This is a genomic window from Paenibacillus sp. Z6-24 (assembly GCF_054161335.1).
Genome location: NZ_CP096398.1, coordinates 288,357 through 403,699, shown reverse-complemented (window position 1 = coordinate 403,699; position 115,343 = coordinate 288,357). Strand labels below are relative to the sequence as shown.

The 115,343-nt window shown below is 50.0% G+C and carries 104 protein-coding genes (2 of these 104 cut by a window edge); 44 read left to right on the top strand and 60 right to left on the bottom strand.

Annotated features, from left to right (window positions below):
* The 6 genes from M1D61_RS01750 to M1D61_RS01725 all read right to left on the bottom strand — a co-directional run.
* Positions 1–867: the 5' portion of a DUF4127 family protein gene (locus M1D61_RS01750; protein WP_458120912.1), read on the bottom strand. The gene continues 750 nt to the left of window position 1, outside the view; the window shows 867 of its 1,617 coding nt (coding positions 1–867); the start codon lies at positions 865–867; its stop codon lies off the left edge, out of view.
* Between the two features lie 21 nt (positions 868–888).
* Positions 889–1,287, bottom strand: a complete 399-nt coding sequence (locus tag M1D61_RS01745; RefSeq protein WP_458120911.1) for a hypothetical protein — start codon at positions 1,285–1,287, stop codon at positions 889–891.
* Between the two features lie 208 nt (positions 1,288–1,495).
* Entirely contained in the window at positions 1,496–3,481 is a 1,986-nt protein-coding gene (locus tag M1D61_RS01740; RefSeq protein ID WP_458120910.1) for a fibronectin type III domain-containing protein, read from the bottom strand.
* Positions 3,482–3,807: 326 nt separating this feature from the next.
* Entirely contained in the window at positions 3,808–4,653 is an 846-nt protein-coding gene (locus M1D61_RS01735) for a carbohydrate ABC transporter permease (RefSeq protein ID WP_458122393.1), read from the bottom strand.
* A gap of 35 nt (positions 4,654–4,688) precedes the next feature.
* Positions 4,689–5,564, bottom strand: coding sequence for a carbohydrate ABC transporter permease (locus tag M1D61_RS01730; RefSeq protein ID WP_458120909.1), 876 nt, complete (start codon positions 5,562–5,564; stop codon positions 4,689–4,691).
* A gap of 132 nt (positions 5,565–5,696) precedes the next feature.
* Positions 5,697–6,986, bottom strand: coding sequence for an ABC transporter substrate-binding protein (locus M1D61_RS01725; RefSeq protein ID WP_458120908.1), 1,290 nt, complete (start codon positions 6,984–6,986; stop codon positions 5,697–5,699).
* A gap of 215 nt (positions 6,987–7,201) precedes the next feature.
* On the opposite strand from M1D61_RS01725, the gene M1D61_RS01720 reads away from it, so the two are divergent.
* Both M1D61_RS01720 and M1D61_RS01715 read left to right on the top strand, forming a co-directional pair.
* The gene (locus M1D61_RS01720) at positions 7,202–7,666 is read left to right on the top strand and encodes a hypothetical protein (protein ID WP_458120907.1); all 465 of its coding nucleotides are present in this window, start codon (positions 7,202–7,204) and stop codon (positions 7,664–7,666) included.
* A 59-nt stretch (positions 7,667–7,725) separates the two neighbouring features.
* Positions 7,726–8,529 carry an HNH endonuclease gene (locus M1D61_RS01715; RefSeq protein WP_458120906.1) on the top strand — a complete coding sequence of 268 codons (804 nt, stop codon included), beginning with the start codon at positions 7,726–7,728 and terminating at the stop codon, positions 8,527–8,529.
* Positions 8,530–8,719: 190 nt separating this feature from the next.
* Here M1D61_RS01715 and M1D61_RS01710 read toward each other — a convergent pair whose 3' ends face one another.
* Complete coding sequence (locus M1D61_RS01710; protein WP_458120905.1) at positions 8,720–10,726, bottom strand: TPM domain-containing protein; 2,007 nt, start codon at positions 10,724–10,726, stop codon at positions 8,720–8,722.
* 142 nt (positions 10,727–10,868) lie between these two features.
* On the opposite strand from M1D61_RS01710, the gene M1D61_RS01705 reads away from it, so the two are divergent.
* Positions 10,869–11,528, top strand: a complete 660-nt coding sequence (locus M1D61_RS01705; protein ID WP_458120904.1) for an MOSC domain-containing protein — start codon at positions 10,869–10,871, stop codon at positions 11,526–11,528.
* Between the two features lie 139 nt (positions 11,529–11,667).
* Entirely contained in the window at positions 11,668–12,189 is a 522-nt protein-coding gene (locus tag M1D61_RS01700) for a Crp/Fnr family transcriptional regulator (RefSeq protein ID WP_458120903.1), read from the top strand.
* 111 nt (positions 12,190–12,300) lie between these two features.
* Here the strand turns inward: M1D61_RS01700 and hmpA are convergent, their stop codons facing one another.
* The 4 genes from hmpA to M1D61_RS01680 form a co-directional block, all read right to left on the bottom strand.
* Entirely contained in the window at positions 12,301–13,530 is a 1,230-nt protein-coding gene (gene hmpA / locus M1D61_RS01695) for an NO-inducible flavohemoprotein (protein ID WP_458120902.1), read from the bottom strand.
* Between the two features lie 331 nt (positions 13,531–13,861).
* Positions 13,862–14,068, bottom strand: coding sequence for a hypothetical protein (locus tag M1D61_RS01690; RefSeq protein ID WP_458120901.1), 207 nt, complete (start codon positions 14,066–14,068; stop codon positions 13,862–13,864).
* A 207-nt stretch (positions 14,069–14,275) separates the two neighbouring features.
* Entirely contained in the window at positions 14,276–15,358 is a 1,083-nt protein-coding gene (locus M1D61_RS01685; RefSeq protein ID WP_458120900.1) for a pectate lyase family protein, read from the bottom strand.
* 342 nt (positions 15,359–15,700) lie between these two features.
* On the bottom strand, positions 15,701–17,779 hold the full coding sequence (locus tag M1D61_RS01680) for a methyl-accepting chemotaxis protein (RefSeq protein ID WP_458120899.1): 2,079 nt from the start codon (positions 17,777–17,779) through the stop codon (positions 15,701–15,703).
* A 358-nt stretch (positions 17,780–18,137) separates the two neighbouring features.
* Between M1D61_RS01680 and M1D61_RS01675 the strand changes: the two genes are divergently transcribed.
* The gene (locus M1D61_RS01675) at positions 18,138–18,320 is read left to right on the top strand and encodes a hypothetical protein (protein WP_458120898.1); all 183 of its coding nucleotides are present in this window, start codon (positions 18,138–18,140) and stop codon (positions 18,318–18,320) included.
* A gap of 118 nt (positions 18,321–18,438) precedes the next feature.
* Here the strand turns inward: M1D61_RS01675 and M1D61_RS01670 are convergent, their stop codons facing one another.
* From M1D61_RS01670 to M1D61_RS01655, 4 genes are all read right to left on the bottom strand, one after another.
* The gene (locus tag M1D61_RS01670) at positions 18,439–19,275 is read right to left on the bottom strand and encodes a serine/threonine protein kinase (RefSeq protein WP_458120897.1); all 837 of its coding nucleotides are present in this window, start codon (positions 19,273–19,275) and stop codon (positions 18,439–18,441) included.
* Positions 19,276–19,392: 117 nt separating this feature from the next.
* A complete protein-coding gene (locus tag M1D61_RS01665; RefSeq protein ID WP_458120896.1) occupies positions 19,393–20,451 on the bottom strand; it encodes a YcjF family protein in 1,059 nt (352 codons plus the stop codon).
* An 11-nt stretch (positions 20,452–20,462) separates the two neighbouring features.
* Positions 20,463–21,146: a Na-translocating system protein MpsC family protein gene (locus M1D61_RS01660; protein ID WP_458120895.1), complete on the bottom strand. Its 684-nt coding sequence runs from the start codon at positions 21,144–21,146 to the stop codon at positions 20,463–20,465.
* Positions 21,147–21,200: 54 nt separating this feature from the next.
* Complete coding sequence (locus M1D61_RS01655) at positions 21,201–22,229, bottom strand: zinc-binding alcohol dehydrogenase family protein (RefSeq protein ID WP_458120894.1); 1,029 nt, start codon at positions 22,227–22,229, stop codon at positions 21,201–21,203.
* 448 nt (positions 22,230–22,677) lie between these two features.
* Between M1D61_RS01655 and M1D61_RS01650 the strand changes: the two genes are divergently transcribed.
* From M1D61_RS01650 to M1D61_RS01625, 6 genes are all read left to right on the top strand, one after another.
* Positions 22,678–23,538, top strand: coding sequence for a sugar phosphate isomerase/epimerase family protein (locus M1D61_RS01650; protein ID WP_458120893.1), 861 nt, complete (start codon positions 22,678–22,680; stop codon positions 23,536–23,538).
* Positions 23,535–24,713 carry a Gfo/Idh/MocA family protein gene (locus M1D61_RS01645; RefSeq protein ID WP_458120892.1) on the top strand — a complete coding sequence of 393 codons (1,179 nt, stop codon included), beginning with the start codon at positions 23,535–23,537 and terminating at the stop codon, positions 24,711–24,713. Before M1D61_RS01650 ends, M1D61_RS01645 begins: the two co-directional genes overlap by 4 nt.
* A gap of 44 nt (positions 24,714–24,757) precedes the next feature.
* Positions 24,758–25,894 carry a Gfo/Idh/MocA family protein gene (locus M1D61_RS01640; RefSeq protein ID WP_458120891.1) on the top strand — a complete coding sequence of 379 codons (1,137 nt, stop codon included), beginning with the start codon at positions 24,758–24,760 and terminating at the stop codon, positions 25,892–25,894.
* A gap of 254 nt (positions 25,895–26,148) precedes the next feature.
* Entirely contained in the window at positions 26,149–27,006 is an 858-nt protein-coding gene (locus M1D61_RS01635) for an AraC family transcriptional regulator (protein ID WP_458120890.1), read from the top strand.
* A gap of 204 nt (positions 27,007–27,210) precedes the next feature.
* Positions 27,211–28,152 (top strand): NADP-dependent oxidoreductase, encoded by a 942-nt coding sequence (locus M1D61_RS01630; RefSeq protein WP_458120889.1) that lies wholly within the window; start codon positions 27,211–27,213, stop codon positions 28,150–28,152.
* A 128-nt stretch (positions 28,153–28,280) separates the two neighbouring features.
* Positions 28,281–28,613: a hypothetical protein gene (locus M1D61_RS01625; RefSeq protein ID WP_458120888.1), complete on the top strand. Its 333-nt coding sequence runs from the start codon at positions 28,281–28,283 to the stop codon at positions 28,611–28,613.
* Positions 28,614–28,836: 223 nt separating this feature from the next.
* Here M1D61_RS01625 and M1D61_RS01620 read toward each other — a convergent pair whose 3' ends face one another.
* The 3 genes from M1D61_RS01620 to M1D61_RS01610 all read right to left on the bottom strand — a co-directional run bounded on the left by M1D61_RS01620 (position 28,837) and on the right by M1D61_RS01610 (position 30,966).
* Positions 28,837–29,691: an SDR family oxidoreductase gene (locus M1D61_RS01620; protein WP_458120887.1), complete on the bottom strand. Its 855-nt coding sequence runs from the start codon at positions 29,689–29,691 to the stop codon at positions 28,837–28,839.
* A gap of 104 nt (positions 29,692–29,795) precedes the next feature.
* Positions 29,796–30,218, bottom strand: a complete 423-nt coding sequence (locus M1D61_RS01615) for an Rrf2 family transcriptional regulator (RefSeq protein WP_458120886.1) — start codon at positions 30,216–30,218, stop codon at positions 29,796–29,798.
* A 97-nt stretch (positions 30,219–30,315) separates the two neighbouring features.
* A complete protein-coding gene (locus tag M1D61_RS01610) occupies positions 30,316–30,966 on the bottom strand; it encodes a pyroglutamyl-peptidase I (RefSeq protein WP_458120885.1) in 651 nt (216 codons plus the stop codon).
* Positions 30,967–31,185: 219 nt separating this feature from the next.
* Between M1D61_RS01610 and M1D61_RS01605 the strand changes: the two genes are divergently transcribed.
* From M1D61_RS01605 to M1D61_RS01585, 5 genes are all read left to right on the top strand, one after another.
* On the top strand, positions 31,186–31,680 hold the full coding sequence (locus M1D61_RS01605) for a glutathione peroxidase (RefSeq protein WP_046212632.1): 495 nt from the start codon (positions 31,186–31,188) through the stop codon (positions 31,678–31,680).
* A 100-nt stretch (positions 31,681–31,780) separates the two neighbouring features.
* Positions 31,781–32,176, top strand: coding sequence for a rhodanese-like domain-containing protein (locus M1D61_RS01600; protein ID WP_046212631.1), 396 nt, complete (start codon positions 31,781–31,783; stop codon positions 32,174–32,176).
* Positions 32,177–32,650: 474 nt separating this feature from the next.
* Positions 32,651–34,327, top strand: a complete 1,677-nt coding sequence (locus M1D61_RS01595) for an alpha-amylase (protein ID WP_458120884.1) — start codon at positions 32,651–32,653, stop codon at positions 34,325–34,327.
* Between the two features lie 201 nt (positions 34,328–34,528).
* Positions 34,529–35,617, top strand: coding sequence for a DNA alkylation repair protein (locus M1D61_RS01590; protein ID WP_458120883.1), 1,089 nt, complete (start codon positions 34,529–34,531; stop codon positions 35,615–35,617).
* 78 nt (positions 35,618–35,695) lie between these two features.
* The gene (locus M1D61_RS01585; RefSeq protein ID WP_458120882.1) at positions 35,696–36,220 is read left to right on the top strand and encodes a ClbS/DfsB family four-helix bundle protein; all 525 of its coding nucleotides are present in this window, start codon (positions 35,696–35,698) and stop codon (positions 36,218–36,220) included.
* A gap of 105 nt (positions 36,221–36,325) precedes the next feature.
* Here M1D61_RS01585 and M1D61_RS01580 read toward each other — a convergent pair whose 3' ends face one another.
* Both M1D61_RS01580 and M1D61_RS01575 read right to left on the bottom strand, forming a co-directional pair.
* On the bottom strand, positions 36,326–36,922 hold the full coding sequence (locus M1D61_RS01580; protein WP_458120881.1) for a nitroreductase family protein: 597 nt from the start codon (positions 36,920–36,922) through the stop codon (positions 36,326–36,328).
* Positions 36,923–37,088: 166 nt separating this feature from the next.
* Positions 37,089–40,088, bottom strand: coding sequence for a tail fiber protein (locus tag M1D61_RS01575; RefSeq protein ID WP_458120880.1), 3,000 nt, complete (start codon positions 40,086–40,088; stop codon positions 37,089–37,091).
* Positions 40,089–40,391: 303 nt separating this feature from the next.
* Between M1D61_RS01575 and M1D61_RS01570 the strand changes: the two genes are divergently transcribed.
* Positions 40,392–41,237 (top strand): DUF72 domain-containing protein, encoded by an 846-nt coding sequence (locus M1D61_RS01570; RefSeq protein WP_458120879.1) that lies wholly within the window; start codon positions 40,392–40,394, stop codon positions 41,235–41,237.
* 373 nt (positions 41,238–41,610) lie between these two features.
* Here M1D61_RS01570 and M1D61_RS01565 read toward each other — a convergent pair whose 3' ends face one another.
* Positions 41,611–42,687 carry a DUF1835 domain-containing protein gene (locus M1D61_RS01565; protein WP_458120878.1) on the bottom strand — a complete coding sequence of 359 codons (1,077 nt, stop codon included), beginning with the start codon at positions 42,685–42,687 and terminating at the stop codon, positions 41,611–41,613.
* Positions 42,688–43,181: 494 nt separating this feature from the next.
* On the opposite strand from M1D61_RS01565, the gene M1D61_RS01560 reads away from it, so the two are divergent.
* Positions 43,182–43,931, top strand: a complete 750-nt coding sequence (locus M1D61_RS01560) for a hypothetical protein (RefSeq protein WP_458120877.1) — start codon at positions 43,182–43,184, stop codon at positions 43,929–43,931.
* A gap of 39 nt (positions 43,932–43,970) precedes the next feature.
* Here the strand turns inward: M1D61_RS01560 and M1D61_RS01555 are convergent, their stop codons facing one another.
* Positions 43,971–44,462, bottom strand: a complete 492-nt coding sequence (locus M1D61_RS01555) for a cell wall hydrolase (protein WP_458120876.1) — start codon at positions 44,460–44,462, stop codon at positions 43,971–43,973.
* A 575-nt stretch (positions 44,463–45,037) separates the two neighbouring features.
* Here M1D61_RS01555 and M1D61_RS01550 point away from each other — a divergent pair.
* A complete protein-coding gene (locus M1D61_RS01550) occupies positions 45,038–45,367 on the top strand; it encodes a hypothetical protein (RefSeq protein ID WP_458120875.1) in 330 nt (109 codons plus the stop codon).
* A complete protein-coding gene (locus M1D61_RS01545) occupies positions 45,322–45,564 on the top strand; it encodes a hypothetical protein (protein ID WP_458120874.1) in 243 nt (80 codons plus the stop codon). The genes M1D61_RS01550 and M1D61_RS01545 overlap by 46 nt, the downstream gene beginning before the upstream one ends.
* A gap of 124 nt (positions 45,565–45,688) precedes the next feature.
* Here the strand turns inward: M1D61_RS01545 and M1D61_RS01540 are convergent, their stop codons facing one another.
* Positions 45,689–45,811, bottom strand: a complete 123-nt coding sequence (locus M1D61_RS01540) for a hypothetical protein (RefSeq protein ID WP_458120873.1) — start codon at positions 45,809–45,811, stop codon at positions 45,689–45,691.
* 208 nt (positions 45,812–46,019) lie between these two features.
* On the opposite strand from M1D61_RS01540, the gene M1D61_RS01535 reads away from it, so the two are divergent.
* Positions 46,020–46,364, top strand: coding sequence for a cupin domain-containing protein (locus M1D61_RS01535; protein WP_458120872.1), 345 nt, complete (start codon positions 46,020–46,022; stop codon positions 46,362–46,364).
* A 91-nt stretch (positions 46,365–46,455) separates the two neighbouring features.
* Here the strand turns inward: M1D61_RS01535 and M1D61_RS01530 are convergent, their stop codons facing one another.
* From M1D61_RS01530 to M1D61_RS01515, 4 genes are all read right to left on the bottom strand, one after another.
* Positions 46,456–47,532 (bottom strand): DUF1835 domain-containing protein, encoded by a 1,077-nt coding sequence (locus tag M1D61_RS01530; RefSeq protein ID WP_458120871.1) that lies wholly within the window; start codon positions 47,530–47,532, stop codon positions 46,456–46,458.
* 112 nt (positions 47,533–47,644) lie between these two features.
* A complete protein-coding gene (locus M1D61_RS01525) occupies positions 47,645–49,306 on the bottom strand; it encodes an alkaline phosphatase (RefSeq protein WP_458120870.1) in 1,662 nt (553 codons plus the stop codon).
* Positions 49,307–49,503: 197 nt separating this feature from the next.
* Complete coding sequence (locus M1D61_RS01520; protein ID WP_458120869.1) at positions 49,504–50,832, bottom strand: cryptochrome/photolyase family protein; 1,329 nt, start codon at positions 50,830–50,832, stop codon at positions 49,504–49,506.
* Positions 50,833–50,926: 94 nt separating this feature from the next.
* Positions 50,927–51,592 (bottom strand): HAD family hydrolase, encoded by a 666-nt coding sequence (locus tag M1D61_RS01515; protein WP_458120868.1) that lies wholly within the window; start codon positions 51,590–51,592, stop codon positions 50,927–50,929.
* 179 nt (positions 51,593–51,771) lie between these two features.
* Here M1D61_RS01515 and M1D61_RS01510 point away from each other — a divergent pair, with 179 nt between their 5' ends.
* Positions 51,772–51,957 (top strand): CsbD family protein, encoded by a 186-nt coding sequence (locus tag M1D61_RS01510; RefSeq protein WP_458120867.1) that lies wholly within the window; start codon positions 51,772–51,774, stop codon positions 51,955–51,957.
* 83 nt (positions 51,958–52,040) lie between these two features.
* Here M1D61_RS01510 and M1D61_RS01505 read toward each other — a convergent pair whose 3' ends face one another.
* Positions 52,041–52,712: an NAD(P)H-dependent oxidoreductase gene (locus M1D61_RS01505; RefSeq protein ID WP_046212619.1), complete on the bottom strand. Its 672-nt coding sequence runs from the start codon at positions 52,710–52,712 to the stop codon at positions 52,041–52,043.
* A gap of 328 nt (positions 52,713–53,040) precedes the next feature.
* Here M1D61_RS01505 and M1D61_RS01500 point away from each other — a divergent pair, with 328 nt between their 5' ends.
* The 4 genes from M1D61_RS01500 to M1D61_RS01485 all read left to right on the top strand — a co-directional run bounded on the left by M1D61_RS01500 (position 53,041) and on the right by M1D61_RS01485 (position 60,913).
* Positions 53,041–54,153, top strand: a complete 1,113-nt coding sequence (locus M1D61_RS01500) for a nuclear transport factor 2 family protein (RefSeq protein ID WP_458120866.1) — start codon at positions 53,041–53,043, stop codon at positions 54,151–54,153.
* Positions 54,154–54,321: 168 nt separating this feature from the next.
* Positions 54,322–55,125 (top strand): VLRF1 family aeRF1-type release factor, encoded by an 804-nt coding sequence (locus M1D61_RS01495; RefSeq protein ID WP_458120865.1) that lies wholly within the window; start codon positions 54,322–54,324, stop codon positions 55,123–55,125.
* A gap of 205 nt (positions 55,126–55,330) precedes the next feature.
* A complete protein-coding gene (locus tag M1D61_RS01490) occupies positions 55,331–55,750 on the top strand; it encodes a hypothetical protein (RefSeq protein ID WP_458120864.1) in 420 nt (139 codons plus the stop codon).
* Between the two features lie 27 nt (positions 55,751–55,777).
* Positions 55,778–60,913, top strand: coding sequence for a DUF5724 domain-containing protein (locus M1D61_RS01485; RefSeq protein ID WP_458120863.1), 5,136 nt, complete (start codon positions 55,778–55,780; stop codon positions 60,911–60,913).
* 158 nt (positions 60,914–61,071) lie between these two features.
* On the opposite strand, the gene M1D61_RS01480 is transcribed toward M1D61_RS01485, so the two are convergent.
* The 3 genes from M1D61_RS01480 to M1D61_RS01470 form a co-directional block, all read right to left on the bottom strand.
* On the bottom strand, positions 61,072–62,274 hold the full coding sequence (locus M1D61_RS01480; protein WP_458120862.1) for an ROK family protein: 1,203 nt from the start codon (positions 62,272–62,274) through the stop codon (positions 61,072–61,074).
* A gap of 102 nt (positions 62,275–62,376) precedes the next feature.
* On the bottom strand, positions 62,377–62,721 hold the full coding sequence (locus tag M1D61_RS01475) for a DUF3139 domain-containing protein (RefSeq protein ID WP_458120861.1): 345 nt from the start codon (positions 62,719–62,721) through the stop codon (positions 62,377–62,379).
* A gap of 213 nt (positions 62,722–62,934) precedes the next feature.
* Complete coding sequence (locus M1D61_RS01470) at positions 62,935–63,576, bottom strand: NAD(P)-dependent oxidoreductase (protein ID WP_458120860.1); 642 nt, start codon at positions 63,574–63,576, stop codon at positions 62,935–62,937.
* A 422-nt stretch (positions 63,577–63,998) separates the two neighbouring features.
* On the opposite strand from M1D61_RS01470, the gene M1D61_RS01465 reads away from it, so the two are divergent.
* Positions 63,999–64,874, top strand: coding sequence for an NAD(P)-dependent oxidoreductase (locus M1D61_RS01465; RefSeq protein ID WP_458120859.1), 876 nt, complete (start codon positions 63,999–64,001; stop codon positions 64,872–64,874).
* Positions 64,875–65,020: 146 nt separating this feature from the next.
* On the opposite strand, the gene M1D61_RS01460 is transcribed toward M1D61_RS01465, so the two are convergent.
* On the bottom strand, positions 65,021–65,581 hold the full coding sequence (locus M1D61_RS01460; RefSeq protein WP_458120858.1) for a guanylate kinase: 561 nt from the start codon (positions 65,579–65,581) through the stop codon (positions 65,021–65,023).
* Positions 65,582–65,795: 214 nt separating this feature from the next.
* Here M1D61_RS01460 and M1D61_RS01455 point away from each other — a divergent pair, with 214 nt between their 5' ends.
* On the top strand, positions 65,796–66,548 hold the full coding sequence (locus M1D61_RS01455) for an ABC transporter ATP-binding protein (protein ID WP_458120857.1): 753 nt from the start codon (positions 65,796–65,798) through the stop codon (positions 66,546–66,548).
* Positions 66,545–67,303 (top strand): ABC transporter permease, encoded by a 759-nt coding sequence (locus M1D61_RS01450; RefSeq protein WP_046212609.1) that lies wholly within the window; start codon positions 66,545–66,547, stop codon positions 67,301–67,303. The genes M1D61_RS01455 and M1D61_RS01450 overlap by 4 nt, the downstream gene beginning before the upstream one ends.
* A 98-nt stretch (positions 67,304–67,401) precedes the next feature.
* Here the strand turns inward: M1D61_RS01450 and M1D61_RS01445 are convergent, their stop codons facing one another.
* Complete coding sequence (locus M1D61_RS01445; protein ID WP_046212608.1) at positions 67,402–68,310, bottom strand: DMT family transporter; 909 nt, start codon at positions 68,308–68,310, stop codon at positions 67,402–67,404.
* Positions 68,311–69,243: 933 nt separating this feature from the next.
* A complete protein-coding gene (locus M1D61_RS01440; RefSeq protein WP_458120856.1) occupies positions 69,244–69,816 on the bottom strand; it encodes a TetR/AcrR family transcriptional regulator in 573 nt (190 codons plus the stop codon).
* 184 nt (positions 69,817–70,000) lie between these two features.
* Between M1D61_RS01440 and M1D61_RS01435 the strand changes: the two genes are divergently transcribed.
* Entirely contained in the window at positions 70,001–70,870 is an 870-nt protein-coding gene (locus tag M1D61_RS01435; RefSeq protein WP_458120855.1) for an alpha/beta fold hydrolase, read from the top strand.
* Positions 70,871–71,124: 254 nt separating this feature from the next.
* Here M1D61_RS01435 and M1D61_RS01430 read toward each other — a convergent pair whose 3' ends face one another.
* The 5 genes from M1D61_RS01430 to M1D61_RS01410 all read right to left on the bottom strand — a co-directional run bounded on the left by M1D61_RS01430 (position 71,125) and on the right by M1D61_RS01410 (position 75,726).
* The gene (locus M1D61_RS01430) at positions 71,125–71,895 is read right to left on the bottom strand and encodes a nucleotidyltransferase (protein WP_458120854.1); all 771 of its coding nucleotides are present in this window, start codon (positions 71,893–71,895) and stop codon (positions 71,125–71,127) included.
* Between the two features lie 287 nt (positions 71,896–72,182).
* Positions 72,183–72,710: a hypothetical protein gene (locus M1D61_RS01425; RefSeq protein WP_458120853.1), complete on the bottom strand. Its 528-nt coding sequence runs from the start codon at positions 72,708–72,710 to the stop codon at positions 72,183–72,185.
* A 1,058-nt stretch (positions 72,711–73,768) separates the two neighbouring features.
* Positions 73,769–73,957, bottom strand: coding sequence for a hypothetical protein (locus M1D61_RS01420; protein ID WP_458120852.1), 189 nt, complete (start codon positions 73,955–73,957; stop codon positions 73,769–73,771).
* A 358-nt stretch (positions 73,958–74,315) separates the two neighbouring features.
* Positions 74,316–74,810: a hypothetical protein gene (locus tag M1D61_RS01415; protein WP_458120851.1), complete on the bottom strand. Its 495-nt coding sequence runs from the start codon at positions 74,808–74,810 to the stop codon at positions 74,316–74,318.
* 136 nt (positions 74,811–74,946) lie between these two features.
* The gene (locus M1D61_RS01410; RefSeq protein WP_458120850.1) at positions 74,947–75,726 is read right to left on the bottom strand and encodes a DUF5677 domain-containing protein; all 780 of its coding nucleotides are present in this window, start codon (positions 75,724–75,726) and stop codon (positions 74,947–74,949) included.
* 496 nt (positions 75,727–76,222) lie between these two features.
* Here M1D61_RS01410 and M1D61_RS01405 point away from each other — a divergent pair, with 496 nt between their 5' ends.
* Both M1D61_RS01405 and M1D61_RS01400 read left to right on the top strand, forming a co-directional pair.
* Positions 76,223–76,516 (top strand): DUF6509 family protein, encoded by a 294-nt coding sequence (locus tag M1D61_RS01405; RefSeq protein WP_458122392.1) that lies wholly within the window; start codon positions 76,223–76,225, stop codon positions 76,514–76,516.
* 24 nt (positions 76,517–76,540) lie between these two features.
* Positions 76,541–77,236: an NAD(P)-dependent oxidoreductase gene (locus M1D61_RS01400; RefSeq protein ID WP_458120849.1), complete on the top strand. Its 696-nt coding sequence runs from the start codon at positions 76,541–76,543 to the stop codon at positions 77,234–77,236.
* Between the two features lie 94 nt (positions 77,237–77,330).
* Here M1D61_RS01400 and M1D61_RS01395 read toward each other — a convergent pair whose 3' ends face one another.
* The 13 genes from M1D61_RS01395 to M1D61_RS01335 form a co-directional block, all read right to left on the bottom strand.
* Positions 77,331–78,350: an S-layer homology domain-containing protein gene (locus M1D61_RS01395; protein ID WP_458120848.1), complete on the bottom strand. Its 1,020-nt coding sequence runs from the start codon at positions 78,348–78,350 to the stop codon at positions 77,331–77,333.
* 84 nt (positions 78,351–78,434) lie between these two features.
* Positions 78,435–79,544, bottom strand: a complete 1,110-nt coding sequence (locus tag M1D61_RS01390) for an amidase domain-containing protein (RefSeq protein ID WP_458120847.1) — start codon at positions 79,542–79,544, stop codon at positions 78,435–78,437.
* Positions 79,545–79,844: 300 nt separating this feature from the next.
* The gene (locus M1D61_RS01385) at positions 79,845–81,029 is read right to left on the bottom strand and encodes a response regulator transcription factor (protein WP_458120846.1); all 1,185 of its coding nucleotides are present in this window, start codon (positions 81,027–81,029) and stop codon (positions 79,845–79,847) included.
* 1 nt (position 81,030) lies between these two features.
* Positions 81,031–82,920, bottom strand: coding sequence for a sensor histidine kinase (locus tag M1D61_RS01380; RefSeq protein ID WP_458120845.1), 1,890 nt, complete (start codon positions 82,918–82,920; stop codon positions 81,031–81,033).
* Positions 82,921–83,188: 268 nt separating this feature from the next.
* Positions 83,189–84,013, bottom strand: a complete 825-nt coding sequence (locus M1D61_RS01375; protein ID WP_046212599.1) for a carbohydrate ABC transporter permease — start codon at positions 84,011–84,013, stop codon at positions 83,189–83,191.
* A gap of 14 nt (positions 84,014–84,027) precedes the next feature.
* A complete protein-coding gene (locus M1D61_RS01370) occupies positions 84,028–84,918 on the bottom strand; it encodes a carbohydrate ABC transporter permease (protein ID WP_458120844.1) in 891 nt (296 codons plus the stop codon).
* Between the two features lie 394 nt (positions 84,919–85,312).
* Positions 85,313–86,635, bottom strand: a complete 1,323-nt coding sequence (locus tag M1D61_RS01365) for an extracellular solute-binding protein (RefSeq protein ID WP_458120843.1) — start codon at positions 86,633–86,635, stop codon at positions 85,313–85,315.
* A gap of 522 nt (positions 86,636–87,157) precedes the next feature.
* Positions 87,158–88,204 carry a YrpD family protein gene (locus tag M1D61_RS01360; RefSeq protein ID WP_458120842.1) on the bottom strand — a complete coding sequence of 349 codons (1,047 nt, stop codon included), beginning with the start codon at positions 88,202–88,204 and terminating at the stop codon, positions 87,158–87,160.
* 246 nt (positions 88,205–88,450) lie between these two features.
* Positions 88,451–88,891: a copper amine oxidase N-terminal domain-containing protein gene (locus M1D61_RS01355; RefSeq protein WP_458120841.1), complete on the bottom strand. Its 441-nt coding sequence runs from the start codon at positions 88,889–88,891 to the stop codon at positions 88,451–88,453.
* A 285-nt stretch (positions 88,892–89,176) separates the two neighbouring features.
* Positions 89,177–90,244 (bottom strand): ABC transporter substrate-binding protein, encoded by a 1,068-nt coding sequence (locus M1D61_RS01350; RefSeq protein WP_458120840.1) that lies wholly within the window; start codon positions 90,242–90,244, stop codon positions 89,177–89,179.
* Entirely contained in the window at positions 90,245–91,069 is an 825-nt protein-coding gene (locus M1D61_RS01345; RefSeq protein ID WP_458120839.1) for an ABC transporter permease, read from the bottom strand.
* On the bottom strand, positions 91,059–91,871 hold the full coding sequence (locus tag M1D61_RS01340; protein ID WP_458120838.1) for an ABC transporter permease: 813 nt from the start codon (positions 91,869–91,871) through the stop codon (positions 91,059–91,061). The genes M1D61_RS01345 and M1D61_RS01340 overlap by 11 nt, the downstream gene beginning before the upstream one ends.
* Entirely contained in the window at positions 91,861–92,970 is a 1,110-nt protein-coding gene (locus tag M1D61_RS01335) for an ABC transporter ATP-binding protein (protein WP_046212590.1), read from the bottom strand. Before M1D61_RS01335 ends, M1D61_RS01340 begins: the two co-directional genes overlap by 11 nt.
* A gap of 429 nt (positions 92,971–93,399) precedes the next feature.
* Here M1D61_RS01335 and M1D61_RS01330 point away from each other — a divergent pair, with 429 nt between their 5' ends.
* The 5 genes from M1D61_RS01330 to M1D61_RS01310 all read left to right on the top strand — a co-directional run bounded on the left by M1D61_RS01330 (position 93,400) and on the right by M1D61_RS01310 (position 99,510).
* Positions 93,400–95,001 (top strand): hypothetical protein, encoded by a 1,602-nt coding sequence (locus tag M1D61_RS01330; protein WP_458120837.1) that lies wholly within the window; start codon positions 93,400–93,402, stop codon positions 94,999–95,001.
* A gap of 354 nt (positions 95,002–95,355) precedes the next feature.
* Complete coding sequence (locus tag M1D61_RS01325; RefSeq protein ID WP_458120836.1) at positions 95,356–96,513, top strand: aminotransferase A; 1,158 nt, start codon at positions 95,356–95,358, stop codon at positions 96,511–96,513.
* A 227-nt stretch (positions 96,514–96,740) separates the two neighbouring features.
* Complete coding sequence (locus M1D61_RS01320) at positions 96,741–98,720, top strand: methyl-accepting chemotaxis protein (protein ID WP_458120835.1); 1,980 nt, start codon at positions 96,741–96,743, stop codon at positions 98,718–98,720.
* A gap of 261 nt (positions 98,721–98,981) precedes the next feature.
* On the top strand, positions 98,982–99,179 hold the full coding sequence (locus M1D61_RS01315) for a hypothetical protein (protein WP_046212586.1): 198 nt from the start codon (positions 98,982–98,984) through the stop codon (positions 99,177–99,179).
* Between the two features lie 13 nt (positions 99,180–99,192).
* Positions 99,193–99,510, top strand: coding sequence for a spore coat protein (locus tag M1D61_RS01310; RefSeq protein WP_458120834.1), 318 nt, complete (start codon positions 99,193–99,195; stop codon positions 99,508–99,510).
* Between the two features lie 197 nt (positions 99,511–99,707).
* Here M1D61_RS01310 and M1D61_RS01305 read toward each other — a convergent pair whose 3' ends face one another.
* Positions 99,708–100,544 (bottom strand): YitT family protein, encoded by an 837-nt coding sequence (locus tag M1D61_RS01305; protein ID WP_458122391.1) that lies wholly within the window; start codon positions 100,542–100,544, stop codon positions 99,708–99,710.
* A 489-nt stretch (positions 100,545–101,033) separates the two neighbouring features.
* Between M1D61_RS01305 and M1D61_RS01300 the strand changes: the two genes are divergently transcribed.
* Positions 101,034–101,507, top strand: coding sequence for a nuclear transport factor 2 family protein (locus tag M1D61_RS01300; RefSeq protein ID WP_458120833.1), 474 nt, complete (start codon positions 101,034–101,036; stop codon positions 101,505–101,507).
* A 2-nt stretch (positions 101,508–101,509) separates the two neighbouring features.
* The gene (locus M1D61_RS01295; protein WP_458120832.1) at positions 101,510–102,373 is read left to right on the top strand and encodes an NmrA family NAD(P)-binding protein; all 864 of its coding nucleotides are present in this window, start codon (positions 101,510–101,512) and stop codon (positions 102,371–102,373) included.
* A gap of 129 nt (positions 102,374–102,502) precedes the next feature.
* Here the strand turns inward: M1D61_RS01295 and M1D61_RS01290 are convergent, their stop codons facing one another.
* The 3 genes from M1D61_RS01290 to dapD form a co-directional block, all read right to left on the bottom strand.
* On the bottom strand, positions 102,503–103,096 hold the full coding sequence (locus M1D61_RS01290; RefSeq protein ID WP_458120831.1) for a TetR/AcrR family transcriptional regulator: 594 nt from the start codon (positions 103,094–103,096) through the stop codon (positions 102,503–102,505).
* Positions 103,097–103,153: 57 nt separating this feature from the next.
* Entirely contained in the window at positions 103,154–104,287 is a 1,134-nt protein-coding gene (locus M1D61_RS01285) for an N-acetyldiaminopimelate deacetylase (protein WP_458120830.1), read from the bottom strand.
* A 339-nt stretch (positions 104,288–104,626) separates the two neighbouring features.
* Positions 104,627–105,340: a 2,3,4,5-tetrahydropyridine-2,6-dicarboxylate N-acetyltransferase gene (gene dapD / locus M1D61_RS01280; protein ID WP_046212582.1), complete on the bottom strand. Its 714-nt coding sequence runs from the start codon at positions 105,338–105,340 to the stop codon at positions 104,627–104,629.
* A gap of 352 nt (positions 105,341–105,692) precedes the next feature.
* Here dapD and M1D61_RS01275 point away from each other — a divergent pair, with 352 nt between their 5' ends.
* Positions 105,693–106,946 carry a hypothetical protein gene (locus M1D61_RS01275; RefSeq protein ID WP_458120829.1) on the top strand — a complete coding sequence of 418 codons (1,254 nt, stop codon included), beginning with the start codon at positions 105,693–105,695 and terminating at the stop codon, positions 106,944–106,946.
* A gap of 307 nt (positions 106,947–107,253) precedes the next feature.
* Here M1D61_RS01275 and M1D61_RS01270 read toward each other — a convergent pair whose 3' ends face one another.
* Positions 107,254–107,643, bottom strand: coding sequence for a hypothetical protein (locus M1D61_RS01270; RefSeq protein ID WP_458120828.1), 390 nt, complete (start codon positions 107,641–107,643; stop codon positions 107,254–107,256).
* A 400-nt stretch (positions 107,644–108,043) separates the two neighbouring features.
* Here M1D61_RS01270 and M1D61_RS01265 point away from each other — a divergent pair, with 400 nt between their 5' ends.
* On the top strand, positions 108,044–108,535 hold the full coding sequence (locus M1D61_RS01265) for a hypothetical protein (protein WP_458120827.1): 492 nt from the start codon (positions 108,044–108,046) through the stop codon (positions 108,533–108,535).
* A 249-nt stretch (positions 108,536–108,784) separates the two neighbouring features.
* Here M1D61_RS01265 and M1D61_RS01260 read toward each other — a convergent pair whose 3' ends face one another.
* Together M1D61_RS01260 and M1D61_RS01255 are read right to left on the bottom strand one after the other, a co-directional pair.
* Positions 108,785–109,855, bottom strand: a complete 1,071-nt coding sequence (locus M1D61_RS01260) for a branched-chain amino acid aminotransferase (RefSeq protein ID WP_046212577.1) — start codon at positions 109,853–109,855, stop codon at positions 108,785–108,787.
* A gap of 210 nt (positions 109,856–110,065) precedes the next feature.
* Complete coding sequence (locus tag M1D61_RS01255; protein ID WP_458120826.1) at positions 110,066–110,803, bottom strand: cyclase family protein; 738 nt, start codon at positions 110,801–110,803, stop codon at positions 110,066–110,068.
* Positions 110,804–111,180: 377 nt separating this feature from the next.
* Between M1D61_RS01255 and M1D61_RS01250 the strand changes: the two genes are divergently transcribed.
* Positions 111,181–112,011, top strand: a complete 831-nt coding sequence (locus M1D61_RS01250) for a class I SAM-dependent methyltransferase (RefSeq protein WP_458120825.1) — start codon at positions 111,181–111,183, stop codon at positions 112,009–112,011.
* Between the two features lie 271 nt (positions 112,012–112,282).
* Here M1D61_RS01250 and M1D61_RS01245 read toward each other — a convergent pair whose 3' ends face one another.
* Positions 112,283–112,870 carry a YjgB family protein gene (locus M1D61_RS01245; protein ID WP_458120824.1) on the bottom strand — a complete coding sequence of 196 codons (588 nt, stop codon included), beginning with the start codon at positions 112,868–112,870 and terminating at the stop codon, positions 112,283–112,285.
* A 320-nt stretch (positions 112,871–113,190) separates the two neighbouring features.
* Here M1D61_RS01245 and M1D61_RS01240 point away from each other — a divergent pair, with 320 nt between their 5' ends.
* Both M1D61_RS01240 and pepT read left to right on the top strand, forming a co-directional pair.
* Entirely contained in the window at positions 113,191–114,714 is a 1,524-nt protein-coding gene (locus M1D61_RS01240; protein ID WP_458120823.1) for an NAD-dependent epimerase/dehydratase family protein, read from the top strand.
* Between the two features lie 210 nt (positions 114,715–114,924).
* Positions 114,925–115,343, top strand: partial view of a peptidase T gene (gene pepT / locus M1D61_RS01235; RefSeq protein ID WP_458120822.1) — the 5' portion only. The gene runs 811 nt beyond the window's last position; the window shows 419 of its 1,230 coding nt (coding positions 1–419); it begins with the start codon at positions 114,925–114,927; its stop codon lies off the right edge, out of view.

Below are 115,343 nucleotides of genomic sequence, written 5' to 3'. Positions count from 1 at the left end.
ACGACGGTCTTCATAAGCCGGGATAATATGCGGTCCTTCGACCGAGCCGAAGCGTACATACACCGACGGCACTGCCGAGCGCAGATGGTTCACCATCCGGGCGAGCAGCGTACAGCCAACCTCATCTGCACCCGGGTACATGTAGACGCGCAACCCCAGGTTTTTCTCACGGATCGCTTCGCGGACCAGCCGCTGGTCTCTCGCTGTATATCCATACGGAGCCGAATCATCCTGCGGGAAAATAAGAAAATCGATAATCCCCTCTTCGACATACCGGAGAGCGAGCCGGTTCGCTTCGCGATTCACCGCGCGCCGTCCCAGATAATCGTCCAGCACTTCCTGCGGCAGACGGGCATTGATATCGCTTAATTCCTCTTGTTCGGCAGGGTCCAATCCCTGTTCCTCATCCCGATGTTCCAGATAACCTTTACGGAAAATCTCCCTGCCCCAATCGGCGTAATAGTCCGGTTCCTCATCCGAAGAAGAGTACTGCGGACAGCGCATAATCAGCTGAAAAGCATACAGCTTCAATCCCGGATTCTGCTCCTTCAGTTGGCGCAGCTGATCCATCCGCCGGGCAATCTCGGCCTGATCCAGTTCATGCAGACGGGAAGGTACAATGCCTCCATACAGCAGCGTATCCAGCGACAGAACCGCTCCCTGGGCACGCAGGCATTCCAGTTCTGTCCATGTCCAAAGACGCGTAGTGTCGGCAGGCTGCTTTTTGTGACCCATCCATTCGAGCGGCGGACGGACGACTTTGCAATCGGTGCTTTTGCCCAGTTCATACGGGAAGTTATAATTGCAGGGCCGTTCGTCCAGCGGCATAATTACGATTTTTCCATCTTTTTCATGGGAAGAATTCATGATGATCCATACTCCTTTGAACTATGTATTGATCTGTATACTGAAGCGGATCATACCGCCACAGCATACAGATCGGTTAGTGATTTCATCCAGACTTACCTTCGTCGGGCCATAGCGGACAATATACTTTTCTGCATCCGGTACCGGATCCCGTCGAAGTGCAGCATTATTCGTATTTGCAGGCTCAGCAGCCAGAACGGCAATATAAGGATGACCGGAAAACATATGGATTGTAGAGATCTCGATCGTTCTGTAAGGCGGACCTTCTACATTCATAGCCGAGTAAACAAGCCGGATAGCGTCATAGCTGCCTGGCGTAACGGCACGAATATGCCCTTTCTCGCTGCGCTGCGGCTTCATCTCGTCGATGTTTTTCCATTTTCCACCATTTGTCTTTCTACAGGTAATCCACATTGTCATTGGCTGATTTGCTGAAATATCGGGTAGTCACTGCCTGAAGATGCGTTTTTTGTGGAAAGCGCAGCGTGATAATGGCATTCTGTTCATTGGTAACCCAGCCGCCACCGATTGCCAGGCGGGTCCATGCTTCCCCGCTCAGTTCCCCCTGCGGCTCGGTGGTGATGCGTGTCTACATCATCATACGGATTCACGATAAATGAATATGCGCCTACTGAATATACGTATCTCCGGTAACGCTATCCCTTGCTCCGTACGTATCATCCGTAACACTGGATGGAGCTTGATTGTCGCCGTAAATCAATTTGATATCATTCAGATCAATACTGCCCCAGAATCCATCCTGATCGGCCTCACCGACTACCAGAAGTCCTTCATATTTGCCTGGTTTGACTGCGATAGGGTCCTGTAGCAGATCATAAGGGTCACTTTTGAATCGGTACATTGGGGTCAATGTGCCCTGACCGATCTTGATCCAGCGCTTGCCCTGCAGTCCGTAGATGGTGTAGTGATGCATGGATGGAGCCATCGAAAAGCTGGAGATCTGTACACCTTTCAGACTGACCGGGGATGGGAATGACAGACCGAATGTCCCGCCAGCCCACAACGAATAGCCGGTGGTCATATAACTGTCGATGACCGCGTAAGGATCGTAAGCTGGTATGGGCTCTGCACTGCCGCTCGCAATCGTTCCGACAGGAACTGCTCTGCCGATATTAGGCGCAGTCGCGCTGCCAATGACCTTTCCTGTCGGATTGACCAGCTGACCGTTTACGCTGGCATTCACCCGGAACGTATACTCCTGTCCATTGACGAGTCCGGTGACCGGATATCCCTTGTAAGCTTCCGCGTTCACCTGCATTGTTCCGCTGACCGGATAGATTACCGATTCATAGGTGACCGTATAATAGTCCGCGTCCGGTACCGGATTCCAGTGGAGTGTGACCTGACGATCCCCGCGTTCGGTCCACAATCCTTCCACCGTAGACATGCTGGAGTCCCACAGAATCTCGTACGTCTCTACCGCTGTATTGGTCGAATTCACATGGATAGAGAGACGATCATACCAGCCCGGTGTAATCGGGATTGGATCCAGTAAATACGGACCAATCCGTGCAGCCAGCTTATACGATTTGTGCCCGATCTCGGTCGCTACTCCATCCTTCCATCCATAGGCGGTATACGTAAGGGTGGTATCCGCCGGCACGGCAGGCAATACCTGCAGGGAAGTCATATAGGTCGTGGACGGCATCTGGATATAGTAGTTAAGATCTTGTACATATCCATAAGCCATCGAGCCCCAAGTACTGTTCATATTGCCGTCACCCATTTTGTTGTACAGCCAACTGTTGTCCCATTCATTAATGCCGAAGCCCGTTCCGCCCGGGAAAAAGCGCGAGCTTGGGATAATAATGGACATATCGACCGACCGATTGCCTTCCCGGCCGTTTACGACCGGTACGACGATCGCATGGTAGACCCTGTCCTTTTCCAGGCCCGGAATAATAAAATAATTACCCGGCTGCCGGTCGGACGGCTTGAGCTCGATCTGATCGGTATACTGCCCGAACTCCGGTCCGTATTTGACGATATATTTATCGGCACCCGGCACTTCATCCCACTGCAGGGCAGCCCGTGTATTCTGCCCTGGCAGTACATTAGCACTGGTTACCCGTGGCAGCTCCGACATCAAATAGATTGTCTTCACATCGACAGCCTTATTCGGATCTTTATTGAAAAAGTTGATCCGGATGCTCTTATACCATCCCGGCGTCATCGCCCGCATATAGTAGGCAGAAACCCATGGCTTGTCCCAGGCAGACTGCATTTCGTCGATATCACGCCATTCTCCGTCAACCAGCCCTTCCAGTCTGAAATCAGTGGTATTGCTCTCACTGTTCAGCAGCGTTCTGAATCCGTTCAGATAAATGGGATAAGGAAACTCCAGTGTCATCGTAGCCTTGTTGGTATACACATCCCAACCGCCGTCTGCTGTGATCCGTTCCCAGTCATCACCATGCAGTTCGCCTGTCGGTGTAATGATCCGGGTAACGGCCGGAATCGGCATCACGTCCATTTTGCTAAAGTCCTGCTGCCGCTCCGCTGCGTGGATGGCTCCGGCAGGAATCAGACTGCCCAGCATTGCCCAGATCATCAATATGGATATAGAACGCCATAACCCCTTGTTACGCTTCATTTGATAGCCTCCTGGCTCATATGGTATAGGTTTGTTATTGCTTGCCTTACACAGATGCATGAATTGTACATCCTGCGATACGCGTCACAACCCTGTTCTGCCATTTCTCTTTGTTGGCGAGAGTACCTGCCGGAGATATTTTTGCCGTGATGCTGCCTGGAGTGCCGGACAGACTCTGTATGAATTCCCCCCTTTCCTGATTTCAGTGTGGTTCGTGTCTGCCCGGCCATTTTAGCGAGAACCGGGAACAGACGAAACCCTGTTGGAGCAGCTGGTTGAAGGTATTGTTATGTAAACGGCAGCACAGAAAAGGATAAGCGAAGCGCTTATCCTTTAACTGCACCGGCCAGACCTTCCATGTAATACCGCTGGGTGAACAAGAATACCAGAATAATCGGAATAACCGAAATGATGGTACCTGCTGCAATCCAGCCAAAATTATATGAAAACTGACCATTCAAATAGGTGAGTGCCGAAGCAAGCGGATATTTCTCCGGATCATCGAGGACGACGATCGGCCAGAGGAAATTGTTCCAAAAAGCCATCACTTCCAGCAGCATAATAACGGCGATGCCTGGTTTGACCAGCGGAAGGACGAGCTGCCACCAGATCCGCAATTCGGATGCGCCGTCCATTTTACCGGAATCCCGGATCTCGGATGGAATGCCCTGGAACGTCTGGCGCATCAGGAAAATGTTAAATACCGATACGGCAGCCGGCAGGACAACGCCCAGATAGGAATTGCCCAGATTCAGCCACTGGATCGTCAGATAATGCACGATCATCGCTGTCGAGGACGGGATAATCATCGTCGTAATCAGCAGCGCGAACACCATATCCCGCCCTTTAAAACGAAACAGGGCCAGCGGATAGGCGGTCATGCAGGACAGAACAATATTGAATACGACCCCGAGCACCGTAATAATGAGCGTGTTCATAATATATTTGGGGAAGTTCATGTAGTTCCACACCTGCACATAATTGCCAAAGTCGATAAACGTCGGCCAGATCGCCGGCGGGTTGGAGAATACGTTCCGGCCCGGCATGAGCGAGACGCTCAGCAACCACAGAAACGGCCCTGTCATGAGCAGCGCGAGCAGCAGCAGCAGTATATAGGTAATGGTGTAGCGCACAGTCTTTTTGAGACGGCGGGCCATTACCCCGGATGACATGGCATTACTTCTGGAATGTTCCATCGCTTTGTTCATCAGTAGCTCACACCGCCTTTCCGGTTCAGACGGAATACGAATATGCTCAGCGCACCTACAATTACACTTACAATCAGCCCCAGAGCAGAAGCATAACCAAAGTTAAACTGCTCCAGACCTTTTTGGTAAATATACAGACTCGACGTCAGCGTAGCATTGCCCGGCCCGCCCTGGGTCAGTACGAACATCTCGTCAAAGACGCGAATCGCCCCCATGAGCGAGATCAGTGTACAGAACAGGATATGCGGACGGAGCAGCGGCACGGTGATCCGCATGATCACCTGCCAGCGGCTGGCTCCATCGATCATCGCCGCCTCATACAGCTCGGACGGAATGCCCTGCAGACCGGCCAGATAGAGCACCATATAATAACCGAGGCCTTTCCACATCGTAATAAACATCAGCGCGTACAGAGCGGTACTGCTGCTGGACAGCCAGCCTACCTGCTCCTGGATAATGCCCAGCTGGATCAGAATATAATTAACGACCCCATTGTTGCTGAACAGCCAGCTCCACATGAGCGCAACCGCGACCATGGAAGTGACAACAGGGATATAATACGCCGCCCGGAATGCCTTGATCAGCGGCAGACGGGTATTGACCAGAATCGCCATCAGAATCGAGAACACCTGAATAAAAGGGACAATCAGTACATAGACCAGCGAGTTCCACAGCGAGGTCAGGAAGCTTTTGTCCTGAACCGCTGTTACATAATTTTCGAATCCTACATAGTGAGTCTCGCCAATTACCGAGTAATCGGTCAGAGACAATGGAATTCCGTAGATGATCGGCCATAATACAAACACAGCGACAATCAGCAGTCCGGGAGCCATGAAGGCCCACGCGGCAAACGTCTCGGTTCTCATCCATTTCATTATGCTCGTCCACCGCCTTTGGAGGGTCAGTATCTTGCCTTCACCGCAGGATCCTATCCTGCACATGCGACCGGGATTTAACGGAAAATGATTTCGCCTATATATGTTTATGCCTATGTTCCTGTCGTTATTTTATTGTTTGAGTACCTGATTGACTTCCTGCTCCGCCGTATCCAGTCCCTGCTGCGGATCTTTTCCATTGAGGAAAATCTCCTGCAGCTGCAGCGCAATCGTGGAGTTCACATCACCGGCATTCGGTACACCGACCATGTAATCGACCGCTTTGTCCAGACTTTCAGCCGAGGCGACTTTGGCTTCGGATTCCAGCTTGTTATCATTCTGGGTAAAGAACGGGTCCTTGATCGATTCCTTGGTACTTGGCAGCGTATTGGCCGCTTTGGCAAAGGAAGTCTGGTTCGTCGCATTGGTCAGGAACTTGGCGAACTCCGCTGCCTGCTCCGGTGCTGCCGATTTGCCCGGCACGACCAGGTTCATCGTATTGGACAGGCGTACATCCGCTTTGCCTGTCGGCAGCGGTACAGCTACCGTATTCTCATATACATCCGGAGCTGCTGTTTTGATAAAGTTAATAAAGGTAGGCCCGGCAATCTCAAAAGCCGTTTGTTCACTGGAATAGTACTGGATCTGCTTGTCAAAGTTGGCATCTTCGCCAACCAGTACACCTTCCTGAATCAGCTGCTGCATACGCTGAATCATCGACAGGCCTTCCGGTGTATTGAACGCGGCTGCCGTTTTGTCTTCATTCAGAATCGAGATGCCTTCGACCGGGAACAACCGGGCAGCAAAAGTCAGCGCGTAACCGCTTGCTCCTGTTTTTGCTTTGACCTGACGGGCCCATTCATTCAGCTCGTCCCGTGTCTTCGGAGGATTCTCGGGGTCCAGACCGGCCTGTTTGACCAGACGGGTGTTCATGTACAGCACTTCGGTACCGGTATACCAGGGCAGGGCATACGGCTTGTTATCCAACACCGTGGAATTGAAGATCCCTTCAAAATAGGAACCTTTCTCTTCATCGCTCAAATAAGGGGTCAGATCGGCAAGAGCTCCCTTGGATGCCATCTGATTAGCAAATTCGGTATTCAAATTTACCACATCCGGTACGTTGCCGCTGGCAATTCCGGTTAATAACTTATTAGATATGGCATCGTATGGATAATCGCTCCATTCGATCGTGACGCCGGGGTGACTTTTTTGGTATTCTGAAATCAGGGTATTAAAGTATTCATTAAATGTGGGCTGAAGTGCAATTGTCCAGAATTTAATGGTTACCTTTCCCTTTTCCTCTTGATTACTCCCGGTATCCGATCCGCACGAACTGAGCACAGAAGCGACCAACACAACGAGCAGACACAGTATCGTAAAGCTTTTGATCTTCTTGTTCACTGTCTTCATTCCTTTCATATGTTATCCAGCTTCTTTGGCTCCACCGTTTCCATACTCTCGATATGTAACACATAACGGCAAAAAAAATAATTATTATACTTTTTTTCTACCCTTGACACGCATTATAGCAAATTAGGCAGTAACAAAAAAGGGATGTTCAGGAATTAAAAGGTAATATAATAAGGAGTATCTCTATCCACCATGTCCAATACTCAGCAAAGAAGGTGAATCGCATGCAACCTGCATGGATTATCGTAATGGGGCTTGTCATTGTTATTCTGGCAGTGATCAGCTGGATCGTTCACTCCTCCAAAAAGAGGGCCAACCCGACAGCCGAAGAGCCGATATCTCCGTCTTTCACGGCCAATGCGCCTGAATCCCATAACGGCAGTCGGCCGCCGGCCAAATCGCATAATGTTGTTGATCTGGCAGCTTTTCGCGAGCGTCGGCCCGGTACGCGCAGCAAGTCCGACACCTCCGTCAAGCCGGCAGAGACGTTCGGGCGTCCGGCTGTTGTACGCCCACTGCCGCTGTCCCGAACCGGCCATCCGCCATCCAAGCTGCGTATGCAGAAGTGCTCCTACTGCAAAAAAGAAGTCAATCATCTCACCTTTTATGCCAATGATGACGGCAGTCTGGTCGGAGTATGCAAAGATTGTGAACCAATTGCCAAGCGACGCGACCTTTTACCGTTATAATAGAAGGAATCAACCACGACACTGATACAATCTGAATTTATTGGAAATAGGTGAAATCTATGCAGCAATCTCATCCGGAATACTTGCCGGAGACTACCATCGCACCAACTATGGCAGCCGATCCGCCCGCTGAAGGAACAGACAGCCCCGGCTCCAAAATCTGTTCCCGCTGCGGAGAGCTTCATCCGCTGTCCCATTATGCCCGGCGAACCGGCCGCAAATCCGGAAGAAGCCAGCGGCGCGGCACGTGCCGAAACTGCCGCAAACAGCTCAAAAACCAGGCCAATGATACGGAGGCAGCAAATACGGCCGACACGGTTCATGTACAGCCGGTATCCGCCCATGCCTCCCATACGGTTCCGGCCGCTATCCAGCCTTCACCAGCCCCGGAGCTGACGACAAGAACAACGCAGATTACAGCAGTGCGGCCGAACCGCCAGCTGCCCTCGATTGACCAGAAAGACATTCGCGGACAGGGGCTGGATCTGTCTGTGCTGCGGCCGACTCGCAAAGGGATCGTCTATATGCGCGGACGTACCGACAAAGGCCGCCGCTGGCATCAGGAGAGCGATCTGGAGACGGCGATTGTACTCGTCCGGGAATATGCGGCCGTCGTCGTGAACAGGCATACGATCCGCCGCCTGTACAGCAATCGTTCTTTCCGACGTTACATTCTGGAGCGTGACCAGTATACATGCTATTTCTGCGGCGGCTATGGTGATACGATCGACCATCTGCTGCCGCGGGCACGCGGTGGACACACGACGCCGCTGAACTGTGTATGTGCATGCAATTTGTGCAATCAGGCCAAGGCCGATCATGATCTATCCCATTTCATCCAGCCGGAAAATGCAGAGCTCTGATCAGTACCTTTCCAGCAGCCGAACTCGGCTTAGCCGCCAACAAGAAAGCAGCCCGACTCCGTACCATTGGTACGAAGCCAGGCTGCTTTTTGCTGTTTCTGTACAGTTTTCCCATGAGTTTATTCCCACGGATTGATCGGATGCAGAAAGTCTACCGAATCGGTAGAACCAGTGACCGTATCGAGCCGGATTAATGGTTGTCATCCGGATGATTCTTGAAAAATCTCATCGGCTCTGTACGCGGACGCTCTGCCGGCGAATCCAATTCTTGCGCCTGCGCCGGGTCTGTCATTCCGGTCAACTCATGCACTTCCTGCAGAAACACATCCAGCCGCGCTGCCGCCAGGTTCATCGCTTCCTCCAGCTCCGGCAGATGGAATGGAGGATTCATCAATCGGCGGTGAACCTGTTCCAGCATATGAAAGCTCTCATTCTGGGATTGCTGCGCAGCCATTCCATCCTCATGAAGAGCAGTCAGCAGCTGTACCCCTTCGCGGTGGCGGGCACTCATCATTTCCCAGCGCTCCATGAGCTGCTTTTTGTATAGATCCAGTTCATCCCTGTAACCGAGAAGGGCGCTGCGATGCTGCCGCATCTGCTCCAGCATCACTCTTACCTCGGTGCATAGCGCATTCGCCTGGCGGTACTGCTGGTAATTCTCATCCAGTGCAGCGGCGATTTGCGGCAGCAGCTGTTCAACCTGCAAATGCAGTTCCTGCAGCTTCGCATACCGATCACGCTGTTCCTGCACATGCACTCTGGCATACTGCTCCCGCAGCAGCTGTACTTCCTTTTCATACCGATCGGGCAGCAGCTTCAGTTCATCCAGCTGCTGCGGAGCCAGATTCAATAGCTCGCTGGATTGTTCCCGGAAGCGGATCAGATCGGCGACCAGACCGCGCGCCTCCCGGATATCCTGCTCGATCCGCCGGATACTGTCCACGCAGGAACCTCTGTCTCCCTGAGCCAGCATTTCCTGCAGACGTATCGCTCCCTCGCGGGCATGACCAAGCAGGGCAAAAGGATTGTCGTTATTCACCATCAGCCGCTCCTGCTCCACGATCATATGGAGCTCCCGGTCGGTCCGTTCGATCATATCCAGCAGCTGCCGGCTCTGCTGCTCGGGAAGCTGCTCGGACAGCGCGTGTACCGCTTCAATGTTATCCATACGTTCCATACCGGGTACAGCGGCTTCCAATTGGGTGTAAGACATGTTAGGGAGTCCATCGGCCTGCTCATACTGATGCAGCAGTTCCTCGATCTGGCCGATCTGTACATTCAGCTGCTGCTCCAGCCCGGACAGTTCTCTCGCCGGCTTTGCTGTGGAGAACAATGAGATCTGCCGGGAATCAATATGTCCTCGCAGCGTGTGCAGCTGGCTGGACTGGTACTGTATTTGCTGTACCCACGCATTTACCCTGTCGGGCGTTGATCCACTAATGGAACCATTCTCCTGCAAAATGGACACATCGGCGACTGCTATGCTGTCCAGCCGTTCATTCCATTCATCCACCTGCGCACGAAGTCTGGCCTGACGACGGTGCAGCTTCTCGGAAGCGACAGCCCGGACAATGAGCAGGGTCAGCAGGGCTGCCGCAAGACCACCTCCCAGTACATAGAATGTCACCTGACGCAGGGAATGACTGATCTGGTCAGAAAGAGCAGCCGACTCGTAACCGGAAGGCGGCGAATTCTTGTTGTCGTTGGAGAGATCGCCCAGCCCATTGAGGTAATCATTGACCGCAATTACCCCGCCCGCCAGATCGCCCTTTCTGGCATAGGGGACAAACTGGCTGTCGGTTACGCCTTCGATGCTGCCTGCATTACTGCGCCCAATCCGCTCCCTCAGCTCCTCGTTATCGAATACCAGATGCACATAATTGGGATCGGTCGTTATGAACAGCAGCAGCTGGTTACCCGAGAATCCGGACTGGTCATATATCTGGTTGGCCAGCTTCATGCCTTCGGATTGGCTCATGCCTGTGTCGGTGATCACGTACAGATCATATGTATGATGATCCAGTCTTGCATTCATCCGGCTAATATCCTTTTCGGAAAACAAGCCGGCATTATCCATAATATGGCCCTGCTGCTCCGCAGCCTGTGCGGTGCCTGCCTGGATACAGATAGTTACAGTAAGCAGCAGAACCAGAGTGACCAGTATATACCGGTTCCTTTGTAGCTTGTTGTTATTCATGATCGTTCCTTTCTTCTCAGAAGCGTCCCACAGGGAAGACTTTCACGGGAAGAACCGGCTTCCGAATTGTCTGTATACGTTATTATGATACAATTATCGGTATTAATGAAGAAAATCGTTTGTGAGGAGGACTGTATTTCCAATGTCGATGGAGACTACTGCTATTTTACCAGAATTATTATTCCTGAATGTCGGACTGCCGGTCAATATGGAATGGGACGGCAAAACCGTCTTTACCGGATTCATCAAAAAGCCTGTGCCTCATTCGGTCGGTATCTCGGCAGACGGATTGGAGCAGGACGGACAGGGCGATCTCAAAAATCACGGTGGCCCGGACAAAGCAGCCTGCGTCTACTCGGCCGACCACTATCCATGGTGGAGCGAGCAGATGAATCGCCCGTTCGAAGCGGGTGCGTTCGGGGAGAATTTTACCGTCAGCGGACTGCGGGAAGATCAGGTTCAGATCGGCGATGTGTACCGGATTGGGACAGCGGTCGTGCAGGTCAGCCAGCCGCGTCAGCCGTGCTTCAAGCTGTCTGCCCATCTGGAGCGCAAGGAAATGATTCTGCGGGTGCGGGATACCGGGTTTTCCGGCTTTTACTTCCGCGTTCTGGAACCGGGTCAGGTCACGGCGGGTGACCGGTTTGCCTTTGTACGCCATGAAGGCCATGGCTCGACGATTGCCGACTGCAACCAGGTACTGTACCATGAGCGCGGAGATACGCCGCTGCTGCGCCAGCTGCTGGATGAACCGGCGCTTGCTTCATCGCTGCACAAGCACCTCAGCAAGCGGATCGGTTAAATGGGCTGTTCACATGCAGGTGTGACTGCTGAACTGCTGGCTGTCTGCCCTCGAATGCTGCTGATCACCTGTACAGTCTGCCGGCGGTGAACGAGCACCGAACGCAGACAGGATCTGCCCGGATGGAAGGAGAGCAATCATGATTATTCACAAAGGCGAGACCCTTTTCCGCCAGGGAGAGAGCGGACCGCTGTACCGGATCAAAAGCGGGCTGTTCAAGATCGTACGGCTGCATGAGGACGGGAGCATGTTTTTATTTAATATTATTGTACCCGGGGAGATGATTCCGCATCATTCCCTGATCAGCCCGATGAACTATCACGGCACGGCGATTGCGCTTGTAACCGGGGAAGTCGAGATTATTCATGCGGCAGATTGGTATGATCAGCTGAGCCGCGACCCGGCCCGCTATCATGAGGTGGCTGTACAGCTGCAGGACAAGCTGCGGATGATGCAGCAGCGCATCGACCAGCTCACCCGGGTTACTCCCGCCGACAAGCTGGAGCAGCTTCAGCACTGGTTCGCCACCTATCTCAAAGACATTCCAATCACCGAGATTCTCACCCAGGACGAGATCGGCCAGCTGATCGGACTCCGCCGCGAGACGGTGAACCGGCTGCTGCGCGCCCAGGTCAAACAGCAGGACTCTTTTTTTTCGTAGGATAGAGAAATGTAATCGTATATAACCAGACAGAGCCGGAACCCGCATCACACAGGGTTCCGGCTCTTTGCCTATCATTCAGTTTCTTCTATGTCTATTGCCCTCTCCCTCTTACTTCCCGCTCGCCACCAGACTCGCCGCCGGGCCAAAGAATTCATAATGCCGCTGTTCCACCGGCACCTCCAGCTGATCCAGCGCCGTATTCACCGCCTGCATGAACGGCAGCGGACCGCAGAAGTAGTAGTCGGCGTTCAGATCGGGCACCATGTCCTTCAGCCAATCCGGCTGCAGGTAGCCTTCGTAATGAAAAGCCGAACGCTGCCGGTCGAGATCGGTCGGTGTGCTGTAACAATAATACACCGACAATCCCGGACACTCACTGGCGATCTCTTCCACCTGGCGCCGCATCGCGTGCATGTCACTGTTGGCTGCCGCATGGATAAAGGTAATGCCTGCCCCCGGCTGCTCGGCTGCCAGTGAACGCAGCATGCTCATCATCGGCGTCAGCCCCACTCCCCCGCTGATCAGTACCACCGGACGACCCTGCTGGCGCTGCAGCTGGAAGTCGCCTGCCGGAGCGGACAGATACAGCACATCCCCCTCCTGCACCTGCTCATGCAGATAGACCGACACCTGTCCGGCCGGACGGGCATCGTCGCCGTCCTCGCGCTTGACGCTGATCCGGTAATACGGCTGTCCCGGCGCGTCCGACAGGCTGTACTGGCGAATCTGCTCATACGGCTGTCCCGGCACGTGCACCTTGACGCTGATATACTGCCCCGGTTCGAATGAAGCCAGCTCCCCGCCATCCTGCGGCACCAGGTAAAAGGAAGTAATAACAGCACTCTCCCGCTCTTTGCGCTGTACGGTAAAGGCGCGGAAATCCTTCCAGCCGCCCGGCTGCTGCTCCGCTTCCCGGTACATCTCCTGCTCCACTCCGATAAAGGCATTTGCAATCACTCCATATGCACGGGACCAGGCTTCCAGAATCTCCGGTGTTGCCGCTTCACCCAGCACCTCCTGAATCGCCTGCAGCAGATATTTGCCGACAATCGGATACTGGTCCGGGCGAATCCCCAGACTGCGGTGCTTGTGGGCAACCTGCTTGACTACCGGCAAGATCTCTTCCAGCCGGTCGATATGCAGGGCGGCCATATAGACCGCATTGGCCAGCGCCGTCTGCTGACGCCCCTGCTTCTGATTGGCATGATTAAAAATGTTCAACAGCTCCGGATGAGCCTCGAACATCATCTGGTAGAATCGTTTGGTAATATGTACCCCTTCGGTCTCCAATACAGGTACAGTCGATTTGATCACTTTAATGGTATGAGCATCCAGCATCTTGATCTCTCCCTTTGTTTCCGGCGGTTCTGCTTACTTGGATCATCTGTCTGCAGCAGATGCAGCCGGTATGCAGCCGTCCGGTTAATAGTTGCAAATTAATATTAATTTTAGATATCTCAAATTCTATTCCCATTTTTCAGGGAGATGAGTGATTGAGGTCACAGTAAACGTTAACGTTTGTTCACAATTCCGAATCATCCCGCACCCGGGATGCACCAAAAAAAGCCGTCCCCAAGGTGGACGACTGATCGCTGTGTACTCCAAATTCGGCATCTTGTACAACATCTGTGCATAGCTGCGAATATATGATGGTGACTTCAATACAGATTCAAGTCGAAGATGTGGAAGAGGAACTGCTGCCGGATGAACTGGAGCTTTGGCTCGCCTGGCTGATCTGACGTTTGATCTGCTGGATTTGCTGTTCGCTGTCTGTGCTGTCTTTGTCTGTACTGGATTGCAATTTGGTCAGCTGTGCTTCCAGCGCTGTTTTCTGTTTTTCCAGCGCGGATGTATTACTGGTGGATTGGGTTGACATATAGTCCACTGAAGAAGTGGAGGAGATTTACATGGATAAACCCCTCTGGTCCGTAGATCATCCCTCTCCTTGTACCAGTATTCCCTTTTCATCCATTGGCAGAATATATTAATTTTTATATATGATCTACAGAAAATGACCATACGGTCCAGAACAATGTCCAGACAGTATGGTCATTTTTAATTTAAGCCGGTCTCTGCAAATGGATTACGGATACTGCAGAGATGTATTTTGTGCACCTGCATAGCTTAACGCATATTGTTTGGCAGCAGTAGGGCTCAGTACAGAATACGCGTAGTTGCTGGATGGCTTCCAGGTAGTAACCGGCAGATTGGAGTTAATAGCCGGTGAAGAACCTGTATCCTTGAATTGTCCACTCCGTTTGGTACTCGGATCGACATTGATGATTGCGCTGTTGCCATCTCCATTAAATGCATTGCCTTCGGAATAAATTTTGGCGTTGGTTGCTACAGTAAAGCCCAATTTATAGTTTTGAATCAGATTGTTTTTGACATGGAAGTAACCATAGCGCATCAGGCCGGGTGCGCGTGTATAGACATTATTAAAATAGTTGTTGGTCAATGTTAGATGCGGCAGGCCGGTATATTGTTTTACACTTGCATCGTCATCATTGGGCCATCCCAGAATCAGACCATAACGATGATTCGTGAATTTGCTGTTGGAAATGGTAATATAATCTGCGCCACTGCCTACATACATCAGTTTATCAAGGTCATGACCATTAGGATCGTATCCATGGCCTTCAAGTGTAACATGATCGACCCAGTAATTCTGCCCATTGTTAATGTAAAGTGGAATATCGTTATTTTCATTAATGTTTGCGGTATGGGCGATAACCAGATTCTTGATGATCACATTGTTGGAATTGCCGGTTGTCGTCAAATATACATTAGTCAGCTTGTTATTATTATAAGCGCCAACAATTGTTTTATTAGCTCCCAGATTAACAATGGCTTTGCTGGAAGAACTGATATTTCTGCCTACAACAACTGTCTTTCTCTGGGTATCACCTACCTCCCGCTTCAGCTCATCCAGTGTATTTACCGTAACAACAGAGCCACCGTTACCACCTGTAACGGATGACTTGGATTGTCCATATTCATTTTTGGCAGCACCTGCAAATCCGGTCAGACCTTGCATAGGGTCGGGATAATTGCTTGCAGCCTGGGTCGCAGGTGCGCTGAATACGCTTCCCAAACCGATACAAAGAGCGGCAGCAAGAATCCACCGAGGGGTATGTAGAGATTTAACACTTAATTTTTGTACCATCAAATTTCCTCCTTAGGTATGATGCACAATAGATTAATTTTTTGTAACAGTAAATTTATGCATCCATTGAATTTTAAAGGAAATAGTACATATTGTGAATGACAAAATACCGAAGCTCCTCCACCAATTTGTATAGTTAAAAATAAAGGTTTAAATTTGAGTATCAAAAGGGTTTAATCCATATGTTATTAAGCTTGATATAAATATTGCGAAGTGAAGAATGAAAAAAGACACTCTGTATCTATCAGAGTGTCTTTTCCTGTATGTCTACCAATCTACTGCTGAGTGCAGACTATTGGAATACACAGATCATTGTACTGATTAATCGGCATCATCTACCGATCAGAACTTGAACTGGCCTACCAGCGCACCGAGACGTTCGGCGCTTTTGTTCGTTTTGATCGCTTCGATCGATACTTCATTGGCTTTGTCGAGTACAGCCTGGGCGGCGTTGGCAATCTCTTCAGTGCCGTCAGCGGATTCGTTGTTGGAAACGGAAATCTCGTTAATCGCCTGTGCCAGATTCTGCACGGATGCGCTCAGTTCTTCGCTGGTTGCGCTGAATTCGCTGACCATGCGGTCGATATAACCAGCATCCTGGAGATAGGATTCGCTCGTTTCCCGCATCATCTGGTAATCCGCACCAATCTCGGTCACCAGGAATTCCATCAGTCGTGCGGTATATTTCTGCAGGTTGTTGACCGAATTGACGACCTGCTCGGTAATGCCCTGAATCTGGCCAACCGTATCCTTGGAAGCATCCGCCAGATTGCGGATCTCATTGGCTACGACGGAGAATCCTCTGCCTGCTTCGCCTGCACGTGCCGCTTCGATCGATGCATTGAGCGCCAGCAAGTTGGTCTGCTTGGTAATCTGCAAAATGGATTCACTGAGCGACTTGATCATCTCGACAGACTGGGACTGGGCCAGCGCTTCGTCCAGACCGGCTTTGACATCGTTGTAGACAACCGTGGTCGCTGCAATGGACTCATCCAGCTTGCTCTTCAGCGAGCCGGCACGTTCGTTGATCACGCCTGCCTGCTCCGCACCTTCCTGGGCGCCGACAGCGATCGACTCGATCGCTTTTTCAAACTCGGTCGTCGAGGCGCTGATCTCCTGTGACGAAGCTGCCGTCTCTTCCATCCCGGCAGACATGTTCTGCGTCGTGGCCGATACATCCTGCAGCTTCTGGTTCATATCCATAAAGCCTACCCGGGCCTGCTCGCTCGCCTGGCGCAGCTGGTTAATCTCGGCATTGACGGCATTGATCATGCGGTGGGTGGACTGCTGCATCGCATCCATGGAGCGAATCAGCACGCCGGTCTCGCCGGAACCCTGCTTGTACTTATCCGGCAGGGTATGGGAATAGTCGCCCTGGGACATGCGTTCCAGCTGCTGGGAAGCCAGCTGCACCGGACGGACGATCGTGCGTACGACCAGGAACAATACGATCGCTGCCAGGATTAGACTGATCACGGTAATGATGATCATGGTCGTAATCATGGAATGCACACGATCCATATAGATGCTTACCGGCTGCATGGAGATAATGCTGACATTCAGATTTTTATCCTTTACAAACGAAGCCATGTACCGTTCACCGTTGATGGTGATAAATCCGGTGCCCTGGTCCTGCGACTGGATCTGCTGGTACAGCGTACCGGAATCCAGCTTGCTCAGGTCTGTTTTCATCACCTGGTCCTTATTCGAAGAAGCAATGATCAGACCGGCCTGGTTGGTGACAATCGTATTCAGCTGATGATCTCCATCCTGCTGTACCACATCCTGCAGCAGTGTATTCACATTCAGCGGTGCGCCGAAAATAGTACGCGCATTGCTGTCGGCTGCGGCATTCTCCTCTTTTGCATCATCGCCGCCGAGCACATTGCCGACAACGATAACCATGCTGCCGGATACCGGGGACAGCATAATATCACTCATAAAAGGACCCGGTTGCTGTTGTACTTTGGAATACCATGGGTCGGTCTCGGCAGTCAGTACGTGACCGACCGAAGCGCCGTTGATGCCATCCATATAGATCTTGCCATTGTGAGAGAAGAAAATATTTTCATACAAACCATTTGATTCTTCCAGTTTCTTGGTAATGTTATCCTGGATACGCTGGAACTGCTCCGGATTTCCTTTGCCGGTCGTCTCCAGACTGTTGAAAAAATCCATATTGTACGGATCTTCCACGATTGTATCAGCGACCGCTACCTGGGATTTGACCGCCATATTCAGTTCTTTTGACTTTTCCTGGGCAAGCACGGCGATGGCCTGGGCATTTGCCTGCTCATAGGACCGGGTTACCGTGTAACCCACCACAACCATCGACACTACCATCGGGACAATAATACACAGCGCGGCAATGCCCAGAATCCGGGCAGACAAGCTCTCCATACCTTTTTTAATAGCATTCATATCGTAAAGTAACTCCTTATTCAGTAATAGTATTTAAAAAGACCACAACATCTTGGATAACAGTTATCTAGTTATTTTTATCTTATTTAAGTTATATTAGATCAATACTCACAAAATAATGAACAATCACATCCTTTTATGCAACTTAGGAACCAGTTACTTTTACCTATCTAAGTAAGTATATCCTATTTTTCGACATATGAATCAGCTAAATCTCCATTTCAAATAATATTTTTTGAAATTAAATTGCTAGCAAAACAGACAAACGTTTTATCCTGTTTTTTGCAAAAAAAAAGCGAAACCAGCGAACAATCCGGCACGTACGTAGAGGATAAGAAAACGGAAGGAGGTTACTCGGATGGGTCTTATCAAAAGTATTCTTAATCAGGTACTCAAGTCCAAATCAGGTTCAAGCCACCGCCGTCACCGTTCGTATAGCAGCAGCGATAGATCACACAGTCGCAGAGGACACTCACACAATCAATATGGTCATGGACACTACAAGCGCAAGCGTGGCAGCAGCTCTTACAGCAGCAGCTGATATGGAACAGCCCGCCATGGATACAACGTATACAATAAAGCAGCACAAACAGCCCTTTCATATCCGTGAAGGGGCTGTTTTTTGTAGATGGGATAGGCGGTTCAGGCTTACTGTCTGCTCACAGTTCGGCCAGAATTGCCTCAATCTCGGCAATGATCTCAGCTGCATTGGTGTAAGGCGGATCGATCAATAGCAGTCTGCGCAGCATCTGCCGGGTCCGGGGATGCATCTGCAGTTCCTGTTCCCAGCTGCGTTCCTGCTGGCTGTTCGGATCATCATACGTGCTGTAGAGCAGATACAGCAGCAGATGACCGATCCCATAAAAGTCGCTGCTCGCATCAAGGCTGCGGCGGATCTTCTTCTCCTGCTCATCGCCGTTGACGAGTTCATCCAGTTCATGGATAAGCTCCGGGGGCTCTTCCTCCCGCCAGGTCAGCCCAAAGTCGATCAACTGCACCGTGCCATCATTCCAGAGCACATTGGATAGGCTGATATCCCGGTGGATCAGTCCCTGATGATGCATCGTCTGCACAATATCCAGCAGCTGATGCATCAGCTGCAGCGATTCCCGCTCGGTAAAAGTACATTCCTCTTCAAACAGCAGCTGCCCGATGTTCAGTCCCTGCATATATTCCATCGTCAGACACCGCTGGCCTTTATAGGTAAACGAATCCAACAGCGTTGGTACCTGCTTGTGCCGGAGCCGGGTCATCGCCTGCAGTTCCCGGTCATAGATCAGCTCTGCACGCTGGCGGCCGCCGCGCAGAGGGTGCACCCTTTTCATCACACAGAGCTCGCCGGTGAACAGATCATCGCACCGGTAGGTGACGCCGTAGCTGCCTGTTCCCAGACGCCCAATTATCCGGTAGCGCTCTCGAATGATCTGTCCGGGTCTAAAGTTCCTCTCCTGCAGCCAGCGCTGGATATGCCCGTTCATTCGCTGTAATGCTCTCAATCCCTAAACCAGCCTTTCGCCATACATGATCAGAATGCTAATTAGTATACTGCCCCGGAGCGGCACAGGTTTCAACCGAATTGGCATACAGACACTCTCAGTGAATAAGCAGGCTGATTATCTGCGTTTGCCTTTGTCTTCCTCGATGGCAGGCAGATCGTCCTTTTTCTTGACTTTGTCGCGGAACTTGCGGTACAGACGGCTGATGCTTTCCGGGGTAACATCGATGCCGCGTTCATAGGCGTATTTTACCGAGTAGCCCAGTGCGAGTGTCACTGAACCGGCGACGCCTGCACCGACGACCGAACCTGCACCCGGGAAAATCTTGCTGATCTGGGCGAACAGGCTTTTGCCCATATTGCCGACAATCGAGGCGATGACGATTTCCTTGGCGGTCTCCCGGCTGAGCGGGCGCTCGTACAGTGCTGCCAGGCGGGTCAACAGACCGATCTGGATCGCAGTCAGCGGAATAATGTCCGCTCCCGGGATCGGTGCTGCTCCGATCGCTCCGGCAGAAGTAGCGGCGCCAATAATCCATTTGTTGGCGGTAGAGGACTTTTCCTTGATCGTACGGGCGAACAAAATGTCCTTACTTTTTTTTTTGAGCATGTCGAGGATGCTGCCGCGCAGCTTGTCGATATTCTGTCCGGTGCGCGACGAAATTGGAATGACCTCATACCGGTCCCCGGTCTCCTGACGGATGCGGCGTACGAGCCGCTCGATCTCATCAGCGGCATCAATTTTGTTCAGTACAATCAGGATATTGGTATTGATCTTTTCCAGCGCTTCCAGTGACTTTTTCTCCGCTTCGGAGAACACGGTACCGGCCGCATTGAGGAAAAACAGCACCACATCGGTCTGGCGGTAATAGTCACGGGTGACGCTGGAATTATTGACATTAACATCATTCAGTCCCGGTGTGTCGATCAGTACGATCTTCTCCCGGTAAGGATATGGCCGGATCTCGGTCGTCTCTCCCGGCTCGGCACCGACACCGGCCACCTCGTCTCCGATAATCTGGTTGATGGTGGACGATTTGCCGGCATTAACGTCACCGACCAGTGCAATCATTACCTCTTCTTCCATCTGACGGTTGATCTCATCCATTTCCTGGTCAAACGCCTGATCGGCGGCTTTGCGGATCGTTGCTTTGAGCTGCTGGTCTTTGCTGTTCATTTCAGTCCTCCTTATTTGAATTGATAGATCAGTACACTGCGGTCATGATCAAACTGCCAGTCCAGATAGAGCGCTTCGACTTCAAGGCCGAGAATCTCGGGAATACGGCTGTGATACAGAAATTCATTGCGCTCCAGTACACGTTTTGTTTTGCGCAGCAGCTCCTTGGCCCCTTGCCGCAGCAATTCCTGCTCCAGCGGAATCAGCAGGCCGTCACGGACGATCACCAGCAGACGTTCATCCATCCAGAAGCTGTATATGCGGTCTGGAACCCGCTGGACACCATTTGTAATCTCACTGGTTCGTTCATTCACTTCATACTGATGGGGAAAACTCTCCGCCGTCTCTGCAAAAGCATCCCCTTCCAGCAGACCCACGATCATCCCGGAGAAATCCCGTTCTTCCCAGTCGTAATACATATCCTTGATCCGGATACCAAACTGCTCCTTCATATCCCGCGTGAAATTCTGCAGCGTATATTCCATCATCAACTCCCGCAGGGTGCGAAAAACATCCGGGTCTTCCTTTTGCCGTACGATATTTTCCATGCGGGACCCAATGAAATCTTTTAAATGAAGAATAATACAGCGTTCGTCCAGCCAAATGCCGACTTCCGGACACTGGCTCTCATAATATTCATTGATTCGCTTGGTCATATATACAGCAACAGGATGATCTGTAGACATCCTTTTCATAAAAAAGGCTCCCCCTCTATCTATTCGTATGCTCTACCGGACGAATCAGGCTTTCTATTCCCACCCCGCCAGCACCAGCTTGCCAATCGTGCTGCCGGATTCCAGCTGCTGATGAGCGTGACGCAGATTCGCCGCATGGATGGGCTGCAGGCGCTGCGACTCGGTGGTCCGCAATATGCACTGATCCACCAGACGGGCTACCATATCCAGAATCTGCTGCTGCCGCTGCATATCTGCCGTACCGTATTTGGCCCGGGTGAACATGAATTCCCATGTAAAGGAAGCACTTTTGTCTTTGAGCAGATTCAGATCAAGCGGCTGCTCAGTCTCTACAATCGAGCAGATCCGGCCCTGCGGCGCAATTACATCCGCCATGGACTCCCAATGCTGGTCGGTATGATTCAGGCAGAAAATATAATCCACTTCCGGCATCCCCAGCTGCTCCAACTGCGGCCGGAAGGGTTCCCTGTGGTTGATCACATGATGAGCGCCATGATCCAGCGCCCACTGTCTGGTCTCGCTGCGGGACGCTGTTCCGATAACGGTCAGACCGGCCTGGCGAGCGATCTGGGTAGCGATCGAGCCGACACCTCCGGCTGCATTGATAATCAGCATGGATTTATCTTTATTCTCCGCCGGTTCTGTCGGTACTCCGAGCCGATCATGGATGCCTTCCCAGGCCGTGAGAGAAGTGAGCGGCAGGGCGGCAGCTGCGGCGTAGTCAAGCACTGCCGGCTTGTGCGCGACAATTCGCTCATCGACCAGATGATATTCGCTGTTGCCGCCCGCACGGGTCACACTGCCAGCATAATACACTTGATCGCCGGGTTTGAATCCCTGAACCTGCTCCCCGACCGCTTCGACAATGCCGGCAACATCCCAGCCAAGAATTACAGGCTCCGGTTCTATCCTGTCTTTGGGGGCACGGAGCTTGGTATCGACCGGGTTTACGGAGATCGCCTGTACATGGACGAGCAGATCATGTCCACTCGCCTGCGGCCGGGGAAGCCATAGATCCTGCAGACTGTCCGGCTGTTCAATTGGGAGATAGCGCGTGAGTCCTACTGCTTTCATTTCTGCCATTAAGGGTTCCTCCTCTGCATCGGTTCATCCGGGTCAGGACGTATCCGCTACTCTGTCTATTACTTTTAACTTTTAATATAGTACCCCTTTTCGGCAGCATTGATGTGCCCGGATAGCGGTCATCCCTAATTTATTCGCATTTCCTGTCCTGTTCCGCATATTTATCTGGTATTTATCTGACAGTATGGCATTGAACCGGTTATTTATCTGCCGTTCCACTGTTAGTGAGATTCCCTGTCCGCCTGCATAGCGCCATGCTACAATGCATTTGTATGAAAACGATTTCAAATTAAAGAATTATAAACTCTTTATACAACAAACGATAACAAATGCATACTGAACGAATAGTAAATGAGCAGCAAACAAGCGGCGACCAAGCCGTGGACGAACTGCGGCTGAACGGCTGGTTTGCAGCCGAAAGATGCATACCCAAGAGAGGATGATAGATATGAAATTATCCGTATTTACCGTATGTACGCCCGATCTGACACCGGAACAGCTCGTGGCTGCGGCGGCAGGCGCCGGAATTGAAGGAATCGAGTGGCGCTATGCCGGTATCCCGGCCGATGCCATTCAGGAAGCTCCTTCCTTCTGGAGGCACAACCTCTGCTCTATTGATCCGAAGACTTCTGCAGAGCAACTGCAGACGATCCGCTCGGCTGCCAAGCAGCGGGGACTGCGCTCGATTGCACTCGTTCCCTATCTGAAGTGCGGTGATCTGGACAGTGCCCATCAGGCATTTGATACGGCGCAGCAGCTGGGCGCGTCGATGATGCGTGTCGGTATTCCGCGTTATGACAGGCAGCGGCACTATGAAGATCTGGAGATCGAAGCGATCCGTTATCTGTCCAGCATCCAGGAGCTGGCCAGCCAGTATGGCATCAAGGCACTGGTCGAGACTCATCACGAGACGATTGCGCCCAGCGCCTCCATGGCGATGCGGCTGGTCGGACACCTCAATCCGGCTCATGTCGGCATACTGTATGATCCGGGCAATATGGTGTATGAAGGATATGAGAACTACCGCATGGGTATTCAGCTGCTCGGTCCGTACCTCGCGCATGTCCATGTCAAAAATGCCGGCTGGCTGCGCAGTGAGGAACGCTGGCAGTGCCAGTGGCTTCCCCTGCTGGAAGGCAGCGTACCCTGGGAGCAAATTATCGCCGATCTGGCAGCTTCCGGATATGAGGGTTATCTGGGCGTTGAAGACTTTAGCGGACAGTTCGGTTCGGACGAGATGCTGAACCATTTTGCCGGAGTATTCCGTGAACAGCTCCAGCAACATGGAGAGGAGGCACAATCATTATGACCTCATCCATACGTGTAGCCGTGATCGGCATTGGCAATATGGGCAGTACCCATGCACGCACCCTGCTGTCCGGCACGATTCCCGGTGCAGAACTGACAGCCGTATCCGATGTACGGGCATCCATGAAAGCCTGGAGCCGGGAGAATCTGCCGGAATCGGTCATATTCTGGGATGATCCGGAGCAGCTCATGCAGTCAGGTACAGTCGATGCTGTGCTTCTGGCTACGCCGCACAAGGATCATCCTGGCCAGGCGATCACCGCTTTGCGCCATGGTCTGCATGTGCTGGTGGAGAAGCCTGCCGGAGTGAGTACCCGTGAAGTGCAGCAGATGAATAATGCTGCGGCTGCCGCGCCCGGATGCGTATTTGCGATTATGTACAATCAGCGGACCAATCCGGTTTACCGCAAGCTGCGTGATCTGATTGCTGCCGGCGAGCTGGGGGAGATCCGCCGGCTGAACTGGATCATTACCAACTGGTACCGGGCGCAGAGCTACTACGATTCCGGCGGCTGGCGGGCGACCTGGAGCGGCGAAGGCGGCGGTGTGCTGATCAACCAGTGTCCGCATCAGCTCGATCTGCTGCAGTGGACGACCGGGATGATGCCAGCGCGCATCCGTGCCTTTTGCCGGTTCGGTCGTTACCGGAATATCGAGGTGGAAGATGATGTGACCGCATATGCCGAATACGATAATGGGGCCAGTGCCGTATTCATTACGACCACCGGCGAATATCCGGGGACCAACCGTTTTGAAGTGACCGGGGACCGCGGGAAGATCGTGATCGAGCAGGACAAGCTGACCTTCTGGCGGCTGCGCGAACCGGAACCGGTGTTCAATGAACGTTATGAAGGCGCGTTTGGACATCCGGAATGCTGGCAGTGCGATATTCCGATCGAAGAGACCGAGACCGGACATCCCGGCATTATCCGCAACTGGATCGAGGCGATTCTTCACGGCACACCGCTGATCGCTCCCGGTGAAGAAGGCATCCGCGGACTGACACTGTCCAATGCGATGCTGCTCTCCACCTGGGAAGATGACTGGGTCACTCTACCTATAGATGAAAAACAATTTGAAGATCATTTGGCCCGGCGGCGTGAGGAATCGACCTTTTCCGGGTATATTACGGATAAAGAATCAATGCCAGCGGATATGAGCAAAACGTACAAATAACAACTAAATACCAACCTGCATAGCAGTGTGAAAGGAAGATCAGAATGAGCAAGGATGGAATGTTTTATGCGCCGACAACGGAGTATCAACGTGAACCGATCTGCGGGCCGGGGGAATTCCCGATTGCAGTCGCGGCAATGGATCACGGGCATATTTACGGCATGTGTGCCGGTCTGGTCGAAGCCGGAGCAAACGTCAAATGGATCTATGACCGCAATCCGAAGCGACTGGCTTCCTTTCACAAACATTATCCAGAGGCACGGATCGCCTCGTCCATAGCGGAGATTCTGCAGGATGATGCCGTTAGGCTGGTCGCCGCAGCAGCGATCACTTCCGAACGCGGGCCGCTCGGCGTGCGGGTGATGCAGGCGGGCAAAGATTATTTTACCGATAAAGCGCCCTTCACAACGATGGAACAGCTGATCGAAGCCAGGATCGAGACCGCCCGCACCGGACGCAAGTACATGGTCTATTACAGTGAACGGCTGCACGTGGAGAGTGCCATCTATGCCCAGCAGCTGATCAGCCAGGGAGCGATCGGAAGAGTCGTTCAGCTGATGGGCACCGGGCCGCATCAGCTGGTCGCGAACAAGCGGCCGGACTGGTTTTTCCGCCGGGAACAGTATGGCGGCATTCTCTGTGATATCGGCAGCCACCAGATCGAGCAGTTCCTGACCTTTACCGGATCTGCCGATGCGATGATCAATCACAGCCGGGTCGCCAATTTCAATCATCCGCAGTATCCGGAGCTGGAGGATTTTGGCGAGATCTCCCTCACCGGGGACAGCGGGGCTTCCGGTTATATGCGGGTCGACTGGTTCACACCGGACGGACTCGGCACCTGGGGAGACGGACGGACCCTGCTGCTCGGAACAGACGGTTATATCGAACTGCGCAAATACATCGATATCGCCCGTGATCCCATGCGGGATCATGTGTATCTGGTCAATCACGAGGGAGAGTATCATTTTAATGTATCCGGCAAAGTGGGCTTTCCCTTCTTCGGTCAGCTGATCCGCGATGTACTGGATCGGACCGAGACCGCGATGACACAGGATCATGCCTTCAAGGCCGCCGAGCTGTGCCTGCTTGCCCAGCAGCGTGCCTGGGATCAGCCGGATGGTCTGCTCGGATTTGGCACACCGCAGGGAATCACAGGCAGATTGCATTATAACCGATAGTATCCGGCGCCGGATGGTCTGCAGAGGCAGGTCAGCCGGCGCTTTGTTTATTGGCATCACAGGCCCGGCATCGGTAGTCAGGCTGCAATCAACGTAATTTCCGTTTCCCCTGCCTGCTGCCTCCTCTATTATGTATCTTCGGACTCTTTATAATTTCTTTCCGGTAAGAAAGCAATTCTGCTGATTCCCTTTTCAAAGTAGTGATACAATGGGATCAAATGATGTAAGCGCTACCGAAAAGGAGAAGATTGCCCATGCCGGAGACGATGCAGATGGATCATGCAATTACTTATGGATACCGCTCTGCCAAACCTTTTCACCCGCCGGCAGTCGACGGGTTTCATTCTCATCTGCAGTATGAAGTCTATTACTTTCATGAAGGCATCTGTACCTATATTATTGGCGAACACAGTTACCATCTGCGTCCGGGAGATGTGCTGCTGATGCATGGACGGACACTGCATCGGCCGCATCCGCAGCCGGATCATCCGTATGTGCGTTCGACGCTTCATTTCGATCCGACCCTGCTGCATGAATATATCCGGCAGGAGCATGTCAGCGGACTGCTGCTGCCTTTTGAACAGTCCGGCAACCGGCGCATATCCCTAAGCCGGGAAGAACAGCCGGAATTCGAGCAGATGCTGGCTCAGCTGGCCGCGCTGCCGCTGGAAGAGCAGGGCAAGGTATCCTTTCGCTTTATCCTCAAGCTGTGTGAGCTGCTCTCCATGCTCGCCAGCCGCTGCCGGGAAGAGCAGAGCGACAGCAGCAGGGCCGGCAAGGAGCTGTATGTGCAGCATATTCTCGATTATATCGAGGCCTGCTATATGCATGAGATTACCCTGGAGCAGATCGCGGATCATCTTCATTTATCCCGTGCCTATATTGCGGCTCTGTTCAAGGAATGGACCGGCATGACCATTTTTAAATACCTGTATCATCGCCGAATCAGCCAGGCTCGGCTGCTGCTCCATTATCAGCGCGAACTGTCGATCACCGAGATCAGCCGGTTGTCCGGCTTCAAGCAGCCGGCTCACTTCAGCCGGATGTTCAAGCAGATGGTCGGCTGTTCGCCGGAGAGTTATCGCTCCCGGCCGGATCACGATCCCTTCTGATCCAACCGTTACCCCCTGATTCCACCCTCGATTGCTTCGTCGATACAGAGATACCCCCCTTCTGTATCCCTGTCGGCACTTCATCTAAAAACGCACTTAGGAGTCTCTTCCCGCTGGAGGTGCGTTGGCAGGCCGGCAAAATGGGTATGTGATATAGAGAGAATACTGTATTACCATTCCCATCACTACCGAGGAGGCCAATTTATGAAAGCCATCGTCATTGAACAATATGGAGATAAAGATCAGCTCAAACAAATGGAAGTTCCCGATCCTGTTCCCGGTGAACATCAGGTTGTCGTCAAACTCAAAGCGACCTCCATTAATCCGATTGATTGGAAGCTGCGCGCCGGATATCTGAAAGGCATGATGGACTGGGAGTTTCCGATTATTCTCGGCTGGGATGCCGCCGGTATCATTACCGAAGTCGGCTCGGCCGTCACCGAATGGAAAATCGGCGACAAAGTATTCGCCCGTCCGGAAACGACCCGATTCGGTACATATGCCGAATATACACTTGTCGATGATCATCTGCTCGCTCCACTGCCGCCGGCTATCAGCTATCAGGAAGCGGCTTCGGTACCGCTGGCCGGTCTGACCGCATGGCAGGCACTTTTCGATCATGGACAGCTCAAAGCCGGGGAAAAAGTGTTAATTCACGCCGGTGCAGGCGGCGTCGGCAGCCTGGCGATCCAACTCGCCAAAAATGCGCAGGCCTATGTCATTACAACCGCCAGCGCGCAAAATGCCGAATTCCTCAAATCACTCGGTGCGGATGAAGTGATCGATTACAAATCAACCAACTTTGCCGAAGTACTGTCCGATATCGATCTGGTATTCGATACCATGGGCGAACAGATTCAAAAGGACAGCTTTAAAGTGCTCAAGCGCGATACCGGTCGCCTGATCTCCATTGTGGGTCAGCCTGATGAGAACATCGCCCGTGAGATGAACGTTACCGCCAAGTCGATCTGGCTGCAGCCGGATGGCAAGCAGCTGCAGGAGTTCGGCCAGCTGATGGAACAGCGCAAAGTCAATGCGATCGTCGGCACCGAGATTCCGTTCTCCGAAGAAGGGCTGCGCAAGGCGCATGAGCTCAGCGAGACACACCATGCCAAAGGCAAAATCGTCATTACATTCGAAGATTAACATTGCTGCCGCTCACCAGCCTGCTGGCGATTGGTTATATATCCTGTGATCCGGCGGTTCATTACAGAGCCGCCGCTAATATATAATGAACGGTAACATTACTCCAATCCCGCAAGGAGGTGCAGCCTGTGTGGCTCATTAATCCATCGACTGCGTTCCCTGATCCGCTGTTCCGTATCATCTGGCTGCTGGAGCTGATCGTTCTGCTGGTGCTTGTACTGGCTGCATTCCGGTGGTCACGCCGTGCCTGGATCGGCAGTATCGTCCTGTTCGTCATCGGTCTGGCTGCCACCCTGCCCGGCTGGATCTATCAGCTGATCTACCCGGACCCGATCGGCGCGCTGATCGATATTCCGCTGCTGCTGATGTTTCCGCTGATGGCAGTCAGTCTGATCTGGGCAATCGTCGCCTGGATCATGCGACTGACCTCTGGTCGCCGCAAGGCCGGCTCCATGTCCTAATTGAAAGCAGCTGCAGTCCGTACGAATACAGCGGGCTGCAGGGAAATATAAATGATCTGTATCCAAAACAACCGCCTCGCATGACCGGTAAAACATAACCGGTGATACGGGGCGGCTGTTTGTTGTACTGCTTTACAGTATGCTTGTTATGCTGCTTTTCACTGCGCTTTTTGTGCTTCTTTTATAAAAAAAGACAATCCGTGATATGCCATGCATCCCAAGCTTATTGGCCAATAATCTGACGCAGTGCTTCAATAGTCGGTGTCAGCGGGCGGCCGAGCAGCTTTTCAAAATCACTGTGGTCGGTCTCCAGATAGCCTTCGCGGATACCCTGCTGAATGCCTACCAGCATCGGCAGGATAAATTCCGGCAGACCGGCGGCTTTCATAATCTCTGCATACGTCTGATCATCCACATGCTGTACGGTAACCTCCTTGCCGAGAACCGTACCGACAGCGGCGGCCAGTTCATCCTGGGTGAGCAGCGGCCCGGACAGTTCATACGTCGTATTCTCATGTCCGGCTGGAAGTACCGCTGCTGCTGCAGCAGCGTAGTCGTCCTGGGTCGCCCAGCCGACTTTGCCGGAACCGGCGGAAGTGACCCATGGCGCACCTGCCTGAACCGCCTGGATGGTGGACAGTTCATTTTCCAGATACCAGTTGTTGCGCAGGAAGGAATATGGGATACCAGCAGCCAGAATTGCCTGTTCTGTTTCTTTATGGACAGGGGCCAGCATCAGCTTGCTCTCCTGGGCATTGGTTACGCTCGTGTAGGCGATAAAGCCGACATTGGCGCGTGCTGCCGCAGCGACTGCGTCTTTGTGCTGACGGATGCGTGTCTCGTTATCGCCGTCGGCAGAGATGATCAGCAGACGATCCACTCCGGCAAACGCCTGATCCAGCGTATCCGGCTGGTCGAAATCACCGTGACGCACATCGACGCCCAATGCGCGCAGATGCTCGGCTTTGGCCGGATTGCGCACGCTGACAGCCAGCTCGCTGGCGGGTACGGTCTGCAGCAGTTTCTCAACGATTTTGGAGCCCAATTTACCGGTTGCACCTGTTACTAAAATAGTCATTCGTATTCCTCCTGATATGTTGTAATAGTTTTCGTTATAACACGTATAGTTACAACAAATGTACAAAATAAAAGCTCTGTGAAGAGCCTTTATTGTTTCCTGGTTTATATCTCGGCAAGCTGCTTGTTCAGCTGGTCCAGTGTGGTTTGTGCCAGTCTCTGTTCCATTGCATTCTGCGCATCACGCAGCTCCTGCTGCAATACCTGCTCGATATTGCGGCCAACCTGACAGGCAATATTCGGATTATCATGAATGCCGAACAGCTGGTTCTCATCAGCGGCATGTACCGCACGGTAAATATCCAGCAGCGTGATCTGTCCAGGCTCCTTGAGCAGATAGGCACCGCCTACACCTGCACGAACCTCGATCAAGCCTGCCTTTTTGAGCATACCCATAATGCGGCGGATTACCACCGGATTGGTATTTACACTCGCTGCGATAAAGTCACCGGTACATTCCAGCGGACACATATCGATGAGCGACAGGGTATGCACCGCCATGGAAAAGCGTGTACTGATTTGTTTCATTTGTATCACCACCGTTGTAACCATTCTAGTTACCACCCGGCAGACTGTCAATATTTAAAAAGGCAGTACCGTATTCCAAAAAGAATGTCTGTCTCTTCTATACGGAAGCGGCGTCCGCCTGCAGCTGCTCGGCGGTCGTACGGACGATCAGCTGCAGCGCACGGGACATGAGGCTGATCGGCAGTGACGGCAATGACGGCTTATGCAGTGCCATCTCGGTCGATGCCGGGAAATGAACGAATCCGGCCAGCACTTCCGGCCGCTGCTGCTGCAAATAGTCGAGAATGCCATACATCGTATTGTTGCAAATAAACGTACCGGCGGTGTTGGAGATCTCGGCCGGAATGCCATTTTCCACGAGACGGTCGGTAATCCGGCGAATCGGCAGCGTTGCAAACAGTCCATCCGGACCGCATTCATGAATCGGCACGTCGATCGGTCTGGCGTTGCGATTGTCCGCATAGCCGGCGCTCGGCTCTACACTCTTGATATTGACAGCGATCCGCTCCACGCTGACGGCAGTCCGTCCGGCAGCAAGTCCGCAGGCAATAACCGCATCCGGCCGGAACTCCTCTACCGCCTGGATCAGCAGCTCTACACATTCATCATAATGCACCGGCAGCAGCAGCGTACGCAGCTCCAGCGTCAGATCGGACCATTTGTGATCCGCGATCACTTCCAGCAGATACTCGGTCGGGTTGATTGTATGTCCACCAAACGGTTCAAATCCGGATATCAATATTCTCATCAGTGCATCCTCCTTGGTCATAGGTACGGGTACATCACTAATTCGCAGCGGAGCGTCTGTATTCCTCTTTTTACCAGTAAACTTCTGCTGACATACCGATCCGGATTTCTGCCAAATATTGTTGATCTTCCATTTGACTTTGAAGGAGATTGCGCTATAATTATAATATGTTTGATAAAATATAATTTTGCAAAATAAAAGATGCGGGGAGATGGAATAATGTCTGTTTACGATTATTCTGCTGCAACGATTGATAAGGAAGAGAAATCTCTATCCGATTACCAGGGCAAGGCGCTGCTGATCGTCAATACAGCGAGCGGCTGCGGTCTGACTCCTCAATACGAAGGATTGCAAAAGTTATACGATACGTACAAAGATTCCGGATTGGAAGTGCTGGGCTTCCCGTGCAACCAGTTTATGGGCCAGGAGCCGGGCACCGAAGAAGAGATCAAGGATTTCTGCCAGGTGAACTACAGCGTCAGCTTCCCCTTGTTCGCCAAGGTCGATGTAAAGGGCGAGAACGCACATCCGCTGTACCGTTATCTGGTCGATGCTGCACCTGAGCCGTCCCGTACCGGTGATATCGAGTGGAACTTTGCCAAATTCCTGGTGGATGCCAAAGGGAATGTAGTCAAACAGTACCCTTCCCGTCTGGACCCGGCCGAGATTGAAGCCGATATTCAAAAAGTACTTGCTGGAGAAGCTGTTTCCTGACTTCTCTCTCCCATTTCTGGGTAAATATACTTGGTTCAACGTCACTGTCACATAGTCAGGTAATTTATACTTATATTCCATTTCAGGAGGATGATGAATTATGGCATTAACATTTACAGACATGGTCACACAGGCAAGAAACAACGTTCCGGGTGTTACTTCCCAGGAAGCACGCGAGAAAATCAACAGCAACCCCAACACACTCGTTATCGACGTACAGGATGCGGCTGATGCCGGTGCCTGCGGTCTGATCCCGAGCGGCGTGAACATCTCACTGGGCATGCTGCCGATCCGTGCGGATCTGGGCGTTCCTGCCGAGCTGCGCGACGAGCGTCTGAGCGATCGCAGCCGTCCGGTACTGGTAACCTGTGGTGCAGGCGGCCAGGCAGCTCTGGGCGCATACGCACTGAAGATGATGGGCTTCACCGATGTGGCTTACATCGATGGCGGTACAGCAGCATGGAAACAAGCCGGCTTTGAAGTAGAAGAAGCGTAAACCCCTTGCGCTCTGCATTACAGCATCCCTTTCACCCCCTTATATAACCATAACGAATCCCCCTGCAGAACACGACTGCAAGGGGATTTTTTGATAGATATCTTTTTGAGAGCTACCTTTTTGATATATACAATCCATTTCCCTCTGTGCCTGGGGCAAAATGCACATTATCAAGGAGTACGGCGACACTACCGATGTGCTCGAAGATACGTATCTCAATACGAAGATCTGAACCCCCAAAACCAATGGATGCGTGAATGCGTAATATTGACGTTTTAATTGCATTTTCTCTCCGTTAGCAGAAATTCATATTAAAATACTGCTATATGTTTAGCCGTGATAACTAAATGGGTAATGTTTCTCACAGCCGTACGCCATCTACGACAGATCTGCGCTATGAGAGTAATCCGCTCTCTATCTCTTGCCTGGTCGGCAGATCGTCCGCTTGAATAGAGGAAAAAAGGGGATGTATACATGAATCGCAATGTAACAATGATGCAATTTTTTGAGTGGCATGTCGAAGCGGATGGTTCACATTGGAAGAGGCTGCAGGATATCGCTCCCGAGCTGAAGCAGGCCGGAATCGGCACACTCTGGATTCCTCCTGTTACCAAAGGACACACGCCGCAGGATACCGGTTACGGCGTTTACGATTTGTATGATCTCGGCGAATTTGATCAAAAAGGCGCTGTCGGCACAAAGTACGGTACCAAAAAGGAACTGCTTGACGCGATTGCCGTCTGTCATCGGCTTGGCATGAACGTGTATATCGACCTGGTAATGAACCATAAAGCAGGTGCGGATGAGACGGAAGTCTTTCAAGTGGTCGAGGTCGATCCTAACAATCGGACAGAGGTCATCTCTGAACCTTTTGAGATTGAAGGCTGGACCAAGTTCACTTTTCCCGGACGCGGTGATACGTACTCTGCAATGAAGTGGGATTACCGGCATTTTAACGGAACCGACTATGATAACCGTGAGGGACGGACAGGCATCTTCCGTATCGCTGACGGGGACAAGCAGTGGAATGAAAATGTCGATAACGAGTTCGGCAACTATGATTACCTCATGTTCGCCAATATCGATTACAATATGCCGGAAGTGCGCGACGAGATGATCAACTGGGGCAAATGGATGATCGATACGACCCGCTGTGACGGTTTCCGTCTGGATGCCATCAAGCATATTAACTATGAGTTCATCCGCAACTTTGTCGGTGAGATGATCAGCAAGCGCGGACAGGACTTCTACATCGTTGGCGAGTTCTGGAATCCGGAGCTGGCGGCCTGCCAGGAGTTCCTCGATACGGTCGATTACCAGATTGACCTGTTCGACGTCTCCCTGCACTACAAGCTGCACGCAGCTTCCATATCCGGCAACTCATTCGATCTGTCGACTATCTTCAACGATACGCTCGTACAGACACACCCGACACATGCGGTCACCTTTGTCGACAATCATGATTCCCAGCCCAATGAAGCGCTGGAATCCTGGATCGAAGACTGGTTCAAGCCTCTCGCCTACTCGCTGATTTTGCTGCGCCAGGAAGGCTATCCATGTGTATTCTATGGCGATTACTTTGGGATCGGTGGCGAGAATCCGATTCCAGGCAAAAAGGAAATGCTGGACTGCCTGCTGTATGCCCGCTACCACAAATCCTATGGCGAGCAGGATGATTATTTTGATCATCCGAACACTATCGGCTGGGTGCGCCGAGGCAGCAGCGAGATCGAGCGTTCCGGCTGTGCGGTCGTTATGACCAATGGCGAAGAAGGCGAAAAACGAATGTTTGTCGGAGAAGAACGTGCCGGCGAGATCTGGATTGACCTGACCCGCAACCGTCAGCACCATGTACAGATCGAGGAAGACGGCTGGGCCAACTTCCCGGTCAATGGCGGCAGCGTATCCGTCTGGACACTACCGGAGACCGATCTGACCGAGGATGAAGTGGAGAGCTATTATGCGTCGCAGCCATGCCTCGCGATTCCGGAAAGCGGCGTACTGGAGGAAGGCTCCGATCTGCTGAACATCGAGCCATCCGAGCATGATCCTGCTTCCAGCGCAGAAGAAACTGCTGCGGACACGTCCGATACACAAGAGGACGAGCCAGGAGAAGATGATCCGGGCGAGGCGAATCCAAGTCCGTCCTGATCACCCCTGAATTCGTAAATCTGTATTATCAAAAGCGTTCCCCTTATACAGCCAAACAGCCGGAAGTCTTCCCTCCTATCAGGAAAAGACTTCCGGCTGTTTGGCGTAATAGAACCACAAGATTTCTGCATGGCAATTATGGTATGTTGGTAAGGAAGAGAACGATGCATACATACGATTATGGAAAATGGGGTGACCTGATTGGAAACGTTCAAAGAGCTTTATAACGATACCTTTTTGCAGGAGTTCTCGGCAAGAATGCAGCGGTATGCAGCGGATTTCCGGGAGCAGGAATTTTACGATCATGTCCATGCTGCCGGATGGGAGCAGCTGGCGTTCAAGCAGCGCATCCGACGGATCAGCGAAGCGCTGACCGCAACGCTGTCTCTTCCCTATGAACAGTTCATTCCGATTCTGCTGGAGGCGGCGCCCGAGTGCACGGGAGTCCAGTATTTATTTCTCCCGGACTATGTGGAGCTGAACGGGCTGGATCATCATGAGCTGTCCATGCATGCACTGGAGCAGCTCACCTGCTACTCCAGTGCAGAGTTCGCGGTGCGTCCTTTTATCCTGCAGGACCCGGAGCGGATGCTGGAGCAGATGAATCGGTGGGCGGATCATGAGAATGAGCATATTCGCCGGCTCGCCAGCGAAGGATTTCGTCCGCGGCTGCCGTGGTCGTTTCAGCTCAAGATGTTCATTGCCGATCCGGAGCCAACGCTGCGAATACTGGACAAGCTAAAACAGGATCCTTCCCTGTATGTACGCAAAAGCGTCGCCAATCATCTGAATGATATCGCCAAGGATCATCCGGACCGGATAGCCGCTATTGCACGGGAATGGTATGGCAAGCATCCCCATACCGATTGGATTGTTCGCCATGGCTGCCGTACCCTGCTCAAACAGGATCATCCGGAGGTAATGGATCTGTTCGGTTACCTGCCGAATGAACAGGTTCGGGTCAGTGATCTGATGGTGAGCACGCCGGAGGTGGAGATTGGCGGGGAGATCGAGCTTACCTTTACCCTGTTCAACGAGACCTCATCTGCCCAGAATCTACGGATCGATTATGAGGTCGACCTGATGAAAGCCAACGGACGCCACGCCGCCAAGCGCTTTCGCTGGGTATCCCGCGAGTTCGCTCCCGGAGAGCACCTGATGCGCAAAAAACATTCGTTCAAGCTGATCACGACGCGTGTGTATTACCCTGGCGTTCATCATATCCGGCTGTATGTCAATGGCGCGAACCAGGGCGATGTTTCCTTTGTACTGACGGCACCGGAGAGCTAGACGTATAGCGCATGCTGCACAGGAATTGCTGTTGCAGCATACAGCGTGGTTACCCTAACCAATTCGGGAGGGATCATAATGCCTTATATTCAGGTAGAAGAGCTCGTAGATGAGATCCGCAAACGCTATACTCTTCTGGATCAGGAATTTGATGACGTAGATGAAAAAGATAGACATCTTCGTATCGAAGATGTGGATCGTACTCCGTATGAGATGCTCGCCTATCAGCTCGGCTGGCTGCATCTGCTGCTGGGCTGGGAAGCGGATGAGCTGCGCGGACAGTCTGTAGTCACCCCCGCTCCCGGCTACAAGTGGAACCAGCTGGGAGGACTGTATCAGCAATTTTATGACGACTATCGTGACTGTTCGCTTGCAGCGATGCGTACCCTGCTGCGTCAATATGTGGATCAATGCTGCGATTGGCTAGAGACGCTTCGCGAAGAAGAACTTTTCCAGCCCGGACAACGGCAGTGGGCAGCAAATCAGGCCCAGTGGCCGATCTGGAAATGGGTACATATCAATACAGTCGCTCCTTTCAAAACATTTCGTACACGGATACGGAAATGGAAACGCCTTGCTGGCGGTATATCAAAACAGCAGTAAGCGGCTCCATTCCGGCCCCAAAATTCTTCTAAACACATCAAAAAAGCAGGCACCCTCTCCTACAGGTGCCTGCTTTTTAAATCTATATGCATATACGGTTATTCGTTATTTCAGTACTTTGATCCGTTCTTCCAGCGGCTTGAATTCCTTGTCTCCTGCCGGAGCGGTCGGTTTGCCGAATGGCATCTGTGCGATCAGCTTCCAGTTCTCCGGAATGTCCCACTCGGCTTTGATTTTCTCGTCGATCAGCGGGTTGTAATGCTGCAGTGATGCGCCGTAGCCTTCCGCTTCCAGCAGTGTCCAGACCAGATACTGGTGCATCCCGGAGGATTGCTGTGACCAGATCGGGAAGTTATCCTGATACGCTTTGAACTGTTCCTGCATCCCGCGGATCACAGACTCATCCTCGAAGAACAGGATCGTACCGTAACCGGCTTTGAAGCTGTCCATTTTTTGCTGGGTCGGTGCAAAGTTCTCGGCTGGTACGATTTCCTTGAGAATATTCGTGGTGAACTCCCACAGCTGGTCATGCTTCTCGCCCAGCAAGATCATCACCCGGGCGCTCTGGGAGTTAAACGCAGAAGGCGTATACAGCACAACCTGCTCCACAATCTCCTGAATCCGCTCGTCAGAGGTAACTGCCTCTTTGCTGATTCCATAAATACTTCTGCGGTTCTTCATTGCGCTAAGTATATCAGTCATGAAAATCATCCTCCTTCATATGTGGGTGGATATCATTCCCACTTCATACTTAACCAGTCCGGTAGAAGAAATATCAGCCGCTTACCAAATTAAAGAATTATTGCACAAACAGACACATGCCGATAGATGGCATATGTCTGCTTCTTGTAAAAACGAATCCGCAATCCTAGCTGCTGCGCATGGCTTTGATCATCATGATGACTTTGACCGCTTCGGCCCGTGTCGTCTGACCGGCAGGATCAAAGGTATTAGCTGATTTGCCGTTAATAATTCCGGTCTGCTGCATGGCCGCTACTGCCCCCTTCGCCCATGCAGGAATCTTTTTGTCATCCGTAAAAGCAGTCTTCGACTGGGACATACCATTACTATCCAGCGCTGCGGCTGCCATCACAGCCATTTCGGCGCGCGTTATCCGATCATTCGGACGGAAGGAACCATCCGCATGGCCGCGAACCCAGTCCTGTCGTACCGCCTCGGCAATCGCCGGACGGGCCCAGCTGCCGATGGTCTCTTTATCGGTAAAAGTAAGCGGGGTCTCGCTTCCCGGCAATCCCATAGCCTGAAGCAGCATGACCGCAAATTCGGCGCGGGTCACCGCCTGCCCCGGTTTGAAGGACCCATCGGCATAACCTCTGACAATACCGGCATCTACCGCCTGACGAATGCTCTCTTCGGCCCAGTGTCCGCCAATATCGCTGAGTGTCACCGGTGCAGCATCCGCTGCTGTATCCCTGCCTGTAGTCGGCTGTGGTGTGACAGTACCAGTATTCGTATCAGCTGCAAGCACGGCGAATTTGGTGAAATGGTCCACTTGCGCCGTAATCTGATTGCCACTCATCCGGCTGCCTTCGACCAGCGTCCAGACGCCTGTACTTTCGTTCAGATAATAGATGCCGGGGGTCTGGCTGCCGGTTAACCCGGACGGATCAAAAGTCAGCGTCAGCGTAACCGGAACGTTAAAATTTCGGGAGACATTCTTGAGCAGCTCATACACCGGGCTGACCGGCTTGATTCCACTCGTCCATAATCCCTGTGTATCGCTGTCGGCAAGACGATTGATCGATATCTTTAGTTCCTCTGCTGCCGCATGGGCAGGGATCTGGAGCCGGATACCGGAGCCGATGCTGACTTCCCCGGCACGTCCGATCGGAAGGGTCAGCTGTCCGTTCGTGGAGCTTGCTGTGATCGGTGAACCGGCTGGACGATCATTATCGTCATCGTCCGTTACCGGATTGAGCTGCCATCCGGCATACAGCGTCAGATTGCCGGTGAGTGGTGTCACGCCAAAGCGAAAGCGCTCCGACAGCGCGCCATCGGTATACCAGCCATCGAACCGGTAGCCACTTTTCACCGGCTGCGCAGGTTCTGCGAGTGTATCACCATATTCCACAAACACATCCGGCACGACTGTACCGCCATAGGTGTTGAACGTTACGGTGTATGCTTCGGTTACCCATTTGGCGTACAGTATAAGATCTCCTGTAATCCGCGTCTGATTGAAATCAAATGGCTCTGTCCGCTCCCGGTCTGCGTACCAGCCGGCGAACAGATAACCTGTACGGGATGGGGCAGCCGGCTGAACGACCCTTTCCCCATAATTAACGTTCAGATCCGCTACCGCTGTTCCTCCCTGGCTGTCAAACGTAATCGTTCGCGGAAAATACACACTAAAATCCACCGTGCTGACATTGCCTGCCGAATCCGTAACGACAAGCAGATGCGAGCCTTCCCTCATGACTGTCGTGCCGCTGACAAATGGAATGCCATCCAGCGTGGCTGTACCTTCATCAAAGGTAATCACCGGACCGGTCGTATAGGTCTGTCCATACGTTACGCCCGTCACTGCAGGTGGGGTTCGATCAATCGTGAACCGGACAACCGTACTGCCAATAGGGTTGGTAACGTTCAGCGTATACGTGCCCTCTGCCGTAATGGCCGTGCCGCTGGTGTACGGCTGCCCATTCAATACCGCCGTACCACCTGTAAATGCAGGCATTACCGCTGTATTGTACACACCCTGATCCTGTACTCCGCTGATCACCGGTGGCTCCGTCTCATTCACTGTAATCGTCACGGTCGCAGCAGCAACGCCGCTGTCGTTGACAGCTTCATAAGCGAAACTGTCCGTACCTGTATAATCCTGCTCAGGCGTATATTGAAAGCTGCCATCGCTACGGAAGCTCACTGCTCCATGTGTAGGCTGTCTAATCAGACGGGCTGTGGATGCATCCATATCATTGGACAGCACTCCCCTTCCGGTAACGTTCAGCACCCCGTTTTTGTCCACGGTATACTGATCGTTATTGGCATTCGGCCGATAGAATTCCACCGAAGGAAATATGCCTGTAAGTGCAGTGTAATAGATTAGCCCCGCTTGATTGTCCTTCAGATCCGGCAGCTGGAAATTGGTTCTGCCGTCCCCGCCAAATCTCGTGCCCAGCAAGCTGAACAGCGCCTGATTCTGTATGATCGGAAGAATCGTTCCTTCGGCTTTGCCAAGCCCGTTTACGGATACCGGAACAGCAAATGGAATGGTCTCCCCTATATATTCCGCACCGGTCATCTGATTATAATGGGAAGGATCCGTGGATATCAGATAATGTACATTTTCCTGAGGATCCGGCAAATCGGGAAGCCGGAACGTAGTCACCCCGTCCCCGCCAAAGTTCGTGCCCAGCACGCTGTACAATGCAGAATGATCCGCGATGTTCAGCATCTGCCCACGGGCAGCCATCCATCCGGAAGGTGCAAAATGGTATGGAAACAGACGGATCTCGCTCAGCATGGCGTTGCCTATTCCGTATTCGCTCTCCTCCCTGCTCGGGAAATTCCCCTGTATCGCTATGTAATACCCCATCCCTTCAGGCGCATTCGCACGCAGATCCGGCAGGGCAAATGTCGATTTGCCATCCCCGCCAAAATTGGTGCCCAAGAGGGCAAATAATGCGGTATTGGACTGGATGGATAGTTGCTGTCCTGCAGCATACACCCAGCCTCTGGACGCCCTTTCATAAGGAAAGAACTGGATCTCCCCAAGATACGGTTCCACTCCTGCTGCAGAGGCATACTGCGGCAGTAAAGGCTGATTCAGTACGCCGCCCGAACATAGCAGAAGCACCATCACCATCCAGATTTTGCCCAGCAAGCCAAGCCTTTGTTTACTCATTCGTTCATCCCCTGTTTTCTTTAGTTTTATTTATCATTTCATCACAGCCGTATGCCGCTTCGCCTGATGCCGAACATGTATGACAGTTATGATGATCTCAGTGTAAACGAAGCTCTGCTGAAAGAGAATGTATTTAAATTTTTACATAAAATCAAGTACAGACGTATTCCTGCTTGCCGGTTCGGAGGTATGAACAAATCGCCAGCTGTTTAGGGTTTGACAGCATTCGTTTAATAATCGGTATCAAGTGGATACCCGCTTGCCCAGATCAACCTGCTCCAGCAGCAAAGGAGGCGAACCGCCATGATTGAAGTCGGATTAACCGGGTTCGGGGATCATCCCGAACTATATGGAAAAATCAAAGCGCCCGAGCGGCTGCCTGCCTATAGCCAGCATTTTCCGATTGTAGAGATCGACAGTTCCTTTTATGCGGTACAACCGGTCAAAAATGTCACCAAATGGGTCGAACAGACACCAGAGCATTTTGGCTTTATTTTCAAGGCGTATCAGGGCATGACCGGGCATCTGCGCGGTAAAAAGAACTATTTTGATACCAAGGAAGAGATGTTCGAGGCGTTCCATGTATCGCTCAAACCGGCGATTGATGCGGGCAAGCTGAGGATGGCACTGTTCCAGTATCCGCCCTGGTTTGACTGCAATCGGGACAATGTGGAGACACTGCGCGAGACACGCGAACTAATGAAAGACGTCCCATGTGCGCTGGAGTTCCGCAACCAGACCTGGTACATGCCGGAGTTCCGTGAGCGTACGCTAGAATTCATGCGTAAGGAAGGCTGGATTCATACGATTGTGGATGAGCCGCAGGCCGGAATGGGCTCAATCCCGATCATTACGGCTGCCACGTCCCGGCAGGCGACCTATGTGCGTATGCACGGCCGCAATGTGGACGGCTGGCACAAGAGCAGCCACCCGGACTGGCGCAAGCTGCGTTATCTGTACAACTACAATACCGAGGAACTGACCGAGTGGCGTGACCGCCTGCTGCAGCTGCAGGAACAGACGGATCATATCTACATCGTGTTCAACAACAACTCGGCAGGCGATGCCACACCTAACGCCCAGGAGCTGATCCGGATGCTGGCGGAAAAGGAAGCCTTGTCGGAGAAGCATAATATCAGCAGCAGCTGATCGAGGAATCTGCGTCACTGTCTGGCAGACAGCGGATAAAGGGTTCATTCGTTGCAAGTATACTTGGATTACAGATTATCCAGTCACATCAAACAGCCGATTCTTTGGGAGATCGGCTGTTTTTGCTGTATTCTGTACTGCTGCAAGGATTATTCGCTTATACATACACAATATTATTCATTTATGTATAATTATTCATCCTTGCATGAATATTCATTTATTCTCGCGGACTTATGCATCCGCATAACTTGACCGAATGCCTGGGGATAGGCTGTGGATAATTTTATTGAGAATAGCTTAAATAAGTATAAATTTCAATTGATCAACAATTACTTTATTACGTGTTATTCGTTCATTACTGCTATTTGTTCTTTTATGCGTCTACAGGCAGTTCCCGGTTGCGGCGAATGCTGTAGCCCGCTGATCCACCAGGTACACCTTTTATTTCAAGCACGCCGCTGTAGGCCAGTTCCCGCAGACGATATTCCCAAAAGGCATCACCTGTAAACTGTTCATTATAGGCCATCGCCTCAGCAATCAGCCGGGCAGCAATAAGGAAATCATTATTGCCGGAAGTCGGCGGCCGAAGTTTATCCAGCTTGTCCAGCAAATAGACATCATGGTAGTCCACCGGAACTTCCTGCACCTGGTGGTTGTTCCATATGCGCAAGACACCGTTCTGCTGCGTAAGTGTCTGCCATTCAGCAGATAGCTGCCCACGCTGCCCGGCATCGAGATAATGTGTATCGTTTCCGGTCATTTGCAGTACCTGCTGCAGTTTGGCGGAAGGGATCTCGCCGGAATGATGATAATGCTGGGCGGTATCCTCACTGTTGTACAGCTGCTCGCAGATAGCACATGGATTATATACCGCTATTGGTTGGGGCAGACTGCGCAGCAGATAAAGGGCATGCCGCAGCCCCATTTGCTCACAGGCATTATCATCGGCCCAGATCATAATACGGGCCTGCTCCGGAATCCGGGCTATATCATCCAGCAGCTCGGTGTACTGCTCCTCGGCCGGCTCCCTTTCATTCGCGCAGCCGGCGATATGGTCCCTGAACCATTCACTTCGCGCAGCCCTTCCCGCTGCCGAGTCCAGATGCTGCACCGGTCCAATCGCATAATTCTCGGTCAGTACAATCAGCTTGTGGGAGCCCGATGGGTCTTCTTTGGCCAGCGCGACCTTCATACTGCCGGCTATGGAAGTGCCGCAAACGATATGGACATGGGTGCAGTGATCATCCGGTCTCCATAATTCCTGTCTTTCCCTCACGCCAACGATCTCTTCATACACTTCGGTCAGTTCATCCGGTAAGATATCCGGCTTTCCAGCCTGTTCATCCAGCTGCCTAATCCGAAGGAGCAGCGTCGTCAGATAATGCCGAACCTGTTCATTGTTCAATTCCTGTACAGCCTGCTGAATATACAGTGCATCCTGCCTGTTCAAATGGAATCGCCTCCTGGCTGTGCTACACAGCGCGTATTCATTTCCATTGTAACAGGCTGTACCCCATCAGGACAAAATGCGCTTCTGACCGCTCACATCACCTGGGTAGGTCCGTGAATGCCGTACTTCTCCAGAAACGGAAACAGCAGTTTTTCCTTGCGGCTGTAGTGCTTGTCCACGTCATACAGCAGCTTCATATCCTCCAGCTGCTGGATGCGAAAGAATTAGAACCGATTTAATTGAAGATATAGTATCAGAAACAGCCATTGTGCCTTTGTTTTGATTACAGCCATTAAATGTCTGAACCCTCTTTTTTTCAATGTTTGTTGCACCTGACTCTAATTAAAGCTTAATCTCGGTAAATATTATTTTACTTTCAAGAACTGGTTAAATACAAAGGTGTAACTAAATGTTTAAAAATGTAAGTAATATGTAAATAATAAAAAAGATTTTATTGTTATCATTAATTGTATGATACGAAAGGTGGAGTAAAAGTGAATAAAAAAATTTTGATTGTAGTTTGTAGCATGGCAATATTATCAGCTTGCGGGAACATTAATTCGAATGATCAAGGCAGTAGCACAGCAGCTCAAAAACCTACAGATGTAAAAGAAATGAAAACTGAGAAGGCCAATGAGAGAGTAGACGTTGTTGCGAGTCCAAATAATGACATAAAGTTATATCCATTAAATAAAAAAGATGGTACTTATAATGGATTTATATTAGAAGCGAATGGCCAAAAAAAAGAGTTTGATTGGAAATCATCTGCACTAATAGAGGATAAACCACAAGTCATATCTAGTGATTTAACGAATGATGGAAATCCGGAAGCTGTTGTGTTATTAAGTCAGGGAAGAGGAACTGGTTTACACATGGAAGAAGCTCATGTAGTTGATTTAAGCAACTTTTCCGAAATTAATATCGAAGATCCAGAAGAGATCATTTCAAAAAATGTAAAATCAGAAATTAAAAATAAAGGAAAACATACAGAAGTTATAGTAAAAGTGAAAGATAAATCCACAAATCTTCAATATAGCAATGTGAGCAATACCATGAATTTAAAAGAAGTAGGATTTGGGGCTGTTAATTATTATAGTGTAGACAAAGGGAATTTAATCTTTAAAACTGATGGAACTATAGGAGCAGAGCAGTATGTGGGTAAGATTGAAGTAACGTATGCTTATGATAAAGAGCAAAATAAGTTAGAGGCAAAAACGACGAAATTCATACCAGAAGCTGAATAAGAAAAAAACTCCAGCCACTAAGTAGCTGGAGTTTTTTTCTTATTGAATAATATTGAAGAAGGTGTGGGCTCCAAGAGCGATTTTCGAAGACACTTGGAAGGTTCCTGTACCCGGCATACGATAATACAATTTACCGTTTTCGGTATAAGAAAGGCTGGTAAACAGAGACGTCACCGTATAGTACAGTTTGTCTCCAATTGGATTGCTGTAGTTGCTCAAATTAGAAGCGAGAGCTACACAGTTCTTCCATGCCGCATCGTTGGTATTGGGTGCGAGAACAACCGAGAGGTTAGGGTCATTTGGGTTAAAGCAGCTGAATGCATTTTTGGCCAGGACAACATCAGCGATGGTGCTTTGGCTTGCGAATGGCGGAATAGTACGGTTGTTTTTTCGGTTGAAAACAACATAAGCTACGCCCACACGCGATTGAGAATCACCTCGTGATTCACCGTAAAGAGTACGAGCGAACAGATCTACGCTGCTAATGTTGTAGAGTTGATCCCGAGAAGTAAGTTTAGCTCCGATTGCCATAATTGAAATCCTCCTAGAATAGTTTGTATTTTAAGAAGCTGACCGGTCCTTTTCGCTTCTCATTAATAAAGGAGGGATTACAAGATATTTAACAACCAAGTTTTATAACAAAAATGAAAAAATAGAACGAGGTAGTAGAAAAGAGAACTTTTTATTAGGATTTTTTCGAATTATCTCGTGTATCCGATAAAGGAACATCTTTTTGTAATAAATTATTTAGAGAAAGCTTATTCACAGCATCTGTAAGTTCTTTTACAGTGTTTACTAATTGACTGATTTGTTTTTCCATATTTTGGATTACGTATTTTAACAGAATAAAACACAGAGTGGCTGGGAACCCCATATTAGCAATTATATTCATAATATTTGAAGTGTCCAAATCCTTCAAAACCCCCTTTATATAAGGATTTATTATCTATAGTAAAGGTAGATTTCAAGTGGTATTAACAACCAAATAGAATGATTTTAGAGGTGAAATGCGGTATAATTAATAGGAACAAATGTTTCTTTTTAGTTGTTAAATAGTGTGATTTTGCTCCTTTATATATAGAAGAACTTATTAAGGAGGAATTACAATGAACCTATTCGCACACTACCAAACAGAGTTAAAACGTATTGCTTGGAGAATGCAATATCATGTTCGAAAAGAAAGGAAGAAAGAAACGCTAAGTGCTTTGGAAATTATTGTTCCTGTAGATGATTTTTCTTTCCGATCCATTGAGAACATAACATTACAGCATTTATTGGATAATCTTTCTTCTCCAATAGGTCAAGAGATAATTTACCAGATTTACATATTAGGAAGAACAGAAAAGGAGGTAGCTACATCTTTAAATATTACACAGCAGGGGGTTAATAAATGGAAAAACAAAATGTTAAAGGAACTCAGAACAATGAGCAATTAATACTTTTACTTGAAAGAATTAAACAGAAAGATAACCAGGCTCTTTTAGAATTTTTAAATTTATTTGAAGATGATATGCAAAAACATACTCGTTTTATGCGTATGCCTCAAGAAGATGCGCTTCAGCATATGAAATTAGGATTGATTGAATTATTAAGAAATGAACCATCTGATTATAGTTTTACAGATATATGTTGAATATTTCTGAAACAAAGTTAAGTTGCATAATTACTTAAATAGAAGTTAGATTTTGAGAAGTTGAGGATATTAAACTTGAAATGATCAAATATCTAGCAGTCTTGATCTGGAAGAAAGAATAAGATTAATGAACGAATAGTTCAAAATAATAAGTGGGGGATTTAGCATAAATAAAAAAGCTGCCGGCATCTATAATGCCGGCAGCCAGTTCAGCAATGGGAAGATTCATGGCAATCACTTTGCTCATTATGCTGTCCCCTTTCATTAGGACATATGCGTTTTGAAGCGCAATATGCTTATAAATGTACGATAGTATGCCGGGAAAACCGACTTAGTGATTGTAATCACTACCTGCAGCAGCAGACATTTTATAATGAAACTATAGCCGCCTGTATGAGGCGCGCTGCCTGCCTATACTGTAATCACAATGAAGTTAATGAAGGGATAGAGGAAGCATGGAACATACCTCATTAAGCCAATTTCAACCGTACGAGAGCGAGCGCTTCACCAAGCGCATTATATTCAAGCAGCCGGAAAGCACCGTATTTACACTGAACTTTGCACCCGGCCAACAGCTGCCTGCCCACCGCCATCCCGGAGCCGATGTGTATATTCTGGTGAGCGAAGGAACAGGAGTGATCGATTGTGATGGAACCGAGACTCCGGTAGCCGCAGGGGATGTAGTGCATGTACAGGGCGATGAGCTGATGTTGTATCGCAGCGGGGATCATGATCGGTCGAGCCTGTATGTTATGCTGGTGAATATTCCAGATCCAGGGTATGCGCAGGATCTAGGGTAATCAGTAGTTCGTCCATATATAAGCAAACAAACGGCTTGAACCAAAGCTTTTCATTCACTTATTCAAATACAAACCTATCCATCTAGCTGCTCTACACCTTGCGTCGGACACTGTAATATCGCATCCCCGCAGGTATTCCCTGCACTTCCAATACGCCGCTGTAAATCATTTCCCGGAGACGATATTCATAATACACATCTCCGATAAAACGATCCGAGCATCCATACACCTCACCAATCACACGTGCTGCCCGGCAAAATTCATACTGTCCATCTTCAGAATGCTTGCTCACTGTATCCAGTCGCTGGAGGATGTCCTGATCGAAATAGTCAGGCGCCACCTGCCGGATCTGTCCCTCATCCAGAATACGCAGTACGCTCTGCTGGCTGGAAATTTCTCTCCACTCTGCTGCCAGCTGCTGCTTATATTGACTGCTGAGTACGGCAGAATCATTCCTATGCTGTAGTGCATATTCTATTTGTCGTAATCCCAGTTCACCCGAATAACGGTATTCACATTGGGCTCCCGGATGATCCAGAGCATATTTTTCCTCAGCGAGCGCACACGGATTACATAGAACTATTGGATTGGGCATTTCCTGTAATAAGGAGACGGCATGACGAAGGCCTATCTCCTCCACCTCATTGTCGTCTGCCCAGATAATTATTTGGGACTGCGGTGGAATACTGCCGATCTGATCCAGCAGCCTGTTGTATTCCTGCTCCAGATCGGATTGCTCACTGTAATAATCCCGGTGCTCTGCGATATTGTTTTCCAACCAGGTACTGCGTAATGCTCTGCCTTCTTCCGTATCCAGATCAAGCGGCCCTATCGCATAGTTTTCACGCAGAACGATTATTTTCTGCCGTTCCGATACACCGGTCGATTCCAGTACCATTTGCATAATGCCTCCCTGGGAATCGCCGAAGACCATATGAATATGCGTGCAAGCCGGATGGATCTGCCGGAGCTGACGTCTTTCAGTACGATGCAGCAGATCTTCATAGAGGTTCACATAACCGTTAAGCAGATCTGCTGCAGATACCTCTCTATCAGCCGTTTGCAGGCGGTTCGTCTGGGCGAGAAACTGGTGCAGATAATAATCCCGCTCCGAAGGACTTAATTGTGCCACCATTCCTTTAATCCGCAGTATATCTTCTACCTCCATCTTTTCTTCTTCCTTTCCATAAAAATAAGCTGTTCTTCGCTAAGCATAACCCAGCGGAGAACAGCCTGTAAAACAATCCCATCTCACATCGATCTAACAACTATCCAGCTTATTACATCAGGTCAATTGCCTGCTGCGGTACAAAGACTTTTTCCCCATTGAAGATCACATTGCCTTCCAGACGTACCGTCTCGCCGTTCAGCTGGGCTGTGTTTTTGTAGACAGGCAGACGCAGTGTGTCTGTGCCTTTGGTAACGACGATGACAGGGTTCTTCTCGTCGCTCTTATCCCATGTCACAGTAGCGCCGCGGGCTGCAAATCCTTCTTCTGCCGGAACGAACAGACGGTTCGTCACCGCTGCCAGATCCAATCCCATCGCGGATTCCATATAGCGGGCGATGTCCGTATTTTCCACCAGACCAGTCAACTGCTTGCCGCCTGGAGCATAAGAGTACAATACGACATCACCGCCGGTATGTCCGCCGCTCGTCCAGCCGATATGGGCGCGCTTGCTGATCATCGGGCCGACGACGGCGTTCATGCCGCCTGCTTTGGCTGCACGGATCGCTGCCGTTTCTTCAGCCGTCAGGTCGGTAATGCCGAAGAATTCGCTCATCACCTGCTCGATATTGCTGCGGTCGCTGTTCAGCTTTTTCTCCAGGCCTTCACCGGTTACTTTGGCCTTTTTCAGCGGATCGATAAAGGTCGACAAAGGCAGTTCATCGTACGTGCTCGTCGTCTCACGGTCACCGATGGTCAGACCGCCGTTACCATGGTCTGTCGTCGCAATGACGAGTGTATTCTGGTCTTCCTTGGCAAATTTCAGCGCTTCCGCTACCGCTGCGTCAAACGCATTTACATCACTGATAATGCCCATTGGATCGTTGGCATGTGCTGCCCAGTCCACTTTGCTGCCTTCGACCATCAGGAAGAATCCATCTTCGTCCTTGGACAGTACTTCAATCGCTTTAGACGTCATTTCGGCGAGACTCGGCTGTTCGTCTGGATTGCGGTCCATATCGTAATCCATCGCTTTATCTGCGAACATGCCCCATACTTTTCCGGAATGGGAAGCTTTTAGTTCGGCGGTATTGGTCACTACGTTATAACCCTGGGAATGAATCACATTCAGCAGGTTTTCACCGTCTTTGCGGCCTGCCGGGGTAAAGTACTGCGCGCCGCCGCCGAGTACCACGTCGATGCCTGCATATACCTGCTGCTCGCTCAGTGCGTCATAGTTGCTGCGGTCCGGATAGTGGGCGCTAAAGTCGGCCGGTGTCGCGTGCATGATTTCGGAAGTAGCGACAATGCCTGTCGATTTTTTGGCCAGTTTGGCCGCTTCCAGCACATTCGCAACCGGTTTCTTGGCATCACCCGGAGCCAGTGCAGGAAGACCCGGCATCGTGTTCTGATCCGGCAGTACACCGACATAACCGGTGTGGGATTTGTATCCTGTTGCAAAGGCAGTGCCTGCCGGTGCGGAATCCGCAATCGCTGCATCTGCCGAATATGTACGTACCAGTCCGCTCGCCATCTCGTCCAGTGCCAGCGCTTCTCCGCCATTATACCAGCGTGCCAGCGTTGTACCGTCCATGCTCATGCCATCGGGGATCAGTATAATTACATTTTTGGCCTTGATCTCTGGCTGCTCCTTGGCTGCCGCTTCTCCTGTGCCTGCCGGCAGTGCGCCCAGCAGCATTGCCGCTGTCAGTACGCCTGCACTTACAGGGGACACTATCTTACGCAGACCGTTTTCCCGGATCTTGTTCAACATTAATGATCATCTCCTCATAATTCGCGGTCATTATCCAATGCCGTCGTATGTATTCAACGAGTTGATTGTAACAATCAATAATCAGCACAATGTACGCGGTAAACCCTGCGGAATGTAAAAAAAGAAGCAAATTGTTAACCGAAAGTTAAAAAATTCGCTTCTTTATAGCATATGTTTCATATTCATTACGTTCATTTTTACAAAGGCTGAACAATTCCCTTGTACGTCTCGATCGCTGCGGCCCGAGAACGCTTCAGATCCACAATAGCATCCGGACGGGGCTGATGGATCTCCTTGATCGACAGATCTTTCAGTTCCGGCAGCCAGTGACGGAGATAATCGCCCTCCGGATCGTATTTGGCCGACTGGGTGACCGGATTCACGACCCGGAAGTACGGTGCCGAATTGGCGCCCAGTGAAGCGCACCACATCCAGTTGCCCCGGTTGATAATATTGTCGTAATCCAGCAGCTTGCGGCGGAAATACTGCTCCCCGAGCGTGAATGGACACTGCAGATTTTTGGTCAGGAACATCGCCGACAGAATGCGCAATCGGTTATGCATCCGTCCCGTCTCGTTCAGCTGGCGCATCGAAGCATCGATCACCGGGATACCGGTCTGCCCTGTATACCAGGCTTCAAAATAACGATCATCCAGCGCAGACAGATCGTACCGGTGCTCATACCGGAAATAATCCTCATCATAGATCGCCTGATACAAATAAAAGTCCCGGAAAGCGATCTGGCGAATCCATTCCTCGCTCCCCTGCTCTCGTAGCGCCCGGTCGTACAGCTCCCGTACCGAGACAGCGCCCAGCACGACATGCGGGTTCAGTCCGCTCGAAGGATCGATCGCATAATAATCCCGTTCTTCACCGTAGTCCGCGATCAGCTCTGCCAGAAAATGCGCAAGCAGCGGCTCCGGTTCGCCGGCAGGTTCATACTCATCCAGCTGAAAAGGCGGCCGAAAACGCTCCGACCAGTCCATCTCCTGACCGGACATCTTCAGTTCTCCCAGGCTGGTGGAAGAGACCGGGTTCGGATGCTGGCCGAGAAAATCCAGCCATTTCCGGTGAAAAGGGGCAAATACCTTATAATACCCGTCTTTTCCCGTAAATTCGGCAAAATGTTCCACGTGAATCATCATATGATCCACCAACAGGGTAAAAGCTACTCCCCGCTGCTCGGCTGTCTGACGCAGCTTGCGGTCACGCTCTCTCGCATATGGCGTAAAGTCACGGTGAACCACCACTTCGTCGATCTGCTGCTGTTCCAATACATAATCCAGCACCTGCTCCGGCTCACCATAGGCGATATGCAGTCTCAGACCGTGCTGTTCATACAGATGCACGAGACGGCGGACATGCTGCAGGAAATTCAGTCCGCTGTGTTCCTTCTCCCTGCCCCCGCGCAGCAGAAACGGGTCCAGAATCAGCAGATGCATGCTCTCGGCCTGTGCTTCACGCAGGTAATCGAAGCCGGCGAGATCATGGATACGCAGGTCTTTACGATGAATAAATAATTTCAAAATAACATTCCTCCCGGATATTAACCATCAATGATGCAGCGTATATCGATGGATCTGCCTGTCTATGGATATCGGGCATTCCTGCTCATACATATTAGTTCTTCTCTGCTGCCAGTCTCTCCAGTACGGCCGCAAGCGGCATCTCGGCCATCGAATCCAGCCTTAGATCATAATGCTCAAACGGCAGCAGCGAAGTGACTGGATTGGGTACAATCGTACAATGCAGTCCGGCCGCCTTGGCAGCACGCAGACCATTGAGCGAATCTTCAAAAGCGAGCGCCTCCTCCGGCTTCACTCCGAGCTCATCCGTTGCACGCAAATACAGTTCCGGATCGGGCTTCACCGCAGATACATCATCACTTGTCTTGATGACTTCAAAATATTCACGCAATCCCAATCTTCCGAGAAAATGCTCAATCCAGTCACGATTCGAACTGGTGGCAAGGCCGATCCGCAGGCCCATCTCCCGGGCGGTATGCAGATAGTCGGCTACCCCTTCACGCGCCTGGATCAGCTCCATTTTCTGCTGATGCAGCTTATATACTTCCCGGTCAATTATGCTGCCGATTCCCGGCTGACCGATCGTCTCCTCTACATAATCGAGGAACTCGGTGCCATGCGTACCGATGCTTGGAGCGAACCGGTCCAGCGTCAGCTCCATCTCATACCCGCTCAGCACTTTACGATAACACTCGAACCATACACTTTCCGTATCCAGAATTAATCCGTCAAAATCAAAGATGACTGCTTTAATCGTCATTTACCTTCCTCCTGCTCTGCTGAGATGCTGGCTTTTATTGTGCCGACAAGCCCGCTGATTGTCAACTAACTGCCGTACTTGTTTAAAGCAGGAGGCGGAAGGGTAATAAAAGACATACCCGGTTGCTTTCTATCGATGTTACCGGAACGAATGTACAATCAGAACAGGAGATGTTAACTATGGATAATCATAAAGATAACGGTCTGGGCGATAAGATCAAAGGTGCAGTTTCCAAAGTAAAAGGCGAAGCCAAAGATCAATACGGTAATGCTACAGATAATGCCTCCCTGCAGGCTGAAGGCAAACTGGACAAAGCCAAAGGCGGAATCCAGCAGCGTGTCGGCGAAGCCAAAGATCACCACTAATTTTCTTGCTACCATCATATAAATAAAGAGGAGAGCGCCAGCTGTACTGGTGCTCTCCTCTTTTGCTTTATCGTAAACATGGATCAGTTAATCCACTGTACCACTTGTTCTGCGGTTCTTCTTGCTTTTGGACGAAGCTCTTTGTCTGTACGGTAGCCAAAGGCAGCCATGACACTTACGCCAAACTCTCCATTTTCCAGCAGGCCTTCGTCATTCAGGATTTTCTCTACCGATTCCATATGGAATCCTTCGATTGGGCAGGAGTCGATACCGATCTCTGCAGCTGCGGTCATCATGTTGCCGAGTGCGATATACGTCTGCTTGGACGCCCAGTCGAACAATGCGCGTTCGCTTTCCAGCAGTTTCAGGTCATTTTCCTGGAACTCTCTGTAGCGACCCAGTACCTGATTGAACACTTCTTCCGGCATCTGTTTCACTTCGATCATCTGCTCACGCAGGTAAGCGGAGTCGTAACGTACATTTTTGCGGGCCAAAATAACGACAAAGTGGCTCGCTGTAGGCAGCTGCCCCTGTGCGCCCCATGTCACTTCACGCAGTTTGTTGCGCAGGTCCATATTCTGAATCACGAGGAATTTCCAAGGTTCGGAACCGACGGAGCTTGGTGACAGGCGGCCTGTCTCCAGAATAAATTCAAAATCGTCCTCGGAAATTTTTTGTTCCGGATCAAATGCTTTGGTCGCATGTCTGGCTTCATAAGCGGCCAGGATTTCCTGTTTTCTTTGTTCTTTATTCATCTATTTCATCCTCCGAATTAACACTATTAATAATATACTTACTTTTAATAACAATGATTAGTATAGACGCTTATGCGGCTCCAGTCAACTGCTGTTTATTATTTTCATTACTACTCTATAGAGACAGCCTTATGAGTAGGATGGTCTTTCATATCAGTCGGTTCGTCTATTCTCCATCTTCCTAAGTGAACTTTTTCATGTGGAAATTTACAAAATGACAATCTTTAGTTCCCAAAAAGGTAGAGCATGGTGCCCTTTTGTACGATGCTGCAGAATTTCTCAAACTGTACAATAACTTTATATCATACAGTGGGAGAGGAAAATTAATATGAAAAAAAACAGGATTAAGACGTTTGCGATGAGTATGACAGCTATGGCCATTCTTATATCTGGTGTAGGATGTGAAGCAAAAACGAACACAGCCTCGAGCATTACGAAGGAAGTAGCAACCACCAACTCGACTGAATCTGTGGTAAATGTCTCTGATTCCTACGATAACACGGAAGAATTAGCAGCTAGTTTCCCGATCGTCAACCCTACCCCGATCGAAACTGAAATGGAAAAAAACATCCAGAATAGACTGCTTAACGGATTTGAAAACTGGAACAAAGGATATGATACTTGGGAAGCATGGGGCGACATTCTCTACACCCCAGATTCTCTTTATAATGTTCATGGCGTTAAACTCACTTTGAAGGAATATCAGTCTTCCATGAACGCATTGCTGAAGTCCAGTGATATACAGATGGGGAAATTTAACAACATGATTATTTCCGGCGACTGGGCCGCCATTCGATATGACATCTCAACGACCGACCGACAGAGCCAAAAGTCATCGGATGGAAGTGTAATGGAATTTGTCCACTTCAAGGACTATGGAGATGAGCTGGGCACTCGAGTTGTAGAAGGCTGGGCTGGAACAAAAGGCGCAGATTTCGAGGCTTTGACAAGTTTCCAAAATGACGATGAAAAAGCAGCACAGCAGGCTTCGTTAGATGCCATTGTCAATGCAAAGATCCCTGATACAACGGATCTTGAAGTCAAGTATCCCGTTACCAATCCTACGCCAATTCAGACCGATATGGGCAAGAAGATTAAGAACGTTATATTGAATGATTTCGAAAAATGGAACCAGGGTTTCGATTCCTGGGAGAAATGGGCAGATACCTATTACGACAGCAACCTGCAGTATCATACGAATAGCGACACATTGAGCCTCTCCGAATACAAAGCTTCTATGAAGGACGTTGCCGATTCGACCGATACAAAGCGTATTCATTTTGATAATATGCTGATCAGCGGAGATTGGGCGGCCATTCATTACAGAATTACCAATGAAGACAAAACGACAGGAGAAAAGACTGCCGGTGATGTCATGCAGTTCCTGCACTTCGCGCAGGATGGCGATAACTTAAAAGTGATTGAAAGTTGGACAAAATAAGTCAAGTGTGTGAAATTCCAAAATAACGATCTGCTTGGTGAGTACAGAAACATATCAGCTGATAGAAGTTCATTTTGGATTATATTTTTTTGAAATTATTGTTAAAAAAGTTTGGGTATATGCGCAGACGGGTAAAAACAAAGGAACTCTCTTTGAGGAGGTACTGCAATGGGATTTATGGAAAATTGGAAAGCACTTCAGAAGTACTCTGCCCAATCGGCAGAACGTTTCCTGACGATCTATCTGAACACTGAGCCAACTGCCAACACCCAGCCGGAATGGAAGATACGCCTCAAGAACGGTTTCAAAAAGCTCGCCGAGTATACGCAAGCCGGAGAAGATCCGAGATATCTGGACATGCTGCTGGAGCTTCAGGCCAAAGTCGAGGAAAAGGTGGAAAACAGCCGAACCGAGATGAAAAAGGGCCTGATCATTGTAGCCGATTCGTCCGGAGGATTATTCTTCTGCGAAAAGATACAGACCGGTGTGCCCAATGCCTTTTACTTTGAGTCCGAGCCGCATCTGGAAGAACTGCACGCCCTGATGTCACGCTGCCCGGCTGCCGGAATTCTGCAGCTTAGCAACGATACGGTTACCGTACTCGACAGCCTGTTATGCGAGATTAACAAAGAATATTACTATGAATGGGATATGGTCAATGATGATTGGCGGGAACGTGCCAGTCAGAATATCAGCGATCTGAAATCCACTGTGAACAAGCAGCGCGAAAATTACACGGAACAATGGGATGTTATCCGTCCCCGCTGGATCAAGCGTTTGACACCGATTATCGAGAAATTGGCCCGTGAGCATCAGTGGGATGAGATTATTCTCAGCGGTGAGAAGCAGATCGCTTCGCAGGTCAAAGAAGCACTGAACAGCCGTATCTCCGTTCACGTCGTGCCGAAGAATCTGAGCAATATGAAGCCGCAGGAAGTATTGCAGGAAGCGTACGCGGTACTGCAGGCCTGATGCCACTGTCCTTGTCATTTCCATAAGAATACAACAGCCCTCCACAAAGTCGCAGTCGATTTTGTGGGAGGGCTTTTTTGGTGTTTCCGATGTGATATTCCCTTCTATACACTCAAAAACAGAACATTTGTTCCTATAAAAGGATTATGATATGCTAAGGTTATTGGTGTATCATAAAAGTACATTTTCATGAAGGAGAACGGTCATGCTGATTTACGTAACGGTCAAAAGTTTGGGACGCCGCAAAAACTGGCTCACCCGGCAGCCGCTGGAGCTTGCTGCGACTCCTGCTACGCTGCGGGAATTGATTACCTTTATCGTACAGGAAAATGTACGGCAGTTCAGGGAGAAGCAGACCGATGCTTCGTTTATCCCTTATCTGACAAGCCATGATATCGAGCAGCAGGCACAGGTCGGCAAAGTCGGCTTTCAGGAGATTCATGATGATCGTCTGCCGGAAGAGCGGCAGGCTGTGGATACCGCACTGCTCGCTTTTGAAGATGGATTATATAAAGTATTTCTGCGGGAGCAGGAAGTCACCGGTCTGGACGAGAACGTACAGTTGGCTCCAGGAGATGAAGCGGCCTTTATTCGCCTGACCATGCTGGCAGGCAGCATGTGGTAAGACCAAGTATGGAGAGGAGAATGAATAATGAGCACCATGGATGAACTGTATCAGCAGTCGATCAGCCGGATCGAGGAGCGTGCAGCAGCGATGCCCGGGCCGTGGAAGGAACTCGCAGACAGCTGTGTGAAACTGTATCAGAGCAGATATATTCACAATCAGCAGGAGGAGATTGCAAGACTGATGCAGTGTCTGGAGCAGCTCGCAGCAGAAAGCGGGGGATCGCTCTATGAACCGCTGGTCGGAGTTGTGGCCGTGTTGACCGATGAACAGACGGCAGCGATCTTCCGCTATATTACCGCCCATGCGACCGAGTATCCGTACAGCAGCGGCTATTACCGTCGTCCCTATCGCACCCAGGATCTCACATTACATAAGGAACAAATTTTGAGCAAAATGATCTCCCTGCTGTCTTTGCATGGTTTTGGATTTGATCTGATGACCATGCTGGCCGATCGCAGCTACCCACTGATCTCAGACTACCGGGTAAATCAGGAAGCCATTCCCGATCTGATCGCCTATGAGCTGGACCGAGATAACGAACAGGTGCGGCAGGCGCTGCACGAGATCATTTATGGAGATAATCAGACTGCACTGCTGTCCTATCCGGTTATTCAGGGCATGCTCATGTCCCATCGCTCCGACGCTCACCGGATGATCAGCGAGCTGCTCGTGGCTGCCAGACTTCAGGAGGGACTGCGTCAGTCGATCGCCGAGATGCTGGATCAGGGTACGCTGGAAGCTTCCATGATGCTGATCGATACGATTTTGCAGCATGATCTGATCCGCTACAGCGCTATCGTCAGGGCGCTGGGTACGTGGACAGGACTGCCGCTCGAGGCAGCGAATACACGTGTAGCCGGACAGCTGATCCGCCAGGCGTACGAAGCGCTGGCAGACCATTCCCTTCGCCGGGAATGGCTTGGCGACGAAAATGCCAACAAAATCTACATCAGCCTGTGGGCGACCGCTGTACATGAAGAACAGGAGCTGTATGACCATATCCAGTACCTGATGGATACCGGAGTGCGCTATCAGCAAATCGTCGCCCTGTATGTGCTCAGCAACAGCCAGAACAAGGAATTGCGTCTGCGCATTGCCCGTCCCCATCTGCAGGAGCATGATGGAGAGCTGCTGTACTGGGTGCTGAACAACTACAGCTATCAATGCGAATATACGTGGGATTTCGTCAGCGGCATGAGTGACTCGCAGCGTGTGATGCGGGTTCCCCGTACTCCTCTGCTGGAAGCCAAATCTGACCGGGTGCAGGATTTCGAACGGATCAGGGAAATTTACCTGGGACTGAATGAGCGCGAGATCACCTTTTCCTCGAGCGTGCTGGATGGTGTTACGATCCAGTACTCTTCCGACCTGCTCCTCCATAAGCTGATCTATCTGGCCGCTTATGATATGGATGCACAGCTGATCGGGGAGATTCTGCAGCTCAGGGATCGGATGAGTCCGGATATGCGCGGCACCCTGCTTGATTATGTAGTCAGCAAGGATGGCCATGATCCCGAACAGCGCCAGTTTGTATTCGCAGCGCTGACCGACAAAAGCATGTCCAACCGGGACAAGGCCCTGGAGCTGACTAAAACCTTCGTATGGGCTGAAGTGGAACTGGAACTGATCGAGGATCTGCTCAAGCTGAAGACCGGATCACTGCGTCAGAGTGCCATTCAGCTGCTGCTGGGCCAACCGGGAGAACTGCTGGAACCGGTCATTGCACGGCTGCTGGGCAGCAAAAGTGAACTGCAGCGGCTCGCTGCGCTCGAGACGATCACCGAGCTGCAGGGCAAACCGGAGCGTCAGCAGCAGTATGACCGGCTGGCTGCAATGACCGAGTCGCTCACCAGCCCGACTCCCAAGGAGAAGACGCTGCTGGCAAAGCTTAACCAGACGGCCGAATACACGGCAGCTAACGGCTACGGCCTGTGCGATCCGAATCTGGTCGAAGACTGGCTGAACATCCCGCCGGACACAGGCCATTTCGATATGAATACACAGGTATTCACGCTGGAGCAGGACAAGATCATGTCGGTTCTGCAGGGATTGAATGATCTGATACATGAACACCGTGACCATGAATACGAGGTCGAATATTACAGCAATTACAAGGATACGCTGCTGCTTGGCAACAAACTGCAGCCGCTGTTTTACCGGAACCGGGTCGTGGAAGAAGATGATCTGTCCAAAGAACTGGAACGCTATCCACTGACCGGGGTATGGCAGGAATATCTGGATCAGAGCGGTCTGGATAATCTGGGATTAATGCAGCTGTTTCTCTATACACAGACGGATCGCCTGGATCAGAACTTGAACCAGCTGTACCGATACTTCTCCGATGCCATGGAATATAACGAGCTGAAGAACCATATCCTGTTGGAAGGCTGGCGGGGCGAATTCATCCGTTCCTTTTATCCGGTAGAGCAGATGATCGGGATCCGTGACTGGTATGACCGTCTGCCTTACAACGAGCAGATCGATTCGCTGCTCGTTGCCTATCTGGAAGACAGCGATAAGCAGGACGTATTCGATATCGCCCATCTGGCTCTGAACCGGCTGATGCAGGATTTCCCGGCCGAACGTCTGGAACCCGATGGCGGTGTGCTGATGCTGCTGGCAGATCCGTGGGTCAACCTGCTGCGCAGCCGTTCATATAATGAAGACTCCGCCCGGCGGCGCTTCCATACGCTCTACAACTTGCGGCCGCTGGATATTCATCATATCTCCTATATGCATCTGGGAGTCGATGATTACGCCAGAATGTACGAGATGGGCATTATCCAGACCAATGAACTGTACAAGCAAATGCTGGTGGGTGAACGTGCGCAGGACTTTATCCGGCTCATGACCAGTCCGTCCAGCCAGTATAATCTGCTGGAACAATTCCCGAGCATCCGCCCGCTCGCCGAACAGGCTATCGTCCGGATTATGGATATCGAATTACAGCGCGGGGAACTGCCAACTGAAGTCACACGGCTGGCGATGGCGATCCAGCGGATCGATGGTATGGAATATTTCCTCTCCATCCTGTCCCATCTGCAAAAAGAGACCTTTGTCCGGGGCTATATTTACAGCTATAACAATACCACCAAGAAAGAAACATTCAGCCAGCTGCTGAAAAATAGCCATCCGCTGAAAGAAGAAAACGAGCAGACACTCGCCGAACTGCTGAAGACCTATCCGGTCAACGAGAAGCGCCTGCTGGAAGCGGCCATGTATGCTCCGCAGTGGATCGAGATTATCGCTGCTCATCTGAACTGGCAGGGACTGCGCAGTGCAGCATGGTATTTCCATGCTCATATCAACGAGACCTTCTCGGCCGAAAAGGAAACGATCGTCGCCCACTATTCGCCGATCACACCGCAGGAGTTCAATGATGGTGCCTTTGACCTGAACTGGTTCCAGCAGGCTTATCAGGAACTCGGTGCAGAGCGGTTCAAGCTGCTGTATGACGCAGCCAAATATATCTCGGCCGGCTCCAATCACCGGCGCAGTCAGCTGTTCGCGGATGCGGCGCGGGGGCAGCTGGATCTGGAGCAGACCCGGCAGAGTGTAGCGGCCAAGCGCAACAAAGACCAGCTGCTGGCCTACACGCTGATTCCGCTGGCACAGAAGCAGCGGGAGCAGGATATCCGCGGACGCTACGAATTCATACAGCAGTTCCTCAAGGAAAGCAAAAGCTTCGGCGCTCAGCGCCGGGCAAGTGAAGCGGCCGCCTCTGCCATCGCTCTGGACAATCTGGCACGCAACGCCGGTTATGCCGATGTCACACGCCTGACCTGGGATATGGAAGCACGCAAAGTCGATGAGCTGCTCGCTTATTTCAATCCGCATGAAATAGAAGACGGACTGTATGCCCGGCTGGAGATTGATCCGGAAGGCAAGACCAGCATGACAGCAGTCAAAGGCGGCAAGCCGCTCAAATCCGTTCCGTCCCGGCTGAACAAACACGAATACATCATCCGGCTCAAGGAGCTGAAGACCGAACTGACCGATCAGTACCGGCGTGCGCGCAGTGAACTGGAACGCTCCATGGTGAATCAGACGGCCTTCACTGCCGAAGAAGTCAGACGGCTCCAGCAGAATCCGGTGCTGGCGCCGCTCTTCCGCTCTCTCGTCTTCCGAAGTGGACAGACACTGGGCTATATTAACAGCGAAGCTTCCTGCCTGCTTACGCCGCAGGCAGCCGGGGAGAACCCTGCCGGTACAGCTATGGATGGGGAGAGCAGCGAGTCTGCACCTATGCTTTCCGGCTCCGACACTTCCCCGGCAGCAGTGGCAGGTTATACCGAACACAGACTGCAGCCAGGAGATGAAGTCATTATCGCCCATCCGCTTCATCTATACCAAAGCGGACACTGGCATCTGTTCCAGCGCGATCTGATACAGCACCAGCTCCATGCCAAGCAGATTGACCGTCCGGATCAGCGCAATCGGGAACCTTTCAAGCAGGTATTCCGCGAGCTGTATCTGCTCAATGACGATGAAAAAGCCAGCGGTACGGTATCCCGGCGTTATGCCGGTCATCAGGTGCAGCCGAATAAGACGGTCGCCCTGCTGCGCGGACGCGGCTGGACCGTCAGCTATGAGGACGGACTGCAGAAGGTGGACTATCGTAACAATCTGATCGCCAGCATCTATGCCATGGCCGACTGGTTCTCTCCGGCCGATACGGAAGCTCCGACACTGGAGACCGTACAGTTCCATGACCGGACGACGTACAAGCCGGTTCCGCTGGAGCAGGTGCCAGCCGTCCTGTTCTCCGAGGTGATGCGGGATATCGATCTGGCAGTCAGTGTCGCCCATGTCGGCGGCGTTGATCCGGAGGCCAGCCTGTCCACCATCGAGATGCGCCGGGCAATTGTGGAAGAATCGCTGCGTCTGATGAAGATCAGCAATGTGCAGATCAAGAATAATCACGCGCTTATTCAGGGCAGTCTTGGTCATTACAGCGTTCATCTGGGCAGCGCGATCGTGTACAAGCAGGCTGCCGGGGCGCTGAATATTATCCCGGTACATTCCCAGCATCGCGGCCGGATCTTCCTGCCTTTTATGGATGAAGATCCGCGTACCGCCGAGATCCTGTCCAAGATCGTCATGCTGGCTCAGGATACCAAGATCAAGGACCCGCTGATCCTGAAGCAGCTTCAAAGCTAAAGCTATCCTGCTTTTCTTTATAGCCAATCAGGGTAGTCGCACGATTTTGTATATAATAACAAAGCACCATCATCTGCCTTTACATTCAAAGAGCAGACGATGGTGCTTATTTGGGTAGCGCCATTATATCTCCATCTTGCTTATTTTGTATCATATCGTTACATCTCCATCTCGTTCCACACCATAACTGCTGCTCCGGTCGATACGGCGGTCTCCTGCAGAATCCCGCGGGAGAATTCCGGCTGGTAGCTGTCCGAGTAATAGATGTTCTGCTCTGCTACCGCGATTGCGGTATTGTAAAACAGATCGCTCGCACTGATCATCACACCGCCGAGAATAATGCGCTCGGGATGCAGTGTATTAATCAGATTGGCGAGCCCGATACCCATATAGGCCGCCGACTGGGTGAAAATCTCCCGTACATACTCATTACCTTCCTCCAGCGCCTGAGCGATAGTGGCAAAATTAATCGCCTCCGGCTTGATCGCCAGATTGCCTCCGCTCCACTGCTCCCGGCTCATCTTGCTGCGTGCGCGGACCTGCTGCTCCACCGCCTGCACCGAAGCAAAAGCCTCCAATGCTCCATAATTGCCTGTGCCATGCAGCCGGGGGCCATCGGTCTGAATGATCATCTGTCCGATCGAGCCTTCCATATCGATCGCTCCGTGAACGATACGACCGTTGGAGATCATCGCAGAGCGCAGACCTGTACCCACATGCACATACAGCATATGGCGGATATCTTCTCCGCGTACCATCCAGTGTTCACCGGTGAGCGCGGTATTGGCTCCATTTTCCAGAATAACGGGCAGCCCGGTCGCTTCGGCCAGCCAGCTGCGCAGCGGCACATTGTACCAGCCCGGCGCTGCAAAATAAAGCGGATTCAGTATCAATCCCTGCTCCCGGCTGAGCGGTCCGACCGCGCCGACACCCAGACCCAGCACCATCTCATGGGGAATACGATGATGGGCAAGCAGCTCACGGACCTGTCTGCCCACATGCTCTACGAGGCGCTGCGGAGTCATCTGCTCATCCATGTTCCAGCGTACCAGTTCCAGCGGCTTCATCTCCATATCGTACAGACCAAGCACCGAATAGATTCGCGAAATATCCAGCCCCAGTATATACCGGAAGCCCGCATTTACCTGATACAGAATCGGCCGCCGACCGCCTGTGGATTGTCCGAAGCCGGATTCCATAATCCAGCCTTCCCGGGTCATCTCATCCAGCAGACGGGTCAGGCTGCTGCTCGTCAGCTGAAAATGCTCCATGATCTCTGCTTTGGAAATAGGGCGCCGGGAGGCGATAAGATCATATACCGCTTTTTTGACAGAGGGTATCCCTTTGATGTGCTTTACCATATCGATTCACCATTCCCTATAATTCTGATCGGAATTATTTTTCATCATTATATATGGTTTTTTGTGGGAATGCTATGTATTTGTGAGAATTTTACAGTTGAACTATTTTTCCAGATGTCTCAGAGGTTCACTGTTCGCAGGCCTGCTGATTTCTCCATCGGTGGGCCATACATCTGTCTGGATAACCGGTCTATGCGCATAGTAGATATAGGTCGCATACGGCTCATCCCGGAAAATGACTTTGACGTAAAAGTCCGGTATCTTCATCTCCCATACTCCCTGCACGGAGGCGATGTCCTGCTCGCGGTAATGCTTCTGCTGGATCAGATATTCCTTGACCCGGTCAGCGTAGATGAGTTGGTTCGCCTGTACATAAGTGACGGGTACAAGAATCACCAGCAGCACCAGCATGATCGCGATGATATTTTGCCATTTCCGTTTGTTCATGATTCCTCCCTTGGATCGAATGGTGTGGCATGGCTTCGGACAGCAGGAGATCTGCAGCAGAAACACCCTTTTCCCTGCCATCATTTGGTAATTATAAAGGGTCATGCTTCCGTTCAGCAAGTATTGCCTTGAAGGCAGTTGTATACAGCAAAAAGCCCTGTCTCCCGAGGCGGAATATCCTCAATCGGGAGACAGGGCGGTCTATATTGATGCTTATTTGGCTTCGGTCACTACGCTGATGCGTTCGTTCACATGGGCTGCTTTTTCCGCTTCGTCCACGATAGCGATCGCATAGTCGGCATAGCTGGAATAGCTGTTGCCTTCACTGTTGACGATCATTTTCTCGCCGCCCAGTGTATAGGAACCGGTACGCGGCCCCTCGGCATCAAAGAAAGCGCCCGGGCTCACATATGTCCAGCGAATGCCGGAAGACTGCTTGAGAGCTTCCAGATTGCGGCCCATATTGGTCGCGGTAGGCTTGTATGCATCCGGGAAATCCGGTGTATGGTACAGCTGTGTCGTCAATTCGTCATCCACATACAGACTGCCTGCGCCGCCGACAACGATCAGGCGGGTATCCGGAGCGCCGCTCAGAATATCGATCAGATGACGACCCAGAGTGACATGCAGCTCTTCCTGTCCCTGCGGTGCAGCAAAGCCATTAACGACTACATCATACCCTTTGATATCTTCTGTAGTCAGTTTGGTAGCATCCTTTTCTACGACATTCAGCTTGTCGTTCTGTACTTTGCCGGCGCTGCGCACCAATGCGGTTACTTCATGTCCTCTGCGCAGTGCTTCCTCTGCGATCAGTGATCCTGCTTTGCCTGTGGCTCCGATAACTGCAATTTTCATTGTGGTTTCCTCCTGGAAATGGATTATTTATCATGCAACAGCAGATGAGTCTGTTCATGTTCTACATGTAACAATTATAGTTACATGTAGACGGATTGTCAATCCGATTTTTTTTCATAACCTGTTGTCATCGGAAAAAGTCAACTTCATATCTCGCAGCAATGAGGCCCTGCACCGATCTTCTGACTGTTCCGGCAGAAACGATATGATACAATCAAGCAGGATAAGCGCTGGTCTTTAGTGGTTATTAACCTATATAGACCATGGCTCAAGCGTGCCGCATGCAAAAGCGGTTGCACTGGCAAAATAGGCAGATGTTATGCTTTGTTGTGCATGATTGATGACCACAATAGAGCTGGCGGCTGCAGATAATGCCATGCTTGAGTCCTACTATTTCGATACAGGTAAAGGAGTGTAATCAAATGAAAAATCTGGCATGGATCGGTACAGGACATATGGGACTGCCGATGGCCCTCAATTTAGTAAAGGCAGGTCACACCGTTCACGTATATAACCGGACTGCGGACAAAGCAGCTCCGCTGCAGGCAGAAGGCGCAGTACTGCATCCCTCTCCGGGAGCCGCTGCTGCGGAAGCGGATGCGGTATTCATCATGCTGACCAAGGGCGATGCAGTTACCGAAGTGCTGAGCGGTGATGAAGGGATTCTGGCGAACATTCGCCCCGGAACGGCTGTTATCAACATGAGCACGATCAGTCCCGGCGAAGCTCGTGAGCTGGCCGAACAGACCCGGCAGGCAGGAGGCATCTATATCGATGCCCCGGTATCCGGTTCAGTCGCACCTGCAGAGCAGGGACAACTCGTAATTCTCGCAGGCGGCCCGGCAGAGGCAGTGCAGCAGAGTCAGCCTTATTTTGATATTCTCGGCAAGCATACGATTCATTTTGGAGATGTCGGTGCGGGCAGCTCCGCCAAACTGGCGATTAACCTGATGCTGGGCGTATCCATGCAGGGGATTGCCGAAGCGCTGGTCGTCGGGGAACAGGCCGGACTGCAGCGGGAGCAGATTCTGGAGATGATCAGCCAGTCGGCCGTAGCCACACCGATGCTGAATGCCAAAAAGGACATGCTGCTGAATGAGCAGTTCCCGGCGGCCTTTATGATCAGCCTGCTGTCCAAAGACCTCGGTCTGCTGATGGACGAAGCCCGCCGTGACGGCATCGATCTGCCGCTGGCCGCTGCGGCGGACAAGACTTTTAGTGAAGCGAATCATCATGGCAAAGCCGATATGGACATGGCAGCAATCTGGCTGGAACTGCAGGAACGGAATCGGAAGTAAGCAGAGCCATCGATATTCATGGGCTGAGATGAACTCATGAAAATGGCAGCATCGTCATCGACCGGTCTAACCGGAATACACCAAAAAACGGCACTCTATTATAGAGATGCCGTTTTTCATCCGTCTTGTCTGGTATCCTGCGGCTGTTATGTGCCGGATGGTTTTTTTTGAATGCCTTCGCGGATGTAATCGATGATCGTCTCCGCGGTTCGCAGCTGACCATCGCCGTTGCGGATAATCAGATCACACTGCGAGAGCGCCGCCATTTCCTCGTCAAAGGAAGCCATTCGCAGCTCCTGCTCTTCGATACTCACCTTGCGTTCAAACAGTCGGCGTGCCAGCTGCTCGCGGCTGGCCGAGACACCGATCAGCAGCGCCCGTTCACCGAGCAGCTCCTTGACCAAACGGGCTCCCCGGGCATCCATCACACTGGATCGTACCTGGCTGCTATGGCCGTCCTCCTCCAGTGAACGGATTGATGTGCCGTACAGATTGCCCCGGTATTCGCTGATCTCCAGCATCAGTCCCTGCCGGTGCATCAGCTCCATCTGCTCTCTTGTGGCAAAATGATACTCCCTTCCATCCTGCTCGCCCGGTCTGGGCGAACGCGATGTCCAGGTCACGACGCGCGGCAGACCAAGACGCGCCTGCAGGGTACTTTTGCCTGATGCACTTGGTCCCTGGAATATAACGATGCTAAATGACATATGCGTTCCTCCTGATCTATGGAACACAGCGCACAACCGAAGCACTGTATCCTGTCTATTCCTTTTGATCATTTTTGTACAATATGCTGTATTATACAAATGAGCCATCGGTTGTACAAGCAAGCTGTATATTTTTGATCCTGTCAGCTTCGCTTAAGATATACCTGTATGGATTCGTATTCTATTTTATTATTTCGGAAAGGTGTCCCTTCCTATGAATTCAGTGACTCCCGCGCCCCTAGCGGTGCAATTTCAAAATGTCAGCAAAAGCTTCCCCGGACCCGATCAATCCGCACCTGTACCGGTGCTGCGACAGATCAGCGGCACGATTCCGGCAGGCAGCATCACCACCCTGATCGGTCCTTCCGGCTCCGGCAAAAGCACTCTGCTCTCGCTCTGCAATCTGCTGCTGACGCCGGATGAAGGCAGCATTCGCATCCAGGGCCAAGACATACATAGCTGGCCGATCACCCGGCTGCGGCGGACGGTCGGCATGGTCTTTCAGGATTCCCCGATGCTGCCGGGCACCGTACAGGACAATCTGCTGACCGCCAGCCGGCTGCATGGAACAGACAGCGGCGATCCCGCCCGCTGGCTGGAACAGGCCGAACTGCCATCCAGTCTGCTTTCCCGGCCGGCCCAGGAACTATCGGGTGGTCAGCGTCAGCGTCTCGCCCTGCTCCGTACACTGGCCGGCCAGCCGGATATTCTGCTGCTCGACGAGATCACTTCGGCGCTCGATCCGTCTTCGGTCAAAGTGATCGAACAGTTGCTGCTGCAGCTGAACCGAGGCAGGGGAACGACGCTGATCTGGGTAACGCACCAGATGGAGCAGGCCCGCCAGGTCAGTCAGTATACGTGGTTTTTACAGGATGGACGGCTGGTCGAGTCCGGTCCGGCGACAGCCTTTTTCGCACAGCCGCAGACGACGGAAGCGCAGCGCTTTTTGCAGGGGGAATCCTCATGAGCATACTCGCATTAAGTCTGTCGCTCTGCTTTGTACTGCTGGCTGTGGTGCTGTCCCGCTCGTTCAAGCTCGGACTGGAAAAGGATGTGCTCATTGCCATGATCCGAGCTGCAGTGCAGCTGTTGATCATCGGCTATGTGCTGAATGCCATCTTTGGCCTAGAAAATCTGTGGGTCGTCGGATTGTTCGTCATACTCATGATCACCGTTGCCGCACTGAATGTATCCAAAAAAGGCAAAAACATTCCGCATATTACCCTCAAAATCTTCGCCACGCTGGTCGTCGTGGAGATTATTACACAGGCGATCATGCTGGGACTGGGTATTATTCCGGCACACGCCCGCTATATTATCCCGATCAGCGGCATGATTATCGGTAATTCCATGGTGCTCAGCAGCCTGCTTGTCACCCGGCTCAAGTCCGAAGTGCAGCTGCGCCAGCGTGAGATTATCGTGATTCTGTCGATGGGCGGCACGCCAAGGCAGGCGATCCTGCCGGTGCTCAAAAGCGCCGTCCGCTCCAGCATGATCCCGACGATCGATGGCCAGAAGACAATCGGACTCGTCCAGCTGCCCGGCATGATGACCGGCCAGATCATCGCCGGCGCCGACCCGATTACCGCGGTAAGATTTCAGCTGCTGATCGTCTTCACCCTGATGACCTCGGCGATTATTACGAGTATTCTGCTCGGTCTGCTGATCGCGCCGAGCCTGTTCAACAAGCAGCAGCAGCTTCTGTTGAAGCCGCTGGAGTAGGATTATTTGCAGGTTCACTCCTAACTACAGCTGTCCAGCATCATATGAAAAAGGCCCGGAGTGATTGCATAAATATCACCCCGGGCCTTTTCTGTTTATTAATTATTTAATTCCAATGATCCGTTTACTTCTTTGGTTTTGGGCGTCCGGTTCACGAGCAGAATGCTCACAACGATCAGCACCAGACCGATTACCAGGTTAACCGTCACCGATTCACCCATAAACAGCACGCTCAATATGATTGATACGAGCGGAATCAGGAACGTATAAGACCCGACCGTACTCGCCTCACCGGAACCCACCAGACGGAAGAAACACAACCAGCTCAGCGCAATCGCGAAAATCGAGATAAACAGCAGTACCCCGATAAATGTCGCATTCCATGTAATATCCGCCCAGCTCTCTGTCCCGCTGCCGACTGCAGTCATGACGACGCCACCGATCAGCAGCTGAATCGTCACGAGCCAGATCGGATCGACCCGCTCACCGACTTTTTTGACATAGACGGTACCAACGCCCCAGCTCACTGCCGAAGCCAGTGCCAGTACGATACCGAGCACCGAGATGCTGCCGGTAAATCCGCCTGCACTGATCGTGGCTACGCCTGCACAGCCGAGCACGAGACCGATCGCTTTGAGCGGATTCATGGACTCACCGAGCCACAGCCAGGACATAATGCCGACCAGTACCGGCTGCAGGAATACAATCGCCGAGAACAATCCGGCTGGCATGTAGGCGATACCGATCGTCTGACAGCCATAGAACAGAATAATATTGAGCACTGCCGAGATCACATAGATCGGCCATGTCTGCCGCCAGCGCAGTTCACGCAGCTTGGGCAAAGCGACAACCAGCAGCAGCACCCCGGCGATCAGCGTCCGAATACCCGAAAATAAAATAGGCGGAGCATACTGCAGACCGTATTTGGACAGTGGCCAGTTCACACCCCACATCAAAATAAGAAACGTCAAAAAGAGGGCAGTCTGCCCTTTCGATAGTGCTTTCAAAATAATCTTTTCTCCTTTAAGCGTCTGCTTCATTTCTTCCCAAATGAAGCGCTTTAATGATGTAAGTAATGAGTATACATCCGTTTTAACAATTGTTCAATAAGCATTGCACCTATGTTCATTTAATAAAATGGATTTTGTGAATTCTGTAAGGGTCTACATCAGGCCGGAATCACACTATTTTTATCAACTATCTGTATTTTGCTGTCCGCCGTATCTGATTGATTTCAAAGTCAGGTCGTCAATTGTTTTGATATTCTAATGTCTTGCACTCTACACAAAAAGCACCGATAGGGAAATCGGCGCTTCATCATCTTATTCTTCGCTTATGGTTTCCCTGTCTTTAAGGTTGCAGATAACGTTCCTGTATTCACGACCCGACGTATGTCGGGTGTCCGGCGAATGCCAGACCAAGAACGCATGTCCGCAGCGTGAATATTATGTTAGACGATAGATTCAACTTCTTCGAACTACAATCATTGATTGAATTTTTATAATTGTTTGCTTTCATGGCTTTTAAACTGTTAAGTAGTATATAAGCAGAAAGCTCAATATCATCTTATAAATCCTCTAATTTATTGCTATATAAGTTGAACTAAACAATTACACGTTCAAACAAAGTCGATCAATCACTTCTTGCGACTGCTGGTTCACACGGTTCATCCTCATACAACCTATGTATTAGATAATTCCCTCAAATTCTAACATAAGCAAAATCTTCGAATCACTCTTAAATCCACTCCCACCTTTGCTTCCAAGTATATCATGCACTGGGAATTGCGAGAATATTCCGATATGTAAAAAGGACTTAGAAATGATCGCTTATCTAAGTCCTTTTTGCATATCCTTTTACTTTTCCCTAAGCTCTAATCTTCGTCCTGCAGCTGCATAATTTCTTTGCCGACTTCTTTTGTAAGCAACATCCTTGACGAATCAGGAAGTCTTTGAAAAACGTTGGATCAAAATTTCGGCTGCTTCGCGAGCATGCATCGCAGATTCTCGGTCGGTCTCCAGCATATTGGCAGTTATCGCCCCCTCTAAGAGCAAGTACAACGTGTTCGAGACGGTTGTTGGCTGCTGGAAATCGCATTGGGCTGTAAGCTCTGCAATGTACTCTCGCAGATAAGACTTATACTGGTGAGACGCCTTATGATATGGATGACTGCTGTCCGAAAATTCCGAAGCTGCTTTGATAAAAGCGCAGCCGGTAAAATTCGGCTCTGCAAACCATTCCCCCAACACATCGTATACAGTCAGCAGACGAGCCTGCGGCGTTCCGCCACGATTATCGATAGAAGATTTGAACCATCCCATCCACTCTTCAGCCTGCCTCTTCAAGTAAGACAATACGAGTTCATCCTTGGACGGAAAATGATTATATAAAGTCATTTTGGCAACCTGGGATTCTGCTACAACCTGATCGACACCTGTTCCGCGGATACCCTGTTGGTTGAATAGCTCTGAGGCGACCCGAATGATTTGTTCCTTTTTGCTTTTATTCGCCATCTGATGATCTCCATTCCAAAATTATTCTGTTTATTTTCAATGTATACAGCTCTGTATAAGTATAGTACGGGGAGCAAAAGATAATTGCAAATAAAAAAACACTTGTAACTATACAGACCTGTATGTATAGTTACGGTAATACGAGATTCGTATTGTACCAAAATCCAAAACCGAGGTGATTTAAATGAATGTCAAAAACAAGTATGCTCAGGTAAACGGCTTAAACCTTTTTTACCGGGAAGCCGGAAACAGAAAGAATCCAACTGTTTTGTTACTGCACGGATTTCCTTCTTCCTCGCATATGTATCGGAACCTGATCGTTCGACTCGCGGATCGTTACCATGTCATCGCGCCTGATTACCCGGGATTTGGCAGCAGCGATCAGCCGACTATCGCCGAGTTCACGTATACCTTTGAAAATCTGGCCAATCTGATCAATGCCTTCGCCGAGCAGCTGAATTTGGAGAAATACAGCATTTACGTGCATGATTACGGCGCTCCAATCGGGTATCGCCTGGCCGTTATGCATCCGGAACGCATTCAAGCCATCATTTCACAGAATGGCAATGCTTATGAATCAGGTCTTGAATCCGCTTGGGCTCCGATTCAGGCTTATTGGAAAAACCCTAATAATGCGGAGATCCGTCAGGGAGTAATCGACCTGTTATCGCTCGAAATTACGAAGTATCAATATGTGAACGGAACGCGTGATCCTGAAGCAGTCAGCCCGGACAATTGGAGGAACGATCAAATTCACTTGACCCGGGAAGGCAACCAAGACATTCAACTTGCGCTGTTCTATGATTATCAGAATAACCTGCTGGAGTATCCGACCTGGCACGAATATTTCCGAGAACATCAGCCGCCGGTTCTGGTCGCTTGGGGACGGCACGATATCTTCTTCGGCTACAAAGGGGCTCTCGCCTACACCGAAGATCTTCAGAACGTTGATGTACACTTGTTGAACACAGGACATTTTCCGCTTGAAGAAGATCTGGAGATTAGCGTTAAGCTGATTCTGCACTTCCTGGATACTCAAGTAGCGTCTCGTTAAGCCTAGTAATTATACAGACCTGTCTGTTTATTTAGGGGTAACTCTCTCTATTGGAGTCTTGTTCGCTGAAACCGAACAAGCTGCATGAGAGGGAGTTTCTTTTTGTACTTATCCGAATAGATTATGAATAGGGACAACAATACTGCCTATTCTGTATATGAGTTTAGCTAACGTTCCTGTATTGAAGACTTATTGGATGCTGGGTTCTAGTAAATATAGGGTTAAGAACGAATATCCAATGCGTGAATGCGTTGTTAATCGAATGAAGTTCTGGATGCAGCTATTGTATTCAAGGCCTTCTCAAAATAGCTATATACTTCATCTGCAATTTCCAGAAACTCTTCAACAATCACATTATGACTATCCAAGTAACAAGCATACAGATAATTAACTAAAGCGGAGTCAATCTCACAATAGTTGATTATGGCATTCTTCATCTTAATCATGTCATCTTCCCATACACCTGTATCTTCTAAAACCAAAGAGTATAATGCACGAACTAATCGCTTAGAGTAACCTTTAATTAATCCAGTTTTCACTGTGTGATCACTAGCATTAGAAAGTAAAAGATGTCTATGATCTACTTCCTCCTTGGTCTCTCTATTTAAGTCCAAAATAAATTCTGGAGAAATGATGATTGGTGGGACTTTTTCACCAATGTCTTGACCATATATGCAAACGCAAATGATCTTAATCCAAAAACCCCAATCATTTGGTCTACTTCGTACATCGTCAATCGAGCAAATTGTCGTATCAATCTTAGTTACTACTGGATATTTTTTCAAAAACCTGTCTTTAATATTTGACAATCTTTCATAATCAATATCTTTGGGATTTGCACATACAATCGTAAAGTCTGCATCTGACTTAAAAGGTTGAGCCGTTCCTTTTGGGATCGAGCCACACATATAAAGGCTATGAATTTCACCTTTAAACTCAGTAAGTATATGATCGATGTACTTATCAACAAAATCCTTATATTCATTTTGTATGACAATTTTATTTATAACTTTTTCCAAGATCATATAGACTCCTCCTAAACTAAGAACTTCTTTCGGGTAACGTTCTTGTATTCGCGACCAGACGCATGTCGGGTGTCCGGCGAATACCGGGCCAAGGGCGAATGCTTCTTCAATAAAATGAAAAACCACCGATGCCTAGCCACTCGTTACAATAAGACAGCGAATATGCTCGAGGATTTTCGGCTTTGATTTCGAATGAAATCCGGCTTAAGTAGGTTTGTGTACATGCTTTAAAGCAGGAAATTTTTAGTCGAAAGTACAACCATCTAAACAAAAGTATTATTCAAAAATCAATCAATAGACCCTAGCTTCCAGGTGCCATTTTTATCGGTTACGAAATATAACATCTTATCAGTAGGTTTGTCGCTGCCACCAATCGCAATGGTATACTTCAACGGCATCTCAATTCTGCCTGATTGTTCAGTAACCTTGCCAATACCCGTAAAGGTAATACTATCCTCAGATTGAATGCCAAAAAGCTTTTGCTCAATTGCATAATCAGAATCACTAGGAGAAGGGAATGCACTTGCATATAAATCGGTATCCTGCTGGACGACACCGTCCATCAAGTTTTGAAGCGAAGTTTTAATTTCATCGTTTAACAAAGGATCTTCAATCTTTGAAAGATCAAAGTTAATCTTTCTAACGGGTGCCTTTTGACTTTCTTGGTCATTGGCTGCCACTTCGTTCGATTTTTCTGGTTGTTCAGCAGTGGTAACTAAAGAAGTAGTCGCTGCTGATTCTTTTTGGCTGGAACAACCAACCATAGCAATCACGCACAAAGCAGCAGCAAAGCTCGCTAGTATCCTTGGGTTCATAACATCATTCCTCCTCTAGATCAGTCTACTGTAGACGTTACGATCGTAAAGCAGCTTCAAACGGCGGTTTTGCTTGCTAGGAATCACAACGATTGCGGTTTGCATACAGAGCCTATTATGAATTCATCACATAGGTAAACACTAAAGATATTAATTGTTTATACGTTATTCCTGCTGGCACGTCCACAGCAACAGCTTCCCTAGAGACGCTTAGATAACGTTCCTACATTCACGACCCAACGCATCCAGACCCAGAGCCTAAGACCGCAGCGTGAATATTATGTTATCTGATGTGCGTTCTTCTTCGGGATTACTATCAAAATTCACTCTCTAAATTCTTATCTAATTCTTTCAATCATGGTATCTAGAATTTCACTTATGCTTTCCATTTCAATTCTTTTTGTTATTCGAGCAAGTAGTTCTGTTTTTATTCCTTAAATGATTCTCCATTAAAGTTGAATAACATTTTGTAGTACCCAATGTCTCTCTTTGAATACTCAATTCGAAGATAGATTTCCAAATACTCTTTATTGTCAATTTCATTCTCTTTACCAAACATTCTAACTGCATAGTTATCAAAAGAGATCTGCATTTCCTCTTTGTTGTAACTGCCAAAGAGTTCTTCGAATTCGTGTAGTTCTTCTTCTATGTAATGATTCATAGAGATCCAGAAACCTTGAAACGTTCGATCCAATAAATTATCTGTGTTAATCCAATTTCTAATTTCACTCGTCCTCATTTCTGCTAACGTCCTTTTCTTATATAAGATTTAACGCATTCAGAATCGTTTCTGTATTCACAACTCAGCGTATGCTGGGTGTCCGGCGAATGCCGGACTCAGGACGACTGTCCGCAGCGTGAATATTATATGCTGTCGAGGCTTTACTTGAATAATCTACACTACTTCATAGCTTAACTAATCCTTACATTCAAAATCCTAACGCGATTCTCAACCCTAACAAATATCAGTTTGGAAAAGTGACTATCCACTAAAAAATCAAGCTGCCCCTTTACTTAGGAGGCAGCTTGATTTAATATTCGTCGGTTTGTCAGACGTTTTATTTTCCGAATTTGATATTAGTTCTTAAAACTATAATGAGTACCATAAATAATGCCGATAGCCCCATCCGAATCTGTAGCGCAGCAATATCACTAGGTTCTACTGGTTTTTCAAACATTCCAAAATAGCAGAAGTATAAAAAAACAGTAATTGAACTAATTAATAAGACATTCAAAAGTCTTTTCAAAGATCGTTCCTCCTTTAATATTCTTGAATAGTGTGTAGCCAGTAACAATTGAACTTATCAATCCTATAAGACCAATTAGAAACAAAATCAATTTCACAAAACTACAACTCTCACTGGAATTTCACTTAATTATGTAGATTTTTCCCTCTCATGACGCGATAACCTTGAAGTTGAGTCATATTTAGCTCTCCTTGTTTCTTGAAATCTTTAGTGGCATTGCGTATAACGTTCCTGTATTCGCGACTCGACGTATGTCGAGTGTCCGGCGTATGCCGGACCAAGGGCGAATGCCGGACCAAGGGCGAATGCCTGCAGCGTAAATATTATGTTAAGTGAAGTTCCTGTCCTCTTGAAATACTCACATCTTATCTTCTATAAATTCAGTTTTGTTTGCTTTAATCCACCCATTCATAATTTGTATGGTCGTTTTTGAATTGTTCTTATACTTCTTATGTAGCGCTCTTACCCTATCCTTTAGCTTGGGATCGTTTTCTAAATCTGTTGGGCTTATTTCTTTCCCCTCTTTCCCTTGCTCCATCATGAGGATTTCGATATCCTCAAGTCGTTTAGACAGGTCAACCGCATTGAAGTATTTCAACCCTCTCTTTATTCCGTTCCATGATTTCAATTCATTGATGTGATAAGCCGAGAACCAGTAAAACTCTTCTAAAGTTTGGGTATGGTTGTGAAAAGAATAAAACAAATAGAGCCCCTTTTGTCCTTCACTTAATTGATTGTACATCTCGGATTTGGCTAAAAAGTCTTTCCCTCGAACAGCTAGGAGCATAGGTTCGATACAAATCCAACTTAGTGATTCACTTTCTAGGTCTGTTTGATTAAGTTTTACTTTCATTGAATTCTCCTCTCATAAAAGCTTTTCAGGAATTTCACTTAACGTTCCTGTATTCACGACTCGACGCATGTCAAGTATCCGGCGAATGCCGGATCAAGGGCGTATGCCCTCAGCGTGAATATTATGTTAGTCAAAGTTATTCTGCTTCTTCGCGCACTCTTTCAAATTCTTCTCGAATTAATTTCTGGCATTCATTGCACTTCTCCATTAATTCATCCGTATTCAAATTCATGTTTTTCAAAGAAATATATAATACTATCCTTGAAAGTTCACACGACTTAGACAAAATATCAGTTGCTGAAAAACTTAGGGGGCCTACGGCTACTGATAATTCATCATTTTCGTCGAACATAAAGCCTTTAGATGCCGTTATATTAGAATGCACATAACTTGAATCAAGTTTATAAACTGCTTCATACCAAAAATCCATATTCACGTCTTTAGCCATATCTGCAATAGAAGTTTCAGACCATTGAGATTTATTCTTATAATTGCTTTTAGTCGCTTCATAATTTTCTTTGATTTTATTGCGACGTTGTTCATCTATTTTAGAACCACCATAATGTTTCTCAATAGTTTCAAGCAACCTATGTTCTGCTATATGCCTATATTCAATAAATCTATCCAATCTTTTTTCTGGTTCTTTAGATATGTATGCAATAACAATGGCGATTTCGACCATTGTTCTGAGAATAACGCTTGCATCCTCATTAAATCCCGAAACTACCAGTAGCCGAAATGACAACATTGATTTATGGAACTTAGCTAGAAAATAAAGAGATGTATGCGATAACAAGTTATTTGGAACTTCACCTCCTAACAAATATTTATCTAGCTCTAAGACCATTAGCTTATGAGCTTCTAATGATTTTGAGTGACGCATTTCCATATCATTTACTACTTCTTTGATATACATCTATAGTCCTCCTCAAGAATAATTTCGACTAACGTAATATTTACGAACTTCATACAACTTGAACTTTTCAAGGTATTTACAAACTTCTTTTTTATTGTAATTATATGCCAAGTCACACTCAAAGTTCCATCATTATGTAATTCCTAATTACATGCCTTTTCGAACATAACCAAGTTAAGGCAGTATCCATCACACTCTGAACATTATATACGGGAACCACATCGCCTTCCTCAATTCATCGCGAGTAGAATCGAGCTGCCAGTCTTATTTTGGTAGTCCTAACCGTTTTAGGATACTTGGAGTGAAGCCTGGAGCAGTCATAACTTTTACGAACAAGGATTGTACATCTTATATATAGCTCCATCCTTCCTCCTCTTCTATAAACGCTTCATTCCCCATTTACAAGCATGATATAATAAATCTGGCGCGGTATTGCGCCCATACTCACTACTTTATAAATAAGCGCACCTATCGATGCGCAGGAGGTATACATTTGATGGAAATCACAAATTATCAGGTAGAATGGATCCGTGATCCATTTGGCATTCTGACCGGCAAGCGTTATGAGTTCATGCTGGATCTGAATGTTGACGAAGAAGACGATCTGTACACGCCAAACGGCGTCTATATCCGCGCAGTGTACGGTGTAGACGGCGAACAGGGCAAGCTGGTTACGTACGATCTGCTGGAAAAGGGAACCGATCGTCTGCTGGAATTCGATCTGGAAGACGATGAGGAAGCTGAACTGGCCGAGTTCTGCAGCCAGCACTGGAACGAAGCTGAAGAATAATCCATGGGGCAGGAGTGATCATTCATGAGAATTCTGCTATTGGGGGCAACCGGCCGGGTAGGAAGGATCGTTCTGCAGCATCTGCTGCGTGAACAGCACGAGGTTCATGTGCTGGTACGCTCGCAGGAGAAACTGCAGGAGCAGCTGACCGAGGCGGACGCCGATCCTGAACTGTCGGAGCGGTACCACCTGCCGACTGCGAATGGAGCAGCGACGCAGCAGGAACGGCTGCACATGTTTACCGGCAGTGTACTGGAGCCGGATAATCTGGTTGCTGCTCTGCAAGGAGTGGACGCAGTCATCAGCGCTATTGGTACAGATGGTACGGATACACTCTCTGCGAGTACCCGGATACTGATTCCACTGCTGGAGCAGCAGGGTATCCGCCGATTGATCACGATCGGCACCGCCGGCATTTTGCAGAGCCGGACCGAACCCGGGCTGTATCGCTACCAGTCCTCTGAATCCCGGCGGCGAAGCACACGCGCTGCCGAGGAGCATCGCAGCATGTATGAACAGCTGCAGTCGTCGTCGCTGGACTGGACGATCATCTGTCCGACCTATCTGCCGGATGGGAACTATACCGGTAATTACCGGGTGGAGAGGGATATACTGCCGGAAGGCGGTTCCCGGATTTCCACGGCGGATACTGCGGGTTTTGCCTGCCGGCAGTTACAGGATCAGCAGTTCCTGCGCGTCCGTGTGGGGATTGCCGATTAATCAATAGAATCATGATGCCTTAACCAACAACAGGGCCACGGAAGAGAAGTCTCTTTTCCGTGGCCCTGTTCTCCTATATACAGCTATTTCTTCTTCACTTCACAATCTGAAAAGTTTTGCCAATCCCGGCCACTTGATTCGACATCTGTTTATACTGCTTTGTCTGTTCGGGACTGGAAGGATCATACTGGACATCTGTCGGTGTAAAGAGCAGATATACCTTACCATTATATTCTCCGAGCTTCTGCACAGGAACCTGCTCTTTCACTTCTTTTTGCTGATCCTGCCACTGCTTGGCTGGCCAGATCGACACGGTAAAGACCACCCCGCCCCATTCTTTTGCCTGCTTGTCCACAAAATCAATCGCCATGGTCTTGTTGCGCTTCACCGGAATCACTTCATATTTGCCGGACCAGCTCTCTGGCAGCTTCAGGGAAAAGTGATGATCCACATTCGTATATCTACTGTTCCCACTCGTTTTGTCACCTGTATCCTTCTCATTTTGTCCAGAAGTATATTTCTGCTCTGCCGCCGGACTCGCTTGAAGCTTATCAACGTTCTGGCGAAGACGCCGGATCATAGTGATCGCCTCGGCACGTGTAACCGGATCGTTACGATGAAATCCTTCTACAGTAGCTGAGGTTTTGCCCTCTACCAGATCTTGATCCAGCAGATAACGGATCGAATCCGTCTCACTGTAATTTTTACCGACTGCATTTGTCATATAGACTGCTGCCTGTCCTCTTGTGAGTACATCCGTACCATTCCCGGATGACGGAACACCATTCCAGCCCAGGCTGCTGGCATACTGCAGGTAAGGAGCTGCCCAGTCTCCGGATACTTTGCTTGTGTCCAGATCGGACGGCTGATAAGCACGCAGCAGCATCGTCAGATATTCCTGCTTATTAACCTTTTCGGCAGGATGAAAATTCTGATCCGGATATCCCTGAACGATCTGCTCCTGCACTCCCCACTGAATCGCTGTGTAACCCCAGTGCTCGCTTGGTACATCCTGGAACATGCTCGTCTTGGCTTCCGCCCATCCACTGCTGAGCGGCCAGCTCAATCCAGCTGCCAGCGCAATACAGAGCCCTTTTCGTATGTAATTATTCATGATCCCACTCCCTGACATAAGATTTAAATAAATGACGGTCAAGCTTGTAGCTTAACCGTCATTATATAACTTTTTGTATAATTTTTACAGGTACGCTGGATTGATTTTGTAGTATGCATATTCACTGTCTTTAAAACCTGCAAATGAAGATTTCAATCGATCATTGGTATGTGCACTGTAAAGCATAGTTACTCCATCATTGGCTACAACGAACATAACATGAGAATAAGTACGGGCAAAGATAAACCCGCCTGCTGCTGTTGTTGCTTTGGTGCCCTGCTGGAAATAACCTTTGTTGTCCACCATGTACTGTTTCAATCCATTGCTGCCATTAAAACCGGTAGTGAGCCATGACTGTGATCCTGATTTCCATACGCTATCTGTAGGTATACCTCCAGCACGGATAGCCTGTGATACAAAGTTGGCACAATCATTTGGATAATAAGGATATGCCGGATTATATGTCTCTGGATGACTGTTACTCATATTATTTGTCCACTTATTAGCATAGTCTCTGGCCGCAATACGATTATACTTAATAGCCGCCAACGCTGTGAGTGATGCTGTTGGACGGTCCAGCATATAAGTGTTTTCTTCTACACTGGCAGCTTCCATACGGATATCCTGAGCTGCCTGACGGTCGACTGACTGATTGGAATTGGGAATAAATGCTTCAGCAGGTACAAAGTCCATATAGTCTTTGAATTCCAATGTTATTGTATCTGTATTCAATGCTGCCTGCTCAATTGAACCCGAAATGCGAAAAATATCATTCTGATCTTGTTCTACTCCGATATACTGGTCAAATTCAGCCACCTGATCCTTGACGATCGCTTGAACTTCACGATAATCATTAGCAGCTATAGAGGGTCGAATCGACTTCATTTCCTGATGGAGTGCCTGAACATATGGAAGTTCTTCTGCAGACTGAGCCTTCAACTCTTTGACCATTGAGACATCCGCCAGCGCTTGAAAATGATTATCCTGAAGCTTTACTTCTTTTAATGTCACTTGAATATTATGGATAATATAGTAAGGATCATAAGCCTCTCTTACAAAATGTTCTACGTAGTTACGGGCAGTCTGCTCATAATCAGCTGTGTTCGTTGCATTTCCAGTCTCTTCAGCAAATACCTGAGCCGGTAAACAGATAGACAACATGAGTACAAAAACCATCAATTTTCGAATTGACATTATAATTCTCCTCACTCCGATGATTTAATAGGTACTTTTCGTAACTTGTAAGACTTTACTGCTCACTATTTCAATCTCATTCAGACCCTTCACGCCAGCAATCTGCTTTAGCCGTGAAAATAGATATGTATTTCAAAACACCTCCCACATAAATACATTTATTGTAATATAAGTATTTTGGCACATAGATAATATAGTACTTTTTTCAAAAATTATCCATATATTTATTTATATTAATCATTTTTCCATCAAAAAAGACAGCTCTATATGAGCTGCCTTTCCCGTTTTCCTGCTGGCTTCTTAATGATCCGCCACATTCCGCTGCAACCGATATTCGGTCGGAGTCAACGTAAACTTCTTGCGGAACACCTGGGTAAAGTGTCTTACACTGCCGTACCCGATCTGCTCGGCGATATCGACCAGCCGCAGGTTCGGGTTGAGCAGCAGCTGCTTGGCCTGCTCCATGCGCAGGGAGATGACGTACTCCTTGTACCCCTGTCCTGTCTTCTGCTTGAACAGCTGGCTGAAATAGATCGGATTGAGGAAGACGACAGCTGCGACCTTTTCCAGTGATAATTCTTCATTAAAATGGGTCTTGATATACTGAAGCGCCACATGGATCGCCGTCTCGCTGCCGCGCGGCTCGCCCTGCTCCTGCACACCGGCGTCCTGACGTTGGCGCAGCTGACGCACTTCCCCGGCAATCCGGTCAAAGTCCCGGTGCGGACCGGAATGGACGCTGCGAAAAGGCTGGGTTTTCATGCATTTATGCAGATGGGAGCGAATCTGTTCCTGCAGTGCTCCGATCTCTACGCCGCTATCCGGCCGGATCAGACCGAGCAGACTATTCCGGTCAAAGCTGGTCACGAATCCCCGGCCGTACCGGTCAATCAGCTCGGTCAGTACATTTTCGATAATAAAATGTTCCAGTGGACCATGCTGCTGCTCGTTCTCCAGTTCGACCAGCAGCAGATAATACTCCGGGTATTCCTCCACCAGCGGCTCCAAGCTAAGCTTGCCGATACTAAGCCCGGCAGCCAGTCGCTGAAAGGCCGCTTCCCGCAAATATTTCAGGCCTTCCCGCAGCGTCTCTTCCCCGCGGGAATGAATCTGCTCCTGGCGAATCTCCTGGGTAAGCGATTCCATAAGTTCATTCAGCTTGGTCTTGCCGATCGGCTTGAGCAGGTAATCTCGTGCACCAAGGTGAACAGCCTGCTGGGCATAGCTGAACTCGGAGTGCGCCGAGATGACGACCCATTTGGCCTGGGGCTGCTTGTGCCGTGAGATGCGCATCAGCTCCAGTCCATTGATACCAGGCATCAGGATATCGGTCAGCACAATGTCCATCCGGTGCTCGCTCATCAGCTGTACGGCTTCTTCGGCAGATGCCGCCAGATGCACATGATATTCAGGATAGGCCGTCATGATCGTACGCTTGATGCCTTCACGGATAAAATTCTCATCGTCTGTGATCAGAATATGCATATCAGGTTCCCCTTTCAAATTCATTTCGTCCTGTCTGTCCATGATCGAAATGGCCGTCCGGATGATTCGGATAATGCAGCTGTCCCGGGACCGGCTTGGGTCCGGCGGGCTGAACGGGCAGCGGCAGCCGCAAAGTAACGATTGTTCCTTCATCCTGTATGCTCTCGATCCCAATCCCGTATTCTTCGCCAAACATGTACTTCAGCCGCTGATGCAGATTCTGCATGCCAATGCCCTGACGAACACCGGATGCCTCTCCTTCACCTGTCGGTTCGACCGTATACGTATCCAGTGAACGGCGCAGCCGCTCCAGTGTCTCGGCTGGCATCCCGGCTCCGTTATCCTGCACACGGATATTGAGATAATGCTCATCCGGTACGGCACGGACGGTGAGCAGTCCGGACTTTTGCGCTTCCAGTCCATGCTTGACCGCATTCTCGATCACCGGCTGCAGCAGCATCTTGGGCACCGGCAGATCCATCCACTGCTCGTCGATGGCAATCTCCACAGTCAGCCGGTCTTCCAGCCGCATCTGGATAATATTGAGATAATGACGGATCTGCTCCACCTCTTCACGCAGCGTGACTTCGGCATTGCCTTCCCAGTGGCTGCTGTAGCGGAACATATGGGACAGCGACAGCACCACTTCACCGAGCCGATCATTGCCTTTCTCATCCAGCATCCAGTAGATCATATCCAGTGTATTGTACAGAAAGTGCGGATTGACCTGCGATTGAAGCGCATGCAGTTCGGCGTTCTTTTCACTGACCGAGGAGATTTTGACACGCTCGATCAGTTCCTCCACCCGCTTGACCATATGGTTAAAGGAGGCGACAACAACATTGATCTCCTGATACGAAGTCACCCGGACCATCCCGTGAAAATTGCCGTTCTCCACCTGCTTCATCTGGCGGACCAGCCGCTGAAGTGGCAGTGAAATCGTACGGGAGACGATCAGCGCCACTAATGCGGAGACGAGAATCAGAATCGTAACCATGATGAACAGATAGCGCTTGGTCTGGGTCAGCTCCACATTCAGATCCCGGGAAGGTGTCGAGCTGACGACGGTCCAATCGGTTGTGCCCAGCTTGGAAGCCGCGATCAGACGGTCGCCCATCTGATCAACGATAACTTCTCCCGGATCGCTCGGCGTCTTCATATGCTCCGGCAGCAGGGTAGTCACCGGACTCGCTTCCAGTGAGGTTGGTACGGTCTTGCCTTCGCCGGTAATAATATCCACATCACTGTTCGGCCCCAGCTTGAGATTGCTCATCGCGGCCAGCACCGTATCCGCCTTGGCTTCGAACAGGACGATGCCGATCTGATGCTGTTCATTCAGATCGAAGATCGGCCGGCCAAAAGCAAACACGGCATCATCTTCTGTCTTATCGATCAACGAATGCGGAAACACACCGAGCCAGACCATTTTGCCGGAAGAACTGTTGATCCGCCGGTACCAGTCCGAGCTGTCGTAGCGGGGGTCCACGACCGTCGTATAGTTGCCGTAATTATAGATTTTGCCGTTCTCTCCGATAATGTGAATCCCGACCAGATCATCGCGGGAAAAGTAAATCGCTCCCATCATCGTCGTAATGGCGTGCTGGTTGATATATTCGATCTGCGGCGGAAGTTTCTTTTTCTCGCCTACCAGCCGTACGATATCGGCGTTGGTGCTGATCGACTTGGACAGGCTGTCATAGCTGGCAAGCAGCAGATCGAGCAGCCCTGCGGTCTGGGAGACGTTTTTCTGGGCGATCTCCCCCAGCTTTTCATGAAACTGTGTGGTGGTACGGTTGTAGAACAATGCGCTGACGATCAGCAGAATGGCCGTCATACAGAACAAAAACAGAATAAACAGCCGATGGTGGATGGAACGGAACCTGCGCGGCAAGGCAGCTCCTCCTTTCTGCATGTTCTTCAAAAAAAGCCAAAGGGCGACAGCGGCAGAAGGCTTTTTGCACCTCCTGCCCAGCTGCCGCCAGGCTCCTATATCTTGGATAATACCAGCTAAGGGATCTTTTTACAAAACAAACCGTAGTGGAACACAACGCCCGTCAGCCAGCATCATGCAGCTGCCCGCTTCGGCATCCCAACATCAGATACAGAGCGTCTCCATACTGTGATCGGATCGTCTTCGGTACACTTACTTATCTGGGTGTCTAGCCTTTAACCGCACCGGCAACCATGCCTTTGGTAATACGCTCGGACAGCAGGAAATAAATGATGATCACCGGCAGGGCGCCCATGATCAGGAACGCGCCGATGTTGCCGTAATTCACCGAATACTGACTGACAAACGTATACACCCCGAACGGCAGTGTCTTGAGATTCTCGGACGAGATAAATGTCGCTGCCACGATGTACTCATTCCAGATATTGATAAAGGTCAGGATACATACCGTCATCACCGGCGGCATAGAGATCGGCAGGATAATACTGCGGAAGATCCGGTACACACTCGCTCCATCCATGAAGGCAGACTCTTCAATATCCGTCGGAATCGAACGCATAAATCCGCTCAGGATAAACACGGCAATCGGCAGGGCAAATGCCGTATACGGAATAATAATCGACCAGCGGGTATCCAGCAGGTCCAGGTTTTTGAAAATGATCATCAGCGGCAGCAGCGTCGCCTGCATCGGAATCATCATCCCGAGCAGGAACAGCAGCAGCACATACGGTCCGTATTTCCATTTGAACCGGGAGATCGCATAGGCGGTCATCGCACTGAGAATAATAACAGCGACCAACGTCACACCGGTGACGAGCACGCTGTTGCCCAGATACTTGAGATAGCTGCCGGAGGTGTAAGCCTCCGAATAGTTATGCCACTGCGGTATAGTCGGCAGGGAGAAAAAGCTGCCGCTCAGAATCTCCTCGTTCGTCTTCAGGGAATACATGAGCAGCCAGAACAGCGGGTACAGCTGGGTAACAACCAGGATCGCGAAGAGAAGATACACGAATCCTTTTTTTGCTTTTAGCATCTCGCTCTCCTCCTTTAGGTTACCTTGCGTTCGACTTTGTTGAAGATAAAGTTAATCACAACCGTGACGATCAGACAGAACACCACGAGGAACGTAGCCACCGCACTGCCATATCCGTATTTCTGGGACAGGAAGGACATATTGTACATATGGGTCGCGATCGTATCGGTCGCATGTGCCGGTCCGCCGCCGGTCATAACCATAACCAGCTCGAACGCCTGCAGAGACCCGATAAATGCCAGTACAATCGAGATTTTGAAGATCGGCACGATCATCGGGAACGTAATATATCGGTCTGCCTTAAAACCATCTGCGCCATCGATCTTGGCCGCTTCGTAGATTTCATCCGGAATATTCTGCACGCCGGTGAACTGGATCAGCAGATGGTAGCCAAAGTACTGCCACAGCGAGACAAAGTACAGTGCATACATCGCGGTCGCCGGTTCGGTCAGCCAGCTGTGTGTCCAGTTCTCCAGTCCGAGCTGGATAAGGATACCATTCAGCATACCGCCCATTGAAGTCGGATTGTAGATCGTTTTCCACAGCTGTCCGAGAATAACGTTGGACAGGATAACCGGGACAAAATAAATCGTAACAAGCCGGCTGCCTTTGCGAACATAGCGGTTCAGCAAGATGGCGAACAGCAGACAGAACGGAATCTCAACCATGGAGAATACCGAATACATCAGCGTCCGCTTGACCGACGGCCAGAAGTTGGTATCTTCAAACAGCAGCGTATGGAAATTGGCCAGCCCAATGAACTTGGCATCTCCGATTCCGTTCCAATCCAGTGTAGCCGTATAAAAGGAAACCAGAATCGGCACAAATACGGTGCCTATGTACAGGAGCAGACACGGCAGTACAAAAATGGCGATCGTGCGGGCAGGTACTTTTAATACATTCATGGTTTCTCCCTCCTCTCCAGTGGTGGAGCCTCTTTTTGTATGGTGCAGCATTGTTGCAAAGTTACTGAGCAGATTGTGCATTAACCGCTCCGGCAAGAGATTCTGCCACGACCTCCGGTTAAGAATAGAGATCCTGAATGACCCCTCGCGGTCGATCTCTATTCTTAAAGGTCGGTCTTTGGCAGAATTCTCTTGCCTTCGCTAAGTGCTTAAAAAGCCCATGCATGAATAAAGGGGCGCTGGTGGGCGCCCCCCTGTTAGAACTTGCGCCTGTATGGTTGTCGAGTTATTAGCTGGTAGAATTCCTTGACGGAGCGCTGCTGCATTTCAAGCTTTATTCAGCATATTTGCAGCTATAAGCTAACATCATCAAGCAGAATCGCTTTCCTGTTGCTTAAGGATTCGCTTCGAATGCTGCCTGGTGCTCTGCTGCTACCTGCTTCGGATCAACCTGCTGTACAAACAGGTTCTGAATGCTGCTCAGATGGACCTGCGATACGGCCGGGTTCATCGTGTTATCGAAGGACAGGTCGCCGCCTTTAATGTTTTTAAACAGGTCGAGCACTTCAATTGCGAGTGGGGAGTAACCCGCTGCCGAGAAATCGCCTTCCACTTTCTGGCCCAGGCCCACTGCGTTTTTCAGTTCAAAGGATACTTTTGGATAATTGGTTGCAAAGTACTTGAGGAAATCTTTGGTTTCCGCCAGATGTTCGCTGTTGGCGGATACGGCAAACGCGCTGCCTGGTGCCAACATGAACTCATCCGGGTTGCCTTTGCCATTGACGGTCGGGAACTTGAATACGCCTACGTCCTTGCCTACTGTGGAAGAGTCGTTCGCGCCGGTCTCCCATGTACCGATAAAGAACATCGCTGCCTGGCCGGTACGGAACATGTTACCGCCTGCTGTAGCGTCGATGGATGTTGCCCCTTCAGGGAAAGCGCCAGCCTGTACAAGCTGCTGGAAGGCATCTACCGCTTCGATAAATGCCGGATCGTTAAATGTTTTCTTGCCGTCTGCCACGTCCTGCAGGAAGCCAGGTCCGCCGTTTGTGCGAAGCAGGATGTTCATGAACAGGAATGAACCGGTCCAGGAATCCTTTTCTCCGATCGCGATTGGCGTAATGCCTGCGGCTTTAAGCTTTTTCACATCTGCCAGCAGTTCTTCGAAAGTGGCTGGTGGAGCATCGATGCCCGCTTTGGCGAACAGGGCTTTGTTGTAATAGCCGACTTCAATGTTATTGCCGTCCGGCAGTGCATAGACTTTATTATCTTTGCTGTAGTAGTCGAGCAGGCCTTCCTGGTATGTATCACGGAGGCCGTCTTGGTCCAGAATGTCATCCAGTGGTGCGAGCAAGCCTGCATCCACATAAGGCTTCATCTGTGCAGAAGGATTCACGATCGTAATATCCGGGATTTCGCGGGAAGCTGCCTGCGTTTTCAGCTTCAATTTTTGCTGGTCGGTATTCAGGGTGTCGAGGGCAATCTCTACGTTTGGATGTTCTTTCTGGTAGGAATCCACGATCTGGCGGATCATTTTGTATGTCGGCGTCGTCGGGTCCGGATAGATGTTCTGGAAAGTGATCGTGACCTTGTCGCCGCCGCTGCCACCGCTTGCACCTTCACTGCCTGTACCCGAGTCACTGTTGCCGCACGCCGTCAGGCCCAGCGCCAGCGCGCCGGTCAGCAATAACGAAAGGACTTTGCCTGTTTTTCTCATATTGTGTATTATCCCCCTTGGTTGAATGATCAATATTATTATTAACATTACATCCACATTATGCTGTAAACGCTTACTTACAGCAATACAGAAATTCAAGGTTTGAGGTTCGTGTTTTCAAGGTGTTGTAAAAATAAGGAACTTGATGTGCGGCGGATTGTTCCGGAAGTTCATATGGGCGGCAAATACGAACATTGCTTGCTGACAGGGTAATCAAGCGTGTGGAAATAGCGAAAAACCTGACCAGGGTGCGCTCGTGTAGTGCGCTGGTCAGGCTGTATCCGCTATGGAAAGGGATAAGGGCACGTCCTCCGGTGGAGCCTGGCAATCTACGAAGGGGGAGAAAAGGTAGATTCCCAGGCTCCAATGTCGTCCTTTGCCCTTATTCCCTTTCCGCCGCTCTGTGCTTATAGCCGTCCTTCCTTTTTCTAAAATATCAATAAACCACTCTCCACATGACAGAGAATGGTTTATTGATTCAGCTTGCTTTTCTAATATTGTTATTCAATATAGTGTAATACACTACCTTGATACGCTAATCGTAGCGCTATTACCACTTACCGTAATATTGGCGTAGTCTTCCTGGTCAACTATCGGTGTGGCAGGAACGCCATCTATATTAATATTGCTAAATCGCGCATAGTTTTTCCCTGTTACACTTTCACTGCCTGCAATAGTGGCCAACACTTTCCATTGGCTAACACTGCTTACCTTAGTTGATGCAACTTCCAGAATTGAAGTCAGATAAGTATCTGCTGTATTCGTGCAGTTCATATCCGCACAGACTCCATACCCACTCTGGGATAATCGTGTATTGTTATTAATATTACGATATACGGAAAAATTAACATCGCTGCCTTCCACGAATCCATTCCGATATTGAAGTTTGTCATAACCAGTAAGTGGATCTCCATATTTCTTATCCCCATTGCTAAATCCAATATGTGGTGTCCATTTTACATAACCGTAAGCCTTACTGTACTGAAGACCCATATCAGCCTCAACTGATCCAATACCTCCACTGGATCTTACGCCTGTACCGCTAAACCCTGAATACGTCCAGGCGATACCGTTTGCTGTATTTCCCATCTGGCTTGCTGTCGCAGTTCTTACAGTAGTATTCAAATAGGAACCATTTTTGCGGATAACGGCTCTACCACCGATACCATCCGGCAGCCCTGTGTTTGCTGCTGCCAAGGAATTCGCAGAGGGGGATGTAGAGTTCTGTTCCACATCTTCCAGATCCAAAATGGTCAATGACTCTTTTTGATCGGGGGTAATTTCATAAAAATAGCCCTTGTCTTCTTCTATACGGTAATAGTCGATCACCTGCTTGGTCTCAGAGGCCCCCAGCGTACGAACATTACTTTGTTTATATTCATCTGCCACCTGTCTGGAAATGTCCAAAATCTCGCTTATTTTGGCATCTGAAATATTTTGATCTGTCTGATTATTAATGCTTAACTGATCTTCAACATTAGCTGCTGCGGCAGACGTAGAGGATCCCATAGATAAAAACAAGGCGAAAGAGAGTCCTATAGAGGACAGCTTTACAATTTTAAAATTCATTGTCAAAACATCTCCTTTAATTATAAATATAGTATCCGATTTATCCGATTGCATGCGAAGAAAATATTCTTTGTACAACCTGTAACTTGTTCATACTTATGTAGTTGATTCTATGTTGAATATTCTTACCTCTACCCTCCTTTCATTTGATGACAATAATATCATATTAATGTATATTTTCAAATATTTTCTATAAAAGTATTAAAAATAACCACTTTATACAGTTATATAAAGTGGTTATTTCGATTATTTAGAAGTTGTAATATTTACAGTCAAATTACTTTTATCAAAATTCACCTTAGCGTTCATGGCTTCACTAATAAATCGCAGGTTAACAAGTGATGTATTTCTAGCCATATACGGTGTCTGAGTCAATTTGATTTTTTTGTTATTTACGTACGCATCAAAGCTATCCAGTGTTAATTTGATGGTTGTATCTTCTTTTACAGCGGTAATCGTTTTGGTCTCCTGATCCCAGGTTACCTGAGCTCCATAAGCTTCAAAAAGCTGGCGAAACGGAACCATGGTATTACCATTTTGAATAATAGCGTTTGGATCAAAATCCAGCTCAGAACCATTAAGCACTACTTTCACCTTTGAATCATCAAATACATCTGCACTTGTAATGGATGACACCGAGAAAAAAAGAGTTACAGTAAGCATTAACATAAAGATCTTTTTCATCATATACACCCTTTCAATGTAATATAAGTTATTTTTAACCATATTACATAGACGCATTGATATATATAAAAGTTGCGCATACCTCCTGCCAGATAATCTCGCGAGAGTGGATACCGAATTGAATCAATCGCTCACCCGTCTCCATCAATAGCGGAGTCGTCACATTAATCTCGCTAATATTCAGTATCTGTGCTGTACCAAACGGCTCTTCCACCACTGGAGATGCCGACTGTCTGTAGTTAAAAAAAGAGCAGCCCTGACAACAGGCTGCTCTTGGATCATGTTTGTCTATTTATTCATCTTGAACTGCAGGAACAGCTCGTTATAATGCACGAGCATCTTTTTGCCCAGATTATCGTACACTTCCAGGCGATCAGTAAGATCCGCGGGCGGGTAGAATCGCTCGTCACCGGAAATGTCTTCCGGCAGCAGCTTCAGTGCCGCATCGTTCGGCGTGGAATAGCCCACATACTCCGCGTTCTGCGCCGCCACCTCAGGGTCCATCATAAAGTTGATGAACTTATGGGCGCCATCGATATTGGCTGCCGTCTTGGGAATGACCATGTTATCGAACCACAGATTGGTGCCTTCCTCCGGAACGACAAAGTCCAGATCTTCATTCTCGCTCATGATCTCCGACGCATCGCCGGAGAAGACGAGTCCGGCTGCCGCTTCATTGTTGGCGAGCAGTATTTTGATCTCGTCACCTACGATTGCTTTGACATTCGGCGTCAGCAGCTTGAGCTTGGCCAGCGCTTCCTGCAGATGGGCTTCCTTGGTGTCGTTCAGCGAGTAATGCAGGCTGTTCAGCGACATACCCATGACCTCACGTGCTCCATCGGTCAGCAGCACATTATTGCGCAGCGATGGGTCCCACAGGTCGTCCCAGCTGTGGAACTTGAGGTTGGTCAGCTTGGGATTGTAGACCACGCCGACCGTTCCCCAGAAGTAAGGCGCCGAATATTTGTTATCCGGGTCAAACGACAGGTTCAGGAACGACGGATCGATATTTTGGAGATTCGGCAGCTTGCTGTGATCGAGCGGCAGCAGCAGATTGTCCTCGCGCATCTTGGAGATGGCGTAATCGGACGGAATCGCTACGTCGAATGTCGTACCGCCCTGCTCGATCTTGGTCAGCATGGCTTCGTTGGAATCAAATGTCTGATAGATGACCGTGATGCCGGTTTCCTTTTGGAACTGGTCCAGCAGATCGGGATCGATATAGTCACCCCAGTTGTAGATGGTCAGCGTATTGCTGCCCGAGTAACCCTGGCTGACATTCAGCCGTGCAGCCAGATACATGAGCAGCAGAGCAGCGACGATGATTACGATAAACATACGGCTAATCGTCTTCATTTATCTCGGCACCCCCATTTCGGCAGCCATCTCGGTCCGGCGCGTTCGGTTCTGTGCGCGGCGGTTGATCATGTAATAACCGACTACAAGCGCAGTGGTGAACAGGAAGATCAGCGTGGACAGCGCATTGATCGACAGCGCCACACCCTGTCTTGCCCGGGAATAGATCTCTACCGACAGCGTAGAGTATCCGTTACCGGTTACGAAGAACGTCACTGCGAAATCATCCAGAGAATACGTAAATGCCATAAAGAATCCCGCAAAAATCCCTTGTTTGATAAATGGCAGGATCACCCGTGTCAGCACATCGCGGCGGCTGGCACCCAGATCGCGGGCCGCATCGACCAGCGTCGGGCTCATCTCCTGCAGACGCGGCAGAATCATCAGCACGGTAATCGGAATACTGAACGCGATATGCGAGATCAGCACCGAAGCAAAGCCCAGCTTGATGCCCACAATCGTGAACAGGATCAGGAACGATGCACCGATAATAACATCCGGGCTGACGATCAGTACATTATTGAGCGACAGCACGGCATCCTTGAGCCGGCGGCGCTGAATCCGGTCAATCGCCAGCGCACCGATAATGCCGATAATCGTCGCAATCGCCGAAGACAGCAGCGCGATCACAAGCGTATTGATTAGAATGATCATCAGGCGGGTATCCTGGAATACCTCGCCATACCACTGCCAGGTGAATCCTTCGAATTCGTGCATATTGCCTGCACTGTTGAACGAGTAATACATCAGATACAGAATCGGTGCGTACAGGACAGCGAAGACGAGCACCAGATACAGATTACCCCATTTATTCTTATTTACCATGACGCACCTCCTGACCGAAGCCGCCGGTCAGCAGCATCAGTACCGCCATGGCGATAATCAGCACAACCGCAACCGTCGAGCCCATGCCCCAGTCCTGGGTCACCAGGAAGTGCTGCTCAATCGCCGTACCGAGCGTGATAACCTTGTTGCCGGCAATCAGGCGGGTAATCATGAACAGCGACAGAGACGGGATAAAGACAGCCATACAGCCGGATTTGACCCCGGACAGTGTCAGCGGGAAAATAACCCGCCGGAACGTGGTCCAGCCGGATGCCCCCAGATCACGGGCTGCGGAGATGAGCGTTGGATTCATTTCCTCCAGCGCATTATAGATCGGCAGAATCATGAACGGCACGAAAATATACACCGATACAAATACAAAGCTGAACGCATTGAACAGCAGCTGCTGCTCACCGATCCCGATCGTACCCAGCAGCGCATTGACCGGACCATACGTACCGAAGATTCCGATAAACGCATACGTTTTGAGCAGCAGGTTGATCCAGGTCGGCAGGATAATCAGCAGAATCCACAGCTGCCGATGCTTGGTCCGGGTCAGCAGATACGCTGCCGGATAAGCGATCAGCAGCGAGAACAGCGTCACCAGAAAGGCATACCAGAACGAACTGAGCGTCATCTGCATATACACAGGGGTGAAGAACGTCCGGTAATTCTGCAGCGTCAGATTGCCATTCACATCAAAAAAGGAATAATAAGCGACCAGCACGACCGGTGCCACGACAAACAGGACGATCCATACGTAATAAGGCAGCATATAGACCGCACGAGTATTAGCCTGCATGGACACCGCCTTCTCCGTATCCTTCCAGACGGCGGTCGAAATCTTCTTCACTTTCCCCGAATCGCATAACATGGATCGCTTCCGGCTCGAAATCAAGACCAATCTGGCTGCCCGGCTCGGCTTTGCGGGTCGAGTGTACAAGCCATTCGTGACCGGAATCATCATAGCAGCTGATCTCATAGTGAACCCCTCGGAACAATTGGCTGTCCACGCGCACTTTGAGCTTGCCGCGATCTTCGGTCGTCAGTTCCAGATCCTCCGGACGGATCACCACTTCAATCGGTTCATTTGGACGCAGTCCGGCATCGACGCACTGGAACTGCTTGCCATTGAACTCCACCAGATAATCCTCGATCATTCGGCCCGGTACGATATTGGATTCCCCGATGAAGTCCGCCACGAACCGGTTAATCGGCTCGTCATAGATATCGTTCGGCGTACCGCTCTGTTCGATCTTGCCTTTGTTCATAACGAAGATCTCGTCCGACATCGCCAGCGCTTCCTCCTGGTCATGCGTAACGAAGATAAAGGTAATGCCCAGACGCTGCTGAATCTCGCGCAGCTCGTACTGCATCTCTGTACGCAGCTTCAGATCAAGCGCTGACAGCGGCTCATCCAGCAGCAGCACTTCCGGTTCATTGACCAGTGCGCGCGCAATCGCCACCCGCTGGCGCTGACCGCCGGACATTTCGGAGATCGCCCGCTGGCCGTAGCCTTCCAGATTGACGAACTTGAGCGCTTCGAGCACTTTGGTCTGGATCTGGTCTTTTTTCATCTTTTTGACACGCAGGCCAAAGGCTACGTTCTCGAACACATTCAGGTGCGGGAACAGCGCATAATCCTGAAATACCGTGTTCACCTGACGCTTGTTGGCCGGCACCTTGTTGATGACTTTGCCGTTAAAATAAATCGATCCTCCGCTTGGCTCCGTAAAGCCTGCAATCATGCGCAGGATGGTCGTCTTGCCGCAGCCGGATGGACCGAGCAGCGTGTAGAATTTACCCCGTTCGATCTCAAAATCTATATGTTCCAGTACCAGCGTTCCATCCTCATAACGCTTGGTCACCCCATCAAACCGGATAATGGTATTTTCGCTCATAACAGCCTCCTTGTTTGCATCCCCCTGTATCGCCCGGCGGTGCTCCGTTTCGTTTACCTTCAGCCCGTACGATCCGGATAGGGATCATTCTGCAGCTAACGTTTCCATTTATATGACTAAATAACATTTTATGTGATGAAATTGCATCATTTTATTATTTAACCACTTCAATCTTACGCAAAAGGCACCATTGCTATTATAACGATTGAATTGCAATAGAAACAGTGCATTTTATAAAGAATATATAAAAAAGTTTGTACATGCTCCTGCTTTGGCTACCGGATGCGTCTATTCCCTGTTTGACCGCTTCGGCATATCCATCGTAGAAATGCACATACAGTGCGTAGCATAGCGCATTTACGAAAGCGCTATCATCATCCACTATAGACTTGACTTACCTGCTACATACCATTCTGAGGGAGGAACTGTATGAAGAAGAAATGGACTCATCTATTACTGTCTGGCGTACTGCTCGTCGGAGGTGTCCTGAGCGCCGCCGGACCGGTGCGCGCAGATGCAGCCAGCAATGCTTCCAACAAGGCGCTGATCTGGCTGGAGACCCAGCAGGATGCCACAGCCGGGCTCGCTTTTGACGGGCTGGTAGACAGCTTTGAAGACTTTTGGGGGCCGAATAATCCCAAGCAGATCGTCTATACGTATGATCAGGCTGTCGCCGCAATCGCCTTTATCGTCAAAGGGGAACGCGGACGCGCCGAGAAAGTACTGAACAAAATGCGCGATATCCAGGACCCGCAGGGCTTCTGGCTGAATTCCTACTGGTATAATAACGGCGCCGGTGAAGAGATCCGCAAGCATGTCGGTCCGGTCGTCTGGATGGCGATGGCAGCGATGGCATACGAGAAGCAGTACAATGACACCCGCTACCGTCCGATGGCGCTCAAGGCGCTGGACTGGTCGCTGCAATATCAGCAGGCTAATGGCGGCGTAGCCGGCGGCTGGAGCGGCTGGACCAACTCCAATGAACCATGGAGCTCCACCGAGCATAACATCGACATTTACCGTGTACTGCAATATTATGCATCAGTTGACCCCTCCAAAGCCGCTTCCTACAACGCGGCTGCCGCAAAAGTCAAAAGCTTCCTCGACAACTATGTATGGGACGAAGCCCACAAGCGCTTCACCGGCGGCTGGAAAAATGATACCGGCCTGATCGATCCGAAGATTCCGCTTGATGTGAATCCATGGGGCGTGCTGGCACTGGGTACAGGCGGTACGCATAACTACGGCGCCAGTCTGGCCTACGTGGAAAATGCCAACGGATCACCGGGTACAATGGACAATCCGCGCTACAAGCAGACGCTGACGTATAACGATGCAGGCAATATGCTGACCGGTTATGATTTTGACTGGACCGATCAGGTGATGCCGGCTCATGACGATAACGGCAACCAGATCGGCAGCACCGGTGCGGATGTATGGTTTGAAGGAAGTGCCTTTATGTCCCTGGCCTACTATCTGCAGGGCAACACCGCCAAAGCCGACGCCATCAACAATGAAATTATCAAAAAGCAGGGAACTTCAGGCGCATCGCTCGGCGGTATCCCTTACTCGCTCAAAGGCACCAGCAACAGCTACTGGGTGATGGCCCAGCAGAACTGCGTCTCCAGCACCGGCTGGCTGATCATGTCCCTGCACCGGTTCAACCCGTTCACCGGACAGTATCTCACCGGCGGCACCACACCTCCGCCTACGACAGAGCCTCCGGTGACGCCACCAACGACTGGTACCGGCAGTGAAAATACAACAGCCGATTACACAGCCCGTCTCAGCAGCGTATCCGGTACGGAAGTGCGCATTACTTTCAAGCCGGTAACGACTGCCAAGTACGTGGATCTGCACTACAAGATCAATAACGGCGACCAGCAGAATCTGCGCATGACCGACAGTTCCGGCACCTGGAGCAAAAATATTACCGGACTGCGCTCGGTCAGCAAGATCGAATACTGGTTCACTTATGAAAAGTCCGGCCCGCAGTATGATTCACCGCATTACACCTACACGGTAAAATAACTCCCCGGGCGACAAGCCTATGATGTATCGATGAATTTATGCATTCGCCTGTTTGGATGTTGGATGCTTTACAGCGAGTATTCCTTTGGTAGCATTGGCAAAAGACCTCCCTTGTGGAGGTCTTTTTGTATAGGTACGGATGAAATGGTGACCATTCCGGACCTCCTGACAGCGATTGTTATGGATGGGAGGGCGATGCCGCCACACAGACCACCGGAAGATCTGTCTGTCCTCCCCCGGCAGACTTTGATATACTTTGTAAAATGATTCTTGCACAGTGAGCAGGCGGATGTACCTGAATACGGTAGCCCGCATATCTTTTACATATTTCTCCATCCAGAAAGGAAGACATACATGGAACATCTGGTTAATTCATCGGTCAAGGATATTCAGATCAGCGGCATTCGCAAAATCGCCAACGCAGCGGCCCAGTACCCGGAAGCGTTGGCCCTCACGCTCGGACAACCGGACTTCCCGACCCCGCCGCATATTATGGAAGCAGCAGCACGCGCGATGCAGGAAGGGCGCACCGTCTATACCCCCAATGCAGGCATTCCGGCACTTCGCCAGGCAGCTGCGGACTTTGCGCGCATCAAGTACGGCCAGCAGTACGACGGTTCTACCGAAGTGATTATTACCGTGGGCGCCAGTGAAGCGCTGGACGTAACCCTGCGAACGATTATTACGCCCGGTGATGAAGTGATCCTGCCGGGTCCCATCTATCCCGGATACGAGCCGCTCATCCGGCTGGCGGGCGGTGTACCGGTCTATGTGGATACCCGCAGTACCGGCTTCAAGCTGACGGCCGAACTGGTGGAGCCGCATCTGTCGCCGCGCACCAAAGCGATAGTGATCGGTTACCCTTCCAATCCGACCGGCCGCGTCATGAACCGCAGCGAGCTGGAGGATATGGCTGCTCTGCTGAGAGAGCGGGACATCTTTGTCATTTCGGACGAGATCTACAGTGAGCTGATCTACGACACGCCGCATGAATCGATCGCTCTGCTGCCAGGGATGCGGGACAAGACGATCATCATTAACGGGGTCTCCAAGTCCCACTCCATGACCGGCTGGCGGATCGGCTATACGCTCGCACCGGCCTGGCTGACGGCCCATATGCTCAAGGTGCACCAGTACAATGTGTCCTGTGCCAGCTCCATCAGCCAGTATGCGGCGCTGGAAGCACTGACTCATGGTATCGATGATGCTCTGCCGATGCGTGACGCCTACCGGAAGCGCCGGGATTATGTATATGATCGGCTGATGAACATGGGATTAACACTGGAAAAGCCGGAAGGCGCTTTTTACCTGTTCCCTTCCATCGCTCATCTGGTTCTGCCTTCCATGGAATTCGCGCTGCGTCTGCTCGATGAAGCTGGCGTCGCTGTCGTGCCCGGAGATGCCTTTTCCCGATATGGTGAAGGGTATATCCGGCTGTCCTATGCCTGTGCACGTCCGGTACTGGAACAAGCGCTGGATCGGTTGGAGCAGTTTGTCCAGCGTCTGAGTTAGGCATTCGAATAATTGTATACCTATACTATTTAAAGCATATTTATGGATGTGAACGGCATTTTGGTGCTGGTAACAGATCCGTAAATATGCTTTTTTCGCATATATACTAAGTTTCTTGCTTATTTTTATATTTTAAGAAAATTTCCTAGCATTTCCATCTTTAATCATCAGCGTTTTCTGTCGATAACATATTCATTCAGATAATTAACGGGGGGGATCCAATGAATATGATGAAATCTTTATTGCTCAACCAATCTCTAGGCCGCAAGCTGATGTTTTCCTTCTGTGCTGTACTCGTAACAGCACTGATAGCCTCCAGTCTTGTTTCTTATTTCACTGCCCAGCGCTCGCTCAGCTCGGAACTCATTGACAGCACCACGATCAATGCAGGCACACTGAGTGCAGTCGTTGATAACGATATGCAGCAAAATGTCGATACAGTCAACTATTTCGCCGGCCAGGTTACGCAGAGCGACTATACCAGCGCCAACAGTGCCGCACTGCTGGAACGTCTGGATACGTTTGACAAGGCCACCAGCAAAGTCGAAGGTATCTATGTAGGTACTACTACAGGCGCATTTTTCACTTCCTCGGACTCACCAACCGCTGCCGACTATGATCCAAGACAGCGCCCATGGTACCAGCAAGCTGAAGCCAGTCCCGGAAAGACAATTATTACCAGTCCTTATATTTCTTCCACCACACAGGAGATGACCGTGACTGTCGCCCGGCAGACGGAAGACAAGAGCGGCGTGGTTGGTCTGGATATCAGCATTGCCGCACTGCTTAATATCACATCCACAATCAAGATTGGTGAACAGGGCTACGCATTTATCCTTGCACCGGATGGTACGTATATTTCCCATCCAACGATTAAGATAGGCGAGACCGATACTATTGCCAAGCGAATCATTGGAGAAAACAAACCACAAGGCCATTTCAGTTACGTATTCAACGATATCGACAAGCAACTGAGCTATACGACCAGCCCGCTGACCGGCTGGAAGCTCGTCGGCAACTTCTCCCAAAGCGAGATTGATGCAAAAGTAAAGCCTATGCTTCACCAGACACTGCTCGTGATGGTTATCGCCCTGGTCGTTGGCAGCACCGTGATCTGGCTGATCACACGCTCCATCAGCAAGCGGATGAACAAACTTGTGCAGGTCGCCAGTGCAATCAGCAGCGGAGATTTGACCCAGTCTGTTCAGGACAAAAGCAAGGATGAACTGGGGCGTTTGTCCGAAGCCTTTAACGATATGAACCAATCGCTCGGCTCACTCGTCGGTTCCATTCAGGATACAGTAAGCGATGTAGTCTCCTCTTCCGAGCAGCTGAATGCCAGCTCCGAGCAGACCAGCCAGGCGACCGAACAGATTACGTCCGCGATCGAACTGTTCTCCTCCGGTGCAGAAAAACAAAACCAGAATATGAACAGCAGTGCTTCACAACTGAACGATGTCGCCCGCTGGCTGCAGGAAGTACAGCAGAATTCCCAGTCCCTGCTCGGTCTGTCGCGCACATCCAATACAATGGCAGAGGAAGGCGATCAGCTGATCCGTAAAACCGTTAACCAGATGGAGCATATTGATCATTCGGTGAATCAGGCCAATGAAGTCGTTAACGGACTGTCCCAAAAGTCCAACGAAATCTCGAATATCCTGAAAACGATCAATACGATCGCCGAACAGACCAACCTGCTCTCGCTCAATGCCGCGATTGAAGCTGCACGCGCCGGAGAAGCCGGCAAAGGATTCAGCGTCGTCGCCGGTGAAGTCAAGAAGCTGGCGGAGCAATCTCGTCTGTCCGCCCAGCATATCGAAGGACTGCTCCAGGATATCATTCGCGAGATTCACGAATCCCTGTCCACCTTCAAGCAGATTCATCATTCCGTAACCGATGGACTGACTTCGGTCCAGCAATCTGCCGAACAGTTCCAGCAGCTCAAGTCCAATTCCCACCAGATCTCGTCGAGCCTGCAGGAAATGAATGCACGGGTCGAGGAAGTCAATTCCAACGCTGGTCAGGTAGCTCGTTCCGTCGAAGAAGTGACCGGCATCTCCACCCGCAACACCGAGAGCATGCACGATATCGCTTCTTCTGCCGAGGAGCAGCTGGCTTCCATGCAGGAAATCACCTCTTCCGCCCAGTCGCTCGCTGCCCGCGCAGATGATCTGCAAAAAGAAATTGATCATTTCAAAATCAAGTAATCGCATAGTCACCAGTATTCATTCCGACCCTCCCTACAGCAAAGATTCTGCTGTAGGGAGGGTCTTTATCTATTTCTTTGTCCATAACGTGCTGTTATCCGCGACCATAATATGACAATAACAGAATATCAGGCTTATCCCACTGCAGCATCCATTCTGAATTGTTGGACACTACCCCATTTTCGCTGATACAAACCGAACGAACCGGTTTATATACAGATAGAAAGCCTGTTAAATAATGGTTGCAAAGGAGATGTCATCATGGCCAAACAATTAGCGACTCATGAAATGCTGGAAGTACACGAGCTGCTCACTTTTAAAACATCCTGTGTCACCAAAGCGGTAGCGATGCGTGAACTTGTAAAGGATGAGAAATTGAGACAGATCATGGACGAAGATGTTCAAGACTCCACCAAAGCAATTGAAGACCTCAAGTCCATCCTGGAAAAACAAAAATAAGGAGGAATTCATTATGGCTTCCAACAGTATGACCAAAGAAATGCTTATGAATGCAACAGCACCACTGGATGATCTGGCAATTGCCACCGATCTGCTGATGTCTGCCAAAGCCGGTGTTCGCAATTATGCGGTAGCTCTGACAGAGACAGCCAGCCCCGGTGTACGTCGTACCCTCAAAGCGCAAATGCAAAAAGCGATTGATTTGCATGAGAAAATCGCCAACTATATGATTGAAAATGAAATGTACCACGCCTACAATATCGACGAGCAGGTAGAACATGATCTGCAAAAAGCCGATATGGCGCTGGAACTCGTAAAAAGCAAATCCTGAGCCCGCTCGGCTGAATAATCGCTTGGAAGCTTGACCGCCTCTGCGTTATGCTGTGCATCCCGTACACAGGCATACGCTCAGGCTGCTGCCTTCCATGATAAAAGCCGCACCTTCTCCTGTACGGGTACTACCCGGGGAGACGGTGCGGCTTTTGAATGTACTTCTGTTTATTTTCGAAAAGGAGCCATGGATACAGCTTACTTGGACAGTTCCAGAAAGCCTTCTCCAAACACATCACGCACATCATGAATGGTAATAAACGCATTCGGATCTTCCGTGCGTACAATTTTCTTGAGCACAGATACCTCCTGCTTACTGATCACAATATACAGTATCTCCTTCGGATTCTTGGTGTAATAACCATGACCGGACAATACCGTCACGCCCCGATCCATCACTGTAATGACCTTTTCCGCGATCGCTTCCTGATGGGAAGAAATGATCATGACCGCCTTTTTCGGATTCAGACCCTCGATAATAAAGTCCATCACTTTGGTCCCAATATACAGCGCGATAATCGTCAGCATCAGCCGCTCTGCTCCGATAATGAACAGCGAAGAGAACGCCACAATCAGATCGAAGAACAGCAGACCGTAACTGATATTCCAGTCCAGATATTTATGCGTAATCCTTGCCAGAATCGCCGTACCTGCCGTCGTACCGCCTGCACGGATAATCAGCCCGATGCCGACACCGACCATCACCCCGGCAAAGACCGCATTGACGACGATCTCATTCGACTCGATACGCCAGCCTTCCGTCAGATGCAGGAACAGCGAATTCAGCGCTACAGCAATGATAGTATAGATCGTACTTGTCTTATCCAGAAACTTGTAACCGATCAGAATCAGGAAAGCGTTAATGATCAGATTGACCAGTCCGGGAGACCATTCAAACAGATAATACAGAATAATCGTTACCCCGGTCACGCCGCCTTCACCCAGATTGTTAGGGATGATAAACAGATTGACCGCCAGTGCAAACAGAAAGGCGCCTATCGTGATCAGTACCATATCATAAATACGTTTTTTTATGCTCATGCTTCCATGCTCCTTTAATCATCCGTATCTGTTGGATTAGTGCTGGAACTTGCTCATGCGGAATCCAACCCAAAAAGGATTATGCCGCATAATCCGGGTTCTAACCATTCTTACCCGACAAATGAGTATTGTAAGCCACCGGAGATCAGCAAGTCAAAGCTTTTTTGCGATGCTTTGACTATTCATTTCTGTACCTGATTAACGTTAAAAAGCAGGTTGTTACATGAAAATACATACGGTTTCATGAATATAAGCGACCAAGCCAGCTTGCTCCCTCCATATGGTCTGTCAGTCTTTCCATTGATCCTCCTGATATCCACCTGGTATCCACCTTCAAATAATTATAGACTATTTAGTCCGGATATTATTGACTAAATAGTCTGGAATAGATATAGTGGTCTTATAAGCCTTTGTCCGAGCTGCCCTACAGCCCCGGCAGAGACCCATTCTATTCCATTTTGGACAGAAAGCGAGGAATTGATTATGACTACCCCATTTATTGCTTCCCCTTCCCTGATGAACCTGCTGAATGAACGTGCGGAACAGGCGCTGACCCTGATGAACAGCTTTGGCTCCCTGCTGCTGGATAACGATGTCGAGCGCTGGCTGGACCTGTTTGACGAGCAAATCCGTTTTGAATTTCCTTATGCGGATGAAGGCTACACTCGTCTGCTGGAAGGCAAGCAGGCACTCGCAGCGTATATGGACAGCTTTGACGGAATGATCCGGATGAGCCACTTCAGCACACCGGTCATTCACCAGACGCTGGACCCGGATCTATTCATCGCCCGGTTCGAAGGCACTGGCATCATGCAGACGACAGGCAAAAGCTATGTACAGGATTATATCTCACTGGTTGAAGTGAAAAACGGCAAAATCTCGCGCTATCTGGACTACTGGAACCCGCTTGCTGTAGCATGGGCCGCCACGCCGGATGCCGATCAAGGAGAGGGATGATTATGCAGAGCAACCGTATATTACTGACTGCAGGCAGCGGCAAGACATCTACCCGCATAGCGGAAATGCTGACGGCGCAAGGCTACCCTGTACGCAAAGCGATGCGTTCGCTGCGTTCCGGTCATCCGGCTGTGCCTGAAGTAAGATTCGACTGGTACCAGCCGGAGACATTCGCTGCTGCGATCGAAGGCATGGACACCATCTATCTGGTCGCTCCCGTGATGGATATGCAGCCCGAGAAAGTCATGATTCCATTTATCCAGCAGTCACTTGCTGCTGGAACGAGACGTCTGGTACTGCTGTCGAGCGCTTCGATCGAGGCAGCCGGACCGGTATTCGGAACCGTACAGCAGTTTATTATGGAAAATGCGCCAGAATGGACGATTTTGCGGCCATCCTATTTTATGCAGAACTTTACCGAAGCCGCTCACGGACATGCCATTCGAACAGGCGCCGGAATTACGACAGCCACCGGTGACGGCAGACTCGGCTTCGTCGATGCGGAGGATATCGCCCGGGTAGCTGTACATGCACTGACCGATAAGCAGGCGCATAATACCGATCATATCATCACCGGACCAGAGTCTCTTAGCTATAGTGAAGCAGCTGCCATCATCAGCCGATGGTCCGGACTGGATGTTCAGCATCATCATGTCAATGAAGATGAGTTGTATACAATTCTGCTAACAGCTGGTATACAAGCGGATTATGCGCGTTTCTTTGCCGGACTGGATACACGTATCCGCACGGAAGGGATCGAAGACCAGGTGACCGACACCGTTCTGCGGGTGACTGGACAACCTCCCCGTTCACTGGAAAACTTTATCCGCAACAATCTGCACTGGTATGCGCCTGTTCCCCAGTAAGATAGCATTAGACAGAAAAGAAACAGAGGGCAAGTAACCGAATGAAAAAACACTTTGAGTATAAAAATCGTTCAAACCAAAAAGGTCTCCAAAGCTGCTGCGCTTCGGAGACCTTTGTTATATTGCTCATCAGGCACGATGACTTCGTAACACCGACAAAGCAATCTTCGTGATGCTGCGCAGCTGCTGCTCGTCCGCTCCCGCCTTGGCCGAGAAAATAAGACCCATTCGCTCATGAGCGAGATAGCGCGCCAGCTCCTGCAGATCAAAAGCCGTAGACAATTCACCTTCATCTGCCGAACGCTGCAGCAGTTGATATAATCCCTGTTCGATCTGCTCCGTATTGGTCTGCAAATACTGCCGCAGCTCTTCATCCTGGGGTGCCTGCTCGACCGCACTGCTAATAATGAAGCACTGCTGTGCCAATTCCGGATCGACCAGCGCCCGGATCATTACATCAAAAATATGCTCCAGCTGCTCGATCGCACTCCCAGGCTGGTTCAGCAGCTCTGCCATATCCTCGGTCTTGCTATCCATATAGTGCTTGACCGCCATAATGAACAGATCGCGCTTGGTGCCATACGTATCATACAGACTCTGCCGGGCAATCCCCAGCTCCTGCAGCAGATCCGGCAGGGTGGTTCCTTCATAGCCTGTCCGACCAAAAGTTTTCATGGCTCGCTGAAGCACCGCTGTTTTGTCAAAAGCTTTGGTTCTCGCCATATCTGCGTCCTCCTTCCGCTCGCTCTGTTTTTCCATCGATCATTTTAGTGTTCAGACTTACTCTGCCGCAGCCGATTTCCAGGTCAAATAATCGGTAACCGTCCGTACCGCCACTTCAATCGCATCCTCGCTCGGCTCCAGCTTGCTGTGGTGCAGTCCATACGGTGTATCCACACCCAGCCAGAACATGAAGCCCGGAATCTGCTCCAGGAAATATCCAAAGTCCTCGCCGGTCATCGCTTCGGTGCACTCCACCAGCTGCACATCCGATCGTCCGGAAAGCCACTGCATGAACTCGCATGTCAGCTTTTCTTCATTATATACCTGCATATAATTGGAGCCCCAGTCGATCTCCGACCGGCATTCGAATCCCGCTTCAATCCCGCGTACCAGTGCCTGAATGCGCGATTTGACCAGTACCATGGTCTCAGCAGACAGAGTGCGGATCGTGCCTTCCAGCCGGGCACGTTCGGCGATGATATTTTGCTTGGTTCCGCCTTCGACCTTGCCGATCGTCACTACCGCCGAATCCAGCGGATTCACATTGCGGGCGACGATGCTCTGCAGCTGCCCGACCAGCTGACAGCCGGCGACCACCATATCATTGGCCCGGTGCGGATAGGCCGCATGTCCGCCCATACCGATCAGGTCGATGAACAGCTCGGACGTATTGGCGAACAGAATGCCCGGTCTCGTCGCAATCGTACCGACCGGATACTCCGGCGCCACATGCAGTCCGACAATCTGCTCCGGCATCCAGTCAGCCAGCTCTGCACTTTCCAGCATCGGCTTGGCCCCGCCCGGTCCTTCCTCGGCCGGCTGGAAGATCATGACCAGATCATCCTGCATCCGCTGCTCGGTGAAATGTGTCAGGATGCCCAGCCCAATCGTCATATGCAGATCATGTCCGCAGGCATGCATATAGCCGGGATGCTCGCTCTGGAAATCATAGTTCGTCTCCTCGGCAATCGGCAGCCCGTCCATATCGGCCCGGTAACCAAACCGGCGCCTTGGCGATGTACCCTGCACATATACCAGTATGCCGGTTTTCCAGGTGCGTACCTCGATATGCTCCTGCGGCAGTGTCGCTATGTAATCCAGCAGGTAGCGCTGGGTTTTGAATTCCTGAAAGCCCGCTTCCGGCATCCGATGCAGGTCGCGGCGGATCGTAATCAGTGATTGAGTGGTCATTCGATGCGGCTCCTTTGTAAATAGGGTCATAATCCATATTGATATGACAGATCCGGCCGCTGCCGGAACCATTGCCATGTTAAAAGTCTACCTCTTTTGCACACTGTCTTCCAGCGATTGCAGCACTATACGGCAACTTTTCGTTTTGTAGTTTCTATATATACATTTTCTATATAATATGCAAAGAAGGCTGTCACAGATTACCATGACAGCCTTCTTATATATATCGGTTCACTGCTGTAAGGCTGCGACCGCTGGCACATCTGCGCCGCTCTGTCATCCATCATGTAGCGGCATGAGCCAGTTTATGATGCCGTACCAACAGCGAGAGTATCCGGATTACAGCGTACGCAGATCCTGCAGAATCTCTGTTTTGGACTTCGTTTTGTCGTCGACCTGTTTGATCACGCGCGCAGGCGTTCCTGCAACTACGGAGAATGCAGGCACATCCTGGGTTACGACCGCGCCAGCTGCGACAACTGCGCCTTCACCGATGCGTACACCTTCCAGTACGACTACGTTCGCACCGATCAGTACATCGTCTTCCACAACAACCGGCTGTGCACTTGGCGGCTCAATCACGCCCGCCAGAACGGAACCTGCACCGATGTGACACATTTTACCGACCTGAACGCGTCCGCCGAGGACAGCGCCCATATCGATCATCGTACCTTCACCGATTACGACGCCGATGTTGATAACCGCGCCCATCATGATGACTGCATTGTCGCCAATCGATACCATTTCACGGATAAATGCGCCCGGCTCGATGCGTGCATTGATGTTCTTCATGTCCAGCAGCGGGATCGCGGAGTTGCGACGATCGCTCTCGATGACGTGGTCTTCGATCTGTGCACTGTTCTCGCTCAGTACGCCCTGGATATCGGCCCAGTCTCCGAAAATAACACCGGTGTTACCGGTAATGAATGTCTGTACGCCTTCCGGGAAAGTCAGTCCTTCCAGTTGACCTTTGAGGTAGACTTTGACAGGAGTTTTCTTTTTGCTTGTTTTGATCAGGTTAATAATTTCGTGCGTGTTCATCTCGGTAGACATGTGCAGATGACAGCTCCTTTTTCTCAAATAATCGTGCTCCCGTATGTAGATCCATGACGGTGCCTGTATTCATATCCGATGGCCTCAGCCTTATGTGAATATGTGGGTCTAAAGCAGTTCCTTGCCGGAACTACATCATTTATAGCATACATCAAGGATCGCCCGCAATTGATCCATGATATTTACACCAAATGTTTATACAGATAGTACATAATCTTGTTTCATTTATATAACAAAATCCTGGGAACGGCGAACTCCCAGCTGATCCGCTTGAGCTGCAGTGTACCAAAATGCATAGGTTCAATATGGGCTTGGGACATATAGTAGTGAAAAATGAATAAGGAGAATAGACATGAAGCTGCCAACCATCAAACCCAGATTTTCCAGATTGCTGCTGCTTTTGCTCACTATCGTACTTATCACCATTCTGATACCTTACCTGCACTGGCAGCAGCGCTGGAAAGAAGACCTGACCACACTGCGGGAGCAGTATGTCCATAAAGATGTCCACCTGAATCATCATCCCGATCAGGCAGCTCTATTCAACCAGAGAATCGATGCGCTGATGAAGCGACTGCCTTACTATTATCCCGATAATGACCGGGTAAAAGTCAGTCTTCTGCAGACGCTGGCAGAGGTAGGCCATCTGCATAACTCGATGGATTTCAGCCAGACGACCATACTGCCCTTCCGTCTATACTGGCAAAATGAAAAATTGTATGTTACAGCCACTTCTGCTCCCTATCGGCAGGTCATGTACAGGGAATTAATCGAGATCAATGGTCGCCCGTTGGCTCCCTTAATCAGACATCTGCAGACGGTTATCCCCCATGATCAGGAGCAGGATTTACGAGCGCTTATTCCTTTGTACATACTAATATCGGATGTTCTGCACGGCTTGCAGTGGATCGACGATGGGTCTGCAATTTCGCTCACCTTTTCCGGTGTGAACGGCTCCAGGATTCCCCTTACCGTTCACCCCATACCGGTATCCGCTGCTGCCCATAATCTGGAGCCGGCTGCACAATCAAACTCCGTCTTATCGGAGAAAAAATCTCCCAATTACAGTCTTGCTTCATTTACCGGGAAACATGCCCTTTATCTGGATTACAATACCTGCATAGAAGACCTGAATTATCCTGTAAATCAGCTGATGCTGGATATGCAGGACAGTATTCACAATCTGGATATCAACAGACTGATAATCGATCTAAGAGGCAATTCCGGCGGAGATGAAAGCCTGCTGAATCCCTTGTTCGCCACTCTGCAGAGCATTCCGCAGTTCCATGATCGGATAATCGTTCTGGTCGATCGCCAGACCGCCTCATCCGCTCTGCTGCACGCCGTCACACTGCATGACGAACTGCATGCTGTCACAATGGGTGAACCGGCTATGGGCAGCCCTAATTCGCCTGGAGATATATTGCCTTTTCCCCTGCCCAACAGCCAGATCACCGTGTATTACTGCACACAGGAGTTCCGGCGTGCCGCCTATTCCGTATTGAAGCCGGATATTCCGGTACAGTATACGATTGAGGATATGCAGCAGGGGAACGATCCTGTACTGAACACTGCTCTGCACTATACCTTCCTTTCCAGGAGTTGAATAATGAAGCAGATTTCAGCATAGAAGAAGCCGGAGCCAGCAGATGTAACTGCCAGCTCCGGCTTGCTGTTGTTCTTCCTGCAATATGAGTGAAGATGCTGCCTTATTGCTGCCTATCACTCATTTGGACACACCAGACTCCTACTCGGTACATCAATCCGGTTAAACTCTCGCTCCTCTGCCTGCACCGGTAAAGCCGGTACACACCATGCCACCACACAAACCAAGCACAAAGCAGCACACATCACACGCCAGTTCATGAATATCCTCCTTTATAGTTCAAGATTCAACTCATTACACTGCCGTGTCAGTCGGATTCAATGAATTTATTTGTAAATTTTCCATAATCATTATACATATGAATATGTTCGCCTAAATGACTACTGGATGGCTGCTTGACGATATGGACATATGCCAAAAAGAACTCCACATCCACCAGGAAATGTATCGGTTTTAAAGGATCTTCTCTGGACGGCATAATCTTGTCTGTCGTACTAACTATGTACTGTTTGCTCTGCTCAGTCGGTTTCATCGTAATCCAGCCTATTTCCTCTCCTTTGGTATATGCCGTCGAATAGACGGAAACTATCCCGATAGGCACCTTAACCGTCTGTTCTTCACCGGTTACCCTATTTTTGAGATAGTCCCTTTCTGAGGCATTGCACTGTGTACCTTGAAAAGCTGCTATTGCTCTCAACCATCCAGAGCAGTGCAAGAACGCTGCAGCAATAACCACACCCTACAATATCTTCAAAACTTTCTGCATAAGCCTCTCCTTTAATAAAGGATATCTATATCATATGTTTTGATACTGACAGTATCAAAACCATCTAACTCCTAGCCATTTGATACTGTATTCATGATACTTCACCCGAACAACTTTCATACTACGACACGCCAAAAACCCTTTAAAATCAGGGTTTTCCAGCATTTTAATGGGTATTTATTTTCTTTTTATGTCATCATTTTTGATACTTCATTACAGTATTAATACTTTTGATACTATGTATTAATACTACTTGATACAGTATTAATACTATGTTAATATATCAAAAAGAATGATTTTTAACATCCGACTTCTCCCTGGGGGCTCCGCTATGTATCAGAAAAATTCCAACGCTGAGAGTATACGTAATCACGTGCTTCAATATTTACAAAAAGAAGGCAAAACCGGGTTCGCGGTGATCCGCAAATATCTGGAGCAGCTGCCGGAGAATTATAGTGAAGGTTCGATCATTGGTGCACTGCGCACAATTGCAGACCGTGAACCTCGTATCGTGAAGATCAAGGAAGGCACAGCCGCCTACTATGATCTGGCTGAAAATCAGCTGCATAATCAGGCGCCAACGACATCTTCCTCCAGCCGGGAAATAAACATACCGGTTCCACGTGTAGAGAAGGAACCCCATACAATGCTGATCAAGGATATTGAACAGCTGATTATCGATCTGAATATGAAGACCCAGGAACTGAACATCCTGATGATGGAAGGCAAAGTCAAAGACCGGGATGCCTACTATATGGGCCTGGCGATCAAGGCCAATGAACTGCAGACACTGGTGCTCCAGAACAAGATCACCAAGGCATAACAAGACGAGACCTGGAAATCTTCCATATGAACAATACAGCCTGATGATCCCGGCCAGCCTTTTGATGTTCGGAGCGTCCTTTATCCTTTTGGCAGCATCATGCTTCGCCCTCCCCTCCCCCTTTCGCTTCTATGTATTCTTTTGCCGACTCTGCCTTGGCAGATCGTTAATCATAAAAAAAGAGCTGTGTACTCCACGATGATGTGGAGTGCACAGCTCTTTGACTATTCACTTTATGATTTGCAGGTGTTACTTTACTTCCAGCGTCCAGCCAAATGGATCTTCGACTGCGCCTTTCTGGATGCCGGTCAGTGTCTCGTACAGCTTAGCCGACAGTTCGCCGGTTTTACCTTCGTTGATGATCAGTTTCTCGCCCTGCCAGTTCAGTTCACCGATCGGAGAGATAACCGCTGCGGTACCTGTACCGAACGCTTCTTCCAATTTGCCGGAACGGGAAGCTTCTTCCAGCTCGTCGATGGACAGCAGGCGCTCTTCAACCGGAATATTCCAGTGCTTGAGCAGCTGGATGATCGAATCGCGGGTAATGCCGTGCAGGATGCTGCCATTCAGCGCCGGAGTTACCACGGTACCATCGATTTTGAAGAAGACGTTCATGCTGCCGACTTCCTCGATATATTTGCGGTGTACGCCATCCAGCCACATGACCTGGGAATAGCCCAGCTCAGTTGCGCCTTCCTGTGCTTTGAGACCTGCTGCGTAGTTGCCGGCTGTTTTGGCCATGCCGACGCCGCCGGGAACCGCACGTACGTACTTGGATTCCACATAGATTTTGACCGGGTTGATGCCTTCGGCGTAATAGGCAGCAACCGGGGACAGGATGATCATGAATTTGTACTGATGGGATGGCGCTACACCAAGTGCCGCTTCCGTTGCAATCACGAACGGACGGATGTACAGGGAAGTGCCTTCGCCTTCCGGAATCCAATCCTTGTCGATCAGAACCAGCTGACGCAGTGCTTCGAGAGCGATTTCCGGATCGATCTCGGGAATGCTCAGACGCTCATTGGACAGGTTCAGACGCTCGATATTTTTGGTCGGGCGGAACATGAGGACGCGTCCGTCTTCGGTCAGGTACGCTTTCAGACCTTCAAAGATCGTCTGGCCGTAGTGAAATACTTTGGCTGCCGGGTCCATGCTGATATTTTGATAAGGAACGATGCGCGGATCGTGCCATCCTTGTCCATGATCATAATCCAGAATGAACATATGATCTGTAAATTTACTACCAAATACCAGACCTTCTGTTGCCGGTTTGGCTTTCGGGCTTGTTGTCTTTTCGATTTTGATATCGATCGTCATGGTCATGTCTCCTTAACAGGCGTTACTTGGGATTGGTTTCATTAAATCATATCACTTTTTACAGAGCAGCGAAAATAGCTAAATCCAATAACTTGATAGCTGCCTGGCTTTTCCGTATGGTTTCTATCCGCTGGCAGCTATTTTATGCACCACAGCTGTCGGCATTCAAACCATCCCTTATGCAAAAATAGTGTATATTCATACCATTTATTATGGCAAAACAGCAAACGAACGCACCGGGAATCCGGAAGCTTTTTCAGCCTTGGGTACGATGTTAAAAATAACTGCACCTTTGGGTGGAACCAGATCCAGATTCTTTAGCAGTTCTACCTGATATGTATCCTGATCCAGGACATAATACTCTCCGAGCAGCGCACCATGGCGGGTATAATCGGCAGCGGCATCGGTATCAAATGTCTCGTGACCGACTGCCTTGATCTGGCGCTGCTCAAATAACAGCTGCAATGCTTCCATCGACCAGCCGGGCGCATGGTTGTTGCCCTGCTCATCCTTGTTTTCAAATCGCTCCTGGCTCGGCCAGCGCTTGCTCCAATCGGTACGCAGTGCCACAAAGCTGCCGGGTTCAATCCGTCCATGCTCATGTTCAAACGATTCAATATCTGCAGCAGTCAGCCTGTAATCCGCATCTGCCGCCGCTTCGGCCGATTTGTCGATAACGACCAGCGGCAGGACCAGCTCTTTGAGATCCAGCTCCTCCAGGTAACGAGCATCCCGGACAAAATGAATCGGTGCATCCAGATGCGTCCCGTATTGTCCGGCAAAGCTGAACTGCTGGGCGAAAAATCCATCATTGTGATCGAACATCGTTCGGAACTCTGCCGCCGGAAAGGCAGCGAAGTGTGGTGAATCCGGGCCAAAGGTATGGGTCAGATCCACCCATGTTTTGCTTTTGATCAGTTGGACTGCTTGCAGTAATTCGTTGGACATTACCGTCACCTCTTTCCTGATTTCGGGATGCTGTCATTGACACCGTCATGCCTATCGATCTGCCGAAGAAGCAGATTGAAATCCACTTCTGCTGCTGCCTATCGCTCAGGCAGCAGACTTTGTCCAAGTATATCGCCGATATTTTACAAACGTCAATCTGCTGCATGTTGATGATGCCAGGCTGTATTCGCTCTCCTCTTCATATCGTACGGGCATTTCCATATCTCGCCGGCCAAACGTTGTCAGCGATATGTCCGGCTTATTGTGCATTATTTCAGGCCGGTACACCGGATCTGCAGATGTTCCCTTTACACAGGTATGGTATACTCGTCTCAATTTGAATAAACCACCTGCCATTTTGTGAAGGAGGAATGTTTATGAATATCCCGGAACATAATTCGAGGAACAATATCGAGCGGTTTAGCGGCTTTCAGGAGTTGTATGACCAGCATCGTCCCCAGACTCCCCAGATGGTCGTGGATCTGCTGACCAATTATTTGCAAAGGCGACCCGGGCTGGTCGTCGATGTGGGATGCGGCACCGGCTTGTCCACGATGATCTGGCAGGGACGAGCAGCACGTGTGCTCGGTGTCGAGCCGAATGAGGATATGATCACCGTCGCCCGGCGCAAGCTGACCCAGCAGACAGATACGGACCGTATTACTTTTGAACAGGGGTATTCCAACCAGCTTCCTGTCGACAATGGCGCAGCCGATATTATTACCTGTTCGCAGTCCTTTCACTGGATGGAGCCGGTCAGTACCCTCCAGGAAGCAGCGCGTGTGCTCAGCACAGGCGGGGTCTTTGCCGCCTATGACTGTGACTGGCCGCCCACGATTAACTGGCAGTTGGAACGGGAATATGAGCATCTGATCCGTTTGTCTGACCGGCTGATCGAGCAGCATGGCGATCCGGACACCGCAGCGAGCAAGCGGGACAAGAACTCCCATCTGCAAGCGCTGCAGGACAGCGGGCATTTCCGCTTCACCCGTGAGATTGTGTTCCATCATACAGAGCCGTGCAGTTCGGAGCGCTATACCGGTCTGCTGCTCAGCCAGGGCGGCATACAGGCTGCACTTCGGCTCGGTTCGGCGACGCAGCATCTGGAATCGGAGATCGGTATTTTTCAGGCGATGGCGGATGATTTTTTCCGCGGGGGTGTAATTAACGTACTGTTCAGCTATCGGATGCGGCTGGGAATCAAATAAATCGACCTGAACCGGTGACAGCACGTACAGCCGGACTACGTATTATCCTGATGTGCGCCAAAAAAGCCTGTAGGCAGATCCGTTCTGCTTACAGGCTTTTAGTCGTTCCATTTTCTTTTTCATTATAGTGTCCGACTTGTAGTATCCGGATCATACTTCTCGTGTTCTTGCCAACATATTTTCCACTATTATGCCCGATCTATTCTTTCCATCATGCTGCAGCTTTCTGATCCGCACAGCTGGAAGGTGCCATTCTACCAAAGATAGCCGATCAGGCACGGACCAGATTGATATGATCCAGATCGGTGCTGCTGTTGAAAATGAACTCCAGCTTGTAGTCACCGCGGGTATAAGTCATCTTGGTCTGCTTGCCTGCTCCACTGCCAATCGTGGTCGTCGAAGATGGCGCATACCACTGCTGTCGCAGCAGCTTCATTGTTATTCCGCCGATATTGGTCTGGCGCTCCACATTGGTGCCAAAGTAGCGCAGCTCGGTCAGCACATTATTTTGATAATGAAAAGCATATCCCGGATGCCCCATATTGGCGGTGTACTGATCATACCCGCTGGCGCTCTTACGCGGCACTTCGGCAGCACCGAAGCGGTCGATCACTTCATCTCTCTTCGTCTTGCCTACTGTAAATGAACTTACATCTCCGGGAAACTGTCCCCGGAGTGCAGGCTTGTAAAAGCTGTTCAGGTTCTTCAGCACCAGCTTCTGCGCATAGCTGCTCTCTGCGGCTTCGGCGTGATGCACTGGTGTGAGCACACCATAGCTGGCTCCCGCTGTGCCCAGCACGGTCACTCCGGCAATCGCCGCAGCGAACATTCCTTTTCGTATGGATGGTTGACGTAGCATATTGCACTCCTCCTTGATCCTGCCTAATAAGATGAGCCCTGATTAGTAAAAGTTACCCTGTCTGCGCTAGAACGCAACAAAATCATATTCCTTTTCTGACATATTCGAATCTGCTGCTAACTCATGAGGAAACTGTACATATAGGCAGCTGCAAGGCTCTCTTTTTTCTTTCATTCAACCGGATAGCAATCTGCAACCAGGAACGGTTAGCACTGCCTCAAACAGGGTATTGAGAAGCAATATGTTTTTCGTGCAGGGCGCAGTCCAGCAGGTCTGCCTGCGCCCTAGCCCAAGCGACTTTGAGAAACCGAGGTGTCCTTATGAATTCTTCCGACAATCATCCGGGCTCGACTGCAGAGCCGTCCTTTACCACACATCGTCCGAGAATCGTACTGACCGGCGCGACCGGTTATATCGGCCATAATATGCTGAATCAGCTGGTGCGTGACTATGATGTAATCGCCCTGTCCCGCCACAATCGGGAAGAATATAACAGTGAACATGTGGAGTGGCGGGCCTGCGATCTGTTCTCCATGTCCGCGGTAGATGAATGTCTGGAAGGTGCGGATTATGCGATCTATCTCGTGCATTCGATGATGCCGACCGCCAAGTTGACCCAGGCCAGATTCGAAGATATGGATATTATCCTCGCCGATCATTTTGCCAGGGCTGCCCGTAAAAATGGAATCAAGCAGATCATCTACCTGAGCGGAATCATCCCGGAACATGTGCCGCGTGAGCAGCTGTCCCGCCATCTGCGCAGCCGCCTCGAAGTGGAGCAGGTGCTCGGTTCCTACGGTGTGCCGGTGACCACAATTCGTGCCGGACTAATCGTGGGTCCGCAGGGTTCTTCCTTTCCGATTCTGGCCCGCCTCGTGCGTAGGCTGCCTGTAATGACGCTGCCGGAGTGGACACGTACGATGACGCATCCAATCGCCCTGTCGGATGTGCTGAATGCCATTCAGCAGAGTATCGGCAGCCCGCAGCTGTATGACCGGGCGATCGATGTCGGCGGACCGGATATTATGACGTATAAGCAAATGATGGAAAAGACCGCGGAAGTCATGCACAAGCGCCGGACATTTATCGATATACCGCTGCTGACGATCGGGCTGTCCCGGCTGTGGGTGACGCTCGTTACCCGGATGCCCCGGGAAATGGTCTATCCGCTGGTCGAGAGTCTGGCCCACCCGATGGTCGCCCACGCGGATCATCATGTGCCGGGTATCAGCGATGGCAAAGTAACCTTCGAGGATGCGGCCCGGATCGCCCTGGAGCAGGAATCCCAGCAGCAGCACAAACAGAAACAGCGTCAGCACAGCAAGCCCAAAAAGTCTTCTGCCACGGCAGCAGCTGCCGTATCGGATGTACGCTCCATCCAGCGTGTGCTGATGCCCAAGGGCAAAAACGCCCGCTGGGCCGGCAGTTATTATATGGACTGGCTCGGACGCTTCCTGCCAGGCATCGTGCGAACGGAGCAGGATCAGCCGGGGCGCTACCGCCTGTACGTCCGCTTCCTGCGCAAGCCGATTCTGGAGCTAACCTTTTGCCCGGAACGCAGCGATGCCCAGAGTGCCGTCTACTATATTACCGGCGGGGCATTCGCCCGGACCAAGGAAGCGCATGAGGGCCGGCTGGAGTTCCAGCAGATTTCCGGCACCCGGGAATGCGTGATCGCGATCCATGACTATCTGCCGTCCCTGCCCTGGATTCTGTACAAATTCACGCAGGCCCAGGTGCATCTCTTGGTCATGCATGCGTTTCGCAGACATCTGCTGCGCCTGATTGCTGCCGACGGGCAAGATCATCCATCCTCTGCCTCCCAGCCTTCCCATTCGCAGTAACGATGTATCCATCCTTACAGGATAGCACCTGCCGGTGTTATCCTTTTTGGCATGATCTTCCGTTAAGACGGTATTGCACCACAGCTGGCTGCTTTTGCGGTCCCCATACGGAGCAGACAACGAACTTATCCGTTATCTCCTACCAACTTATGCTAAAATGACAAAATAAGATGCATATACCGCCACCCACCGAGAGGAGTCTGAATAGCCTTGAAGAATGAACTGATTGAACGCCTGACCTCCTATGTACAAATCGATACCCAGTCCAATGAAGAGAGCGATACCTGTCCTTCCACACCCGGCCAGTGGGATCTGCTGCGCCAGCTGGTGCAGGAACTGAATGCCATCGGCATGGAGGATGTGACGCTTGACGATAACGGTTATGTGATGGCAACCCTGCCGTCCAACACCGACAAGGATGTTCCTGTCATCGGCTTCATGGCTCACGTCGATACAGCGACTGATTTTACCGGTAAAAATGTAAAACCGCAGCTGGTCGAGTACCATGGCGGCGATATCCTGCTGAACCAGCAGGCCGGTATCGTACTGTCTCCACGGGATTTCCCGGAGCTGGAGACCTATCATGGTCATACCCTGATGACGACAGACGGCACCACCCTGCTCGGCGC

What these genes read in the sequence shown, in the direction of transcription:
- M1D61_RS01500 (WP_458120866.1), top strand. Translation starts at nt 53,041, where the DNA reads ATGAAAAAAAACAGGATTAAGACGTTTGCGATGAGTATGACAGCTATG.
- M1D61_RS01450 (WP_046212609.1), top strand. Translation starts at nt 66,545, where the DNA reads ATGAGCATACTCGCATTAAGTCTGTCGCTCTGCTTTGTACTGCTGGCT.
- M1D61_RS01680 (WP_458120899.1), bottom strand. Translation starts at nt 17,779, where the DNA reads ATGAATGCTATTAAAAAAGGTATGGAGAGCTTGTCTGCCCGGATTCTG.
- M1D61_RS01295 (WP_458120832.1), top strand. Translation starts at nt 101,510, where the DNA reads ATGCAGAGCAACCGTATATTACTGACTGCAGGCAGCGGCAAGACATCT.
- M1D61_RS01585 (WP_458120882.1), top strand. Translation starts at nt 35,696, where the DNA reads ATGCCTTATATTCAGGTAGAAGAGCTCGTAGATGAGATCCGCAAACGC.
- M1D61_RS01495 (WP_458120865.1), top strand. Translation starts at nt 54,322, where the DNA reads ATGGGATTTATGGAAAATTGGAAAGCACTTCAGAAGTACTCTGCCCAA.
- M1D61_RS01575 (WP_458120880.1), bottom strand. Translation starts at nt 40,088, where the DNA reads ATGAGTAAACAAAGGCTTGGCTTGCTGGGCAAAATCTGGATGGTGATG.
- M1D61_RS01300 (WP_458120833.1), top strand. Translation starts at nt 101,034, where the DNA reads ATGACTACCCCATTTATTGCTTCCCCTTCCCTGATGAACCTGCTGAAT.
- M1D61_RS01645 (WP_458120892.1), top strand. Translation starts at nt 23,535, where the DNA reads ATGACCTCATCCATACGTGTAGCCGTGATCGGCATTGGCAATATGGGC.
- M1D61_RS01375 (WP_046212599.1), bottom strand. Translation starts at nt 84,013, where the DNA reads ATGCTAAAAGCAAAAAAAGGATTCGTGTATCTTCTCTTCGCGATCCTG.
- M1D61_RS01340 (WP_458120838.1), bottom strand. Translation starts at nt 91,871, where the DNA reads ATGCAGGCTAATACTCGTGCGGTCTATATGCTGCCTTATTACGTATGG.
- M1D61_RS01545 (WP_458120874.1), top strand. Translation starts at nt 45,322, where the DNA reads ATGGAAAAACAAAATGTTAAAGGAACTCAGAACAATGAGCAATTAATA.
- M1D61_RS01630 (WP_458120889.1), top strand. Translation starts at nt 27,211, where the DNA reads ATGAAAGCCATCGTCATTGAACAATATGGAGATAAAGATCAGCTCAAA.
- M1D61_RS01330 (WP_458120837.1), top strand. Translation starts at nt 93,400, where the DNA reads ATGAAGAAGAAATGGACTCATCTATTACTGTCTGGCGTACTGCTCGTC.
- M1D61_RS01675 (WP_458120898.1), top strand. Translation starts at nt 18,138, where the DNA reads ATGGGTCTTATCAAAAGTATTCTTAATCAGGTACTCAAGTCCAAATCA.
- M1D61_RS01635 (WP_458120890.1), top strand. Translation starts at nt 26,149, where the DNA reads ATGCCGGAGACGATGCAGATGGATCATGCAATTACTTATGGATACCGC.
- M1D61_RS01710 (WP_458120905.1), bottom strand. Translation starts at nt 10,726, where the DNA reads ATGAATAACAACAAGCTACAAAGGAACCGGTATATACTGGTCACTCTG.
- M1D61_RS01640 (WP_458120891.1), top strand. Translation starts at nt 24,758, where the DNA reads ATGAGCAAGGATGGAATGTTTTATGCGCCGACAACGGAGTATCAACGT.
- M1D61_RS01595 (WP_458120884.1), top strand. Translation starts at nt 32,651, where the DNA reads ATGAATCGCAATGTAACAATGATGCAATTTTTTGAGTGGCATGTCGAA.
- M1D61_RS01530 (WP_458120871.1), bottom strand. Translation starts at nt 47,532, where the DNA reads ATGGAGGTAGAAGATATACTGCGGATTAAAGGAATGGTGGCACAATTA.
- M1D61_RS01440 (WP_458120856.1), bottom strand. Translation starts at nt 69,816, where the DNA reads ATGGCGAATAAAAGCAAAAAGGAACAAATCATTCGGGTCGCCTCAGAG.
- M1D61_RS01245 (WP_458120824.1), bottom strand. Translation starts at nt 112,870, where the DNA reads ATGCTACGTCAACCATCCATACGAAAAGGAATGTTCGCTGCGGCGATT.
- M1D61_RS01610 (WP_458120885.1), bottom strand. Translation starts at nt 30,966, where the DNA reads ATGAGAATATTGATATCCGGATTTGAACCGTTTGGTGGACATACAATC.
- M1D61_RS01490 (WP_458120864.1), top strand. Translation starts at nt 55,331, where the DNA reads ATGCTGATTTACGTAACGGTCAAAAGTTTGGGACGCCGCAAAAACTGG.
- M1D61_RS01260 (WP_046212577.1), bottom strand. Translation starts at nt 109,855, where the DNA reads ATGACGATCGATATCAAAATCGAAAAGACAACAAGCCCGAAAGCCAAA.
- M1D61_RS01315 (WP_046212586.1), top strand. Translation starts at nt 98,982, where the DNA reads ATGGCCAAACAATTAGCGACTCATGAAATGCTGGAAGTACACGAGCTG.
- M1D61_RS01480 (WP_458120862.1), bottom strand. Translation starts at nt 62,274, where the DNA reads ATGGTAAAGCACATCAAAGGGATACCCTCTGTCAAAAAAGCGGTATAT.
- M1D61_RS01510 (WP_458120867.1), top strand. Translation starts at nt 51,772, where the DNA reads ATGGATAATCATAAAGATAACGGTCTGGGCGATAAGATCAAAGGTGCA.
- M1D61_RS01335 (WP_046212590.1), bottom strand. Translation starts at nt 92,970, where the DNA reads ATGAGCGAAAATACCATTATCCGGTTTGATGGGGTGACCAAGCGTTAT.
- M1D61_RS01425 (WP_458120853.1), bottom strand. Translation starts at nt 72,710, where the DNA reads ATGAACCCAAGGATACTAGCGAGCTTTGCTGCTGCTTTGTGCGTGATT.
- M1D61_RS01570 (WP_458120879.1), top strand. Translation starts at nt 40,392, where the DNA reads ATGATTGAAGTCGGATTAACCGGGTTCGGGGATCATCCCGAACTATAT.
- M1D61_RS01715 (WP_458120906.1), top strand. Translation starts at nt 7,726, where the DNA reads ATGCAGCAATCTCATCCGGAATACTTGCCGGAGACTACCATCGCACCA.
- M1D61_RS01580 (WP_458120881.1), bottom strand. Translation starts at nt 36,922, where the DNA reads ATGACTGATATACTTAGCGCAATGAAGAACCGCAGAAGTATTTATGGA.
- M1D61_RS01720 (WP_458120907.1), top strand. Translation starts at nt 7,202, where the DNA reads ATGCAACCTGCATGGATTATCGTAATGGGGCTTGTCATTGTTATTCTG.
- M1D61_RS01685 (WP_458120900.1), bottom strand. Translation starts at nt 15,358, where the DNA reads ATGGTACAAAAATTAAGTGTTAAATCTCTACATACCCCTCGGTGGATT.
- M1D61_RS01385 (WP_458120846.1), bottom strand. Translation starts at nt 81,029, where the DNA reads ATGCATATTCTGATCACAGACGATGAGAATTTTATCCGTGAAGGCATC.
- M1D61_RS01505 (WP_046212619.1), bottom strand. Translation starts at nt 52,712, where the DNA reads ATGAATAAAGAACAAAGAAAACAGGAAATCCTGGCCGCTTATGAAGCC.
- M1D61_RS01735 (WP_458122393.1), bottom strand. Translation starts at nt 4,653, where the DNA reads ATGTCATCCGGGGTAATGGCCCGCCGTCTCAAAAAGACTGTGCGCTAC.
- M1D61_RS01365 (WP_458120843.1), bottom strand. Translation starts at nt 86,635, where the DNA reads ATGAGAAAAACAGGCAAAGTCCTTTCGTTATTGCTGACCGGCGCGCTG.
- M1D61_RS01435 (WP_458120855.1), top strand. Translation starts at nt 70,001, where the DNA reads ATGAATGTCAAAAACAAGTATGCTCAGGTAAACGGCTTAAACCTTTTT.
- M1D61_RS01320 (WP_458120835.1), top strand. Translation starts at nt 96,741, where the DNA reads ATGATGAAATCTTTATTGCTCAACCAATCTCTAGGCCGCAAGCTGATG.
- M1D61_RS01485 (WP_458120863.1), top strand. Translation starts at nt 55,778, where the DNA reads ATGAGCACCATGGATGAACTGTATCAGCAGTCGATCAGCCGGATCGAG.
- M1D61_RS01515 (WP_458120868.1), bottom strand. Translation starts at nt 51,592, where the DNA reads ATGACGATTAAAGCAGTCATCTTTGATTTTGACGGATTAATTCTGGAT.
- M1D61_RS01355 (WP_458120841.1), bottom strand. Translation starts at nt 88,891, where the DNA reads ATGATGAAAAAGATCTTTATGTTAATGCTTACTGTAACTCTTTTTTTC.
- M1D61_RS01470 (WP_458120860.1), bottom strand. Translation starts at nt 63,576, where the DNA reads ATGAAAATTGCAGTTATCGGAGCCACAGGCAAAGCAGGATCACTGATC.
- M1D61_RS01395 (WP_458120848.1), bottom strand. Translation starts at nt 78,350, where the DNA reads ATGAATAATTACATACGAAAAGGGCTCTGTATTGCGCTGGCAGCTGGA.
- M1D61_RS01745 (WP_458120911.1), bottom strand. Translation starts at nt 1,287, where the DNA reads ATGACAATGTGGATTACCTGTAGAAAGACAAATGGTGGAAAATGGAAA.
- M1D61_RS01655 (WP_458120894.1), bottom strand. Translation starts at nt 22,229, where the DNA reads ATGGCAGAAATGAAAGCAGTAGGACTCACGCGCTATCTCCCAATTGAA.
- M1D61_RS01740 (WP_458120910.1), bottom strand. Translation starts at nt 3,481, where the DNA reads ATGAAGCGTAACAAGGGGTTATGGCGTTCTATATCCATATTGATGATC.
- M1D61_RS01475 (WP_458120861.1), bottom strand. Translation starts at nt 62,721, where the DNA reads ATGAACAAACGGAAATGGCAAAATATCATCGCGATCATGCTGGTGCTG.
- M1D61_RS01390 (WP_458120847.1), bottom strand. Translation starts at nt 79,544, where the DNA reads ATGTCAATTCGAAAATTGATGGTTTTTGTACTCATGTTGTCTATCTGT.
- M1D61_RS01455 (WP_458120857.1), top strand. Translation starts at nt 65,796, where the DNA reads ATGAATTCAGTGACTCCCGCGCCCCTAGCGGTGCAATTTCAAAATGTC.
- M1D61_RS01535 (WP_458120872.1), top strand. Translation starts at nt 46,020, where the DNA reads ATGGAACATACCTCATTAAGCCAATTTCAACCGTACGAGAGCGAGCGC.
- M1D61_RS01540 (WP_458120873.1), bottom strand. Translation starts at nt 45,811, where the DNA reads ATGAGCAAAGTGATTGCCATGAATCTTCCCATTGCTGAACTGGCTGCC.
- M1D61_RS01550 (WP_458120875.1), top strand. Translation starts at nt 45,038, where the DNA reads ATGAACCTATTCGCACACTACCAAACAGAGTTAAAACGTATTGCTTGG.
- M1D61_RS01250 (WP_458120825.1), top strand. Translation starts at nt 111,181, where the DNA reads ATGAATATCCCGGAACATAATTCGAGGAACAATATCGAGCGGTTTAGC.
- M1D61_RS01400 (WP_458120849.1), top strand. Translation starts at nt 76,541, where the DNA reads ATGAGAATTCTGCTATTGGGGGCAACCGGCCGGGTAGGAAGGATCGTT.
- M1D61_RS01725 (WP_458120908.1), bottom strand. Translation starts at nt 6,986, where the DNA reads ATGAAAGGAATGAAGACAGTGAACAAGAAGATCAAAAGCTTTACGATA.
- M1D61_RS01345 (WP_458120839.1), bottom strand. Translation starts at nt 91,069, where the DNA reads ATGGTAAATAAGAATAAATGGGGTAATCTGTATCTGGTGCTCGTCTTC.
- M1D61_RS01600 (WP_046212631.1), top strand. Translation starts at nt 31,781, where the DNA reads ATGGCATTAACATTTACAGACATGGTCACACAGGCAAGAAACAACGTT.
- M1D61_RS01310 (WP_458120834.1), top strand. Translation starts at nt 99,193, where the DNA reads ATGGCTTCCAACAGTATGACCAAAGAAATGCTTATGAATGCAACAGCA.
- M1D61_RS01620 (WP_458120887.1), bottom strand. Translation starts at nt 29,691, where the DNA reads ATGACTATTTTAGTAACAGGTGCAACCGGTAAATTGGGCTCCAAAATC.
- M1D61_RS01690 (WP_458120901.1), bottom strand. Translation starts at nt 14,068, where the DNA reads ATGTCAACCCAATCCACCAGTAATACATCCGCGCTGGAAAAACAGAAA.
- M1D61_RS01730 (WP_458120909.1), bottom strand. Translation starts at nt 5,564, where the DNA reads ATGAAATGGATGAGAACCGAGACGTTTGCCGCGTGGGCCTTCATGGCT.
- dapD (WP_046212582.1), bottom strand. Translation starts at nt 105,340, where the DNA reads ATGTCTACCGAGATGAACACGCACGAAATTATTAACCTGATCAAAACA.
- M1D61_RS01275 (WP_458120829.1), top strand. Translation starts at nt 105,693, where the DNA reads ATGAAGCTGCCAACCATCAAACCCAGATTTTCCAGATTGCTGCTGCTT.
- M1D61_RS01665 (WP_458120896.1), bottom strand. Translation starts at nt 20,451, where the DNA reads ATGAACAGCAAAGACCAGCAGCTCAAAGCAACGATCCGCAAAGCCGCC.
- M1D61_RS01615 (WP_458120886.1), bottom strand. Translation starts at nt 30,218, where the DNA reads ATGAAACAAATCAGTACACGCTTTTCCATGGCGGTGCATACCCTGTCG.
- M1D61_RS01705 (WP_458120904.1), top strand. Translation starts at nt 10,869, where the DNA reads ATGTCGATGGAGACTACTGCTATTTTACCAGAATTATTATTCCTGAAT.
- M1D61_RS01350 (WP_458120840.1), bottom strand. Translation starts at nt 90,244, where the DNA reads ATGAAGACGATTAGCCGTATGTTTATCGTAATCATCGTCGCTGCTCTG.
- M1D61_RS01650 (WP_458120893.1), top strand. Translation starts at nt 22,678, where the DNA reads ATGAAATTATCCGTATTTACCGTATGTACGCCCGATCTGACACCGGAA.
- M1D61_RS01415 (WP_458120851.1), bottom strand. Translation starts at nt 74,810, where the DNA reads ATGAAAGTAAAACTTAATCAAACAGACCTAGAAAGTGAATCACTAAGT.
- hmpA (WP_458120902.1), bottom strand. Translation starts at nt 13,530, where the DNA reads ATGCTGGATGCTCATACCATTAAAGTGATCAAATCGACTGTACCTGTA.
- M1D61_RS01460 (WP_458120858.1), bottom strand. Translation starts at nt 65,581, where the DNA reads ATGTCATTTAGCATCGTTATATTCCAGGGACCAAGTGCATCAGGCAAA.
- M1D61_RS01290 (WP_458120831.1), bottom strand. Translation starts at nt 103,096, where the DNA reads ATGGCGAGAACCAAAGCTTTTGACAAAACAGCGGTGCTTCAGCGAGCC.
- M1D61_RS01255 (WP_458120826.1), bottom strand. Translation starts at nt 110,803, where the DNA reads ATGTCCAACGAATTACTGCAAGCAGTCCAACTGATCAAAAGCAAAACA.
- M1D61_RS01700 (WP_458120903.1), top strand. Translation starts at nt 11,668, where the DNA reads ATGATTATTCACAAAGGCGAGACCCTTTTCCGCCAGGGAGAGAGCGGA.
- M1D61_RS01660 (WP_458120895.1), bottom strand. Translation starts at nt 21,146, where the DNA reads ATGAAAAGGATGTCTACAGATCATCCTGTTGCTGTATATATGACCAAG.
- M1D61_RS01605 (WP_046212632.1), top strand. Translation starts at nt 31,186, where the DNA reads ATGTCTGTTTACGATTATTCTGCTGCAACGATTGATAAGGAAGAGAAA.
- M1D61_RS01325 (WP_458120836.1), top strand. Translation starts at nt 95,356, where the DNA reads ATGGAACATCTGGTTAATTCATCGGTCAAGGATATTCAGATCAGCGGC.
- M1D61_RS01405 (WP_458122392.1), top strand. Translation starts at nt 76,223, where the DNA reads ATGGAAATCACAAATTATCAGGTAGAATGGATCCGTGATCCATTTGGC.
- M1D61_RS01370 (WP_458120844.1), bottom strand. Translation starts at nt 84,918, where the DNA reads ATGAATGTATTAAAAGTACCTGCCCGCACGATCGCCATTTTTGTACTG.
- M1D61_RS01525 (WP_458120870.1), bottom strand. Translation starts at nt 49,306, where the DNA reads ATGTTGAACAAGATCCGGGAAAACGGTCTGCGTAAGATAGTGTCCCCT.
- M1D61_RS01555 (WP_458120876.1), bottom strand. Translation starts at nt 44,462, where the DNA reads ATGGCAATCGGAGCTAAACTTACTTCTCGGGATCAACTCTACAACATT.
- M1D61_RS01265 (WP_458120827.1), top strand. Translation starts at nt 108,044, where the DNA reads ATGTATCAGAAAAATTCCAACGCTGAGAGTATACGTAATCACGTGCTT.
- M1D61_RS01465 (WP_458120859.1), top strand. Translation starts at nt 63,999, where the DNA reads ATGAAAAATCTGGCATGGATCGGTACAGGACATATGGGACTGCCGATG.
- M1D61_RS01430 (WP_458120854.1), bottom strand. Translation starts at nt 71,895, where the DNA reads ATGATCTTGGAAAAAGTTATAAATAAAATTGTCATACAAAATGAATAT.
- M1D61_RS01410 (WP_458120850.1), bottom strand. Translation starts at nt 75,726, where the DNA reads ATGTATATCAAAGAAGTAGTAAATGATATGGAAATGCGTCACTCAAAA.
- M1D61_RS01285 (WP_458120830.1), bottom strand. Translation starts at nt 104,287, where the DNA reads ATGACCACTCAATCACTGATTACGATCCGCCGCGACCTGCATCGGATG.
- M1D61_RS01240 (WP_458120823.1), top strand. Translation starts at nt 113,191, where the DNA reads ATGAATTCTTCCGACAATCATCCGGGCTCGACTGCAGAGCCGTCCTTT.
- M1D61_RS01360 (WP_458120842.1), bottom strand. Translation starts at nt 88,204, where the DNA reads ATGAATTTTAAAATTGTAAAGCTGTCCTCTATAGGACTCTCTTTCGCC.